General features: G+C 68.9%; 84 protein-coding genes. 41 read left to right on the top strand and 43 right to left on the bottom strand.

Translation table 11 applies throughout. The features are described from left to right. Positions 1 to 279: 279 nt before the first annotated feature. Positions 280 to 1,146, bottom strand: coding sequence for an RDD family protein (locus E3O22_RS05660; RefSeq protein WP_134396015.1), 867 nt, complete (start codon positions 1,144 to 1,146; stop codon positions 280 to 282). Between the two features lie 17 nt (positions 1,147 to 1,163). On the opposite strand from E3O22_RS05660, the gene E3O22_RS05655 reads away from it, so the two are divergent. Then, the gene (locus E3O22_RS05655) at positions 1,164 to 2,159 is read left to right on the top strand and encodes a stage II sporulation protein M (protein WP_134396014.1); all 996 of its coding nucleotides are present in this window, start codon (positions 1,164 to 1,166) and stop codon (positions 2,157 to 2,159) included. A gap of 3 nt (positions 2,160 to 2,162) precedes the next feature. Here E3O22_RS05655 and E3O22_RS05650 read toward each other — a convergent pair whose 3' ends face one another. The 5 genes from E3O22_RS05650 to E3O22_RS05630 are packed head-to-tail and all read right to left on the bottom strand — an operon-like array spanning position 2,163 to position 7,538. Next, a complete protein-coding gene (locus tag E3O22_RS05650; protein ID WP_134396013.1) occupies positions 2,163 to 3,470 on the bottom strand; it encodes a DUF58 domain-containing protein in 1,308 nt (435 codons plus the stop codon). After that, positions 3,471 to 4,439: a MoxR family ATPase gene (locus E3O22_RS05645; RefSeq protein ID WP_134396012.1), complete on the bottom strand. Its 969-nt coding sequence runs from the start codon at positions 4,437 to 4,439 to the stop codon at positions 3,471 to 3,473. After that, complete coding sequence (locus tag E3O22_RS05640; protein ID WP_134396011.1) at positions 4,436 to 5,671, bottom strand: DUF4350 domain-containing protein; 1,236 nt, start codon at positions 5,669 to 5,671, stop codon at positions 4,436 to 4,438. The genes E3O22_RS05645 and E3O22_RS05640 overlap by 4 nt, the downstream gene beginning before the upstream one ends. Then, the gene (locus E3O22_RS05635; RefSeq protein WP_134396010.1) at positions 5,668 to 6,348 is read right to left on the bottom strand and encodes a DUF4129 domain-containing protein; all 681 of its coding nucleotides are present in this window, start codon (positions 6,346 to 6,348) and stop codon (positions 5,668 to 5,670) included. Before E3O22_RS05635 ends, E3O22_RS05640 begins: the two co-directional genes overlap by 4 nt. After that, entirely contained in the window at positions 6,345 to 7,538 is a 1,194-nt protein-coding gene (locus E3O22_RS05630) for a hypothetical protein (RefSeq protein ID WP_134396009.1), read from the bottom strand. Before E3O22_RS05630 ends, E3O22_RS05635 begins: the two co-directional genes overlap by 4 nt. Positions 7,539 to 7,669: 131 nt before the next feature. On the opposite strand from E3O22_RS05630, the gene mtrA reads away from it, so the two are divergent. From mtrA to secA, 6 genes are all read left to right on the top strand, one after another. Next, on the top strand, positions 7,670 to 8,350 hold the full coding sequence (gene mtrA, locus E3O22_RS05625) for an MtrAB system response regulator MtrA (protein WP_134396008.1): 681 nt from the start codon (positions 7,670 to 7,672) through the stop codon (positions 8,348 to 8,350). A 7-nt stretch (positions 8,351 to 8,357) separates the two neighbouring features. After that, positions 8,358 to 9,998, top strand: coding sequence for an MtrAB system histidine kinase MtrB (gene mtrB, locus E3O22_RS05620; RefSeq protein WP_241976532.1), 1,641 nt, complete (start codon positions 8,358 to 8,360; stop codon positions 9,996 to 9,998). Then, complete coding sequence (locus E3O22_RS05615) at positions 9,991 to 11,673, top strand: LpqB family beta-propeller domain-containing protein (protein WP_166784572.1); 1,683 nt, start codon at positions 9,991 to 9,993, stop codon at positions 11,671 to 11,673. Before mtrB ends, E3O22_RS05615 begins: the two co-directional genes overlap by 8 nt. Positions 11,674 to 11,759: 86 nt before the next feature. After that, positions 11,760 to 12,440 (top strand): ComF family protein, encoded by a 681-nt coding sequence (locus E3O22_RS05610; protein ID WP_134396006.1) that lies wholly within the window; start codon positions 11,760 to 11,762, stop codon positions 12,438 to 12,440. Between the two features lie 99 nt (positions 12,441 to 12,539). Continuing rightward, positions 12,540 to 13,244 (top strand): ribosome hibernation-promoting factor, HPF/YfiA family, encoded by a 705-nt coding sequence (hpf, locus tag E3O22_RS05605; RefSeq protein WP_134396005.1) that lies wholly within the window; start codon positions 12,540 to 12,542, stop codon positions 13,242 to 13,244. Positions 13,245 to 13,344: 100 nt separating this feature from the next. After that, a complete protein-coding gene (gene secA / locus E3O22_RS05600) occupies positions 13,345 to 16,155 on the top strand; it encodes a preprotein translocase subunit SecA (protein ID WP_134396004.1) in 2,811 nt (936 codons plus the stop codon). Between the two features lie 460 nt (positions 16,156 to 16,615). On the opposite strand, the gene E3O22_RS05595 is transcribed toward secA, so the two are convergent. Further along, the gene (locus E3O22_RS05595; protein ID WP_241976531.1) at positions 16,616 to 17,056 is read right to left on the bottom strand and encodes an Rv3235 family protein; all 441 of its coding nucleotides are present in this window, start codon (positions 17,054 to 17,056) and stop codon (positions 16,616 to 16,618) included. Between the two features lie 259 nt (positions 17,057 to 17,315). Between E3O22_RS05595 and E3O22_RS05590 the strand changes: the two genes are divergently transcribed. Next, positions 17,316 to 17,960, top strand: a complete 645-nt coding sequence (locus E3O22_RS05590) for a hypothetical protein (protein WP_134396003.1) — start codon at positions 17,316 to 17,318, stop codon at positions 17,958 to 17,960. A 272-nt stretch (positions 17,961 to 18,232) separates the two neighbouring features. Here the strand turns inward: E3O22_RS05590 and E3O22_RS05585 are convergent, their stop codons facing one another. Next, entirely contained in the window at positions 18,233 to 18,565 is a 333-nt protein-coding gene (locus tag E3O22_RS05585; RefSeq protein ID WP_134396002.1) for a helix-turn-helix domain-containing protein, read from the bottom strand. Between the two features lie 211 nt (positions 18,566 to 18,776). Here E3O22_RS05585 and E3O22_RS05580 point away from each other — a divergent pair, with 211 nt between their 5' ends. After that, entirely contained in the window at positions 18,777 to 19,409 is a 633-nt protein-coding gene (locus E3O22_RS05580) for a hypothetical protein (protein WP_134396001.1), read from the top strand. Between the two features lie 2 nt (positions 19,410 to 19,411). After that, positions 19,412 to 20,668, top strand: coding sequence for a regulator (locus E3O22_RS05575; protein ID WP_174722043.1), 1,257 nt, complete (start codon positions 19,412 to 19,414; stop codon positions 20,666 to 20,668). A gap of 81 nt (positions 20,669 to 20,749) precedes the next feature. On the opposite strand, the gene E3O22_RS05570 is transcribed toward E3O22_RS05575, so the two are convergent. Together E3O22_RS05570 and E3O22_RS05565 are read right to left on the bottom strand one after the other, a co-directional pair. Next, on the bottom strand, positions 20,750 to 22,456 hold the full coding sequence (locus E3O22_RS05570; RefSeq protein WP_241976530.1) for a DUF5671 domain-containing protein: 1,707 nt from the start codon (positions 22,454 to 22,456) through the stop codon (positions 20,750 to 20,752). Next, positions 22,456 to 22,920, bottom strand: a complete 465-nt coding sequence (locus tag E3O22_RS05565) for a hypothetical protein (protein WP_134396000.1) — start codon at positions 22,918 to 22,920, stop codon at positions 22,456 to 22,458. The genes E3O22_RS05570 and E3O22_RS05565 overlap by 1 nt, the downstream gene beginning before the upstream one ends. 76 nt (positions 22,921 to 22,996) lie before the next feature. Between E3O22_RS05565 and E3O22_RS05560 the strand changes: the two genes are divergently transcribed. Beyond that, on the top strand, positions 22,997 to 24,490 hold the full coding sequence (locus tag E3O22_RS05560) for a sensor histidine kinase (RefSeq protein WP_134395999.1): 1,494 nt from the start codon (positions 22,997 to 22,999) through the stop codon (positions 24,488 to 24,490). Positions 24,491 to 24,643: 153 nt separating this feature from the next. Here E3O22_RS05560 and E3O22_RS05555 read toward each other — a convergent pair whose 3' ends face one another. Beyond that, on the bottom strand, positions 24,644 to 24,892 hold the full coding sequence (locus E3O22_RS05555) for a WhiB family transcriptional regulator (RefSeq protein ID WP_035837005.1): 249 nt from the start codon (positions 24,890 to 24,892) through the stop codon (positions 24,644 to 24,646). A 183-nt stretch (positions 24,893 to 25,075) separates the two neighbouring features. Between E3O22_RS05555 and E3O22_RS05550 the strand changes: the two genes are divergently transcribed. Then, entirely contained in the window at positions 25,076 to 25,531 is a 456-nt protein-coding gene (locus E3O22_RS05550) for a hypothetical protein (protein WP_241976529.1), read from the top strand. Positions 25,532 to 25,697: 166 nt separating this feature from the next. Here the strand turns inward: E3O22_RS05550 and bcp are convergent, their stop codons facing one another. From bcp to aroA, 3 genes are all read right to left on the bottom strand, one after another. Further along, the gene (gene bcp, locus E3O22_RS05545; protein WP_174722042.1) at positions 25,698 to 26,177 is read right to left on the bottom strand and encodes a thioredoxin-dependent thiol peroxidase; all 480 of its coding nucleotides are present in this window, start codon (positions 26,175 to 26,177) and stop codon (positions 25,698 to 25,700) included. Positions 26,178 to 26,351: 174 nt separating this feature from the next. Then, on the bottom strand, positions 26,352 to 27,401 hold the full coding sequence (gene rsgA, locus E3O22_RS05540; RefSeq protein ID WP_134395998.1) for a ribosome small subunit-dependent GTPase A: 1,050 nt from the start codon (positions 27,399 to 27,401) through the stop codon (positions 26,352 to 26,354). Beyond that, positions 27,398 to 28,756: a 3-phosphoshikimate 1-carboxyvinyltransferase gene (gene aroA, locus E3O22_RS05535; protein ID WP_134395997.1), complete on the bottom strand. Its 1,359-nt coding sequence runs from the start codon at positions 28,754 to 28,756 to the stop codon at positions 27,398 to 27,400. The genes rsgA and aroA overlap by 4 nt, the downstream gene beginning before the upstream one ends. Positions 28,757 to 28,866: 110 nt before the next feature. On the opposite strand from aroA, the gene E3O22_RS05530 reads away from it, so the two are divergent. Both E3O22_RS05530 and E3O22_RS05525 read left to right on the top strand, forming a co-directional pair. After that, positions 28,867 to 29,472 carry a sigma-70 family RNA polymerase sigma factor gene (locus tag E3O22_RS05530; protein ID WP_241973274.1) on the top strand — a complete coding sequence of 202 codons (606 nt, stop codon included), beginning with the start codon at positions 28,867 to 28,869 and terminating at the stop codon, positions 29,470 to 29,472. Beyond that, positions 29,469 to 29,711 (top strand): zf-HC2 domain-containing protein, encoded by a 243-nt coding sequence (locus E3O22_RS05525; protein ID WP_134395996.1) that lies wholly within the window; start codon positions 29,469 to 29,471, stop codon positions 29,709 to 29,711. The genes E3O22_RS05530 and E3O22_RS05525 overlap by 4 nt, the downstream gene beginning before the upstream one ends. Here the strand turns inward: E3O22_RS05525 and E3O22_RS05520 are convergent. Together E3O22_RS05520 and E3O22_RS05515 are read right to left on the bottom strand one after the other, a co-directional pair. Then, positions 29,708 to 30,544, bottom strand: a complete 837-nt coding sequence (locus E3O22_RS05520) for a VOC family protein (protein WP_134395995.1) — start codon at positions 30,542 to 30,544, stop codon at positions 29,708 to 29,710. The two genes, E3O22_RS05525 and E3O22_RS05520, sit on opposite strands and share 4 nt — an antisense overlap. 243 nt (positions 30,545 to 30,787) lie before the next feature. After that, positions 30,788 to 34,615, bottom strand: a complete 3,828-nt coding sequence (locus E3O22_RS05515; RefSeq protein WP_134395994.1) for a multifunctional oxoglutarate decarboxylase/oxoglutarate dehydrogenase thiamine pyrophosphate-binding subunit/dihydrolipoyllysine-residue succinyltransferase subunit — start codon at positions 34,613 to 34,615, stop codon at positions 30,788 to 30,790. 132 nt (positions 34,616 to 34,747) lie between these two features. Between E3O22_RS05515 and E3O22_RS05510 the strand changes: the two genes are divergently transcribed. From E3O22_RS05510 to E3O22_RS05500, 3 genes are all read left to right on the top strand, one after another. Further along, on the top strand, positions 34,748 to 36,187 hold the full coding sequence (locus E3O22_RS05510) for a GuaB1 family IMP dehydrogenase-related protein (RefSeq protein ID WP_134395993.1): 1,440 nt from the start codon (positions 34,748 to 34,750) through the stop codon (positions 36,185 to 36,187). Positions 36,188 to 36,367: 180 nt separating this feature from the next. Continuing rightward, positions 36,368 to 37,828, top strand: coding sequence for a hemolysin family protein (locus tag E3O22_RS05505; RefSeq protein ID WP_134395992.1), 1,461 nt, complete (start codon positions 36,368 to 36,370; stop codon positions 37,826 to 37,828). After that, a complete protein-coding gene (locus tag E3O22_RS05500) occupies positions 37,821 to 38,882 on the top strand; it encodes a hemolysin family protein (protein WP_134395991.1) in 1,062 nt (353 codons plus the stop codon). Before E3O22_RS05505 ends, E3O22_RS05500 begins: the two co-directional genes overlap by 8 nt. Before the next feature lie 22 nt (positions 38,883 to 38,904). Here the strand turns inward: E3O22_RS05500 and E3O22_RS05495 are convergent, their stop codons facing one another. Beyond that, complete coding sequence (locus E3O22_RS05495) at positions 38,905 to 39,996, bottom strand: NADH:flavin oxidoreductase/NADH oxidase (protein WP_134395990.1); 1,092 nt, start codon at positions 39,994 to 39,996, stop codon at positions 38,905 to 38,907. 74 nt (positions 39,997 to 40,070) lie between these two features. Here E3O22_RS05495 and E3O22_RS05490 point away from each other — a divergent pair, with 74 nt between their 5' ends. The 3 genes from E3O22_RS05490 to E3O22_RS05480 are packed head-to-tail and all read left to right on the top strand — an operon-like array spanning position 40,071 to position 42,567. Next, positions 40,071 to 40,931, top strand: a complete 861-nt coding sequence (locus tag E3O22_RS05490; RefSeq protein ID WP_134395989.1) for an ADP/ATP-dependent (S)-NAD(P)H-hydrate dehydratase — start codon at positions 40,071 to 40,073, stop codon at positions 40,929 to 40,931. 57 nt (positions 40,932 to 40,988) lie between these two features. Continuing rightward, positions 40,989 to 42,227 carry a glycosyltransferase 87 family protein gene (locus E3O22_RS05485; protein ID WP_166784571.1) on the top strand — a complete coding sequence of 413 codons (1,239 nt, stop codon included), beginning with the start codon at positions 40,989 to 40,991 and terminating at the stop codon, positions 42,225 to 42,227. A 4-nt stretch (positions 42,228 to 42,231) separates the two neighbouring features. Continuing rightward, complete coding sequence (locus E3O22_RS05480; protein WP_134395987.1) at positions 42,232 to 42,567, top strand: thiamine-binding protein; 336 nt, start codon at positions 42,232 to 42,234, stop codon at positions 42,565 to 42,567. 359 nt (positions 42,568 to 42,926) lie between these two features. Here E3O22_RS05480 and E3O22_RS05475 read toward each other — a convergent pair whose 3' ends face one another. From E3O22_RS05475 to E3O22_RS05445, 7 genes are all read right to left on the bottom strand, one after another. Further along, entirely contained in the window at positions 42,927 to 43,604 is a 678-nt protein-coding gene (locus E3O22_RS05475) for a response regulator transcription factor (RefSeq protein WP_255570043.1), read from the bottom strand. Positions 43,605 to 43,673: 69 nt separating this feature from the next. Further along, a complete protein-coding gene (locus E3O22_RS05470) occupies positions 43,674 to 44,969 on the bottom strand; it encodes a hypothetical protein (RefSeq protein WP_134395986.1) in 1,296 nt (431 codons plus the stop codon). Continuing rightward, positions 44,966 to 46,135 carry a sensor histidine kinase gene (locus tag E3O22_RS05465; RefSeq protein ID WP_134395985.1) on the bottom strand — a complete coding sequence of 390 codons (1,170 nt, stop codon included), beginning with the start codon at positions 46,133 to 46,135 and terminating at the stop codon, positions 44,966 to 44,968. Before E3O22_RS05465 ends, E3O22_RS05470 begins: the two co-directional genes overlap by 4 nt. A gap of 151 nt (positions 46,136 to 46,286) precedes the next feature. Further along, positions 46,287 to 47,774, bottom strand: a complete 1,488-nt coding sequence (locus E3O22_RS05460) for a DUF4389 domain-containing protein (RefSeq protein ID WP_134395984.1) — start codon at positions 47,772 to 47,774, stop codon at positions 46,287 to 46,289. Between the two features lie 126 nt (positions 47,775 to 47,900). Further along, complete coding sequence (locus E3O22_RS05455; protein ID WP_134395983.1) at positions 47,901 to 49,127, bottom strand: homoserine O-acetyltransferase; 1,227 nt, start codon at positions 49,125 to 49,127, stop codon at positions 47,901 to 47,903. Positions 49,128 to 49,401: 274 nt separating this feature from the next. After that, positions 49,402 to 50,733: a bifunctional o-acetylhomoserine/o-acetylserine sulfhydrylase gene (locus E3O22_RS05450; protein ID WP_134395982.1), complete on the bottom strand. Its 1,332-nt coding sequence runs from the start codon at positions 50,731 to 50,733 to the stop codon at positions 49,402 to 49,404. Between the two features lie 117 nt (positions 50,734 to 50,850). Continuing rightward, on the bottom strand, positions 50,851 to 52,047 hold the full coding sequence (locus E3O22_RS05445) for an acyltransferase family protein (RefSeq protein WP_134395981.1): 1,197 nt from the start codon (positions 52,045 to 52,047) through the stop codon (positions 50,851 to 50,853). Between the two features lie 26 nt (positions 52,048 to 52,073). On the opposite strand from E3O22_RS05445, the gene E3O22_RS05440 reads away from it, so the two are divergent. Continuing rightward, positions 52,074 to 52,853, top strand: coding sequence for an SDR family oxidoreductase (locus tag E3O22_RS05440; protein WP_134395980.1), 780 nt, complete (start codon positions 52,074 to 52,076; stop codon positions 52,851 to 52,853). A gap of 18 nt (positions 52,854 to 52,871) precedes the next feature. On the opposite strand, the gene E3O22_RS05435 is transcribed toward E3O22_RS05440, so the two are convergent. The 4 genes from E3O22_RS05435 to E3O22_RS05420 all read right to left on the bottom strand — a co-directional run bounded on the left by E3O22_RS05435 (position 52,872) and on the right by E3O22_RS05420 (position 58,077). Continuing rightward, positions 52,872 to 53,927, bottom strand: a complete 1,056-nt coding sequence (locus tag E3O22_RS05435) for a 2,3-butanediol dehydrogenase (protein ID WP_134395979.1) — start codon at positions 53,925 to 53,927, stop codon at positions 52,872 to 52,874. Positions 53,928 to 54,064: 137 nt separating this feature from the next. Continuing rightward, the gene (locus tag E3O22_RS05430) at positions 54,065 to 55,708 is read right to left on the bottom strand and encodes a cation acetate symporter (protein ID WP_134395978.1); all 1,644 of its coding nucleotides are present in this window, start codon (positions 55,706 to 55,708) and stop codon (positions 54,065 to 54,067) included. Beyond that, positions 55,705 to 56,064, bottom strand: a complete 360-nt coding sequence (locus tag E3O22_RS05425; protein ID WP_104099874.1) for a DUF485 domain-containing protein — start codon at positions 56,062 to 56,064, stop codon at positions 55,705 to 55,707. The genes E3O22_RS05430 and E3O22_RS05425 overlap by 4 nt, the downstream gene beginning before the upstream one ends. Before the next feature lie 78 nt (positions 56,065 to 56,142). Then, complete coding sequence (locus tag E3O22_RS05420; protein ID WP_134395977.1) at positions 56,143 to 58,077, bottom strand: AMP-binding protein; 1,935 nt, start codon at positions 58,075 to 58,077, stop codon at positions 56,143 to 56,145. An 87-nt stretch (positions 58,078 to 58,164) separates the two neighbouring features. Here E3O22_RS05420 and E3O22_RS05415 point away from each other — a divergent pair, with 87 nt between their 5' ends. Genes E3O22_RS05415 through E3O22_RS05370 form a run of 10 tightly spaced genes read left to right on the top strand, consistent with a single transcriptional unit; the run spans position 58,165 to position 67,125 of the window. Continuing rightward, positions 58,165 to 58,881, top strand: a complete 717-nt coding sequence (locus E3O22_RS05415; protein WP_134395976.1) for a GntR family transcriptional regulator — start codon at positions 58,165 to 58,167, stop codon at positions 58,879 to 58,881. A gap of 42 nt (positions 58,882 to 58,923) precedes the next feature. Next, positions 58,924 to 60,459 (top strand): MmgE/PrpD family protein, encoded by a 1,536-nt coding sequence (locus E3O22_RS05410; RefSeq protein ID WP_134395975.1) that lies wholly within the window; start codon positions 58,924 to 58,926, stop codon positions 60,457 to 60,459. Beyond that, positions 60,459 to 61,370 carry a methylisocitrate lyase gene (gene prpB, locus E3O22_RS05405; RefSeq protein ID WP_134395974.1) on the top strand — a complete coding sequence of 304 codons (912 nt, stop codon included), beginning with the start codon at positions 60,459 to 60,461 and terminating at the stop codon, positions 61,368 to 61,370. Before E3O22_RS05410 ends, prpB begins: the two co-directional genes overlap by 1 nt. Positions 61,371 to 61,416: 46 nt before the next feature. Then, positions 61,417 to 62,547, top strand: coding sequence for a bifunctional 2-methylcitrate synthase/citrate synthase (locus E3O22_RS05400; RefSeq protein WP_134395973.1), 1,131 nt, complete (start codon positions 61,417 to 61,419; stop codon positions 62,545 to 62,547). A gap of 36 nt (positions 62,548 to 62,583) precedes the next feature. Continuing rightward, positions 62,584 to 63,201 (top strand): phosphoribosyltransferase, encoded by a 618-nt coding sequence (locus tag E3O22_RS05395; protein WP_104170202.1) that lies wholly within the window; start codon positions 62,584 to 62,586, stop codon positions 63,199 to 63,201. Then, entirely contained in the window at positions 63,198 to 63,917 is a 720-nt protein-coding gene (locus E3O22_RS05390) for a Type 1 glutamine amidotransferase-like domain-containing protein (protein WP_134395972.1), read from the top strand. The genes E3O22_RS05395 and E3O22_RS05390 overlap by 4 nt, the downstream gene beginning before the upstream one ends. Before the next feature lie 10 nt (positions 63,918 to 63,927). Beyond that, on the top strand, positions 63,928 to 64,614 hold the full coding sequence (locus E3O22_RS05385; RefSeq protein WP_134395971.1) for a uracil-DNA glycosylase: 687 nt from the start codon (positions 63,928 to 63,930) through the stop codon (positions 64,612 to 64,614). A 26-nt stretch (positions 64,615 to 64,640) separates the two neighbouring features. Then, complete coding sequence (locus E3O22_RS05380) at positions 64,641 to 65,219, top strand: GNAT family N-acetyltransferase (RefSeq protein WP_174720098.1); 579 nt, start codon at positions 64,641 to 64,643, stop codon at positions 65,217 to 65,219. Positions 65,220 to 65,263: 44 nt separating this feature from the next. Then, positions 65,264 to 65,626, top strand: coding sequence for a hypothetical protein (locus E3O22_RS05375; RefSeq protein WP_134395970.1), 363 nt, complete (start codon positions 65,264 to 65,266; stop codon positions 65,624 to 65,626). A gap of 44 nt (positions 65,627 to 65,670) precedes the next feature. Next, positions 65,671 to 67,125, top strand: a complete 1,455-nt coding sequence (locus tag E3O22_RS05370; protein WP_134395969.1) for an amidase — start codon at positions 65,671 to 65,673, stop codon at positions 67,123 to 67,125. Between the two features lie 64 nt (positions 67,126 to 67,189). Here E3O22_RS05370 and E3O22_RS05365 read toward each other — a convergent pair whose 3' ends face one another. Further along, complete coding sequence (locus E3O22_RS05365; RefSeq protein ID WP_134395968.1) at positions 67,190 to 69,256, bottom strand: MMPL family transporter; 2,067 nt, start codon at positions 69,254 to 69,256, stop codon at positions 67,190 to 67,192. 61 nt (positions 69,257 to 69,317) lie between these two features. Here E3O22_RS05365 and E3O22_RS05360 point away from each other — a divergent pair, with 61 nt between their 5' ends. The 3 genes from E3O22_RS05360 (at position 69,318) to E3O22_RS05350 (ending at position 71,928) form a co-directional block, all read left to right on the top strand. Next, the gene (locus tag E3O22_RS05360) at positions 69,318 to 69,842 is read left to right on the top strand and encodes a MarR family winged helix-turn-helix transcriptional regulator (RefSeq protein ID WP_241976528.1); all 525 of its coding nucleotides are present in this window, start codon (positions 69,318 to 69,320) and stop codon (positions 69,840 to 69,842) included. A 92-nt stretch (positions 69,843 to 69,934) separates the two neighbouring features. Then, positions 69,935 to 70,435, top strand: coding sequence for a Fur family transcriptional regulator (locus tag E3O22_RS05355; RefSeq protein ID WP_241973268.1), 501 nt, complete (start codon positions 69,935 to 69,937; stop codon positions 70,433 to 70,435). After that, positions 70,432 to 71,928, top strand: coding sequence for a catalase (locus tag E3O22_RS05350; protein ID WP_134395967.1), 1,497 nt, complete (start codon positions 70,432 to 70,434; stop codon positions 71,926 to 71,928). Before E3O22_RS05355 ends, E3O22_RS05350 begins: the two co-directional genes overlap by 4 nt. A 102-nt stretch (positions 71,929 to 72,030) precedes the next feature. On the opposite strand, the gene E3O22_RS05345 is transcribed toward E3O22_RS05350, so the two are convergent. The 10 genes from E3O22_RS05345 to E3O22_RS05300 all read right to left on the bottom strand — a co-directional run bounded on the left by E3O22_RS05345 (position 72,031) and on the right by E3O22_RS05300 (position 82,112). Beyond that, positions 72,031 to 72,612, bottom strand: coding sequence for a hypothetical protein (locus E3O22_RS05345; protein WP_134395966.1), 582 nt, complete (start codon positions 72,610 to 72,612; stop codon positions 72,031 to 72,033). 116 nt (positions 72,613 to 72,728) lie between these two features. Further along, positions 72,729 to 73,148: a DUF302 domain-containing protein gene (locus tag E3O22_RS05340; RefSeq protein ID WP_134395965.1), complete on the bottom strand. Its 420-nt coding sequence runs from the start codon at positions 73,146 to 73,148 to the stop codon at positions 72,729 to 72,731. 619 nt (positions 73,149 to 73,767) lie between these two features. Then, entirely contained in the window at positions 73,768 to 74,610 is an 843-nt protein-coding gene (locus E3O22_RS05335) for an SDR family NAD(P)-dependent oxidoreductase (protein ID WP_134395964.1), read from the bottom strand. A gap of 16 nt (positions 74,611 to 74,626) precedes the next feature. Then, entirely contained in the window at positions 74,627 to 74,986 is a 360-nt protein-coding gene (locus tag E3O22_RS05330) for a Fe-S oxidoreductase (RefSeq protein ID WP_370448447.1), read from the bottom strand. Positions 74,987 to 75,135: 149 nt separating this feature from the next. After that, a complete protein-coding gene (locus E3O22_RS05325) occupies positions 75,136 to 76,608 on the bottom strand; it encodes an NAD(P)/FAD-dependent oxidoreductase (RefSeq protein ID WP_134395962.1) in 1,473 nt (490 codons plus the stop codon). Between the two features lie 67 nt (positions 76,609 to 76,675). Next, a complete protein-coding gene (locus E3O22_RS05320; protein ID WP_241973267.1) occupies positions 76,676 to 77,482 on the bottom strand; it encodes a crotonase/enoyl-CoA hydratase family protein in 807 nt (268 codons plus the stop codon). 44 nt (positions 77,483 to 77,526) lie between these two features. Next, positions 77,527 to 78,372, bottom strand: coding sequence for an arginase family protein (locus tag E3O22_RS05315; RefSeq protein ID WP_134395961.1), 846 nt, complete (start codon positions 78,370 to 78,372; stop codon positions 77,527 to 77,529). 73 nt (positions 78,373 to 78,445) lie between these two features. Further along, positions 78,446 to 79,093 carry an NADPH-dependent F420 reductase gene (locus tag E3O22_RS05310; protein WP_134395960.1) on the bottom strand — a complete coding sequence of 216 codons (648 nt, stop codon included), beginning with the start codon at positions 79,091 to 79,093 and terminating at the stop codon, positions 78,446 to 78,448. 60 nt (positions 79,094 to 79,153) lie between these two features. Continuing rightward, positions 79,154 to 79,885: a PspA/IM30 family protein gene (locus E3O22_RS05305; protein WP_134395959.1), complete on the bottom strand. Its 732-nt coding sequence runs from the start codon at positions 79,883 to 79,885 to the stop codon at positions 79,154 to 79,156. Between the two features lie 151 nt (positions 79,886 to 80,036). After that, complete coding sequence (locus tag E3O22_RS05300; RefSeq protein ID WP_134395958.1) at positions 80,037 to 82,112, bottom strand: TPM domain-containing protein; 2,076 nt, start codon at positions 82,110 to 82,112, stop codon at positions 80,037 to 80,039. Positions 82,113 to 82,437: 325 nt separating this feature from the next. Here E3O22_RS05300 and E3O22_RS05295 point away from each other — a divergent pair, with 325 nt between their 5' ends. The 6 genes from E3O22_RS05295 to E3O22_RS05270 all read left to right on the top strand — a co-directional run bounded on the left by E3O22_RS05295 (position 82,438) and on the right by E3O22_RS05270 (position 87,466). After that, complete coding sequence (locus E3O22_RS05295) at positions 82,438 to 83,286, top strand: aldo/keto reductase (RefSeq protein WP_134395957.1); 849 nt, start codon at positions 82,438 to 82,440, stop codon at positions 83,284 to 83,286. Positions 83,287 to 83,321: 35 nt separating this feature from the next. Further along, positions 83,322 to 83,894, top strand: a complete 573-nt coding sequence (locus E3O22_RS05290; protein ID WP_134395956.1) for a GNAT family N-acetyltransferase — start codon at positions 83,322 to 83,324, stop codon at positions 83,892 to 83,894. A gap of 76 nt (positions 83,895 to 83,970) precedes the next feature. After that, on the top strand, positions 83,971 to 85,302 hold the full coding sequence (locus E3O22_RS05285) for a M20/M25/M40 family metallo-hydrolase (protein WP_134395955.1): 1,332 nt from the start codon (positions 83,971 to 83,973) through the stop codon (positions 85,300 to 85,302). A 23-nt stretch (positions 85,303 to 85,325) separates the two neighbouring features. Continuing rightward, positions 85,326 to 85,772: a DUF1294 domain-containing protein gene (locus E3O22_RS05280; protein WP_134395954.1), complete on the top strand. Its 447-nt coding sequence runs from the start codon at positions 85,326 to 85,328 to the stop codon at positions 85,770 to 85,772. 393 nt (positions 85,773 to 86,165) lie between these two features. After that, on the top strand, positions 86,166 to 87,113 hold the full coding sequence (locus E3O22_RS05275; protein WP_134395953.1) for a hypothetical protein: 948 nt from the start codon (positions 86,166 to 86,168) through the stop codon (positions 87,111 to 87,113). Next, on the top strand, positions 87,110 to 87,466 hold the full coding sequence (locus E3O22_RS05270; RefSeq protein WP_347232367.1) for a GntR family transcriptional regulator: 357 nt from the start codon (positions 87,110 to 87,112) through the stop codon (positions 87,464 to 87,466). Before E3O22_RS05275 ends, E3O22_RS05270 begins: the two co-directional genes overlap by 4 nt. A 60-nt stretch (positions 87,467 to 87,526) precedes the next feature. Here E3O22_RS05270 and E3O22_RS05265 read toward each other — a convergent pair whose 3' ends face one another. The 4 genes from E3O22_RS05265 to E3O22_RS16185 form a co-directional block, all read right to left on the bottom strand. Then, the gene (locus E3O22_RS05265; protein ID WP_241976527.1) at positions 87,527 to 88,156 is read right to left on the bottom strand and encodes an AAA family ATPase; all 630 of its coding nucleotides are present in this window, start codon (positions 88,154 to 88,156) and stop codon (positions 87,527 to 87,529) included. A gap of 619 nt (positions 88,157 to 88,775) precedes the next feature. After that, the gene (locus E3O22_RS15860) at positions 88,776 to 89,684 is read right to left on the bottom strand and encodes a hypothetical protein (protein WP_166784570.1); all 909 of its coding nucleotides are present in this window, start codon (positions 89,682 to 89,684) and stop codon (positions 88,776 to 88,778) included. A gap of 474 nt (positions 89,685 to 90,158) precedes the next feature. Beyond that, complete coding sequence (locus tag E3O22_RS16275; protein WP_241976526.1) at positions 90,159 to 90,422, bottom strand: hypothetical protein; 264 nt, start codon at positions 90,420 to 90,422, stop codon at positions 90,159 to 90,161. Positions 90,423 to 90,650: 228 nt separating this feature from the next. Then, positions 90,651 to 90,812 carry a hypothetical protein gene (locus tag E3O22_RS16185; protein WP_166785241.1) on the bottom strand — a complete coding sequence of 54 codons (162 nt, stop codon included), beginning with the start codon at positions 90,810 to 90,812 and terminating at the stop codon, positions 90,651 to 90,653. 11 nt (positions 90,813 to 90,823) lie between these two features. Between E3O22_RS16185 and E3O22_RS05245 the strand changes: the two genes are divergently transcribed. Continuing rightward, the coding region (locus tag E3O22_RS05245) for a DUF222 domain-containing protein (RefSeq protein WP_134397079.1) at positions 90,824 to 91,623 on the top strand (800 nt) is incomplete at its 3' end.

The following is a 91,623-nucleotide window of genomic DNA, read 5'->3' as shown; positions in this document are numbered from 1 at the left end:
ACCCTCACGGGTGGCCATTGTGCGTTAACCACCACCCCGCCCCACCCACCCGGCGGGGCACACCATCCGGTAGCGGTCGTGGCCAACTCAGGAAATCCAACCAGGCCGCACCGGGCATCCGCACCCGTGCCGCACCGATCCGCGGCAGCCGGTCACGGCGGGCAACGGATATCCTGAGTTAGCCACACACACACGGCCCGGCCAAGCCGCCCCGCCGGCGGCTGCGCCACATTCTTCGTCGGATACGTCGCGGGAACGGCAGGGGAGAGGTCCGGCGCCCTACCGCTGGGGGAAACCGTGCGGGAGGCTATGCAGAATGGGCTGCAGACGGTCGAGACGCTCCCGCTCAAGCTTCAGCGCCGTGGACTCCCGGCTGCGGCGCACCGCGGCGACCCCGGCCAGGAAGACCTCCGCCGAGACCTCCGCCGAGACCTCCGGCTTCGGCGACACGAACGGGGCGGCCTCGGTGGCCAGGCTGTCTGCGAGGCGCAGCCGCGTCGCCGGAGTCAGCTTGTCGGCCTGGCGGAGAAACTGCGCGATGCGGCGGGACAGGCGATCGGGGAGCCGCACAATGTCGACCGTTTGGGCCCAGGTCTCGAGCACGGGCGGCAGCGGAACGGTTCGATCAGTGAGGCGGGGAACCCGCTCGTGCTGGCTGTACGTGCCGGCCAGCAGGTCGCCCAGGCGTTTGGACTTGCTGTTCAGAAGCGCAGTGGTGGCGGCGATGCCACCGAACGTCAGGTAGATCTCGATGATGCCCAGCAGGGCGCGGATGAACGCGTGGCGCAGCTGGATCGCGCCGCCGTCGTCGCGAACGATGCGGGAGCCGATGGCGAGCTTGCCCAGGGACCGTCCGCCGCTGGCCGTTTCGACAGCCATCGGCACGATGAGCAGGCAGACCACCAGGCCTGCGATCCCGAGCGCCCGTCCGAGTGCGTCGTCGACTGCCACGCCCGTGAGACCGGCCACAAGAAAGGCGACCCCCAGGAAGAGGAGGATGTAGGCAACATAGTCGATGATCGTTCCGGCGGCGCGCAGGATAATGCTGGCGGCCCTTACATCGAGGGCAACGGCCTCGCCGGTGACCAATTCCTGCTCGCTCCACGAATACTGGCCGTGATCGGCCACCTTGCCGGGCTGCTCCATGTCTACTATTAGAGCAGATGGACCTTGACGCGTATTCAGCGGCGCACCGCGCCGAGTGGGACCGCCTGGCTGAGCTCGGTGCGCAGCGGCGGCTCTCTGGCGCGCAGGCAGACGAACTGATCGAGCGGTACCAGTCCGGTGCGACCCAGCTGTCGGCGATCAAATCGACCGCCGGTTCGACGCTGGAGGGTGACCGGCTCTCAGTGGCGCTGTCCCGGGCGAGGCTTCGGTTCACGGGGGCGAGCGCGAACGTTATTTCCCAGATCCCGAGCTTCTTCGTGCTGCAATTGCCGGCCGCGCTCTACCGCCTACGGTGGTTGACCCTTGCCGTGGCGGTGGTGACGATTGTGGTCGCGGGCCTTTACGGTTTCTGGATCTCCGGCAACCCTGAGGCCCTGGCGGCCGTCGGCTCCGACGCCGAGCTGCAGAAACTGGTCAACGAGGACTTCGTCAACTACTATTCGGAGAATCCCGCAGCATCCTTCACCGGCTTGGTCTGGACCAACAACGCGTGGATCGCCGCGCAGGCCATCGCCTTCGGGATCCTCGGCGTCTACGTTCCCTACATCGTGCTGCAGAACGCGCAGAATGTCGGCATCACGGCCGCAGTCATGTTCGCCTACGGCAAGGGCGACGTGTTCTTCCTGTACATTGCGCCGCACGGCATGCTCGAACTGACCGCTATTTTCGTGGCCGCGGCAGGTGGACTGCGCATCTTCTGGGCCTGGATCGCCCCGGGGGCGCGCACGCGCGCGCAGGCCTTGGCCGAGGATGCCCGCGCCCTCTCGACGGTGGCCATCGGTCTGGTCTTCGTGCTTTTCGTCTCCGGGGTGATCGAGGGTTTCGTCACCCCGGCTCCGTGGCCGTGGCCGGTGAAGATCGGGATCGGCGCGGCCGCCCTGCTCGCCTTCCTCGCCTACATGCTCGTGCTCGGCCGGCGTGCCGTGCGGGCGGGTGAGACCGGCGACCTGGCCGAATTCGAGGCCGGCAGCACCCGGATCTACGCGGCCTAGCGACTAGAGCCGGCCGGCGGCCTTGAGCGCGATATAGCGGTCGGCCAGTGCGGGTGGCAGGTCGGCGGGGGAGCCGGTGACGACTTCGGCGCCCTGGCGTCGGATGGCGGCCGAGACCCGGGCCACGTCGAGCAGTGCCCGTTCGGCGGCCGCCGCCCGGTAGATCTCCTCCCGGTTGCCGCGCGGGCGCGTGGCCTCCAGGGTGGTTGGGTCGGTGACGGATGCGACGATCACGGTGTTTCTGCGGGTCAACTGGGGGAGCACCGACAGCAGGGCGCTCGAGGCTCCAGCCGCGTCGATCGATGTGATCAATACGACCAGGGCCCGGCGGCTCGTCACCGCGCGCACCTCCCCGGGAACGGCCGACCAGTCGGTCTCGATCAACTCCGGTTCGATCAGGGCCATGGTGTCGACCATGCGCGAAAGGAGCTCCGCTCCCTGCGCACCCTGCACGCGGCCGCGCACCCGACGGTCGTAGGCGATGAAGTCCACATGGTCGCCGGCCCCGGCCGCCAGCGCGGCGAGCAGCAGCGACGCCTCGAAAGCCGTGTCGAGGCGCGGCTCGTCGTCGATGCGGGCGGCCGAGGTGCGGCCGCTGTCGATCAGGATGACCACCCGGCGGTCTCGTTCCGGGCGCCAGGTGCGCACCATGACGTCGTTGTGCCGGGCCGTGGCTCGCCAGTCGATCGAGCGTACGTCGTCGCCGCGCACGTATTCGCGAATGGAGTCGAACTCGGTGCCCTGGCCGCGCACGAGCAGGCTGGTGCGCCCGTCGAGCTCCTTGAGTCGGGTCATGCGCGACGGCAGGTGCTTGCGCGCGTTGAAGGGCGGGAGCACCCGAATCTGGCCCGGTGCCCGGAGGGTGGCCTGACGGGCCCACAGCCCGAGCGGCCCGAACGAGCGCACCGTGACCTGGTCCACCCGGCGTTCGCCGCGCCGGGTGGGCGTCATTCGCAGCGACACCAGGCGTCGTTCGCCAGGAGGGAGTACCAGCGGCGTGCGGTTGTTGCCCGTCCCGGCCGACGGCTGCCAGGCATCCCGCACCACCATGGTCAGTCGCCGCCCCCCGGTGTTGGTCAGGTACAGGTCGCTCGTCACGCTTTCGCCCAGGCGCACTCGGGAGGGCAGGCTGCGGGTGAGCACAATCTTCCGCGGCGATCCGGCCTGGGCCAGGTCCAGGATGCCGAGACCCACGAGGGCGAGCACCCACAGTCCCAGCACGGCCGTCGCCATCCCCGGGGTGCTCCCGAGTAGCACGATCGGCACGACGCCGAGCGCGAGGAGGGCAACGAACCGACCGGTGAGCGTCACTTAGATCGGCACCTGCACCTGGGCGAGCACGGCACGCAGGATCGCGTCCACGGACACGCCCTCGAGTTCCGCCTCCGGCCGCAGCTGCACGCGGTGCCGCCAGACCGGCAGCACCATCGCCTGCACATGGTCGGGGGTGATCGAGTCATAGCCGCTCAACCAGGCCCACGCCTTGGCCGCGGCGAGCAGCGCGGTCGTGCCGCGCGGGCTGACGCCGAGCTTGACCGACGGGCTGCTCCTCGTTGCGCGGGCCAGGTCGACGATGTAGGCGAGGACGTCCGGACTGGCGCCCACGGCTGCCACGGCGGCCTGGGCCGTCTCCAGCTCCTTCGCGCCGAGAACCGCGGTGACGCCCGCACCGGCCAGATCGCGGGGGTTGAAGCCCTCGGCGTGGCGCCGCAGCACCTCGAATTCCGCGTCGCGCTCCGGCACGTCAAGCACGAGCTTGAGCAGGAACCGGTCGAGCTGGGCCTCGGGCAGCGTGTAGGTGCCCTCATATTCGATCGGGTTCATTGTCGCCGCGACGATGAACGGGTCCGGCAGGGGGAGGGACAGCCCGTCGACGCTGACCTGGCGTTCCTCCATCGCCTCAAGGAGAGCCGACTGGGTCTTCGGCGGGGTGCGGTTGATCTCGTCGGCCAGCAGGATGTTGGTGAAGACAGGGCCCTTGCGGAACTCGAAGTCGCCCACCCGAGCGTCGTAGACGAGTGAGCCGGTCACGTCGCCCGGCATCAGGTCCGGCGTGAACTGCACCCGTTTCGTCTCCAGGCTGAGCGAGTGGCTCAGGGACCGCACCAGGAGAGTCTTGGCGACGCCCGGCACGCCCTCGAGCAGCACATGGCCGCGGGCGAGCAGCGCGATGATCAGCCCGGTTACCGCGCCGTCCTGTCCGACGACGGCCTTGCCGACCTCGGTGCGGACCTGGGCGAGGGAGCCTCGCAGGGTATCGACAGGGGTGTGAGTGCTCATGAGTCCATTCTTCCGGGTGGCAGGGGCGTGGTCGCGCGGGCCGTCGCCCGCTCAATTTCCTGGATGCGGTCGGAGAGGGCGACGAGATCGGAGTCGGATGCCGGGACGGCGTCCACCAGCACGGTCCGAACGTCGGCCGGCGGCCGGTCGACCACGGTGGCGACCATGGCGATCACATCGTCGAGGCTCGCCAGCCGGGACAACCCGACCTGGACGGCAAGGCGCTGCACGGCGCCGACCCGCAGCGCGTCGAGGGCGCGCAGGCGGGCGTTGCTGCGTGCGTAGAGCCGGGCCCGGCCTTCCATCGTCTCGCTGGCCCGCACGGTGACCGGCAGGTTATCGGCGACGAGAGGCCCGAAGCGCCGCCCACGCCAGACGGCCGCGGCCACGGTGACCAGCACCAGCAGGATCAGGGTCGGGGTGACCCAACCGGGCGTCAGTTCGCCGAGCGACAGCGTTCCGGTTCCCGGCACATCGGCGATCGTCGGCAGGTACCAGACGAGCGCGTCGCCCGCGCCCAGCAGGTTGAGTGCGAGAGCGGCATTGCCGGCCTGGCCGATCTGCTCGTTGCTGAACAGGGTGCCGTCGGCGAGCAGGGTGAGTGTCCGGTCGGCGGTGGCCTGTTCGACCAGGGCGAAGGCGTTCTCTCCCGAGGTGAAACATCCGCTCAGCTCGGTGGCGTCGGCCGGGATCGTGAGTGTGGAACCGCCGGGGGAGAGCTTGTCGGCCTTGACGGCGGCCGCGACCGTGCAGGCGGCACGGGACACCGTGGTCTGGGACACGCCGCCGAAGCCCACCGAGGGGGTCAGCGTCTGCAGCGCCAGGAAATCGGGGGAGGCCACCACCGTGCGCGGAGCCAGGGCGGACATCTCGCTCAGCTGGTCGTCGGTGAGGTAGCCGCTCTCGTCGAAGAAGAACACGGTGGGGTCGGCGGCGGCGCCGGCCAGGCTCCGCGCCTCCGCGAGGGTGTCGGCCGCGGTGACGTCGACACCCTGCCGGCGGAGTACCTCGACGAGCGCCCGCGCGCCGGCTGGGGCCGCGCTGTCGGCCTCGAGGGGCTTACCGCCCACGCCGCCGCCCGCCGCGAGGACAGTGCTGACGACGGCGACGATCAGTGCGCCGACGCCGGCGAGCAGCCAGTACCGCGCCCGGCGCCCGGCTTCGCGCAGGGTCGGTGTGGAGGAGACGGCGTTCTCGGCCGACGGTGAGGCCGTTTGTATGAGAAGACTCATGGCTGCTTCGTCGGGGCTGGGTCCTCGAGCTGTGGCGGCCGGGCGGTCCGCAGGTCGCTCTCGAGCGCCGCCAGGGCCAGGAAGCGCTGCTCGGTGCCGTCGATCCCTAGGTAGCGCACCCCGTCGAAGAGCTCGGCCGCCTCGCTCAGTCGCACCCGTTCGCCGGGGAGGGCCTCGGCGGCCCGCGCCGCGAAGGAGTGCGCGGTGGTGCCCGGCGTCACGATCAGGATGGTGCGCTCGGACAGTCCGCGCGCCAGCGCCCGGAACATCTCCGCACTCGCCAGGTTCCAGTCCCGGTGGGAGGCAGCGGCCAGCGCGGCACGACGCAGGTCGGCGGCGCCGCGACGGTCGTCGACGCCGAAGAGGACGGACGCGAGCCGACTGCGCCGGTTGAGCCGGGGCAGGCCGAAAATGAGGAGGGCGGCGACGACCAGGACCACCACGGCCACGGTCAGGAGCAGGGGCACCCACGCGGCGAAACCGTCGGCCGACGGCGCGGTGAGGGAGGCGAACCAGTCCAGAATCGATGTCGACAACCGGTCGAACCAGGTGGGCTTGGCGGCCTCGTACGGAGCCTTGGCCAGCTCTTCCCGCAGCCACTTCCGCGCTTCGGGCGCGCCGGGATCGACCGGTATCGCCGCCCGGATCACCGTGTGGATGTGCGACCCTGCGATCATGCCCAGGCAGCCTCCGAGGCGTGTGCCGGCTTCGAGCGGTAGGGGTCTACACCGGCGCCGGCGGCCGATTCGACGAATCGGGCCAGCTCGAGGTCGAGGCCTTCCTTGCGCATCCGCAGATCGATGTAGATCAGGGCGGTCGCGGCCGACTGCACCACGGCTGCTACGGCGCCGAGCACCAGGCCGATGAGGATGGTCAGAACGTACAGGATGACCGACGGGAGGTACGCATCGAAGGCGGCGTTCGGGTCGACCACGGAGATGGCGGCACCGAACAGGAGCGACAGCGGTGTCGTCACAATCTGGGAGACGACGTTCACGACCGTCGCGACCAGGAACTGCACGCCGAACGTGCGCCAGAAGTATCCGCGGGTCAGCGACCAGGACCGCCCCACCGCCGCCCGGATGCCGAGCCTTTCCAACACGATAACGCTCGGCACGAGCGAGGTCTTCGTGAACAGCCAGATGCCGAGGGCGAGCAGGGCGACCGTGCCGAGGATGCCGGTGACCACCGCCAGACCCACGCCCGCTCCGCCGAGGGAGACGAAGAACACCACCAGTCCGGCCACGAGGGCGATGGCCGCGATCAGGGCCGAACTCAGCATCAGGGTCCAGAGCACCAGCGGCCAGAGGCGCGGCAGCACGGCGCGCCACAGGGCGCCCAACCGCAGCTTCTCGCCGAGCGTGGCGCGGGCCACCTCGATCACGATGACGCCCTGCAACAGAGCGGATGCGACCACCGCCAGAGCCAGCGGCACGATGGCCGAGAGCACAATGCTGAGGGTCGCGCCGGCCTCGAGCGCGTCGCGGTCCTCCAGCGGAGAGTTCTCTACCCGTGCGAGCGCGAAGTAGGAGACCAGACCCACGATGACGACGGCGATCAGGGCGACGCCCGCCTGAACGAGCAGGGCGCTGCCGAAGGTCGCCTTCGGGTTGCGGCGCAGAACCTGGAACGGCGCCCACAGCAGGGTTCCGAAACTCAGCGGGCGCAGGGGGATCAGCCCCGGTCTGGGCGGGGGCGTCCAGGTCGGTGGGGGACCCCAGACCGGCGGCGTTTCCGCACCGGGAGCACCGGTCGGTTTTGCCGGGGGCACAAAACCGGAGGGCGCGAGGGACGGTTTTTGCTCGTCGCCGACCGGGATGCTGCGCCCGTCATCGGTCGGGGAGTGCCAGTTCTGCGGGTCGGTCACGAAACCTATGCTGGCATACCTCGGTGTGGAATGAGCGCGTTGAGCTTTCCTGCGGCGCCGTCGACTACTCTTAAGCCAGTGATTGCATGACTCACCGGGGTATTTTGGGTGACTGAGCGGAAAACGGTTTGATGAACTCACGCATTCTTGTCGTAGACGACGACACCGCGCTGGCCGAGATGATCGGCATAGTGCTGCACGCCGAGGGCTTCGAGCCGGTCTTCTGCGCCGACGGCTCCCTGGCCCTGGAAGTCTTTCGCGCCGTCAAGCCCGATCTGGTTCTGCTGGACCTGATGTTGCCCGGTCTCGACGGCATCGAGGTCTGCAGCCAGATCCGCGCCGAATCCGGCACGCCCATCATCATGCTCACCGCGCGAACCGACACGACGGATGTCGTGAAGGGCCTCGAGTCCGGCGCTGATGATTACATGGTCAAGCCGTTCAACCCGAAGGAACTGGTCGCCCGGATCCGCACGCGCCTGCGCCCGATTTCATCGGAGATCCCCGCCAACCTGCAGATCGGGGACCTGGTCGTCGATGCTGCCGGGCACGAGGTGCGGCGCGGTTCGCGGCAGATCAACCTCACCCCGCTCGAATTCGACCTGCTGCTGGCACTTGCGTCCAAGCCCCAGCAGGTCTTTACCCGGGAAATGCTCCTGGAGCAGGTCTGGGGCTACCACTACAAGGCGGACACCCGCCTCGTCAACGTGCACGTGCAGCGTTTGCGCGCCAAGGTCGAAGACGACCCGGACAACCCTCGCATCGTCATGACGGTACGCGGGGTCGGCTATCGGGCCGGCGCGGCCGGCTAGGTTCCTCGTGTTCGGTGGCACCGGGTACGACCGCAGCGTTTGGCGGGACTGGCGGGACTGGCCGGCCAGGATCGGCGCACTGTGGCGTTCCTCGCTGCAGTTCCGCACGGTGACCATCACGGTGGCGCTGTCCGGCATGGCCATCATGGTGGTCGGGGTCTACATCTCCGCGAGTGTGGGCAACGACCTGTTTCAATCAAGACTGAACCAGGTGCTCGTCGACTCGAACCGGGCCACGACCGCCGCGCAGGGCATCTTCGACGCCTCCGACGCCGCGGATCGGGTGGAGGTGCAGACCCTGGTGGGCTCCGGCCGCACCCTGATTACCGCGGCATCCTCATCCCAGATGATCGCCATCTTCCGATCTCCCGGGCAGGACGCCTCCACCGTGGCGCCGCAGGACTCCTCGTCATTCGGTGATTCGACCGGCGTGATCACGCCCGCTCTCCGCCTCCAGGTGCAGGAGAAAGCCGAGGAGCAGTTTTGGCAGTCGGTGACGCTTGCGACGGATGACGGCGCGCAGGTTCCCGGCATCGTCGTCGGTTCCCAGCTCACCGTGCCGGTCGCCGGCCGGTACGAGCTGTACATCGGGTATAGCCTGGCCGACGCCGAGGCAACCCTGGCTTTCGTGCAGCGAACCCTCGGCATCGCCGGCCTGGTGCTGATCCTGCTGATCGGCGGGGTGACCTGGATCGTAGTGCGCTTCGTGGTCACCCCGATCCGCGTGGCCGCGGCCACCAGCGCGCGGCTGGCCTCCGGTGACCTCGGCGTGCGCATCCCGGAAAAAGGTGAAGACGTCATCGCGACGCTGGCCCGCTCCTTCAACGGCATGGCGGACAGCCTGCAGAGCCAGATCAAGGAACTCGCCGACCTGTCCGAGGTGCAGCAGCGCTTCGTGTCGGACGTCTCGCACGAGCTGCGCACCCCGCTGACGACGATCCGGCTGGCCGGCGACGTTCTCTATGACCACCGTGCCACGTTCCCGCCGGCGGTCGAACGCACGGCCGAGCTCCTGCACACGCAGGTCGAGCGATTCGAGCTGCTGCTGAGCGACCTGCTCGAGATCAGCAGATACGACGCCGGGTCGGTGCAGCTGGAGACCGAGCCCACGAACCTGGTGCACCTGGCCGAGGACGCCATCGAAGGGCTGCGCTCGCTCGGCGACTCCAAGGGCACGGTGCTGACCCTGGTGGCACCGGGCGGGCACCTCGACGCGGACGTCGACCCCCGCCGCATCCGCCGCATCATGCACAACCTGATCGGCAACGCCATCGAGCACGGAGAGGGCAAGCCGATCATCGTGTCTGTCGACAGCAACGAGAGCGCGGTGGCCCTGTCGGTGCGCGACTACGGCATGGGTATGAGCCAGGCCGAGATGGCCCACGTTTTCGACCGGTTCTGGCGGGCCGACCCGTCGCGCAAGCGAACCATCGGCGGCACCGGCCTCGGCCTGTCGATCTCCCTCGAAGACGCCGTCGTGCACGGCGGCTGGCTGCAGGTCTGGTCGCACCCGGGGGAGGGGTCGTGCTTCCGGCTGACCCTGCCGCGCAGCGCGAACGGAACGCTGTCGAGCTCGCCGAGCCCGCTGCCCCCGGCCGATGCGGGCGGTGGCACGGCCGCCGGAGAAAAGGGAGGGCACTATGCGTAGTCGAACCCGGATGTTCGCCGGCCTGATCGCGCTCGCGGTGGCCCTGACCGGATGCGCGGGAATCCCGCGAGACGGAGGCGTGCGCGCGGGGCAGACCGTGCAGCCCGGCGCCACCCCGGCACCCGTGTTCCTGCCCTCGCGACCGCAGAAGGACGCCACCCCCGAGGCTATCCTGCGCGGCTTCATCGACGCGGCGACGAGCCCCGACAATGACTACGCGATAGCGCGGGAGTTCCTGGCTCCGAACTACAGCAGCTCCTGGGAGCCCGACTCCGGGGTGACCATCGACGACGCCACCGGGCGCAGCATCGTCTCCGTCGGCGAGGGTCAGATGCAGTTCTCGGTGAATCCGGTCGCCGAGGTGGATGAGCGCGGCGAGTACCGCGAGGTCGAGTCGCCCACCGCGGTGGCGTTGCGCTACCAGTTCGTGCAGGTCGGCGGCCAGTGGCGCATCGGCGCGGCCCCGAACGGCACGGTCGTCGATCGGAACATCTTTCAAGATGTCTTCACCGCCCAGGCGCTCTACTTCTTCGACCCGGGCTTCAGCTACCTGGTGCCTGATCTGCGCTGGTACCCGCGCAGTGGGGCCACCCTGACGAAGATCGTCAACGGACTGCTCGACGGCCCGAGCCCCTGGTTCGCCGGAGCCGTCGTGACGGCGTTCCCCGACGGCACCAAGCTCACCGCCGATGCCGTGCAGGTCATCGCCAGGGACGCCAAGGTCGACCTCAACAGCGAAGCGCTGAACGCCGACCGGGTCACTCTGCAGCGAATGAAGGCCCAGCTGTCCAACAGCCTCCCGCCCGGGCTGTCCGCCACCATCACCGTCAACCGCAACCTGCAGGACATCGCCGAGTTGAGCGCGAACGCCCCGACCGTGAATTCCCGCGTCGACGCCCGGGCGCTGATCCTGCGCGAGGGCGAATTTGGATTCCTGGCGGCAAGCGGTTCCTCGATCAGCCCGATCGCCGGATTGTCCGACTCGATCGTCGCCCTGGACCCGACCTCCGTCACCCTCTCGCCCGGTCAGACCGCGGCCGCCGTGCTGACGGGAACGGGAGTGTACGGCGTCAGGGTCGGTGACGACCCGGTGCAGCTCGATCCCCGCCAGGGGCTGATCGCGCCGGCCATCGACAATTACGGCTTCGTCTGGTCGGTGCCCGCCGCGCGCCCCGGTGAACTGTTCGTGTACGGCCCGAACGGCGACGCGACCGCTGTCCCTACACCGTGGCCGGAAGCCTCGGCGATCCAGTCGTTGCGCGTGTCGCGGGACGGCACTCGGCTGATCGCCCTGCTCCAGTCGGGCAAGGACAGCCGATTCGTCGTCAGCGCCATCACCCGGGACAAGCGCACCCCGGTCGTGCTGGGCGACGCGGTGCTTCTGGCCGCGCCGGGAGGAACGGCCGTGGACGCGGCCTGGATCGACGAACTCACCGTGGCCTGCCTGACCCGCCTGCCCAGCGGTGAGGAACGGATCGTGGCCCTGCAGTTGGGTGGACTCACCACGCGCCTCGAGTCCGCGCCGGACAGCGTCACCATGGTCGGCAGCAACAACCTGCGCGACCTGCGTGCGCTCTCGTCCACGGGCGGACTCCTGGTGCAGCGCGGTGCCGGCTGGCAGGAACGACTCGGCGGTGTCGCCCTCTTGGCCACCCAGCAGGGCATCGGCGGGTAGCCCCTCCACCGCTCGTGCGGAAGCCGGTTCTGCACCGGTTCGGGCCCCGCGCCCGAGCCGGCCGGGCCTGGCCCCACGATGGCGGGATGCGCCCTCCAGCCGGCCTCTCCCGGGCTGCCCTCGACGCGTGGGCAGTTCTGATGCCCACCGAGTGCAGCGGCTGCGGCATGCCCGACCGGGCCCTGTGCGGGGTCTGCCGGGCAGCCCTGGCACCGCGGGCGCACAGCTCCGAACGATCGGGTGTCCTGGTGTGGTCCGCGTTGGACTACTCCGGCGTGGCCAGGCGGGTCCTGGGAGCGTTCAAGGACGGTGGCCGAACGGATGCCGCCGGCGCGCTGGCCGGTCCGCTCCGGGCCGCCGTGGCTGCGGCGCTGGCCCCCGTACCGGAGGGTGCCGGGGTGCACCTCGTGACCGTTCCCTCGTCACAGCAGGCGTGGCGCATCCGTGGCTATCACCCGGTGGAGCTGCTGCTCGGTCACTCGGGGCTCCGGCCGACTCGGTTGCTCCGAACCGTGGGCGAGACGCAGGACCAGGTCGGACTGGGCAGCGCAGAGCGAGGGCGGAATCGCACGGGTTCGCTGGTCGCGAACCGGTCGTTGTCCGGCCTCCGTGTCCTGGTCGTCGACGACATCCTGACCACTGGGGCAACCGTGCTCGAGGTGCGACGTGCCCTGCTCGCTGCGGGCGGCGAGGTCGTCGGCGTGGCCACTCTGGCGGAAACACGCCGTCGTTTCCCCGTTGCCGAAAGTTCATCGGAAACAGATTGACAAAAGGCTGTGACTTATCCCGCGCGCACGGCTACGGTGGTCGTGAAGGCGCGTAATAATCGCCCAGATATGGGCGGTTCGCCAGATCTGGAGGTCGTCATGGAAACTAACATCGTTGGACGAAACCTAGGGATCACTGATCGTTTCCGGGAGTATGCCACCGAGAAGGCCGAGAAGGTCGCCGGTCTTGCCGAGAAAGCGCTGGCTCTCGAGATCAAGCTGAGTCGCCACCGGGAGAAGAACGGTGCCACGGGCAACGACCGGGTCGAACTGACCCTGATCGGCAAGGGGCCGATCGTGCGAGCCGAAGCCGACGGCTCCGACAAGTATGCGGCGTTCGACGTCGCCCTGGGGCGGTTGCTCGAACGGGTGCGCCGCGCCAAGGACCGCCAGAAGCTGCACCGTGGCGGGGCCCACCGTCCCATCTCGTTGCACGACGCGGCATCCGTCGATTTCAGCGTGGTCGACATCAAGCCGGCCGACGCCGAGGTGCTCGAGCGGGTGCGCACCGGAGCAATCCCCGTCGTGAACGCGGAGACTCCGGCGGCCGAAGAACCGGACGACGTCTACAACCCCGTCGTCATCCGCCGCAAGGTTTTCGCGGCCGCACCGATGACCGTCGACGACGCCCTCTACTTCATGGAACTCGTCGGCCACGACTTCTACCTGTTCCAGGATGCCGTGACCAAGCGTCCGAGCGTCGTCTACCGTCGCAAGGGCTGGGACTACGGCGTGATCGAACTGGACGAGAACGCCGATGAGGCCGGGGAGGTCGTGCCGCCCGCCCGGGAGCGCAGCAACTGACCGTCTAGCCTTGTTATAGTTGCCGCATGCCGGACGCTGTGAGCGTGCGGCAACGACGACAGGCGTGTGCACACGCCGTGACGACTAGTGGAGTGCATTCGTGGCCTCAATTCTGGAAAAAGTACTTCGTGTTGGTGAAGGGCGTCTGCTGCGCCGTCTCGAGCAGTATGCGAAGGCCACCAACGCGTTGGAAGATGACTTCAGCCACCTCACCGATGAGGAGTTGAAGAACGAGACCGTGGTGCTGCGTGAGCGCTATTCGGGTGGTGAGTCGCTGGACGACTTGCTGCCCGAGGCGTTCGCCGCCGTGCGTGAAGCCTCGACCCGCACCCTGGGACTGCGCCACTTCGATGTGCAGCTGATGGGCGGGGCGGCCCTGCACCTCGGCAACATTTCCGAGATGAAGACCGGTGAGGGCAAGACCCTCGTGGCCACGACGGCGGCCTACCTGAACGCCATCACCAGCCGCGGCGTGCATATCATCACGGTCAACGACTATCTCGCCAGCTACCAGAGCGAGCTGATGGGTCGCGTGTTCCGTGCCCTCGGCATGACCACCGGCTGCATCCTGTCCGGCCAGACGCCGGCCCAGCGCCACGAGCAGTACCTGGCCGACATCACCTACGGCACGAACAACGAGTTCGGGTTCGACTACCTGCGCGACAACATGGCCTGGCAGGCCGCCGACATGGTGCAGCGCGGGCACTACTTCGCCATCGTCGATGAGGTCGACTCGATCCTGATCGACGAGGCGCGCACGCCGCTGATCATCTCCGGTCCTGCCTCTGGCGAGGCCAACCGCTGGTTCACCGAGTTCGCGAGCCTGTCGACCAGGCTCATCCCCGACGTCGACTTCGAGGTCGACGAGAAGAAGCGCACCGTGGGCGTGCTGGAACCCGGCATCGAAAAGGTCGAGGATTACCTCGGCATCGACAACCTCTACGAGTCTGCGAACACCCCGCTGATCTCATTCCTGAACAATGCGATCAAGGCCAACGCCCTGTTCAAGAAAGACAAGGACTACGTCGTGATGAACGGCGAGGTGCTGATCGTCGATGAGCACACCGGGCGCATCCTGATGGGCCGTCGCTACAACGAGGGTATCCACCAGGCGATCGAGGCCAAGGAGGGCGTCGCGGTCAAGGCGGAGAACCAGACCCTGGCGACGGTCACCCTGCAGAACTACTTCCGGCTCTACTCGAAGCTGTCCGGCATGACCGGTACCGCGGAGACCGAGGCGGCCGAGTTCATGAGCACGTACAAGCTCGGCGTGGTGTCCATCCCCACGAACAAGCCGATGAAGCGCATCGACCAGTCCGACCTGATCTACAAGAACGAAGAGGCTAAGTTCGGCCAGGTCGTCGAGGACATCGTCGCCCGGCACGAGAAGGGGCAGCCGGTCCTGGTCGGCACGACGAGCGTCGAGAAGAGCGAATACCTGTCGCGCCTGCTCGCCAAGAAGGGCGTGCGGCACGAGGTGCTCAACGCCAAGAACCACGCCCGGGAGGCCGCGATCGTCGCGCAGGCCGGACGTCTGGGCTCGGTGACCGTCGCCACCAACATGGCCGGTCGAGGCACAGACGTCATGCTCGGCGGCAACGCCGAGTTCCTCGCCGTCGCCCAGATGAACGCGAAAGGCCTGAGCCCGGTCGAAACCCCCGAAGACTACGAGACCGCCTGGGACGACGTGTTCGACGCCGTCAAGGCCGAGGTCGCCGTGGAAGCCGCGAAGGTCGTCGACGCAGGCGGCCTCTACGTGCTGGGCACCGAACGGCACGAGTCGCGCCGCATCGACAACCAGCTGCGCGGTCGCAGCGGACGCCAGGGTGACCCGGGCGAGAGTCGCTTCTACCTGTCGCTGACCGACGACCTGATGCGCCTCTTCAACGCCGGCGCCGCCGAGAGCCTGATGGGCCGCCAGGGGATTCCCGACGACATGGCGATCGAATCCAAGGTCGTCAGCCGAGCCATCCGGAGCGCGCAGGCGCAGGTCGAGGGCCGCAACGCCGAGATCCGCAAGAACGTGCTCAAGTATGACGACGTTCTGAACCGTCAGCGCGAGGCGATCTACGGCGACCGTCGGCACATCCTGGAGGGCGACGACCTCCACGAGCGCACGCAGCGCTTCCTGGAAGACGTCGTCGACGAGGTGCTCGAGGTGCACACAGGCGAAGGCAACGGCGACGACTGGGACTTCGATGCCCTGTGGACCGAGCTCAAGACGTTGTACCCGGTGGGGCTGACCATTGACGAGGTCGTCGCCGAGGCCGGCAACCGCGGCAAGATCAACCGAGACTTCATGCGCCGTGAGATTCTCTCGGATGCCAAGGTCGCTTACCTGCACCGAGAAGAGTCGTTGGGTTCACCGGCGATGCGTGAACTCGAGCGCCGCGTCGTCTTGTCGGTCATCGACCGCCGCTGGCGCGAGCACCTGTACGAGATGGACTATCTGAAGGACGGCATCGGCCTGCGCGCCATGGCCCAGCGCGACCCCCTGGTGGAGTACCAGCGCGAGGGCTTCGTCATGTTCCAGCAGATGATGGGCCAGATCCGCGAGGAGACCGTCGGTTTCCTGTTCAACCTCGAGGTCGAGGTCAGCCAGGCCCCCGGCGCCGTCGCCGGTCCCGTCGTCGCCGCCAAGGGGCTCGCCCCTGCCGCGTCCGCGGAGGAGAAGCTCAGCTACACCGCCCCGAGCGATTCGGGCGGAGTCGAGGTACGCAACCAGCGTGGACAGATCCAGCAGGCCGCTACCGACCGTGCCCGCCGGGCGAGCGCCGCTGCTCCCGACGATGAGGCGGAGACGGACATGGCGGCCGGACCGCCCCAGCGCGGCACGTTCGGCCAGCGCGGCGACGACTCGAAGCCCGCTCCGGTCAATCGCTCCGAACGGCGCGCTCAGGGCAAGAAGTAGCCCGGTCAGGTCCGTAAGCCCTCATCGAACGGTGGAGGGCCCCCCGGAGGCCAGAGCCGCCCGCACCGCGTGGACGCCGTTCATCACGGCGGGGCTCCGCGTGCGAGAAACGAATTCGTCGGAGATTCTCCGATAAGACTGCCTTTTCGGGGTTTCTCGGGTCGATTCCGGCAAAATCTCGGCTCCCCTGCTCTATCCGTCGAATTCGTTCGGGCTGCGCGGCGAAGAGCGACGGGGGTCCGAACTGCTGGAGCGCTGCGGCGCATCCGGCGGGCCTTGTGGCAAGCGTGGGAGAATCGACTCGCCGGGCCGGACCTCCGCGCTGGTCCCGCGCTGGTCCGCAGCGGTCACACACGTTCGAGTCGCGTCGCGGTTCACTGCGCGCCTACCTCGGCAGCGGGAGCACTCCCTCGGAGCGCGCCCCCGGGGCGAGGGCTCATTTCTCCCGCAGAGCCGGCTGTCACAACACGTTGATGGCGCTGGCCCGCCAGCGTTGGTCCATTCCTTCCAGGCGCAGGGCCACGGCGCGAACGCGAACCTTACTGTGCACCATCACGACGGCCTCGATCACGCCGTCTCGCGGCTCGGAAATCGTGACCCGCCCGATCGTGAACGCGGGCCGCTGGGCCCTCTGCCCCTTGACGGCGCGCGCCCGTGCCGAAAGCACCACCCGTTTCAGCAGGTGCCGGTAAACGTCGTCGCTGACCCACCGGGCGAGCTGGTCAAGCTCTCGGGCGCCGGCAAGCACCTCGATCACGCAGCGGGTGAGGTTGACCAGCAGTGGCTCCGGGTCTGGCAGCTGGTCCCTGCTGCTCGGTTGGTGGCCGAAGAAGTCGTCCTGGACGAACTTGTTGTCCCTTGACCGGGGATGGCGTGCCGGGGTGTTGGCTGGATCGCTCATGACTCCTCCGAGGTGCGTGAGTCCGCTGCCGGCGGCACACCTGCCGTGGCAATCGGGTGGTTCAAGGGGTTCGGGTGGATCCGGCGTGCGATGGAGCAGACAATCGGTGGAGCAGGTGTTGGCGAGGGTCAGGCACCCCCACGCGGGGGGTACGGGCCGTGCTCGACACTCAATCAGCCGGGAACGGTGGTGTCGAGTGCTTTTAAGTCCTGTGGATAACCCGGGCAGGATGTCGGTCGCGCGGGCTAACTTCGGGACTGTGCGCTGGGACAACCTGTTCGACGACCTCGAGGGGCAGCTCGAACACGAGTTGCACGCCGAGGAGATCGACCTGCGCGCCGAAGAAGAACGGCTGCGCCTGGGTCGGCTGTCCCTGCGTAACCGATTGACCAGCCTCGCGCGCACTCCCGAAGTCGCCGCAGATCCCCGGAGAGGATCAGAGCCCTGGACCGGGTCGGTCCCCGGTGCAGGTGTGCTGCGGATCGTGCTCGCGACGGGGGAGACGATCGCCGTGCGGCCGACCACATTCGGGCGGGACTGGCTGGCGGGTGACCTGCTGGACTCCGTCTCCGCCGGTTCCCAGTGCGTGCTCCCGCTGGCCGCCGTGGCCGGGGTCGTCCTGCGCCGGGGGGAGATCGCCGGATCGCTCGGCACCGAGCCCGAATCCGCAGCCCGGATCGTGGACCGCATCGGCCTGGCGTTCGTGTTGCGAGACCTCTGCCGACGGCGCTCCAACGTGGAGGTGCACACCCGTGCCGGTGTGCTCCCCGGCACTATCGACCGGGTGGGCCGGGACCACATCGACCTGGCCCTGCACGCGCCGGGCACCCTGCGCCGCGAAGCGGAGGTGCACCAGTACCGCATCGTGCCGGTGGCCGAGATCCAGCTCGTTCGGCTGCCCTAACCCTCTGCCCTGAACCTCTGCGCCAACCGTCCGCGCTGAGCCGCCGAGTCTTTCGCGTTCGCGGCCCGCAGCAACTCGTCCGAACGAATTCGACGGAGATTTGAGTCTAAACACTCCGTTTGGGCTCGAGGACGGTTGTTTGACCAAGAATCTCCGTGGAATCGGATCAACGCCGGGGACAGCGGTCCGCCTGGATGAACAGTCCCGGACGGTCAGCCCTGACCCTCCGGGAGCGACACAACCACACGACGATATTTATCAATCTCGCCGGGTCAGTCGTCGGGACGGATGATCGTGCCGCCGGACAGCTCGGGGATGTTCCCGAAGTCGGACTGCTGCCACAGCGACATGCGCCGCGCCTCCTCGTACTTGGCCTCGATGAAAGACTCGAGCACGACCCGTTCGACCCGCCACACGCCCGCGCTGCCGAACCCGATCGTGCCCGCGCCGCCCGCCGGGGTGCTCTGGGTGCCGAGCCGGATGGCCGGCAGCTCACCGGTGCGCACCAGCTCCAGTACCTCGGCCACCGTCAGCAAAAGGATCTCAGCGGTGTCGGCCAGGGTGAGGAACCGACCCACACTGGGGGCAGCCTCGGAATCGTTCATGGATCGATTATCCGTCGGCGGGCGGGCCCTAATCGGGGCGGAGTGAGGCTGTGGATAACTTTCCCGCGTGGGGGCGAAGACGACCACGATGGAGGTCGAGGCGGATTCCCGGGTCAAACGGAGTTTCGAGTCGAAACTATTGAGTCGGCTCCATCGATCCAGCTCCATCGAGTCAGCACCAATTGAGTCAGTATTGGGGAGGCAGGCGCCCGTGAACACGACCGCCAGGAACGCACGACCGAGATTCTGGTTCGACCCGCGATTCGCGATCGGGCTGGTGCTCGTGGTCGCCGCCGTCGGAGGCGTCTATCTGATCGTCTCCGCCGCCGACCGGACCACGGCGGTGTTCACCGCGCGCTCGGCGCTCGCCGTGGGGGACCGAGTGGAGGCATCCGACCTCGTGGCCACGCAGGTGCGGCTTGGTGTAACGGGAGACCTGTACGTGACCCCCGACGGGCTGCCGGATGACGGGCTGGTCGTCACCCGCACGATCGCCGCCGGGGAACTCGTGCCGGCGTCCGCGGTCGGGAGCACCGCCGGCACCGAGGTCACGAGCGTGGTCGTTGAGCTGACCAGCGCCCTGGCCTCGAACATCGGTCCCGGCTCCGTGGTCGACGTCTGGTCCGCCCGCAAAACGGACCCGAACACGTTCGGGCCGCCGACGGTGCTCGTCGACCAGGCCGCGGTCGTGCGTCTGGTCGAGCCCACGGGGCTCGTGGCGGGCGGCGGCATCCGAACACTTGAGATCCTGGTGCCGAAGGGAGCCGTCGCGGCGGTGCTGGAGTCCATCGCGAACCGTGATGCCATCGCGGTCGTGCCCGTCAACGCACCGCTGGAGAAGTAAACGTGGCCACCATCGCACTGGCACTCGACCGGAACACCGAAGACCGTCTGCTGATCGACATCATCGAGCAGGGCCATGTGATTGTGGCTCGTTCGACGACTGCTGGCGAAGTGATCCTCGCCCTGCGGCAGCGCGCGCCCGAGGTGGTGATCGTCGGAGCCGGCCGCAGCACGCTCACGGCCGAGCTGATCACCGCCTGCGACGCCCATGGCGCCCGGGTGATCGCGCTCGCCGCCAACGACCAGGACCGACGCAATGCGGCCGTGCTCGGCCTCTTCGACGTGGTCGACGCCGCCGCCGACTGGGCCGAGACTGAGGCGCTGATCGGCGCCGGGGTCGCCATTCCGCTGCGTGTCGGTGATCCGGCGGGCTTGCCCGGCACAAAACGGCAGGGCACGGTCATCGCCGTCTGGGGGCCGGCCGGCGCCCCGGGGCGCACCACCCTGGCGATCAACATCGCGGCGGAAATCGCCGCTGCCGGGCATACCGTCGCCCTGGCGGACATCGACACCTACAGCGGTTCGGTGGCGCCGTGCCTGGGGATGCTCGACGAGGCGCCGGGCTTCGCCGCCGCGTGCCGCCTGGCCGGCTCGGACAGCTTCACCCGGTCCGAGTTCGAGCGCATCGCGCAGCGCTACAACTCACCGCAGGGAGCCTTCTGGGTGCTCACCGGCATCGGGCGGCCATCCCGCTGGCCCGAGCTCTCCACCGAGCGGGTGACGCGCACCATCAACGCGCTCCGCATCTGGGTCGACTACGTCGTGCTCGACACCGGTTTCAGTCTTGAGAGCGACGAGGAGATCTCCAGTGACCTGTTCGCCCCGCGCCGCAACGCGGCCACCCTGACGGGCCTCGGACTGGCTGACCACGTCGTCGCCTGCGGCCTCGCCGACCCGGTCGGGATGGCCCGGTTCCTGCGCGCCTGGGTGGACCTGGCCGAGGTGGTCACGACCGAACAGGTCAGCGTGGTCATGAACCGGGTGCGCCGGGGTGCGGTCGGGCTGGATGCGAACGGGCAGGTCGTGTCGGCGCTCCGCCGGTTCGGCGGTATCGAGTCGCCGATCCTGGTGCCGCAGGACCAGGTGTCCACGGATGCGGCCATCGTCGCCGGGCGCACGCTGCGGGATGCCGCGCCGAAGTCCCCGGCGCGCACCAGCATCCGTCGCTTCGTGCGCACTGAGCTGCTGCCGGTGCCCGCGCCCGCCACGGGGCGACGGCGCCGGGAATCGAGATGGCGCCGGCCGGCGGTGGCCACCTGAGCCCACCGTCGGCGTCGAACCCCGCGTCGAACCCCGCGTCGACTTGTGCGCCGACCCCGGTGCGGGAGGCCGCACCGCCGCTCATTCCTGAAGCGGGATCACCTCAACCCGGTCGCCGGGGCCGGTGACGACCAACACCCGCTTTCCGGTTACGCCGGTAAGGGCCTGGGCGAGATGCTCCGCCGTTGCCGAGCTACCGGCGCCGTCGGCGCGCTTCAGCACCGAGACGGCCGCGCCTCCGGTCGCCGCGCCGATTGCGAGGCTGAGGGGTTCCGGGTCGACGTCCGTGACCAGGAGCACGCGGCCGATGGTGCGCGCCGGCTGCGGGGCCTCTGCACTCACCGCGCGGTCGCGTCGCCAGACAGAGAAGTGGTACCCGGCCGCGAGGCCGGTGGCTACCAGCAGCCCCAGCGGGGCTCGCACCCGGTCGATCAGGCTGTCTCCGGTGAAATCACCGAGGGCGAACTCGAAGAGCCGGTAGCCGATCACCAGAAGCGTCACGATGGCGACGACCGCGCTCACGCCGAACACCAGGATCAGGTACACCCGTCGTACCGCGGAGCGGACCTCCGCGGGGGAGAGCGGCGTCGTCGGCTGCCAGGCCAGCCACCATACCGGGCCGCCGACGATGAGGGCGCTGATGCCGCCCAGCAGGAGGGTTCGGGTTCCTGAACCGGCGAGCGGGGTGGTCGTGGCGGCGAGGATCGCGTTCACGACCACGCCCAGCCCGGAGGCCGCGGCAACGAGACCCACGCCGGAGGTCATAAGCTTCGTCGCAACCCTCGTTGTGTCCGACCGGGCCAGGGTCAGGCCCCGGTGGTAGCTCCAGACGAGCGCGCCGATGAAGGCGACCGAGATGCCGAAACCCAGTAGGTCGAGGATGTCGGTGACCGGTTCGGTGCGGTCGAAGGCCAGTCTGAGCAGCAGGAACAGTACGGTTCCGGCCCCGCTCAGCGTCAGGATGGCCGCCCCGGCCACGCCGACGGCCACGACCGCCAGATCGGCGAGGCCGCCGCGCAGGTCGCGGGCCTGGCTGCGGATCCAGTGCCACCACCAGATGACCAGCCCGCCGGCGAACCAGATGAGCGCCTGGAGGGTCAACTCCCACCAGGGTTCGCCCGGGGTAAGGCTCGGTGCGGCGTTGACGACGGCGTCGACGGCGGCGTCGAGCAGAGGGCGGAGGGCCGTGACGGCGCCGCCCACCGAGATCACGAGACCGAAGACGGAACCGAGGATCGGGGCCACGGTGACCAGCTGGGTGGGGCTCTTCTCCTGGTGCCGGGACATCCACAGGTGCCAGACCCACACGCCGGCCCAGACCACTCCGGTGGCGAAGAGACGCGGTTGCCAATCCCCGCGTACGAGCACGGCCGCCGTGGTCAGCAGGGCGGTGCTGAACGTGACAAGGGAGACCGTATACAGGCCGGCCAGGTAGAGCCCCCAGGCGAAGGATGATCGTTCCGCGCCGTCCATTCGGCGCCACAGCACCCACCAGAGTACGGCCGCGAACGGGCCGGCGATGAGGGTGAACGCGAGTGAGCGGGCGAGCCCGGTGACGTCGCTGGAGGCAAGTGCGTTGCCGGCGTCGAGGAGGCGCCCGAGCAGCCCGCTCACTCCGATAGCGGCAATCACGACCAGGGCGAAGAGCAGAATGTATACGATCACCCGGCGTACCGTTGGCTGGGCCGCACTCTCCCCGGACGGCGTCGATTTGCGCACCGCGATGACGATGCCGGCGATACCGCCGCCGATCACGAGGACGGCAACCAGCAGCACCACGCTGACCATCAGGAACCGGCCTTCGGGTTCGGGCAGATGCTGAGTTCGTAGGGGGCGTCATCGATCAACCACGTGCCGTCGACGGCCACCAGGTCGAAGACGCCCTGGGTCTCGTACTCGTCCGCTCCGAAGGGGCCGCTGCCGTAGGAGGTGACGATGGACACCTTCACGTCAGCGGACTCGGCCCGCTCGGTGGTCGACACGAGGGTGACCCGCATGTTGTCGGTGGGGCCCCGGTCGAAGTCCTCGCAGCCATCGAACGCGTCCTCGGTGAGGTACGCGCCTGCGGCCTGCTCGTCGCCGTCGATGACGGCCGCGGAATAGTCCTGGACGAGGCCTTCCGGGGTGTCGGCGTCAAGCTGTTCGGGTTCGCCGCCGGAGAAGACGATGATGAGGGCGATGACCACCAGCGCTCCGATCACGGACAGTAGGACAACCAGGGTCCGATCGGGCTTTCCACTTGCTGTGCTCATCTGTTCAGCATGGCCCAAACTAAGCGACGGCACCACGACGACGGTGGCACGTGTCCGGGGGACCTAGGCTATTGCTGTGTCGACGCTCAGTAATCTTGTACTTGCCCAGGGCCGCAGCAGTGCGGAGGATGTGGACTGGCTCCATATGCTCGTCGCGGATGGCCAGCTCCTGGCCGACCTCGCCTTCGCGGACATCGTCGTGTGGGTGCCCAGCAGTACCGGGAGCTTCGTGGCCGTGGCCCACGCCAGGCCGTCGAGCGCCGCCACCCTCTTCTATCGTGACTTCGTCGGGCAGAGCATCAAGGTCGAGTGGCGCCAGCAGGTCACCGAGGCTTTCGAAACGGCGAAGATCGTCGACACCACGGCTCCCGACTGGTACGAGGAGACCCCTACCCGGGTGCGCGCGATCCCGGTGCGGCGGCGGCTCAGTTCCACGGGTTCCCAGATCTCGGACAAGCCGGTGGCGGTGCTCACCCGGCACACCAACCTGAGTGAGGCGCGCACGCCGAGCCGACAGGAGCTGACCTTCAACGACTGTGCCAATGACCTCTTCGCCATGATCGCGTCCGGCGATTTTCCCGATCTGGGCGCCCCCACCGGCCCGAGGCGCGGCGCCCCGCGCGCCTCGGACGGACTCATCCGTCTCGACGTCGACGGCGTGACCACGTTCGCGAGCCCGAATGCCCTCTCCGCCTTCAACCGGATGGGGTTCGCCGACGAGCTGGAAGGCGAGTCCCTCGCCGAGGTGACCACGAGCCTGCTCACTGGAACGGCGGTTGTCGACGAGACCCTGCCGCTCGTGGTCACCGGCCGGGCGCCATGGCGCACCGACGTGGAGGCCCGCGGCGTGACGGTCTCGCTGCGCGCCATCCCGATCCGCAACCGGGGCGAACGGATCGGAGCCATCGTCCTCTGCCGGGACGTCACCGAGCTGCGGCACCAGGAGCGTGAGCTGATCACGAAGGATGCCACCATCCGGGAGATTCACCATCGGGTCAAGAACAACCTGCAGACGGTGGCCTCGCTCCTGCGGATCCAGGCGCGCCGCACGCATTCCGACACGGCCAGGGAAGCGCTCAACCAGGCGATGCGCCGCGTGGCCGCCATCGCCGTCGTGCACGACACACTGTCCGAGGGCCTCAGCCAGAAGGTCGACTTCGACGTGGTGTTCGACCGGGTGTTGCTGCTGATCATGGAGGTGGCGTCCGCGCACAACACGACGGCGCATCCGAAGTCGTCCGGCAGTTTCGGCATCCTGCCCAGCGCCTACGCGACACCGCTCGCCCTCGCGCTGACAGAGCTCGTGACGAACGCCGTCGAACACGGGCTGGCCGGACGCGAGGGGGAGGTGTCGATCGAGGCCGAGCGTAACGAGGAGACCCTTACCGTGCGGGTGCGGGACAACGGCACGGGCCTGCCGGAGGGCAAGGTAGGGTCGGGACTCGGAACCCAGATCGTGCGCACCCTGATCCAGGGAGAGCTCAGCGGCAGTATTGACTGGCACACCATGATGGGCAGCGGCACCGAAGTGACCATCGAGATCCCGCTGCGGTACATGCGCGAAGCGTAGCGCCGGGGGCGGGGTGGCGCCTCGGAATGTCGCCTCAGCGTGGCGCTCGGGTGCCGAGCACGTCGCGCGCAACAAAGAAAGGCCCGGCTGTTCAGCCGGGCCTTTCTCAGTGATCTTGTGGAGCGGGGGAGCAGTGGTGCGGGGGGCGCCGTGTTAGGACGCGCGCCGGGCCCGGGCCGCGCGTCGCTTGAGCGCGCGACGCTCGTCTTCGCTCAGTCCACCCCAGACGCCGGAGTCTTGACCGGTTTCGAGGGCGTACTGCAGGCACACCTCGGTGACGTTGCAGCGGGCGCAGACCGACTTGGCCTTCTCGATCTGGTCCACAGCGGGGCCAGTGTTCCCGACCGGAAAGAAAAGTTCCGGGTCGGCGGTGAGGCAGGCAGCTTTGTCGCGCCAGTCCATAGGGGTGCTCCTTTATTGCGGGGATGCCTGGCCGATTGGCCGAAGATGAGAGGCTGCCGATTGCAGGGAGGGTACTGGATCTAATCGTTCAGATCGACTCACGTCCCTGTGAGCGTCAACCGGGCCTCAAAAATGATCGCATAATGGTGGAGTCAAATCAATAGTTTTGAATGGGATATCTCTGTGAATGCACGGTCAGACCACAGCGGCGACGACGAGAACCAGGCCGGCCGGGTGCGTCGGCCGCGGGCCCTGCTTCTCCTCGCCGCGATCCTCTGCGCGGAGGCCGCCCTCCTCTGGGTCGCGGTCGCGTGGCTCATTCTCGAGTTGCTGATCGCGGCGCCGACCTCCCTGGCCACGGCCCTCGCCATGCTGGTGCTGGTGCTGATCGCCGCGTTCTGGGTGACCGCCATCGCGGTCAACTCCCTGCGGCGCCGGTCCTGGATCCGGGGCGCGGCCGTCACCTGGCAGCTGGTGCAGATCGCCGTCGCCATCGGCTCCTTTCAAGGGCTCTATGCCCGGCCCGACCTCGGCTGGGCGCTTCTTCTGCCGTCGGTCGTGGTCCTCGTGCTGCTGTTCCAGCGGCGCGTAATCGCAGAAACGACGTCGGCGCGCTCCGAGGACGGCTTGCCGCAGTAGCGGCGCAGCAGGGCCGCTCCGGCGGCGGCAGCGGCGGGGTAATCCTCGACGCGCGGTCGAGTGCTCCAGGGGCCGGTATGGGCCACCTGCGGCCGGTGAGGGCAGCGCCGGGACTGTGCCGGGACTGTGCCGGGACTGTGCCGGCCGCGTGGCGGCATCCGTGTGGTCAGGCCGGCAAGCCGAGCCTCTTGCGTAGGCTCGCGACATGGCCGGTGGCCTTCACGTTGTAGAGGGCCAGCTCGACCATGCCGGTCTCGTCGATCACGACGGTGGAACGCAGCACGCCCGTGACGGTCTTGCCGTAGAGGTTCTTCTCGCCCCAGGCGCCGTAGCCCGTGTGCACCGCGAGGTCGGTGTCGCTGAGGAGCGCGAACGTGAGCTGCTCGGTCTCCTGGAACTCCTTTAGCTTGACCGGGGCATCCTTTGACACGCCGAGCACTTGGTAGCCGGCCGACGCCAGTGAGCTGAGGTTGTCGCGGAAGTCGCAGGCCTGCTTCGTGCAGCCGGGCGTCATCGCCGCCGGGTAGAAGTACACGACGACCTTCGAGCCGGCGAAATCGGCCAGCGAGACGGCGTTCCCGTCCTGGTCGGACAGGGTGAACGGAGGGGCTTGGTCGCCGGCCGCGAGCCGCGTGGAATCGATCATCCCCCCACGCTACTGGTCCCGCCTGTACCCATTTTCCGCCCATCCCTGACGAATTCGACGGAGATTGGGGGTCAAACACCCGTTTTTTGGCCCTGAGCGCTTTCTAGAGCAAAATCTCCGTCGAATTCGTTCAGTGCAGGGGCTGCCGGCTCGGGGGTGGCGGGTGACAGGGGGCTAGTGGGTGGGGGCGGAGGCGAAGGTGGCGAGCAGGCGCTGCAGCGAGTCCAGGCGCACCTTGCCGGTCTCGCCGAGCTTGCCGGCGCTAACGGCCTCATTGATCGCGCAGTCGGGCGAGTTCGGCAGGTGGGTGCATCCGCGCGGGCACTTTTGGGAGATCAGGGCCAGGTCGGTGAAGGCCTTGAGGATGTTGTCGGTGTTGATGTGGCCGAGACCGAAGGAGCGCACGCCGGGGGTGTCGATGACCCAGCCCCGGCCGGCATCCGTTTGCAGTCGCAGCGAGATGGTCGACGAAGACGTGTGCCGGCCGCGGCCGGTCACCGTGTTGACGACTCCGACGGCACGGTGGGCGCTCGGCACGAGGGCGTTGACGAGGGTGGACTTGCCGACGCCGGAGTGACCGACGAAGACCGTGTCGTGGCCAACCAGGGCGGCGGAGATCTCCGCCAGCGGCATGGCGTCGTCGCGGCTCTCGAAGACGGGCAGGTCGAGGCCGGCGAAGTTGCGGAGGAAGGCGGTGGGGTCGGCCAGGTCGGTCTTGGTGATGCAGAGAATGGGATTCACGCCCGCGTCGTAGGCGGCGACGAGGTAGCGATCGACGAGACGGATGCGCGGCTCCGGGTTGGCGGCGGCCACCACGATCAGCATCTGGTCGGCGTTGGCGACGATCACTCGCTCCACGGCGTCGGTGTCGTCTGCGCTGCGCCGCAGCAGCGTCGTGCGCGGCACGATCCGCACGATCCGGGACAGGCTGCCCGGTGCTCCGGTCGTGTCGCCGACGATGTCGACGCGGTCGCCGGTGACGACGGCCTGCTTGCGCAGTTCACTCGCCCGGGCGGCGGTCACCCGGCGCTCGGCAGGCAGGTTCTCGTCGAGCATGACGGTGTACCGGCCTCGGTCGACCGAGAGGATGCGTCCGGTCAGCGCGTTCTCGTGGTCGGGGCGGGTCTTGGTGCGCGGTTTGCTGCCCTTTCGGTTGGGGCGCACACGCACGCTCGACTCGTCGAACTCGGGCTCATCGTCGTCGGCACTCGCCCACCACGTCACGACGGGGCTCCGGAAACGAGCGTCGACCAAAGGTCGGTGAACTGGGGGAGGGTTTTCGCGGTCGTGCCGATGTTCTCGATCAGCAGGCCGGGAACGCGAAGCCCGATCAGCGCGCCCGCGGTTGCCATGCGGTGGTCGTCGTAGGTGTTCCACGGCCCGCCGTGCAGCGGGCGCGGGTCGATCCGCAACCCGTCGGGCAGCTCGGTGACGGCGCCGCCAAGCCCGTTGATCTCCGCGGCGAGGGCCGCCAGCCGGTCGGTCTCGTGGTGGCGGATGTGCCCGATCCCGGTGATCGTGCTTGGGGACTCGGCCAGGGCAGCCAGGGCCACGAGCGTGGGCGCGAGCTCTCCGCCGGTCGACAGGTCGAGCTCCACGCCCCGGATGCAGCCGGTCCCGGAGACCGTGAGCCGGTCGCCCTCCCGGGTGACCGCGGCGCCGAAGCGCGGTAGCAGTTCGGCCAGGTCGGCGCCGACCTGGGTGGTGGTCTCGGGCCAGCCGATGATGGTCACGCTGCCGCCGGCGACGAGGGCCGCGGCGAGGAACGGCGCCGCGTTGGAGAGATCGGGTTCGATGTCGACCTCGACACCCTGGATCGGGCAGGGCGCGACGATCCACTCGCCGACGGCGGGACTCTGAACGGTGACGCCGCGCCGGGCCAGCGTGGCGATGGTCATCTCGATGTGCGGCATGCTCGGCAGGCGCTCGCCGGAATGACGAAGGTGCAGGCCTAGCTCGAAGCGGGGCGCGGCGAGCAACAGGCCGGAGACGAACTGGCTTGATGTGGACGCGTCGATGGTGATCTCTCCGCCGGCCAGCGTGCCGGTGCCGTGCACGGTGAAGGGCAGGGCGCCGCGACCGTCGTCGTTGATGTCGGCGCCGAGGGCCCGCAGGGACGAGATGGTGGTGCCCATCGGGCGACGGCGTGCACCGGCGTCCCCGTCGAAGGTGGTCGGCCCGAGTCCGAGCGTCGCGACCGGCGGCAGGAAACGCATCACGGTGCCGGCAAGACCGCAGTCGACGGTCGTCGACCCGAGTAGCTCCCCGGGGGTGATCCTCAGGTCGGCGCCGAACTCCCCGGCTCCGGGGACCTCCTCGATGACGGTGCCCAGTTGACGCAGCGCCGCGACCATCAAGTCGCTGTCCCGCGAGTGCAGCGGGGCACGCAACAGCGACGGATGCGCGGCGAGGGCGCTGAGCACCAGCTCCCGGTTGGTCAGCGACTTCGACCCCGGCAGGGACACGGACGCGCAGAGCGGGCCGGCGGCCGTCGGAGCGGGCCAGCGGGCATCCGTCACCTCGGGCGACGTGTCGCCGTAGGGATCGAACTCAGGCTTGGAATATCTCGAGATCAACATCGGTTATCAGAATAGTCGGTGATGAAAGAGAGAGGGAGGCCCGGGTGACGCTGTCCATGGTGCTGGAGCGACCTGCGGTCGTTTCACGCGACGGCTTAGGATTGTCCGTGATGACAACCGACGCGATCGAAATGCGAGACCTGTTCGAAGAGCAGGCACTGCCCTTTATCGACCAGCTGTACGCCGCGGCCATGCGCATGACGCGCAACCCCTCCGACGCCCAGGATCTGGTTCAGGAAACGTTCGTGAAAGCGTTCGCTGCGTTCAAACAGTTCGAGCAGGGCACCAATCTCAAGGCCTGGCTGTACCGCATCCTGACCAACACCTTCATCAACACGTACCGCAAGAAGCAGCGTGAGCCGTTCCAGGGTACCATCGACGATCTCGAGGACTGGCAGCTCGGCGGCGCGGAGTCCCGCACGGCGACGACGAATCGTTCGGCGGAGGCCGAGGCCATCGACCACCTGCCGGACAGCGCCGTCAAGGACGCGTTGCAGTCCATCCCGGAGGACTTCCGGCTGGCTGTCTACTTCGCCGACGTGGAGGGGTTCTCTTACCAGGAGATCGCCGAAATCATGAAAACACCCATTGGCACCGTGATGAGTCGCCTGCATCGTGGCCGGCGCCTCCTGCGCGACCTGTTGGCCGGTTACGCCATTGAGCGCGGCCTGGGAACAGCGGCGGGCCAGACTCGAACCGGGAGCACACCAGCATGACCGATTGTGGCTGCGAGAAGGCCAAGGCCGAACTCGAGGAATACCTGCACAACGAACTGTGCGGCGAAGACGCGTCTGACATTCAGGAGCACCTCGCCCACTGCATCGACTGCAGCGACGAGCACCTGGTCGGGCGCACCCTGACCGAGGCCGTGCAGCGCGCATGCCGTGAAATGGCCCCCGAAGACCTGCGCGACCAGGTGTTGCTGAAGCTGCGCACCATCCAGTCCGCCCACTAGCCGATCGGTAGGTCGGCGTCCTCCTCACCGGCGTCGTCGATGTTCTTCTCCTCGGCGAGCGGCTCGTCGACCGAGCCGAGCACGAACAGGGCCCCGGTCGGGTCGGTGACCAGCGCGAAGGTGCCGAACTCCGCCGTCCACGGCTCACGGACGACCGTGCCGCCGAGCTCTGTCACGGTCGCCGCGGCCGCGTGCACGTCAGGCACCCCGAGATAGAGCTGCCAGTGCGAGGGAACGCTGTCGGGCAGGTGGTCCGCGGCGTCGAAGACGCCCGTCACCATCTCGCCCTCCGCCCCGATCGTGCTGTAGCGGAAGTCCTCCGTGTCGCTCAGGACGACCGGTTTCCAGCCGAACACCTTGGTGTAGAAATCGAGGGCGGCGGAATAGGAGCGGGTGTTCAGCTCGTGCCAGACCGGTGAGCCCGCCTCGCCGAAGACGTCGAAGCCGGTGAACTCGTCGGCCTGCCACACCCCGAAGGGCGCACCCGTCGGGTCCATCAGGATGGCCATGCGGCCCATGGTTCCCACCGTGATCGGCTCGGCCAGCACGTCTGCGCCGGCCGCGCGGGCGGCGGCGACGGCGGCGTCGGCATCCGTCACCGACAGGTAGGTGGTCCACGTGTCGGGCAGTTGGGAACCCGGCTCCTGTGAGCCCATGCCGGCGACGTCCGCGTCGCCCTTACGGAAGGTGACGTAGTTGCCGTCCTCCGAACCGGAATCGCTGGCCGTCCAGCCGAACAGCCGGGTGTAGAACTCCCGGGCGCGCGGCAGGTCGGAGGTCATCAGGTCGGCCCAGCAGGGCTGGCCGGTTCGGTTCGCGTGCGGTGCGGGCATGGCGGATCTCCTTGTCGGTGGCCGATGCGTCGGCGGGCGGTGCGGCCAGCCTAGATGAGTGAGTCCTGATAGCCGAGGGGTGATAGTGGTTCGCGGTTCCGAGACGGTTGTGCCCGATGCCCACGCCGGGCGATCAGGGGACCGTGACGCTGGATGAAGTGTGGACCGCCGTGTCTCTCGAGTCCGAAGCCGTGCAGTAGCGCTGTCTCGAACTCATTCGACGGTTCTGCTGGTCGGCGCAGGTTACAGGGTGAGCGCCTGGCGGAGCAGTTCGGCCTGCTCGACCGCGTGACGCTTCGCCGAGCCCGCCGCCGGCGACGCCGACGCCGCCCGGGAGAACAGGGTCACCGCGCGCGGGCCCAGCTTGTTCGTCTCGAGGTAGAAGAACGGCCACGCACCCTGGTTCTCCGGCTCATCCTGCACCCAGGCGAGTTCGGCGTCGGGGTACTGGTCGGCGACCTGCTTGAGTTCGACGGCGGGCAGCGGGTAGAACTGCTCCATGCGAACCAGCGCGATCTCCGGGTTCGGGTTCTTGTCGAGTTCGGCGAGCAGGTCGTAATAGAGCTTGCCGGCCAGGAACAGCACCCGCTTGACCCGCGACTTGTCGGTGATCCGGGCGTCGTCGATGACCGGTTCGAACCGGCCGGTGGTGAAGTCGGCCACCTCGCTGGTCGCGCCGCGCAGGCGCAGCATCGACTTCGGAGTGAAGACGATCAGCGGGCGCCGCGGGCGCATGTAGGCCTGACGGCGCAGCAGGTGGAAGTACGACGCGGGCGTCGACGGGCGAGCGACGGTCATGTTGTCTTCCGCGCACAGCTGCAGGTAGCGCTCGATCCGGGCGGACGAGTGGTCCGGCCCCTGGCCCTCGTAGCCGTGCGGTAGCAGCAGCACAACGGATGACCGCTGGCCCCACTTCTGCTCGGCGGAGGAGACGAACTCGTCGATGACCGTCTGGGCGCCGTTCGCGAAGTCGCCGAACTGCGCCTCCCAGAGCACCAGGGCGTCGGCGCGTTCCACCGAGTAGCCGTACTCGAAGCCCATGGCCGCGTATTCGCTGAGCAGCGAGTCATAGATCCAGAACCGGGCCTGGTCTTCGCTGAGGTTCGCCAAGGGCAGCCATTCCTGGCCGTTGATGCGGTCGTGCAGAACCGCGTGACGTTGCACGAACGTGCCGCGGCGGGCATCCTGGCCGGCGAAGCGCACCGGGGTGCGCTCGAGCAGTAGGGAGCCGAGGGCGAGGAGTTCGCCGAAGCTCCAGTCGATTTTGCCGTTGCGACTCATGTCGTTGCGCTTCTGCATCAGCTGCTGCAGCTTATTGTGCACGGTGAAGCCGGTGGGCTTGTTCAGGAAGGCGTCACCGATCAGGTGCACGACCGCCTCGGGCACCCCGGTGGTGGCCGGTTCCCCGATCCCGTCGTCGTGCTTGTCGGTACCGTGCTTCTCGGCACCGATGCCCTGCGGCGCGGCACCGGCCGCGCTGACGACCGGGATCGACGAGGACTGCGCCGCGTGCGTCTCCATGAACGCGCGCTCAAGGCGGTCCTGGAAGTCGGCGTGGGAGGCCTCGTATTCCTCCTGCGTGATGTCCCCGCGACCAACGAGAGCCTCGGTGTAAAGCTTCCGAACGGAGCGCTTGGCCTCGATCAGGTTGTACATCAGCGGCTGGGTCATCGAGGGGTCGTCGCCCTCGTTATGGCCGCGGCGGCGGTAGCAGACGAGGTCGATGACGACGTCCCGCTTGAATTCCTGGCGGTAGGCGAAGGCGAGCTCCGCGACCCGCACCACGGCCTCGGGGTCGTCCCCGTTGACGTGGAAGATGGGCGCCTGGATGGTCTTGGCGACATCCGTCGAGTACACCGACGTGCGCCCGTCGCCAGGCAGCGTGGTGAAGCCGACCTGGTTGTTGACGACCAGATGGATGGTTCCCCCGGTGCGGAAGCCGCGTAGTTGGGACATCTGGAGCGTCTCCAGGACGATGCCCTGGCCGGCCATGGCGGCGTCGCCGTGCACGAGGACCGGCAGGGTGGAAAAGGTGCCGATCGGCTTACGGTCCTGTTTGGCGCGCACGATGCCCTCGAGGACGCCGTCGACGGCCTCGAGGTGGGACGGGTTCGCGGCTAGGTAGACCGGCATCTCCGTGCCGTTGGTGGCGCGGAAGGTGCCCTCGGTGCCCAGGTGGTACTTGACGTCGCCGGAACCCTGCACGGTGCGGGGATCCTGCGTGCCCTCGAACTCGCGGAAGATCTGGCCGTAGGTCTTGCCCGCAATGTTGGTCAGCACGTTCAGGCGTCCGCGGTGGGCCATCCCGATGCAGACCTCGTCGAGGCCGGCATCCGCGGCACCCTGCAGGATCGAATCGAGCAGGGCGATGGTGGATTCGCCGCCCTCGAGGCTGAACCGCTTCTGGCCGACGTACTTGGTCTGCAGGAAGGTCTCGAAGGCCTCGGCCTCGTTGAGCTTGCCGAGGATGCGCATCTGCTCGTCATGCGTGGGCTTGACGTAGCTCTTCTCCATCTTTTCCTGCATCCACTTGCGCTGGGCAGGGTCCTGGATGTGCATGTACTCGATGCCGGTCGTGCGGCAGTAGGAGTCGCGGAGTACGCCGAGGATGTCGCGCAGAAGCATCAGGCGTTTGCTGCCGAAGCCGCCGGTGACGAACTCACGGTCCAGATCCCAGAAGGTCAGCCCGTGGTTCGAGATGTCCAGGTCGGGATGCGAGCGCTGCGTGTACTCGAGCGGGTCGATGTCGGCCATCAGGTGGCCGCGAACGCGGAACGCGTTGATGAGCTCCTGCACGCGGGCGGTCTTGTCGACGGCGCTGGCCAGGTCGACGCTGATGTCGGGGGCCCAGTGGATCGGGTCGTACGGGATGCGCAGGGCCGAGAAGATGTCCTCGTAGAAGTTGTGCTGCCCGATCAGGAGCTCGTGCACGATCTTGAGGAACTCGCCCGAGCCGGCACCCTGGATGACCCGGTGGTCGTAGGTGCTGGTCAGCGTGATGGTCTTGGAGATGGCGAGGCCGGTCAGGGTCTTGACGCTGGAACCCTGGAACTCGGCCGGGTAGTCGAGTGCGCCGGCGCCGATGATGCAACCCTGGCCCTTCATCAGGCGCGGTACGGAGTGCACAGTGCCGATGCCGCCGGGGTTGGTGAGGGAGACCGTGGCGCCGGAGAAGTCATCCGCCGTCAGTTTGCCCTTGCGGGCCCGGGTGACGAGGTCTTCGTACGAGGAGAGGTACTCGCCGAAGGTCATGGTGTCCGCGCGCTTGATGGCCGGGACCATCAGGGAGCGGGTGCCGTCGGGCTTGGGCAGGTCGATCGCGATGCCGAGGCCGACGTGCGCGGGGGCGATGACCGAGGGCTTGCCGTCGATCTCGTTGTAGTAGACGTTCTGGCTGGGGAACATCTTCAGCGCCTGGATCAGCGCCCAACCGATCAGGTGCGTGAACGACACCTTGCCACCGCGCGAGCGCTTCATGTGGTTGTTCATCACGATGCGGTTGTCGATGAGAAGCTTCGCCGGGATGGTGCGCACGCTGGTGGCCGTGGGCACGGTCAGGCTGGCCGCCATGTTCGCCGCGAGGCTCTTGGACATGCCGCGGAGCGGGGTGACGACGTCGACCTCGGTGGCCTCGGTGGCGGTCGGCTGCGAGTTCGTGATCGGGATGTCGGCCGGAACGGGAACCCGCTTGGGCGCGCTGGACGTCGTGCGCGCGGTGCGCTGCCCGCCGGCGACGGGGATGGGCGCCGTGATCGGGGCCGGCTCCGCCGCTGAGGCGGCCGGGGTTGCGGGAGCGCTTGCCGCGGGTGTGGTCACGTCGGGAGCGATCACGGCGGGCGCGTCGCCTGCGGGCGCGTCGCCTGCGGGTGCGTTGCTCGCGGGAGCCTCTGAACCGTCGCTGCGGCCGTTCGCGGTCTGGTGGTAGCTCTCCAGGACGGGCCACCAGGACTCGTCCACCAGCTTCTTGTCGACGAGGTACCGTTCGTATAGTTCGTCGACGAGCCACTCGTTCGCTCCGAATTCACCCGACGTCGTCTCGTCGGATCCACTACCGGTCAACTGGCTTGACACAGCCGGTTCCCACTCTCTACGTTGATTTTGAATGTCCCGAGCGGTCGTGCACGCCCGGCGCGGTCTGCCCGTCCAGCCTAATCCCCTCGGGCCTGGCTGCGGGCATCCGCGCGGAGCGCTAGCGTTATTTCCATGCAGTTCTATGGAGCGGTACCCAGCCACGACCTCACGTATTCCGACGTCTTCCTTGTGCCGAGCCAATCGGATGTGAGCAGCCGCCTCGATGTCTCCCTCGCCCCGGGCGACGGCAGCGGCGCCACCATCCCCATCGTCTCGGCGAACATGAACTCGGTCACCGGGCCGCGCCTGGCGGCCGCGCTCGCTCGCCGCGGCGCGCTCGGCGTGCTGCCGCAGGACATGCACCTGCAGGATCTCGACGCCGCGATCCGCTGGGTCAAGGCCCAATCCACCCGCTTCGACACCCCCTTCAACTTCGCCCCGGCGGACACCGTGGCGCTCGCCCTGCGGCAGGTGCCGGCTGTGGCCGGCCAGGGATTGGTCATCAACGACCACAACGGCGAGTACCTGGGTGCCATCGACGCGTCCCGGCTGGCGACGGCGCTGCCTGACGCGCTCCTCGGAGATCTCCTGCACGGCACGATGACCTCCCTCGACGCCGACGATATCGAAGGCCCGCGCCGCGCGTTCGACGTGATGACCGCGGCCGAGCTCGACTTCGCCACCGTGCAGCACCACGGTCGGGTGATCGGCACCCTCAGCCGCAAGAGCGCGCTTCGCTCCACCCTGTATCAGCCCGCGCTGGACGCGCAGGGCCGACTGCGCGTGGCCGCGGCGGTCGGCATCAACGGCGACATCGCGGCCAAGGCCCGGGCGCTCGTCGCCGCGGGGGTGGACGTCCTCGTGATCGACACCGCGCACGGGCACCAGGGCGGCATGACGCGGGCGATCAGGATCGTCGCCGACCTGGGCCTCGGCATCCCCATCGTGGCCGGCAACGTCGTGACCGCGGATGCCGTGGGTGACCTCGTCGGCGCCGGCGCCACCATCGTGAAGGTCGGCGTCGGCCCCGGCGCCATGTGCACCACGCGCATGATGACGGCGGTCGGCCGCCCCCAGTTCTCGGCCGTGCTCGAGACCGCGGCCGCCGCCCGGGAACTCGGAGCGCACGTCTGGGCCGACGGCGGGGTGCGCTACCCGCGCGACGTGGCGCTCGCGCTCGCCGCCGGCGCGGCATCCATCATGATCGGATCCTGGTTCGCCGGCACGATCGAGGCACCCGGCCTGCTCGACCGGGACGCCGCCGGCGGTATTTACAAGGAGAGCTGGGGGATGGCCTCCACCAGGGCTGTGCGCCAGCGGTTCGACCGCCTCGACGCCTACGAGCTGGCCCGCAAGACTCTTTTTGCCGAGGGGATCTCCAGCTCGAAGATCTACCTGGACCCGCTGCGACCGTCCGTCGAGGACCTGCTGGACATGATCACCTCCGGCGTGCGTAGCTCGTTCACCTATGCGGGCGCGACCTCGGTCGCGGAGTTCCACACCCGTTCGCTGGTCGGGATCCAGTCGGCGGCCGGCTACGAGGAGGGCAAGGCCCTGCCCGTCTCCTGGTAGAGGTGGGGGGGCCCGACACCCGGGACCGACTCGTGGCCTCGGTGCCGGGCGGTAGACTGGGCGGAATAATGGACGACCCCCCTCCTGCGCATGCGCCCGGTTTCTCGCCCGGAAATTCTTCCCGTCACCCGAACGGCGTCTCGGTCATGATCTTCGGTGCCGCCGTTGTCGAGGTCCGCCATGTATGAGTGGATCATGCTCGCCGCGGGCCTTTTCCTCACCGTCGGAACCGGCCTGTTCGTCGCCAGCGAGTTCGCCCTGGTCAATCTGGACCGGTCGGAGCTCGAGGCCCGCCGCGATCGAGGAGAGACCCGACTCGGCCTGACCATCGCCGCACTCAGGATCACCTCGACGCACCTCTCCAGCGCCCAACTGGGCATCACCCTCACCACCCTGCTCACCGGTTACACCATGGAGCCGGCTCTGACCATGCTGCTGTCGCCGTCGCTGATCGGCCTGGGGCTGTCCCCGGCGGTGGTGCCGGTCGTCGCGGTCACGACCGCGGTCATCGTCGCCACACTCGCCTCGATGATCATCGGCGAGCTGGTGCCGAAGAATTTCGCCCTCGCCCTGCCCGTGCAGACCGCGAAGCTGGTCATCCCGTTCCAGACACTGTTCACGACGGTGTTCAAACCAGCCGTCGTCGTGCTCAACGGCAGCGCCAACGGTGTGCTGCGGTCGATCGGGATCGAGCCGAAGGAAGAGCTGTCCGGGGCGCGCACCGCGGAGGAGCTGTCCTCCCTCGTGCGGCGCTCGGCCAGTGCCGGGCTGCTGGAGAAAGACACCGCCACGCTCCTGCACCGTACGCTGCTCTTCTCCGGGCATACTGCCTCGGACGTGATGACGCCCCGCCCGCGGGTGGCCAGCATCGAGCGCACCGCCTCCGCCCAGGCCGTCATCGACCTCACCCGCCAAACCGGGTATTCCCGCTTTCCCGTCGTCGACGAGGGCGTCGACGACATCGTCGGGATCGTGCACGTGAAGCAGGCCGTGGCCGTTCCCCGACGCCGCCGGGCGGATGTCCCGGTGTCGGCCCTGCAGTCCGAGGCCATCCGGGTGCCCGAGACCATGAAACTCGACGGACTGCTGGTCGAGCTGCGCGGCCGCGGTTACCAGATGGCCATCGTCGTCGACGAATACGGCGGCACGGCCGGAGTGGCCACGCTCGAGGACCTGGTCGAGGAACTCGTCGGAGAGGTTGCCGACGAGCACGACCGCACCCGCGCCGGCGTGGTGTTGTCTACCGACTCTCTGACATTCCCCGGCATGCTCCGTCCGGACGAGCTGCTCGACCGAACCGGCATCGTGATCTCGGAGGACGGCCCCTACGAAACCGTGGGCGGGTTCGTGATGAGCGAATTGGGTCGCCTGCCCGTCGTCGGCGACGTCGTGCAGCTGGCCGGCGGCGTGCTGTCGGTGGAACGCCTCGACGGTCGCCGGATCGACCGGCTGCGCTTCACACCCTTCGTCGAACCCGTCGAGCCCGAGGAGGGCGGCGAGCCCGTCGAGCCCGAGGAGGGCGGCAAGCCTGCCCGGGGCGACCGCGGTACCAGGACCGACACGAAATCCGAAAAAAAATCGGACAAAAAGGGTGACCGTAAGAAGAACGGCACGGAGCGCAGGGTGAGTGACCATGAGTGACTGGGCAGGGCTGGTCTGGCTGGTCGTGCTGCTCGCGGCCAACGCCTTCTTCGTTGCCGCGGAATTCGCGGTTATCTCCGCGCGCCGGTCCCAGATCGAACCTCTCGCCGAGGCAGGCAAGAAGCGCGCAATCACAGCGCTGTGGGCGATGGAACACGCCACCCTCATGTTGGCGACCACCCAGCTGGGCATCACGGTCTGCTCGCTGCTCATCCTGAACGTCTCGGAGCCGGCGATCCACCACCTGCTCGAGATCCCGCTGGGCCTGACCCCGCTACCGGTGGAGGCCATCGGAGTGATCGCCTTCGTGATCACGCTGCTGCTGGTCTCCTACCTGCACGTCGTGTTCGGTGAGATGGTGCCGAAGAACCTGTCGTTCTCCATCCCCGACCGGGCCGTGCTCGTGCTCGCCCCGCCGCTCGTCTTCTTCGGCCGCCTGGTCAAGCCCGTGATCGTGACGCTCAACGCCACCGCCAACCTGGTGGTGCGGATGTTCGGGGTCCAGCCCAAGGAGGAGGCCACCAGCACTTACACGTTGGACGAGGTGGCGACCATCGTCTCCCAGTCGACCCGGGAGGGCGTGCTGCGGGACGGCACCGGGGCACTCAGCGCCACGTTCGAGTTCACCACCCGCAAGGTGCGGGACGTCGCGGTGAACCTCGACGGCCTGATCAGCCTGCCCGAGGCGGCCACCCCCGCAGACGTGGAGAAGGCCGTCACCAGACACGGTTTCTCCCGCTATGTGCTGGTGAACGAGTCCGGTGAACCGACCGGGTACGTTCACCTGAAGGACGTCATCGACCTCGACGGCGACACGGCCACCTCGGTCGGGCAGGGCAGCTACGCGGAGCCGATCCCGGGCAAGCGCATCCGTTTGCTGGCGTCGATCTTCGAGGACACCGACCTCGAAGATGCCCTGGCCACCATGCGGCGTTCCGGCGCGCACCTGGCGCGCTCGTTCACCGCGACCGGTGAGACCGTGGGGGTGCTGTTCCTGGAGGACATCATCGAAGAGCTGGTCGGCGAAGTGCAGGACGCGACCCGCCGCCTGTAGCCGCTCTCAGGTGTAGCCGTTCTCAGGAGGCCGGCCACCGGGCGCGCAGGTACTGCGGCGGCCAGTAGTCCACGTCGGCGCCGAGCTCGTGGGCGGCCCGCAGCGGGAAGTGCGGGTCGCGCAGGAGTTCGCGGCCCAGCAGGACCGCGTCGGCCCGGCCGGATGCCACGATCTGCTCGGCCTGGTGCGCGGTGGTGATCAGCCCGACGGCACTGACCCGCACATCCGCCGCCGTTTTCACGTGCTCGGCGAGCGGCACCTGGTAACCGGGACCCAGCGGGATGCGCACCCCGGTCACGTTGCCGCCGGAGGAGATGTCGAAGAAGTCGGCGCCGGCGGCCGCGGCCCAGCCGGCGACCTCGGCCGTCTCGTCTTCGGTCCAGCCGCCCGGGGTGTAATCGGTGGCGGAGAACCGCACGAACAGGGCGCGCTCCTCGCCGATGACCGCGCGCACGGCGGCCACGACCTGAAGCAGCAGGCGGGCCCGGTTCGGCAGCCCGCCGCCGAAACCGTCGGAGCGCCGGTTGCTCAGCGGGGACAGGAACTGGTGCAGCAGGTAGCCGTGCGCCGCGTGCAGCTCCACGACGTCGAACCCGGCCTCCACCGCGCGGAGCGCGGCGGACGCGAACCCGTCAACGATTCCCTGGATGCCCGCGGCATCCAGGGCCACGGGCGGTGCGTAGCCGGGGAACGGCACGGCCGAGGCCGACACGGTCGGCCAGCCGCCGTCATCCGTCGCCATGGTGCCGTGCCGGTCTTCGCCCCAGGCCGGCCAGACGGAAGCCTTACGCCCCGCGTGGGAAAGCTGGATGCCGGCCTTCGCGCCCTGCGCATGAAGGAAGGCCACGATCGGTGCCCAGGCGGCGGTCTGTTGCGCGTTCCAGAGGCCGGTGTCGGCGTCGGAGATGCGGCCCTCCGGGCTGATCGCGGTTGCCTCGGCCAGGACCAGCCCGGCGCCGCCCGCGGCCAGCGCGCCCAGGTGAACGAGGTGCCAGTCCCGAGGGACGCCGTCTTTCTCCCGCACCGCGTACTGGCACATCGGCGCCGCCCAGAGGCGGTTGCGCAGGGTGACGCCGCGTACGGTGAACGGTTCGAACAGGGCGGCAACAGCCACGGATTTCCCCCAAGGGTCGAGTGGGCGGGCGGAGCGGCCGGCCCGACGCTCTCAAAACAACCTATCGTGAGTGCATGAGCGAACCACGGGGATGGCTGGAATGGGACGGCGCACGGGCGCGCGAGCGGATCGCGGTTCCCCGGGCGGACGACGACAAGTACCGCCGCGGCGTGCTGGGCGTGCGCACGGGCTCCGACGAGTACCCCGGGGCCGCGGTGCTCGGAGTCGAGGCGGCCCTCCGCACCGGGGTCGGGATGGTGCGCTACCTCGGCCCGAGACGGGCGTCCGACCTGGTGCTGCAGCGCCGCCCCGAGGCCGTCACCGCCCCCGGGCAGGTGCAGGCCTGGCTGCTCGGCTCGGGTCAGGACGCCGCCGCGCGCGACCGGGTCACCGAGGCCGCGCTGCTCGGCGCCCTGGCCGAGGGGCTGCCCGCGGTGTGCGACGCCGGGGCCCTCGACCTGGTCGGCCGGGCGACCGGGCCCGTCGTGATCACCCCGCACTACCGCGAACTCGCCCGGCTGCTGACCCGACTGCTCTCCCCTCAGGGCGAGTCGGTGGCCGGTTCCGAGGTGGCGGCTGCGCCGGGGGAGTGGGCCGCGCGCGCCGCGTCCGGCCTCGGCGTCACGGTGCTGCTCAAGGGGAGCGTCACCTGGATCGCGGCGCCCGACGGCACCCGGCTGACGGTGTCGAAGGCGCCCTCCTGGCTGGCGACGGCCGGATCCGGGGACGTGCTCGGCGGCATCCTTGGCGCCCTCTTGGCCACGCATTCACGGGCGATCCAGACGGATGTCGCCGCGCCGGCCCATCTCGCGGCGACGGCCGCCCTGGTGCACGCCCGGGCAGCGGCCCGGGCGTCCAACGGAGGGCCGATCACCGCGCTCGACATCGCCGGCGCGGTGCCGGCCACGATCGCGGATCTGCTCGGCTCGCGCTGACCCTCGCGCTGACTGTCCCGGTGCGGCGGCGGAGCCGTGGGCGTGCGAAGGTGGAGCGTGCCCCAATCCGTCGCAGAACACCGGGCCGCCGGAGCCGGCGTGCCGACATCGCGAACGCTGCTCTGGGCCGGCTTCGCACTGGTGCACGGCGTGCTCTGGTGGCTCTGTTTCGCGTCCCCGGGCTGGCCACTGGGCGATGTGGAGGTCGTCTACCTCGGCTGGGCGACCGACGCGGCATCCGGTGCCGACATCGTGGGCATCACCACCGGCTTCGTCTACCCGCTGCTGGCCCTCCTGCCCATCCTGGCGCCGCTCGCGTTCGGACCCGACCTCTACGCCACCGGCTGGCTCGGGCTGGTGACCCTGCTGAACGCGGGGGCCTTCGCGCTGCTGCTCGGGCGGGGCCGCAACCGGCGTGCCCTGGCGGCGGCGGCCTGGTGGCTGGGTTTCCTGCTGCTGCTCGGGCCCGTCGCCCTCGCCCGGATCGATGCGGTCACCGTGCCGCTGGCGATCGCCGCACTGCTGTTCGTCGGCACCCGGCCGGTCTGGGGCACAGTGCTGCTGACTCTGGTCACCTGGGTGAAGATCTGGCCGGTGGCCCTGGTGATCGCGCTATTCGTCGTCTCGAAGGACCGCTGGCGGGTGCTCGTCGCCGCGGCCGGGACGAGCCTGGGCATCGTGCTGGTGGCGCTCGGGCTCGGCAGCGGGGCGAACGTGCTCAGCTTCGTCGGCGAGCAGACGAACCGCGGCATCCAGATCGAGTCCCCGATCGCCGGCCTCTGGATGTGGCCGGCCGCGCTGGGCCTGCCGGGCAGTTACCTCTACTACGACCGGCAGATCCTCACCTTCCAGATCATCGGCACCGGCACGAACGTCGCCATCGTGGCGATTACCCCCCTGCTCGCCCTCTGCGGGCTGGCCGTGGTGCTCCTGGCCTGCCAGCGGATGCGTGCAGGCGCCGAACCGGCCGGCCTGTTCCCGCCGCTGGTGCTGGCCCTGGTGCTGACCCTGATCGTCGTCAACAAGGTCGGCTCGCCGCAGTTCACGACCTGGCTGGCCGCGCCCATCATCCTCGGGCTGCTGGTGCGGGGGCGTGCCTGGTGGCTCCCGGCCGTGCTCGGGCTTGTCATCGCGGCCCTGACCCAACTCGTCTACCCACACTTCTACGACCTCTTGCTCGTGGCAGACTCGACCCTGGTGCTGGTGCTGACCGTGCGCAACGCGCTGGAGGTTGTGCTGCTCGGCTGGGCCGTGTGGCAGATCCTGTTCCCACCCACCCCCGATCAGAAGGAGTAACCCCATGCTGGTTGCATTCTCCGTCGCCCCGTCCGGCTCCCACGATGACGAAGGGTCGGTGCACGACGCGGTCGCCGCGGCCGTGCGCATCGTGCGCGCGTCGGGGCTGCCCAACCACACCGATTCGATGTTCACCACCATTGAGGGCGACTGGGACGAGGTCTTCGCGGTGGTCAAGGCCGCCACTGAAGCCGTCGGCGCCTGGGGGCCGCGGGTGTCCCTGGTGCTCAAGGCCGACATCCGGGGCCGCCGCACCGGGGAGCTGACCGGGAAGGTCGAGCGCCTCGAGGTGGCGCTAGCCGAGACCGCAGCAGCGGCGGCCTCCACACCGGCCGCGTAGCCAGGTGAATCCCCTCTGGATGCAGCGCGCTCCGGGAGTCAGAGCCGACCATACCGCGGGGCGCCGTTCGACCCCGGCGGAACGCCGTGCCGGGCGTCTAACCAATGCGACGGAGATTCTGGGTCAAACCCGTGTTTTTTCGCTTGAACGCGCTGTTGAGAGCGATATCTTCGTCGACTTTGTTCGGGCCGCCGGCCTCGGCGCGGTGTTGCCGGTAGGGCCTCGCCATCGCGGGTGACCTCGGCTACGTCGCCCCGGTCTGGATCGGCGTGGTGCTCGCGGAGGCACCTAGGCGATCCGCGTGGTCGGCGCGAGGCAGCCGGGCCCTTCGGCAGCCGGGCCCTTCGGCAGCGCCGAAGTCAGTCGCCCTGGAGCAGGATGCCGTCGTGGATGGCGCGCTTGCGCAGGGCGACCTTGGTTCCCACGTCGAAGCCCGCGAGGCGGTACTTCTCCCGGATGCGCTTGAGGTAGCTCTTGGCGGTCTCCTCGGAGATGCCGAGCTGGTGCGCGACGGCCTTGACCGGCTCGCCCGCGCCGTAGAGTGCCATCACCCGGCGCTCCTGCGCGCTGAGGCGGGGAGAACCGCCGTTCGCGCCGTTGTTGAGGGCCTCGTCCAGTTCGGCCGAGATGAAGGAGTCGCCGTCATAGGCTGAGCGGATCGCCTCGACGATCATCGTCGCCTCTTCGCTCTTCACCAGGTAGCCGAGCGCACCGGCAGCCAGCGCCTCGCGCACGAGCCCGGCCTCGGAGTAGGTGCTCATCAACACCGTCTTCACGCCGGCCGTCTTGAGCGTCGAGATCTTCAGTGAAACCGGGATGTTGTCCTTGAGGTCGAGGTCGAGGAGCACGACGTCGACGGGAAATTCGGGGTGGGTGAGCAGCTCGGGCCAGGTGGTGACGGCGGCGACCATGTTGATGTCGTCTGCGGCCCCCCGGATCCACTCGGTGAGGGCTCCCAACAGCATGCGGTGGTCGTCGACGAGGGCCAACCGGATGGGGTTGTCCTTGTTCGGCGCCTCAGTGCTCAACGTGGTTATGTTCGTCACTTCTGTCTCCTTGTGCTTCTGGCCCCGAATGAGAAGCTCAACAGCGTAGTTCCACGGACCCTAAGCATCCGCGGGATTGTCGATACTGCATTCGATTTCCAGATGCAGACTTCCGTCCCGGCTGGAATCGACGTGAGGGCCGACTATTCGGATAGCTTGCCACGTCTCGGGGTCCACTCGACGCCGTGGCACACCCGTCGTGGTCAATTCGATCGGAAATCGTAACTTCTGACGAGCGGAGACGCCGTGCGTGGGTCGGATCGGGCCGAGAGAGAGCGAAACGGATGCCTCGTCGCGGGTTGTGTCGCTGATCAGCAGCCAGATCGTGCGCAGAAGGGCATCGCGCTGGTCTGGGTCGAGCAGGCCGGCCAACCCCGCCGGGTCGTGCAGGCCGACGGAAGGTCCCAGGAGCTCGGACTCGGTGATCGCGTGGTGCAGCCAGGTCTCCCGGCGGCCCCGGATCAGGTGCAGCCGCAGTTGCGTGGCGAGGTCTGCCGCCGTCGTCGACTTCTCGGAACTCAGCGGCAGCGCCGTGCGACCCTTCGCGACGTCGTCGAGCAGAGTCTCCGCGTCGAGGTCGATGCGGGCGAGTTCCTCGGAGGCGAACATCCCCACCGCGAACCGCGGCTGGGAGATGGTGCTCTGCACCAGCACCAGGTCGAGTTCGCGCTGGGCCATCCGGCGGAAACCCCGAACCGTGGCGACGCCGAGCAGCGGAGGCAGGATGGCGAGGCTGATCGCAAGGAGGTCGGAGGCGAAGGTGAGCGGGTCGGCGCGCTCCTCGGTGAGCGCCCCGAGGAAGAGCAGCAGGCCGAGCGCCGTCGCGGCCGAGACGAGGTCGCGCCCGCGGCGCACGGTGGCCAGGGAGATGAGCAGGGTGCCGACGGCGGCGGCGGCGGTCGGGTAGACGCCGGAGTCGGTTTCGCCCCACGACCCGATTAGGTCGAGCACCACCACGGCGGCGCCGGCGGCGATGGCCGTGGCGAACAACCAGTCCGGCATCCGAGCCGAAAGGCGCTGCACCGTGATCAGTGCCAGGACCGTGGTCGCCATCAGGAGACCCCACGCGATGAGGCTGGGCGTCGGGTCGGGATATTCGGACCACTGAACGACGAACTGCCCGAACAGGAACAGGGTGATGAAGCCGCCACTGAACGTCAGGCCGATGCCAAGGTGACGGCCACCCAGGCCGCTCTGGTTGGCGCGCGTGGTCTGCTCGGTGCGTTCGGGGCGCCGGAAACTGCGCCGGTGTGCCCGGCGTTCCTGGCGGTCCTGGGTGCTCGGCTGGGCGGACCCGCCCGCCGCAGCGCGGCGCGCGTCACGGCGGCGGGCGCCGACGATGCCGGGCACGGTCACTTGGGCACCTCGAGCACGACCGTGGTGCCGGAGCCGGGGGAGGAGAAGAGGCGGGCGTTGCCGCCCACGTCGCGCAGGCGTGCCACGACCGATTCGGCGAAACCGAGGCGTTCGGCGCTGACGCCGCTGAGGTCGAAGCCGACCCCTGCGTCGGTGACCATGGCGCGCACGGTTGTGTCGTCATCAGTGATCGTCACGTCGGCGCGGGCGACGCCGGCGTGACGTCGCACGTTCTCGAGGCACTCGCCGAGGGCGAGGAGGAAGGAGTCGAGCACGTCGCTGGGCAGAAGAACCTGTCCGCTGCCGTGCCAGTCCACATCGAGGCCCATCCGCCCGAACCGCTGCTTGACCGATTCGAGGGTGCTTCCGAGCATTGACTCGGTGGCCGGCTCGAGCGTGTACACCCCGGAGCGGCGCGGGGTGGGGAGGCCGCCGAGCCGCAGCTGCCGCAGCAGCCGGGCGTCGTCGCCGGCCTGCTGACGCAGTGCGGCCGGGCTGACGCCGACGCCGGAGTGCGCGAGGAGGGTGAGGGTGGCCAGCACGGTGTCGTGCAACAGCCGGGCATCCTGCCGGCGCTGGGCTTCGAGCTCGCTGGCATGGCGCTCGGCGAGGTGGGCCCGGCCGATGAAGGCGATGCGCGCCATGACGCGCGGCACGCTCTGGGCCAGCCACCAGGCCACCAGGGCGATGGCAAGCCAGGCGCTGAGGGTGAGCAGGAGGGGCAAGGTGGCGTCGGACGAGGCGCGGGTGGCGGCGAGCACGCTGGCTACGGTCGCACCGAATGCCAGGAACAGCACCAGTAGGCGGGCGGCGCTGACCACGAGCACGAGGGCGACGCAGCTCAGGGCTCCGGCGGCGATGCCGCCGATGATGGCCTGCTCGACGAGGTTCAGGCCGGTGGCACGCTGGCCCGACCAGCCCACGAGCAGGATCACGGCGATGCCGGAGACCAGGATCAAGGCGACCCAGCGCATCCGGCCGGACCGGCCGAGCAGATACTGGCCGGCCACCAGCAGCAGCAGCAGTGGCAGGCTCCGGGCCAGGGTGCTCACGGTCAAGCCGCCCGGGACGAGCATCGCGAGAAGCGCGGCGGCCGAGCCGGCCAATCCGCACAGGCGAGCCGCTCTGCGGAGCAGACGGTCACGTTCCTTGTAGATTCGTCGCATAGCGGCGCTCTCACCCCATTTGCCCTCTATAAAGAACCCTACCGGCCCGGTGTCCGTTCCCTCGCGCGCTCCGTGGCATCCCTCGCGCGCTCCGTGGCATCCGTCGCCGTCCGCGCGGCCGAAGGCATTCCCGACGGGAGTGACCGGCGACTCAGGGCGTGCTCGACGCCGCTCCGCCGGCAGGGGCGGCGGGTGCGATCGGTGCTGGTGCGACCGCGGTCTCCGGGGTGTCGGCGCCGCCCTGGTCGAGGCGGAACGGTGGGTACTCGTCGCGGAACAGGGCGGTGTAGACGGCCACCCGGAAGATCCAGCGGTCGATGCCGAGGATCAGATCGAACAGGCTGCGCCGGTACCGACCGGTGAAGAGGAGAATGACCGCGGCGATCAGCACCAGCACCCCGATCAGGGACGGGACCGCGTTCGAGACCGAGTCGCCCTCGTCGTTCCGCCAGATCGTCGCACTTCCGGTGAGGGCCGCCACGACCAGCAGGTGCGGAATCGCCAAGAGCCACCATTTGACCAGGACGAGCCCGTGCGAGAGACGCGTAGGATAATCGACCTGCAGATCGGCGGGATAGTCGGCCGACGACGCCAGGCTGAACGGGGGGTACCGGTCAGTGCCGAGCGCCGAGTAGGCGTAGAAGGACACCCGCCAGCTCCAGCGCAGCACCCCGACGTTGAACTGGAAGAGGGCCGTCGGGTATCGACCGGTGAAGAGGATGGCGAACCCGGAGACGATGGTGGTGACGACGAACCCGAACCAGAGGAATAGCAGCACCACCACGTGCGGGAAGATCAGGATCCACTTCACCAACCACAACCAGCGGGACAGCCCCTCGTCGAGGGTTCCGGTCAACCGGGCGGGGAACGCCCGCTCACCGGTATGGGCAGCGGCAGCGGTGGCCCCGGGTGGGCCTGCTCCGACGAAAGTTGCTGCTCCGGGCGGTGTGTCGGGTGTGGCGCCGGGCACGGTTGAGGGCGGTGTGCCACGGCCCAGACCGATTGCTCCGAACACGGTCAGCACCAGGCCGATGAGAAGGATGAACAGGCCGACCAGAAGCAGCCCCACCGCCAGCGGGGCGAGGAACCCGAGGCGAATGCCGGCTTGCAGGGCGACCGAGACGCCGGGACTGGCATCCTCGTTCATTACGACGACCGCCCAGCTGCCGCTTGTCAGGTCCCAGTCGATCTCCTGAGTGCCGGGACCCTCGGCGGAGGACACCCAGAAGTCCTGGGCGCCGGGGGCCTCGGGAGCGCGGCTGCCCGGAGTGTCGTGGTACACCGCCTGGAAGGGATTGATGTTCAGGTCGCGCAGCTCTGTGGCATTCACCCCGGCCAGGTAGCGGTCGACGTCGGCCTGAGGCGCGACGCCGATGAAGACGTCCGCTGTGGAGGTGGAGACCGCGCGGAGCCGGAGACTGCCGATGTTCGCCGGGACGTCCTGGAGCTCGATCGAGCCGATCCGGGGGGAGGTGAGCGCGAACGACTGTACCGAGAACGAGCGGGCGGGGCTGGTGAGGTAGCCGTCCTCGCCCTGCGCGCTGACCACGGCGGTCGTCGCCCCGGCCAGGGCCAGCGAGAAGCCGAGCAGGGAGAGGACCGCGCCAAAGATCAACATGATAACGGAACCGGGTTTCATGGCGCGTGTCCTCTCATCGGGTACGTCTCGATTCAGGGTACGTCGCATTCACGGGCACGACTCGGTTCACGAGGGGTGTCGCGTTCCGTGGCCTTCCGGTCGACGTCGTCTTGATCCGGGACCGTGTCACGCACGATGCGAGGAAGCGGGACGGGTCAGAACGCGCAGAAGTTGCGCGCCGATCGCCTCGTTCTCGATCAAAAAACCGTCGTGGCCGAAGCCGGAGTGGAGCGTGACGGCATCCGTGTCGTCGATGTTGCCCTGCAGGTGGGCGGCGATGACCTGTTGGCCCTCGAGAGGGAAGAGGCGGTCACTGTCGATGCCGACGACGACGCTGAGCGCATCGATGCGGGAGAGGGCGGATGCGACACCGCCGCGGCCGCGGCCGATGTCGTGCGAGTTCATGGCCTCGACCAGCACGATGTAGCTGTTCGCGTCGAACCGCCGGGTGAACTTGTTGCCGTGGAAATCGAGGTAGGACTCGACGGCGAACCGGCCGCCCGCGCCGAGCGGACTGATCTCGCTTTGCCAGCCGCGCTCGAAGCGCAGGTTGAGCTCCTCGGAGCTGCGGTAGTTCAGCAGCGCCATCCGCCGGGCCAGGGCGAGGCCGCGGGTCGGGCCGTCGCCATCCGCGGCGTCGTAGTAGTCGCCGGAGCGGAAGAGCGGGTCGCTGCGGATGGCTTCGATCTGCACCGAATTCAACGCGATCTGGTCGGCGGTCGTCACCGGCGGTGCCGCGAGGATTGCCAGGCGGGCGACCCGGGACGGATGCTCGATGGCCCACTCGAGCGCGTGCATCCCGCCCATCGAGCCGCCGACGACGGCGGCCCAACGGTCGATGCCGAGACGGTCGGAGAAGGCGACCTGCGCGGCTACCTGATCGCGAATCGTGAGGTAGGGAAAGCGGGTGCCCCATTCGGAGCCGTCCGGGGCGAGGGAGGCCGGACCGGTGCTGCCCTGGCAGCCACCGATCATGTTCGGGGCAACCACGAACCAGCGGTCGGTGTCGATGGCCAGGCCGGGGCCGACGACCTTGCTCCACCAGCCCGCGGTCGGGTGGCCGTGGCCGGCCGGGCCGATCAGGTGGCTGTCGCCGGTGAGGGCGTGCAGCACGAGCACGGCGTTGTCGCCGCTCGGGGACAGTTCGCCCCACGTCTCGTAGGCGATCCGCACGGCGCCGAGGCTGCTGCCCGCCTCAAAGTGCAGCGCACCGACGTCGAGGAAACGACGGTTCCCCACGGGGTCGCCGTCGCGCCACGCACCCGTCGCCGGGGGTTTGCCGAGCAGGGACCGCGCCTGGGCTTCGGTCACAAAGCTCGACGGGACGGTGTCTGCCGAATATTGCCAGTCCATAGGCTCCCTATTCTGCCGGGTGAACAGCCTTTCCGGCTCATTGTCACCGCACCGCCTGGTCAGCGCACCGCACGCCCGGCCGTCGCCGCGGAGTCCACTCTGTTCGCACTCGGCGGAACCGAATCAGCCCGCCACCCGAACGCATTCGACGGAGATTTGGCCGATTCTGCCCTGAAACGGGCCGAAACCGGGTGTGGAAGGCAAAATCTCCGTCGAATTGGTTACCCACCCGCTCGGGGTGGTCACCCATCCGCACTGGCAGCGGCTGGACGTGTCAGGCGTTGGCGCGGGATGCCTGCACAACCGCGCGGGCGGCCGCCAGGCCGGTCTCGAGGTCGGCCTTCAGATCGGCGATGTTCTCGATGCCGACGGAGAGGCGCACCAGGCCCGGCGTCACACCGGCCGTGAGCTGCTGCTCCGGGGTGAGCTGCGCGTGCGTGGTCGAGGCCGGGTGGATGACGAGTGACCGCACGTCGCCGATGTTGGCCAGGTGGCTGAACAGGGAAAGGTTGTCGACGAGAGCGCGGCCGGCATCCACTCCGCCCTTCAACTCGAAGGACAGCACGGCGCCGACACCGCGGGGCGCGTAGGTATTCGCGGCGGCGTACCAGGGGCTCGACGGCAGACCGGCGTAGTTGACCGAGGCGATGTCGGGGTGGTTCTCGAGCCACTCCGCGATGTCCTGGGCGTTCTGCACGTGGCGTTCGATGCGCAGGCTGAGAGTCTCGATGCCCTGGATGAGCTGCCAGGCGCTCGCCGGGGCGATCGCGGATCCGAGGTCGCGCAGCAGCTGCACGCGCGCCTTGATGATGTAGGCGATGCCGTCGCCGACCGCGCCCGTGTAACTGACCCCGTGGTAGGACGGGTCCGGCTCGGTGAGGCCGGGAAACTTCTCCACGTTCTTGGACCATGCGAACGTTCCGCCGTCGACGATGACGCCGCCGATGACGGCACCGTGGCCGCCGAGGAACTTGGTCGCCGAGTGGACGACGATGTCCGCGCCGTGCTCGAACGGGCGGATCAGGTAGGGGGTGGCGATGGTGCTGTCGACGATGAGCGGCACCCCGCCGGCGTGCGCCACATCGGCCACGAGACGGATGTCGAGCACATTGATCTTGGGGTTGCCGATGGTCTCGGCGAAGAAGAGCTTGGTGTTGGGGCGCAGCGCCCGGCGCCACTCTTCGGGGTCGTCCTGGTTCTCGACGAAGGTCGTCTCGATGCCCAGCTTGGCCAGCGTGTACTTGAACAGGTTGTAAGTTCCGCCGTAGATCGAACTCGACGAGACGATGTGGTCGCCGGCCTGGGCGATGTTCAGCACCGCGAACGTGGAGGCGGCCTGGCCCGAGGCCAGGAGCAGGGCTGCGGTGCCCCCTTCGAGGGCGGCGACGCGCTCTTCGACGACGGCCTGGGTCGGGTTCATGATCCGGGTGTAGATGTTGCCGAATTCGGCCAATGCGAACAGGTTCTGCGCGTGCTGGGCGTTGTCGAACACGTAGGACGTGGTCTGGTAGATCGGGGTGGCCCTGGCATTGGTGGTCGGGTCGGGCTGGGCACCGGAGTGCACCTGCTTGGTTTCGAACTTCCAGTCTGCAGCGTTGTCGCTCATGAAGTGATCTCCCGGGTGATCCTCGACGAGCGTGGACCTTCCAGCGCTCTGCCAGCGATTCTAGGCAGGGGGTTGTCGAGCTGGCAACGGACACCGCAACACAGCGTCACGAAGCGGTCAGCGCGGCGTTCCGGCGGCAGGGTCTGCGGGCGGCGCGTCTGCGGGAGGCTCGGCGGGCGGCTCCACGGGAGGCTCGGCGGCGAGCGTCCCGGCAGGCGCGTCGAGGTGCGGAAGCACGATCGTGCCGGTGTCGGTGCGCGCCTTCTTGCGGAACAGCCAGCGGGCGCGCGGCTCGATCAGCGGGCGGAACACCCGACGCACGATCCGCTGCGAGAGGGCGATGGAGATCAGCACGCTGAACCCGATCATCGCGGGCAGCACCCAGCCCGGCTGTGGTCCGCCGAGCACCCCGCGCTCGCGCAGGGGGAACAGCACGAAACTGTGCAGCAGGTAGATGTACATCGTGGCCGCGCCGTAGGGTGTGAACCAGAGCCGTCGCCGGGGCACGAGCACCAGGAATGCCACGATAAGGGCGAACGCGAGCAGCAGCAGACCCAGACGGATGCCGCCGGCCCAGAGCTGGTCGTAGCCGAACGCCGGGTAGGACTCGTCGTAGAGCAGGAACTGGCGCACCTGCGCCTCACGAAGGGCGTCGATGTTCGCCACGATCACGCCCAGCAGTGCCGTGAACAGGGTGACCGCGCCGATCCGCCAGCGCCACACCGCGGCGGCGTGCAGCCCCAGCCAGCGGTCGGTGACCTTCCACTGGCGTAACTGCCAGCCGAAGACGAAGAACGGCAGCAACCCGAGCGTGCGCGACAGCGCGAAGGTGCTGTCGATCGACGCGAAGTACCCGGCGCCGACGGAGATGATCACACTGATCAGCAGCGGATGGCGCAGCAGCACGAGGAAGGGCAGGGCGAGGCGCCAGGCCAGGAGGGCGATCAGGAACCACAGGGTCCAGGAGGGGGACGAGTAGTCCAGGCGGAATTCGCCGCCGAGTAGCCAGTGCACGACTGTCCAGATCGTCTCGAAGATCACGTAGGGGAGCACGATGTCGGTGACCAGGCGATGCAGCTGGCGGGTGCCGAGCGGGCCCGACCGGGCGAAGTACCCGCTGACGGCGACGAACAGCGGAACGTGGAAGGCGTAGACGAACAGATAGAACTCGTAGGCGACATCCGACTCGGCGATGAGTTTCAGGATGGCGTGCCCGAGCACAACCAGGGCGATCGCGATCCAGCGCGCATTGTCCCAGAGCGGCACGCGTCGTTTCTGCACGTGCAGTATTCCGGTGGCGCGTGGGCTCATCATGCTGCTTCTCCGACCAGAATGGAGCCATGGGTACAAAAAGAGTCGTTGTGACCGGTGCGAGTTCGGGGATCGGTGCCGCCACCGTGCGCCTGTTCCGCCAGCGGGGCTGGGATGTGGTGGGGGTGGCTCGTCGCGCCGACCGCCTCGCGACGCTGCAGGCGGAGACCGGGGCGCAGGTCTTCACGGCCGACCTCACCCGGCAGGCCGACGTGGACGCGCTGCGCGACTATCTTGCGGCGTCCGGGCCGGTGCACGCACTGGTCAACAACGCGGGCGGCGCGGTGGGGCTGGACACCGTCGAGGACTCGAAGGTCGAGGACTGGGCCTGGATGTTCGAGATCAACGTGCTCGCGGTCAAGCGGGTCACGAGCGCCGTGCTGCCCTTGCTGCGGGCCGGGATCCGGGCGGAGGGCGGCGGCGCCGACATCGTCACGGTCACGTCCATTGCGGGTCATGTCGCCTACCTCGGAGGTGGAGGGTATAACGCGGCGAAGTTCGCTGCGCACGCCCTGATGGAAGTCTTGCGCCTGGAATTGAATGGCGAGCCGATCCGGGTGATCGAGGTTGCCCCCGGGATGGTGCAGACCGAGGAATTCGGGCTGGTGCGCTTCAACGGTGATGCGGAGAAGGCCGCCGCGGCCTACGCCGGGGTGCCGAATCCGCTCACCGCCGAAGATATTGCCGAGACGATCGTGTCGAGCGTCGAACGCCCGGCCCACGTCAACCTGGACCTGATCGTGATCAAGCCGGTCGCGCAGGCGGCCCCCACACGAGTCGCGCGGGGGCCGCTGGCACCCAAAGACTGACGCAGTCAAGCGTTCTGCCTAGGGGTGGACCAGGATCTTCACAGCGGTGTCGTTGTGGTTGATCAGGGTGTCGAAGCCCTCGCTGATGAGGTCGTCGAGCGCGATCCGGCCGGTGATGAACGGCTTGAGGTCGATCTTGCCGCTCGTCACCAGTGAGATGGTCTCCTCGTGGTCGCGCGCGTAGGCGATGGTGCCGCGCAGGTCGATCTCCTTGAGCACGATCTTCTGCATGTCCACCGTGGCCGGGTGTCCCCAGATGGAGACGTTGACCAGCACGCCGGCGGGGCGCAGCGCGTCGAGCAGCGTGTCGAGCACGATGTTGACGCCGGCGCACTCGAACGCGACATCCGCGCCGACGCCGCCGGTGAGCTCGAGCACGCGGGCCTTGACGTTCTCGGTGGTCGGGTCGACGACGTAGTCGGCGGCGCCGCTCGAGAGGGACTTCTCCTTGCGGGCAGTGCTGAGCTCGCTCATGATCGTGGTCACGCCGATCCCCTTGAGGATGGCCGCCGTCAGCAGGCCGATGGGCCCGGCGCCGCCGATGAGGGCGACGTCGCCGGCCTTCGCGCCGCTGCGGACCACGGCGTGGTGCGCGACCGACAGTGGCTCGATCAGCGCGGCCTCGTCGAGGGGGAGGTCTCCGATCGGGTGCACCCAGCGCTGGTCGACGACGACCTTCTCGCTCAGGCCGCCGCCGCCGCCGGCGAGTCCGATGAAGCCCATCTTCTCGCAGAGGTGGTAGTTGCCGGCCTTGCAGGGCGGGCACTCGTTGCAGACGAAGTACGGTTCCACGACGACGTTGTCGCCGACCGTGAGGCCCTCCACGCCGTCGCCGACCTCCTCGATGGTGCCGGAGAACTCGTGCCCCATCGTGACCGGGAGGGATTCATGCGAAAGCGGATGCGGGTGGCCGGGCGCCGAGATGAAGATCGGGCCGTCGAGATACTCGTGCAGGTCGGTGCCGCAGATGCCGCACCAGGCGACTGCGATCTTCACTGTGCCGCTGCGGGTCTCCGGCTCTTTGATGTTTTCAATGCGGACATCTTTCTGGCCGTGGAAACGTGCAGCTTTCATTGAGAATCTTCTCCAGTCGTGCGTCAAAGGCTCGGCACAGGCGGATGGTCTGGCCCTCTAGCCCGCGGACGACACTACTCCCCCCGGCTGGGGTGCAGCCGGGGGGAGTGGTGGTCATGCGGGTCGTACGGTTTCGATCAGTGCTCGGAGGCCTTCTCGGCGCCGAAGCCGGTCATGGACCGCACGGACATTTCCGCGGCCAGCAGCGGGTCTTCCTTGCGGGTGCTGGTGACCGAGCCGAGCCAGCCCAGGAAGAACCCGATCGGGATGGAGATGATGCCGGGGTTGCTCAGAGGGAACCAGGCGAAGTCGACGTTTGCACCGAACATCGACGTCTCCGTGCCGGAGAAGACCGGCGAGAAGATGATCAGACCGACGGTGACCGCAAGGCCGCCGTACATGCTCCACACGGCGCCGCGGGTGGTGAAGCCGCGCCAGAAGAGCGAGTACAGGATGGTCGGCAGGTTGGCGCTCGCCGCGACGGCGAAGGCCAGGGCCACCAGGAAGGCGATGTTCTGCCCCTGCACGCCGATGCCGCCGGCGATCGAGAGGATGCCGATGATGACGACGGTACGACGTGCGACCTTGACCTCGGCGTCGGGGTCACCCTTGCCCTTCTTGATCACGCTCATGTAGATGTCGTGAGCGAAGGAGGTCGCGGCGGTGATCGTGATCCCGGCCACCACGGCCAGGATCGTGGCAAACGCAATGGCCGAGATGAAGCCGAGCAGCAGCGGTCCGCCGAGCGCGAGGGACAGCAGCGGCGCGGCCGAGTTCACTCCGCCGGGAGCGGCGAGGATGACATCTGCTCCGACGAGCGCGGCGGCACCGAAGCCGAGCACCAGCGTGAACAGATAGAACGCACCGATCAGCCAGATCGCCCAGACGACCGAGCGACGGGCTTCCTTGGCGCTGGGCACCGTGTAGAAGCGCATCAACACGTGCGGCAGGCCCGCGGTGCCGAGCACCAGAGCGATGGCGAGCGAGACGAAGTCGAGCGGGTTCTCGCCGTATTTCAGGCCGGGCACCAGGATGGCGTCGGCCGGCACACTCGTCGAGGCGGCGATGGCCGAGTCGAGAAGCGCCGAGAAGTTGAAGCCGTTGATGGCCAGCACCCAGACGGTCATCGCGAAGGCGCCGATGATGAGCAGGAACGCCTTGATGATCTGCACCCAGGTGGTGCCCTTCATGCCACCGATGAGCACGTACATGATCATCAGGCCGCCGACCACGGTGACCACGACGGACTGCCCGACCTTGTCGTCGATGCCCAGGAGCAGCGACACGAGGCCGCCGGCTCCGGCCATCTGGGCGAGGAGGTAGAAGAAGCAGACGGCAAGGGTGGTCGTCGCCGCGGCCACGCGCACGGGACCCTGACGCAGGCGGAAGGAGAGCACATCCGCCATGGTGTACTTGCCGGTGTTGCGCATGAGCTCGGCCACCAGCAGCAGGGCGACGAGCCAGGCCACGAGGAAGCCGATCGAGTACAGGAAGCCGTCGTAACCGCTGACCGCGATCGCCCCGACGATGCCGAGGAACGACGCCGCGGAGAGGTAGTCGCCGGCGATGGCGAATCCGTTCTGCGGGCCGGTGAAGGACCGGCCGCCGGTGTAGTAGTCGGCCGCGGTCTTGTTGTTGCGCCCGGCGCGAATGACGACGATCAGGGTGACCGCCACGAAGGCGAGGAAGATCGAGATGTTCAGCACGGGGTTGTTTTCCGCGGGTTCGACGGCTTGGGCCAGGCGGCCCGGCAGGGACTGCAGAATGCTGGTTGCGATCATTTCTTGTCCATCTCCTCAAGCTCGGCACGCAGCTCGGCCCCGAGGGGGTCGAGACGGCGGTTCGAGTACGACACGTACCACATGGTGATGGCGAAGGTGGTGACGAACTGGCCGAGGCCGAGCACCAGTCCGAGGTTGAACTTGCCGAAGACCGGGATTGCCATCACGTCGGGCAGGTAGGCCGCGACGAGCACGAAGGCGAAGTACCAGATGAAGAAGAAGGCGGCCAGCGGCAGCACGAACCCGCGGCGCTGCTTCTTCAGCTGGATGAACTTCGGCGTCTTCTCATACGCGATGTAGTCGATGGTGGACGGTTTTACTCCGTCCGGGAGTTTGTCTTTCAGTGATTCCGCCATGCGGGCTCCTTTGCTCCGGTGAAGGGATGTGACTGTGTGGGATGGTGCTGGGGTGATCTGTGGGGGTCGACTGGTGCTTCAGGCGTTCGGGCCGACTCCATGCACGGCCTGCTTGAGGGCGTCGAGAACCGTGGGATCCTCGATCGTCGGCGGCACGGTGTAGGGTTCGCCATCGACGATCTGCCGGATGGTCTTGCGCAGGATCTTCCCCGACCGGGTCTTCGGCAGCCTGTCCAGGATGGTCACGTCTCGGAACGCGGCCACCGGCCCGACGTGCTCCCGCACCAGCGCGATGAGCTCTGCGCCGAGAGTGTCGTGGTCGATCGTGGCCCCGGCCTTGAGCGTGACGAAGCCGGCCGCGCGCTGCCCCTTGAGCGCGTCGCGCACGCCGAGCACCGCGCACTCGGCGACCGCGGGGTGCAGGGTGAGCACCTCCTCGAGCGAGCCGGTGGACAGTCGGTGCCCGGCGACGTTGATCACGTCGTCGGTGCGGCCCATCACATAGAGGTAGCCGTCCTCGTCGAAGTGGCCTGAATCTCCGGTGGCGTAGAAGCCGGGGAAAGCCGACAGGTAGGAGCGTTCGAAGCGGTCTTCGCTGCCCCAGATCCCGAGCAGGGTGCCGGGCGGCAGCGGGAGGCGGATGGCGATGTTGCCGTCCTTGCCGGCCTTCGCGACCGGCTTGCCCTGGGAGTCGAGGATGGCGATGTCGTAGCCGGGCACCGGGAACGTGGCCGAGCCCGGTCTCGTCGGGATGTCGGCGATGCCCCGCGGGTTCGCGCAGATCGCCCAGCCGGTCTCGGTCTGCCACCAGTGATCGACCACCGGGCAGTGCAGCCCGTCATTGGCCCAGTGGTATGTCTCCGGGTCGAGGCGTTCGCCGGCCAGGAACAGCCCGTGCAGGCTGCGGATGTCGTGCCCCGCCAGTTCGACCAGGTCAGGGTCGACGCGGCGGATGGCACGGATGGCCGTGGGCGCCGTGAACAGGACTGACACCTGGTAGTCCTCCACCACGCGCCAGAACGCCCCGGCATCCGGGGTGCCGACCGGTTTGCCCTCATAGATGACCGTGGTGGCGCCGACCAGCAGCGGGGCATAGACGATGTAGGAGTGGCCGACCACCCAGCCGACGTCAGAGGCCGCCCAGAAGACGTCGCCGGGCTTGACGTTGTAGATATTGGCCATCGACCAGGCCAGCGCCACGGCGTGGCCGCCGTTGTCGCGGACGATCCCCTTCGGATTGCCGGTCGTCCCTGAGGTGTACAGGATGTAGAGCGGGTCGTCGGAGCGAAGGCTGATCGGCGCGGCCGGGGAGGCCTCGTTCTCCTCGTGGGCCCAGTCCAGCCAGGCCACGTCGCTGGTGCCGGCGTAGTCGGCGGCGCAGCCGGGGACCATCTCCCGGTCGCGCACGATGACGGTGTGCACCGAGCCCTTGCTGCGAGCGAGGGCGCGTTCGACCAGAGGCAGGTATTCGACTGCCCGGCCCGGTTCGAGGCCGCCGGAGGCGGTCACGATCACGGACGGTCGCGCATCGTCGATCCGCACGGCGAGCTCGCTGGCGGCGAAGCCGCCGAAGACGACGGAGTGGATGGCGCCGATGCGGGCACACGCCAGCATGGCGACGATGGCTTCCGGGATCATCGGCAGGTAGACGATCACCCGGTCGCCCCGGCCGACGCCGCTGGCGCGGAGCACGCCGGCGAAGCGCTCGACGCGTCCCAGAAGTTCGCGATAGCTCAGGCGCACCCGGGTTCCGGACATCGCCGAGTCGTAGATGACGGCCGTCTGTTCGCCGCGTCCGGCAAGCACGTGGCGGTCGAGCGCGTTGTAGCTGGTGTTGAGTTCGCCGTCCGGGAACCAGCGCCAGGCACCGGGGAAGCGTTCCTCCAGCGCTACCGTCGGCGGCACGGTCCAGTCGATTGCCCGGGCTGCCTGCAGCCAGAACGCCGAACGCGTGTCGTCATCGATGCTTCTCTGCCACAGGTCGTGATACCCCGCCGATGCTTCCCCTGACATTCGAACCTCTCCGTTGAAGTTCCTATGTATACATTGAATTCGTGAAGTCTGGCACAAATCCCGCAATAAGGGAATAACATGTGATTTGTGTATACAGAAACCCCAACGACGGGGACCACGGCTCCGGTTCGCGCAAGTGAACGCGCCTACCGGCAGCTGCGCGGCGAGATTCTCGACGGCATCCTGGCGCCCGGCACGGGGCTGCTCGAGGTGGAGCAGGCCGCCCGGATCGGGGTGTCGCGCACCCCTCTGCGCGCGGCGATCGCCCGGCTGATCGCCGACGGTCTGGTGGCCGGCCGCACCGGCCGTGGGTTCATGGTCACCGAGATGAGCGTGGACAGAATCGGGGAACTCTACGAGGTGCGACGGGCGTTGGAGGAACACGCCGCCCGGATCGCCGCCGAGCGCCGCGACCCGGCGGTCTTCGAGGCTCTCCGCACGCAGTTCCTTGCGGCCCCGGAGCTGCTCCGGCACGGCAAGGCGGGACTACGCCGCTACTACGAGCTGATCGACGAGTTCGACCTGGCCCTTGACGTGGCCGTGGCGAACCCCTTCCTCGTGGGTGCGCTCGCCGGGGTGCGCACGCACCTCGCCCGCATCCGTCGCCTGGCCCGGGACAACCCGGACCGGCTCCGAAGCGCCGCCGCCGAGCACCTGCTCATCGTGGACGCCGTTCTGGCGGGTGACTCGTCGCTGGCCGCCCACGCCACGCACGTGCACCTCCACCAGAGCCTCACCAGCGTTCTCGCGACCCTCCGGGGATCGTCGGCCGTTCCGGCCGACCCATCACCTCCACCGCGCTGACCGCACTATTCGAACCGATCGAACCAATCGAAGGGATCCACCGTGCAGCTCCACCACGTTCGTGTTCACCGCAGCGACGAGAACCTTGCCCGCACCGACCAGCTGGCCTGGAAGATCGCCCTGTGCGCCGCCGACCCGGTCGCGGTGAGCGACGAGGTGACCGAGATGATCGTCAACCGGGTGATCGACAACGCCGCCGTCGCCGCGGCGTCGCTGACCCGGCGCCCGGTGGTGGCGGCCCGCTCGCAGGCGCTCGCGCATCCGCGTTCGTTCAACGGCGTCGGGGCGACCGTGTTCGGTGAGCAGCGCTCCCGCCGGGTGTCACCGGAGTGGGCGGCCTGGGCCAACGGGGTCGCCGTGCGTGAGCTCGACTACCACGACACGTTCCTCGCGGCCGAGTACTCACACCCCGGCGACAACATCCCGCCGGTCGTCGCGGTCGCCCAGCACCTCGCCACCGCCCGCGGATTGACCGGTCGCGACCTCGTGCGCGGCATCGCCACGGGCTACGAGATCCAGATCGACCTGGTCAAGGGCATCAGCCTGCACGCGCACAAGATCGACCACGTGGCCCACCTCGGCCCGTCGGCGGCCGCCGGCATCGGCACCCTGCTCGGGCTCGACCCCGAGACCATCTTCCAGGCGGTGGGGCAGGCGCTGCACACCACGACGGCCACCCGGCAGTCCAGGAAGGGCGAGATCTCCAGCTGGAAGGCACACGCCCCGGCCTTCGCCGGCAAGATGGCGGTGGAGGCGGTCGACCGCGCGATGCGCGGCGAAACCAGCCCCACCCCGATCTACGAGGGGGAAGACGGCGTGATCGCCTGGCTGCTCGACGGCCCGGATGCCGCCTATGAGGTGTCGCTGCCGTCGAATGGTGAAGCCAAGCGCGCCATCCTGGACAGCTACACGAAGGAGCACTCGGCGGAGTACCAGGCGCAGGCGTGGATCGACCTGGCCCGGAAGCTGCACCGGGAGCACCCGACCCTGTCCGATCCGGCCAACGTCGTATCCGTCGTCATCCACACCAGCCACCACACCCACTACGTGATCGGCTCGGGCGCGAACGACCCGCAGAAGTACGACCCCACGGCCAGCCGGGAGACCCTCGACCACTCCATCCCGTACATCTTCACGGTCGCCCTGCAGGACGGCAGCTGGCACCACGTCGACTCCTACCGGCCCGAACGCGCCGGCCGGGCCGACACGATCGCCCTCTGGAACAAGGTGACCACGACGGAGGACAGCGAGTGGACCCGCCGGTACCACTCGCTCGACCCGGCCGAGAAGGCCTTCGGCGGTCGAGTCGAGATCGAGCTCACCGACGGCAGCCGGGTCGTCGACGAGATCGCCGTCGCCGACGCCCATCCGCTCGGCGCGAAGCCGTTCGGGCGGGACGAATACGTGCACAAGTTCCGCACCCTCGCGGCGGACGTGGTCGAGGAGGGCGAGATCGTGCGCTTCCTCGCCGCGGCCGAACGCCTGCCGCGGCTTGGCGCCGGGGAGCTCGGCCAGCTCACCATCGTGGCCCGTAACGGGTTGCTCGCCTCACTTCCCACCCCGAACGGAATCTTCTGATGTTGTACTCGACCGTCACCCCTGCCGCCAAGCGGGCCGCGTTCCGCGAGGACCTGGCGAGCGGCCGGCTGTTGCGCTTCCCCGGTGCGTTCAACCCGCTCTCGGCCCGACTGATCGCGGCAAAGGGCTTCGAAGGGGTGTACATCTCCGGCGCGGTGCTCTCGGCCGACCTGGGTCTGCCCGACATCGGCCTGACCACTCTCACCGAGGTGGCCGGCCGGAGCCAGCAGATCGCCCGGATGAGCGACCTGCCCACGATCGTGGACGCCGACACCGGCTTCGGCGAGCCGATGAACGTGGGACGCACGATCCAGACGCTCGAGGATGCCGGCCTGGCCGGCATGCACATCGAGGACCAGGTCAATCCGAAACGCTGCGGTCACCTCGACGGAAAGCAGGTCGTCGACGACGACACGGCGGCCAAGCGCATCCGGGCGGCCGTCGACGCCCGGCGCGACCCGAACTTCCTGATCATGGCGCGCACGGACATCCGTGCCGTCGACGGCCTGGCTGCCGCGGTCGACCGGGCGAAAAAGCTCGTCGACGCCGGGGCCGACGCGATCTTTCCGGAGGCGATGGCATCGCTGGCCGAGTTCGCGGCCATCCGCGCCGCCGTGGACGTGCCGGTGCTGGCGAACATGACCGAGTTCGGCAAGGGCGAGCTCTACACGGTCAAGCAGCTGGCGGATGTCGGCATGAACATCGTCATCTTCCCGGTGTCCCTGCTGCGCCTCGCGATGGGGGCGGCCGAACGCGGCCTCGACACCATCGAGGCGCAGGGCTCCCTGACCGGCCTGCTGCCGGAGATGCAGCACCGGGCGAGGCTCTACGAGCTGCTCGACTACGAGTCGTACAGTCACTTCGATTCCGGCGTCTTCAACTTCACCCTCAACCCGGATGTTGCCTCGTAGCAGCCCGGCCCCGCACGCAGATCCAGTCTCAACGCAAGGGAGCGACATGAGTCAGAACGAACCGATCATTTACAAGGGCCTCGCCGGCGTCGTGGTCGACCATACGCAGGTGTCCAAGGTCAACCCCGAATCGAACTCGCTGCTGTACCGGGGCTACCCGGTGCAGGAACTCGCGGCACAGAGGAGCTTCGAGGAGGTGGCCTACCTGCTCTGGCACGGCGAGTTGCCGACCGACGTCGAGCTGGGCGAATTCGAGGAGCAGGAACGCTCCCTCCGGCACCTGACTCCTGCGGTGAAGCGCGTCATCGACGAGCTGCCGACGACGGCGCACCCGATGGACGTCGTGCGCACGGCGGTCAGCCTGATCGGCGCGAACGACCCCGATGCGGCCGACGCGTCGCCGGCGGCCAACCGTGCCAAGGGCCTGCGGCTTTGGGCCCAGATGCCGGCGATCGTGGCCTACGACCAGCGCCGCCGCCACGGCCTCGAGCTGATCGAACCGCGCGGCGATCTCGGCTACTCGGCCAACTTCCTGTTCATGACGTTCGGCGAGGTGCCCGAACTCGTGGTCGTGAACGCGTTCGATGTGTCCATGATCATGTATGCGGAGCACTCCTTCAACGCGTCGACGTTCACCGCCCGCGTGATCACCTCGACCCTGTCCGACCTGCACTCCGCGGTCACCGGAGCGATCGGCGCTCTCAAGGGCGCGCTGCACGGCGGGGCGAACGAGGCCGTGATGCACATTTTCGACGAAATCGGGCTCGGTTTGGGCGCCGGGGAGCGCGCCGAGACGTGGCTGAACGAGACCCTCGCCGCAAAGCGGAAGGTGATGGGCTTCGGCCACCGGGTGTACAAGCACGGGGACTCGCGGGTGCCGACCATGCGCACCGCGCTGGTCACCCTGGTCGAGCATTATGACCGGCCGGACCTGCTGGAGCTCTACGAATCCCTCGAGGCGGGGATGACGACGCGCACCGGCATCCTGCCCAACCTGGACTACCCGTCGGGACCGGCGTACAACCTGATGGGATTCGACACCCTCACTTTCACGCCGATCTTCGTCGCGGCGCGACTGACCGGTTGGACCGCGCACATCATCGAGCAGACCGCATCGAATGCCCTGATCCGTCCGCTCTCGCTGTATAACGGCCACGAGGAGCGACACCTGGCCTGAGCTCACCGTCACCGCGCCGTGACCTACCATTGGGAAATGGGATTCGACGCGGACGACGCTGCACGTGATGTGACCGGAATTGAGCGGGAAGTGCTGGGCTGGGACGTGTTCGCGGATGCGTCCCGCCAGCTGTCGAAGGCGGTGCTGTCGAGTGGTTTCCAGCCGGATGTCGTGATCGCCATCGCCCGCGGCGGGCTGCTGCTCGCCGGCGCGATGTCGTATGCGCTGGGCACCAAGAACTGCGGCAGCATCAACGTGCAGTTCTACACCGGCGTCGACGAGCGCCTGCCCGTGCCGGTCCTGTCGGGACCGATGCTCGACGCGCCTTCGCTGACCGGCCTGCGGGTGCTGCTCGTCGACGACGTCTCCGACTCCGGGCACACCCTCGCGATGGTCGTCGCGCTGCTGCGGGAAACCGCCTGCGAGGTGCGCACCGCCACCCTGTACACGAAGCCTCGCACCGTGCTGGTGCCCGATTTCACCTGGTGTGAAACGGACCGCTGGATCGTGTTCCCCTGGTCCTCCCTGCCGCCCGTGGCGGAGAGCCTCACCGGTGCGAGCCTGCCGGGCGGCGCACAGCTCGATGACGCTCTGCCTGTCGCGAGCCTGCTCGCCGCCAGCCTGCCCCTCGTGGCCCGGGGCGCCCTGCTGTGAGCGTGCACCTGGTCGGCGGCGGTTGGAACCCCCGAACAGACGCGGCCGTCTTCGGACCCTTCCTGGCCGAGGCCACGGCGCGCGGAGTCGCTGCAGGCCGCGCGGAGCCAGGCATCGCGATCCTCGTCGTGCGTGCCGAAGACGCCGCCGACCACGCCGCGAACCTGGTCGCCGCCGTCTCTGCGGCCGGCGAGTTCGAGCCGAAGGTCACCGTCGTCGCCCCGGGCGACGTCTTCGCCCTGACCGCGGTGTCCGAGGCCGACGGAATCCTGGTCGGCGGCGGAGTCACCCCCGCCTACCTGGCCGCCGTGGCCCCGATATTCGGTGAGATCCGCCGTCAGGTGGCCGCCGGCATCCCCTATCTCGGATTCTCTGCCGGCGCGATGATCGCGGCCGAGCGTGCCCTGATCGGCGGCTGGCGCATGGGCGGCGTCGAGGTCAGCGGCGAACACGCCGCCGAGGGGCTCGACGAGATCACCGTCGAACCAGGCATCGGGCTGCTCGACGTCACCGTGGAGGTGCACGCCGCCCAGTGGGGCACGCTGTCCCGGCTGGTCGCGGCTACCGAGGCCGGCCTGATCGACGGCGGCCTGGCCGTCGACGAGAACACCGCGCTGGTCGTCGGCGAGGGCGCGCTCAGCGTCGTCGGAGCCGGCAGTGTCTGGCGGGTCAGCGAGGCCGACGGCGGGGTGCTCGTGAGCACCTTCGGGGCCTGAGCCGAGCATCATGCCCGTCACCCTCGCCGCGCTGACCGAGAGCCGGGCCATCGATCTTGGCTGGGCCCAGGCGCTGGCGCCGGTGGCGTCGGAGATCGACCGGATGGGCGAGCACCTGCGCGCCGAGACTCTGGCCGGCCGTATCTGGCTACCGGCCCCGGAGAACGTCTTCCGCGCCTTCGCCGAGCCGTTCGACGCCGTGCGGGTGCTCATCGTCGGGCAGGACCCATACCCGACCCGGGGACATCCGATCGGGCTCGCCTTCGCGACCGAGGCACACGTGCGGCCGCTGCCGCGCAGCCTGGCGAACATCTGCCGGGAGCTACACGACGACGTGGGCGTCACCGCCGCCACCGGAGACCTCTCGCCGTGGTCGCGGCGGGGGGTGCTGCTGCTCAACCGCGTACTCACCGTGCAGGCCGGCCTGGCCGGGTCGCACCGGCGCCGCGGCTGGGAAAGCGTGACCGAGCAGGCCATCCGTGCCCTCGTCGCCCGGGACCGGCCGCTCGTGGCGATCCTGTGGGGGAAGGATGCCGGCACGCTGCGGCCGCTCCTCGGGGACACGCCGGTGATCGAGTCTGCTCATCCGAGCCCGCTGTCGGCCAGGCGCGGATTTTTCGGGTCGAAGCCGTTCAGCCGGGCCAACGAGTACCTCGGCCGCGCCGGGGCGGCCCCGGTTGACTGGTCCCTCGGGTAATCTGGAGCTCTCTGGAGGAGTTAGCTGTGCTTGAAGAGGAATACCAGCCGCGTCGGCAATTGCCCCGGCACCTTCGACCGACGCCCGCGGAAGAGGCGCCGTTCGGATTCACCATGCGTGAGGCCCAAATCACCGATCTGCCGTATATCCGGGAGGTCTACAACTACTACGTCGCCAACAGCACGGTCACCTTCGACGTTGACCCGATGACCCTGGCCGAGTGGCGCAGCAAGTTCTACTATCTGGGCAAGCTCGGGATGCCGTTCATCGTGGCTGTCTCCCCGGCCGGCCAGCTGCTCGGTTACGCCCTGGTCGGCCCGTGGAAGCAGAAACGCGCCTACCGGTTCACGGTCGAGAACTCGATCTACCTCGGAGCGGCCTCCACCGGCAAGGGACTGGGCCGGATGCTGCTCGGCGAACTCATCGAGCGCTCCCAGGCCGCCGGGCTCAAGGAAATCATCGCGGTCGTCGCCGACCAGGGCGCCGACGCATCGATCAAGCTGCACCGCGACTTCGGATTCGCGGAGATCGGCCGGATGGGCAAGGTCGGCTTCAAGTTCGACCGTTGGCTCGGCACCGTGCTCCTGCAGAAGAGCCTCAAATAGGCGAAGCGGCGAGACTGCGGCCGGCGGACGCCTAAAATCGAGGGATGACCGATGCCCTGCCCACCCTGCCCGAGCGCCACACCGTGTTGCGCTCGTTCGCAGGACACCTCGAGGCCGGCCCCGACGCCGTGTTCAACCGGCTCGTGACGGCGATGGCCTCGGGGGCGGCCGGCGGGGGCAACGTGCACACCGACCGGGACCGACGTCGACTCGTGCTGCGGCGCGGCTGGTGGTACCGCGGCGAGTACCAGGTGCTGCCCGAGGAGCAGGCCGGGTCGCTCGTGCAGTACGAGATCATCAACGTCGCGCAGCTGCTGCCATGGGCCGGGTCGTGGGCGGCGGCATCCGTTCTCCGCGCCGCGCCGCGGGCGTTCCAGGCGTTGCTGACCGGGCTGTCCCACTCCTGAGCGTCTCGCCGCTGCCCGGCATCCCGGCTGGCTAGGCTCGGGGGATGGCCGCTCCGCATGAACTGACCGCTCTCGAACAATGGCAGGCGCTGCAGCGCGGTGAGATCAGCCCCACGGAGCTGACCGAGCACTACCTGGGCCGGATCGAGGCGCAGGACTCCGGCCTCGGCGCGTTCGTGAGCGTGACAACGGATGCCGCGCGGGAGCGGGCCCGCTTCGTCGAGCAGCTGATGCCGCGCAGCATGCCGCTCTGGGGTCTGCCCTTCGCCGACAAGGACCTGCAGAGCCGCGCCGGCGTGCCAACCCGGTTCGGATCGCGGCTGATGCAGGATTACGTGCCCGCCGAGTCCGACGATCTCGTGCTCGCCCTGGACGCGGCCGGCGGCGTGAGCCTCGGCAAGACCAGCACGCCCGAGTTCGGGCTGCCGTCGTACACCGAGACACTGGCCGGGCCGCCCGCGCGCAACCCGTGGGACCGCTCCCGGGGCGCGGGCGGCTCCAGCGGCGGGGCGGCGGTGGCCGTCGCCGCCCGGCTGCTTCCCTTCGCTCCGGGCTCCGACGGCGGCGGCTCGGTGCGGATTCCCGCGGCAGCCTGCGGTCTCGTCGGCGTGAAACCGTCGCGCGGCCGGGTGCCCTCGTCGTCCGGGATCAACGCGCTCGGCGGTCTCAGCGTGGCCGGACCGCTGGCACGGACGGTGGCGGATGCCGCCCTGCTGCTGGACGCCATGATCGCGCCGCGAGGCGGGCATCCGCAGCACCTGTACTCGCTCCGGCCCCCCGGCGACGATGCACCTCTGCTGGCCGCCGCCGTGCGCGCCGAGGGTCGGTTCCAGCTCGGAGTGATGACAACCTCCGCCTGGGATGACGCCTACCCGATCGAGATCGCTCCCGAGGCGTTGGCGGCCCTGATGGTGGCCGTCGACGGGTTCGCGAATATGGGCCATGGCCTGGAGGAGACGGCGCTCGAACCCGACGACAGCTATGTGCCGGCGTTCCGCACGATCTGGCAGGCCGGCGCTGCGGGCATCCCCGCCGACACCCCGGAGCAGGAGCAGCTGCTCGAGCCGCTCACCCGCTGGCTGATGCACCGCGGCCGGGAGCTGTCAGCCCGGGATCTGGCTCAGGCGCTCGCGGCCCTGTCGGCTTACGAGCGGTCGTTCATCCGCCAGTTGTCCCGATTCGACGCGGTGCTGACCCCGGCGCTCGCGCTCACGCCGCGCCCGCTGGGCTGGTACGACGCGGTCGACGGGGAGCGCAACTTCGCCCAGCAGGTGCAGTACACCCCGTTCACGTCCATGGTCAACGTGAGCGGACTGCCCGCGATCGTGCTGCCCGTTGCCGAAACCGAGGCTGGACTGCCGATGGGAGTGCAGCTGATCGGCCGGCCGGGTGGGGAGGCCACGCTGCTGGCGCTCGGTGCCCAGCTCGAACGGAGGCTGCGGTGGCAGCACCGCACGCCGCCCGAGGCCGGCGGCCTCGGACTCCCGTGCGCCCGCTGAGTGATTCCGAGCGCGCGGCGTCGAATTCGTTCGGGGTTCGACACGGATTCTCGCCCGCGGTGCGCTAGACCAGCGGGGCCTTCGCGGCCGGACGGGACGGCCACCAGAACCTGTCGCCGGTGAGGAACACCAGCGCCGGCACCACGAGGGTGCGCACCACGAGCGTGTCGAGCAGCACGCCGATGCAGACGATGACGCCGATCTGGGTCAGAGCCACGACCGGCAGCACGCCCAGCACGGCGAAGACCGCCGCGATCAGGATGCCGGCGCTCGTGATGACTGCGCCCGTCGACGACAGGGCGCGCACCATGCCCTCCTTCGTGCCGAACCGGATGCTCTCTTCCCGGGCTCGGGTGGTGAGGAAGATGTTGTAGTCCACCCCGAGGGCCACCAGGAAGAGGAACGCGAAGAGCACCACGTTGGTGTTGAAGGCGGGGAAGCCCATCAGGTTCTGGAAGATCCAGTTGGAGGCACCGAGGCTGGCGAAGTACGTCGCCAGCACGCTGAGGATCAGCAGAACGGGTGCCACCAGGGAGCGCAGGAGCAGGGCGAGGATGGCGAACACGATCGCCAGGATCATCGGGATGATCAGGGCCTGGTCGGCCTGCGCACTCGTCCTGTTGTCGAACGCCGTGGCGTCGCTGCCGCCGACCAGTGCCTCGGACACGTCGCCCGAGGACTCGGCATAGGTGCCGCGCAGTGTGTCGATGACGGAGAAGGTTTCGTCGCTGCCCGGCTCGCTGGACAGGGAGAGGTTCAGCCGGGTCAGGCCGTTCGCGCTCTCGCCGGCCAGCACGGACTCGACGCCGGGCGTGTCGGTGGCACGCGTCGTGGCCTCGGCTGCCGCGGCATCCGGTACCAGCACGATGGTCTGGCTGGTCAAGCCGGCCGAGAAGGATTCCTTCACGATGGCCTGCGCCTGCACCGACTCGGGCTTGCCGAGGAGCTGGTCGGCCTGCGACAGACCCACGGAGGCGCCGATCAGGCCCAGGCTGAGGGCACCGATCGCGGCGACGGATGCCGCGGTGACCACGATCGGATGGCGCTCTACGCCCCGGCCGAGGCGGGTCCAGAAGCCGGGACGCAGCTCGGCGCCGGCGCCCGGCACGAAGCGGGGGATGAACGGCCAGAACAGCCCGCGGCCGCAGACCACAAGGGCAGCCGGCAGCACGACCAGCGCGAAGGTGATGGCGATGACGACACCGATGGCGCAGGCGAAACCGAGCGCGCGGTTGCCGGACAGCTCGGCGAACAGCAGGGTGAGCAGGCTGAGCGCGACCGTGCCGCCACTGGCGGCGATGGCCGGGCCGGCACCGCGCACCGCGGCCAGCATGGCGTCGTTGCGGTTATCGGTGCGGAGTAACTCCTCGCGATAGCGGGCCACGAGCAGCAGGGCGTAATTGGTGCCCGCGCCGAAGACCAGCACGGACTGGATGCCGGCGACGGAGGGATCGAGGGTGATGTCGAACGGCTCGGCCAGGGCGCCGACGACGACCCCGGACAGGCCATCCGCGATGCCGACGACGACGAGCGGAACGATCCAGAGCACGGGACTGCGGTAGGTGACGATCAGAAGCACGGCGACGACGATCACGGTGACGAGCAGCAGCCGGAAGTCGGCACCGGCGAAGGCGTTGGTGATGTCGGACTGAAAGCCGACGGCGCCGGTGACATAGGCGTTCAGGCCGCTCGGCAGTGCGTCGGACGCGGCGTCACGGATGCCGGCGGCCGCCCCGCCGATGTCGGCGTTGGCCTCGTCCGCGTCCAGCGGAACGATGCTGATCGCGGCCTGCCCGTCATCGCTGAACCGCGGCATGGTGGCCTGCGGCACGATCGACTGCTCGGCGAGGGCGGTGCCGCGTTCGGCGATGGCCGCGATGTCGGCCCGGGTCAGGTCGGCACCCTCCCGGGTCCAGACCACGATCGCTGAGGTCTGCTCGGCGGAGGGGAACTCGGCGAGGAGCGCATCGACCTGTGCGGCCTGGCTGGACGTGGGCAGCCCGGAGGTGGGGAACTCCTCGGAATCGTCCGAGGGGAGGAGGGAGAAGAGCAGACCGACGGCGACGATCGTCGCGATCAGGACGATCCAGGCCGTGCGTCGACCGGTGATGAACCGCTGAATCGCGAGCAAAATTCCTCCAAGAAACCTGATTGCTAGGCGTCCTAGCAATATTGGTAATAGTATGGCTCCTATGGAAGAGCGTCGCAAGTTCGCTCCCGGCTCCGAGGTCGGGGTCGTCGGCGCGCCAGGGGGCGGCGAAAGTCGGGGGTCCGGTCTGCCGGTTTCGGACCGGATCGGCTTCCAGCTGCACGACATCGTGCACTTGTCCCGCGCCTTCGAGCGCCAGGTCGGGCAGGCGCTCGAGGTGAACGCCACCGACCTGTCCGCGATGGAGCACCTGATCCAGGAGGGGTCGCTGACCCCGGGCGAGCTCTCCCGCCGCCTGGACATCTCCACGGCGGCAACCACTCTCGTGGTCGACCGGCTCGTGGCCCTGGGGCACGCCCAGCGTCATCCGCACTCGTCGGATCGGCGAAAGGTGGTCGTGGTGCCGGCTCAGGAGTCGGTTTCGCGGGCGTTCCAGCAACTGCTTCCGGTGATCGGGGGAGTGGCGGCGCTCACCCAGGATCTCTCTGATGAGGAACGAGAGGTCATCGAGGCCTTCCTGGCCCGGGTCGTCGACGTTTACCAATCGGCACTCGGCTCGCCGTCCTGAGCCGGTGATCCGCGCAGAGCAACCCGCGTGCGCCACGCCCGGTGGTCGCCAATTGTTTTGAGTAATTCAAAACAACTGTTAGCGTGGGGTGCATGACGGAAACAGGGCGGATGCGGGCGGTTGAGGCGTCCGGCCCGCTCGCCGACAGCATCCGGGCGTCTGGGCTCAAGGTCACCGGGCCCCGCTTAGCGGTGCTGCGTGTTCTCGACCAGGCCCCGCACTCGACCGCGGAGCGGCTCTACGCCACGGTTCGAGCCGAGCTGCCGGGCACCTCACTGCAGGCGGTCTACGGTGTGCTCGCGGCCTTCACCGGCGCAGGGATCGCCCGCAAGATCGAGCCGGCCGGCTCCCCGGCTCTCTTCGAACGCCGGGTCGGCGACAACCACCACCACATTGTCTGCACCCGGTGCAGCGCCGTGCACGACGTCGACTGCGCCGTGGGTGCGTCCCCCTGCCTAACGCCCTCGAACACCTCCGGATTCACCGTGCACACCGCCGAGGTCACCTACTGGGGTCTCTGCCCCGCCTGTCAGACCGCCACACTTACCGCGCTTTCCACACCTGCACCGCTGTCCAACGAAGGAGCACGATGACAATCAAGCCCACCACCACGCAGACGGGAACGCCCGTCGCCAGCGACGAGCACTCCCTGACCGTTGGAACCGAGGGAGTCACTGCCCTGCACGACGTCTACCTGGTCGAGAAGCTCGCCCAGTTCAACCGCGAGCGCATTCCGGAGCGCATCGTGCATGCCAAGGGCGGCGGAGCGCACGGCCTCTTCGAGGTGACCGGAGACGTCTCCGCGTATACCCGCGCCGCGCTCTTCCAACCGGGAGCGACCACCGAGACCCTGCAGCGCTTCTCCAGCGTCGCCGGCGAGCAGGGCAGCCCCGACACCTGGCGCGACGTGCGCGGCTTCTCGGTGAAGTTCTACACCTCCGAGGGCAACTACGACATCGTCGGCAACAACACACCGGTGTTTTTCATCCGCGACGGTATCAAGTTCCCCGATTTCATCCACTCGCAGAAGCGCCTGCCGGGATCCGGCCTGCGCGACGCGACCATGCAGTGGGACTTCTGGACCCTCTCCCCGGAGTCCGCGCACCAGGTTACCTACCTGATGGGCGACCGCGGCCTGCCGCGCTCCTGGCGCGAGATGCCCGGCTTCGGCTCGCACACCTACCAGTGGATCAACGCAGGCGGTGAGCGCTTCTGGGTCAAGTACCACTTCACCTCCAACCAGGGCAACATCGAGATGGAGGGCTCGGAGGCTGAGCTCATCGCCGGGGCCGACGCCGACTACTACCGGCGCGACCTCTTCGACGCCATCGATGCCGGAAACTTCCCGTCCTGGGACGTCTCGGTGCAGATCATGCCGTACGACGACGCCAAGGCCTACCGGTTCAACCCGTTCGACATCACCAAGGTGTGGCCGCACGCAGACTACCCGCTGGTCAAAATCGGCACGCACACCCTGAACCGCAACCCGGAGAACTTCTTTGCTGAGATCGAGCAGGCCGCGTTCTCCCCGGCGAACTTCGTGCCCGGCATCGCGGCGAGCCCCGACAAGATGCTGATGGCGCGCATCTTCTCCTACCCGGACGCGCAGCGCTACCGTGTTGGCACGAACTTCAGCCAGCTGCCGGTCAACGCAGCGAAGTCCCCCGTGAACAACTACTCGCAGGATGGCGCCGCCCGCTATCACTTCAATGCGACGGATGCCCCGAACTACGCTCCGAACTCGCTGGGCGGCCCGGTGGCCGACCCGCAGGCGGCAACCGACGGAAGCTGGGAGAACGACGGTGAGCTCATGCGCGCCGCCGCGCAGCTGCGCAGCGAAGACAGCGACTTCGGCCAGGCCGGGACGCTGTACCGCGAGGTCTACGACGACGCCGCAAAGGCGCGCTTCCTCGACACCATCACCGGCGCGATCAGCGGGGTGGAGCGCCCCGAGGTGACCGAGCGGGCCATCGCGTACTGGACCAGCGTCGACGCCGACCTCGGCGTGAAGCTGCGCGCGAACCTCGCGACCTGGGCCGAAGCCGACCTGCTGGCCGAGGCCGCAGCCGGGTACGCCGCCCCGTAGCAGCATCCGCTTGACCGAGAAAGCCCGACCTCGTCGAGGTGGGGCTTTCTCGTGTGCCGCTCCCGTGTCCCGCTTCCTATCCGGTGCGCCGGTGGCCCGGCGTCAGCAGTAGAAGGCGCGCGTCGTGTCCGGCGCGACGATCGCCTTCACGACACCGCCCGGCTGGAGCAGGGCCACTCCGCCGAAGGCGGAGCCGTCCTCACCCCAGGGGGCACCGTCAGCCACCTTGTCGTAGACGAAGGGTCCTGAACCGTCGTTGTATTCATCGTGCGCCTGATCCTCCGGGAGCGCATCGAAGAAGGCCTGGGCATTGTCGCCGACCGCGAATCCACCGCTGCTCCGAAGGGCTATCCCCGCTACGGAGGGGCCGCTGAACCTGACCGTGAACCCGATGGACGACACGGAGAGCATTGCGTCGTCCCAGACATAGTGGGTCGAAGGCGCATCACAGGCTTCGTCCCGAGTCATCTCGGTTTGGATCGGCGACGTTCCGAAGGCGTTCGTGAGCAAGGCGATGGCCGTGTCGGGGCCGTCGTCCAAGACCGCGGTCTGCACGGTCTGCCCGTCGGGGGTCTGGCTGACCAGTCGGGAGCCGCTCATCACGATCGTCGACACGGTGGGCGTGGGGGTGGACCCCGGTGCGGGGGTCGAGGAGCAGGCACTCAGCAGCAGTCCCGCCAGCACTGTCAGGGCGACGCCGCCCCGGATCCTGGACCGGGTCCGATCACCTGTTCGGTGCGTTCGTTCATTGATTCCCCCGCTGGTCAACGTTTTCCCGCCTGATCAAGCCTGGCCCAAGGTTACTGCGCGGCGCCGGCGAGCACGGCGGCGAGGGCCGCGCGCAGCCGGGCATCCGCTTCGATGGAGACCTGCTTGATCTCCGGTTTCGTGCTGAGCTGCGCCATGATGGCCGGGTCGAGGGCTTCCACGGTGGTTTCACCGGCCCCCGCGTGGCGGCGCACGACCACGTTGCAGGGGAGCAGAGCGCCGATGCCCGGGTCGGCGGTCACGGCCCGCTGGGCCAGGGCGGGATTGCAGGCGCCGAGAATCAGGTAGTCGCCGACGGCGTCGGCGGCCTCCTGGCCCAGCTTGGCGGCGAAGGTGGACTGCATGTTGATTTCGGTCAGTATGCCGAATCCTTGGTCGGCCAGTGCTTCCCGGGCCATCCTGACCGCTTCGTCGAACGAGACATTGACCGTGACGGTGTGTGCGTAGCTCATGCTGTTCCTCCACTGGGGTGACATTCATTGGGGACCGCGACGCCCCCAGACCATCATGCGCGCCACCGGCCCGATCTGCCACCGTGAACCGGTGGATTCTCGTAAGGTCAGGCATTTCATACCTGGGACTTGCTTACCTCAACGGATGCGCCCGGCGCCACCCGCCCCCGCGCGAGCTGCCGACCATTCTGCGCCACTCGGCCGCGCACGTGCTCCGGCTGTCGTCCCCATTCATCCGGGCCACGTTTACCGGCCCCGAGCTGCACCGGTTCGGCCACGAGGGAGCTCAGGGTGGGCGCCCGAACCATACGGGTGCCGCGGCACGTCCGGCTCGTCGTGTGGCCAACTCAGGAGATCCGTCCGGGCCTCCCGGACATCCGTGCGGATCCTGCACTGCTCCGCACCGGCGGGTAACTGCAGGTGACGGATGTCCTGAGTTGGCCACACGCGCACGCGGGCCGCCCTGACCCGGGGAGGCAGGACGCAGGGTGGCAGGGCCCATCGTCCGGAGCAGTGGCGAGCCCGGTGCGCAGCCGAAGTCTCTCCCGTTTGGAGTTCCGCACCGCGACCCGAACCCCGCACGAATCCGACACCGGAAGCCTCGTGCCGGAGGCTCCGGCTAGGAGGCCAGAGGCGCCGAGTGCGCGGCGACCAGCGCGGAACTCTGCTCCCAGAGGGCGGCGGCCAGCTGGGAGTCGTAGGCCTGCTTATTCGCTTTCTGGATGCGGCGTTTCTCGTAGTACTCGCCCGATGCCCAGTCGGTGCCCGGCGTCGCGGTGGCCAGCCAGACCAGGGTGTCGGCTCCCTGTTCAGCGCCGAGCAGCAGGCGTTTGAGCGGAGTCTGGTAAATGAGGCGCATGAGGGTCGTCGACCCGGTGGAGAAGCTCGTTGCCACCACACCGGGGTGGAAGGCTGCAGTGGTGAGTCCCTCGTCGCTGTAGCGGCGGTGGAGTTCCCTGGTGAAGAGGATGTTCGCGAGCTTGGCGTCGCCGTACGCCTTGTTCGCGGAATACTTCGTCTCGCCCTGCAGAACGTCGAGGTCGATCTTGCCGAAGAGCTGGTTGGCGGCGCTGGACGTGTTGATCACCCGGGCCCGACTGGCGACGAGCCGGTCCATCAACAGCGTGGTGAGCAGAAAGGGAGCCAGGTGGTTGACCTGGAAGGTCTTCTCATAGCCGTCAACGGTGGTTACGCGGTCGCCCATGATGCCGCCGGCGTTGTTGGCGAGCATGTCGATGCGCGGATAGTGCTCCTGCAGCTCGGCGGCAAGGGTGCGCACCTCGTCGAGGCAGGCGAAGTCGGCCACGAGGAAGTCGGCACCCAGTGCCTCGGCGACCGCGGCGGTCTTGGCTGGCGAGCGGCCCACGATCACGACTCGGTCCCCGGACTGGCTGAGGGCGCGGGCGGCGGCGGCGCCGATCCCGTCGCTGGCGCCGGTGATCACGATGGTGCGTGCGGTCATTCTGGGTCCCTCCGGGTTATTTGACATAGCCGCCCTTTTTGAGGCCGGCCTCGATTTCGAAGCGGTTCTGCAGCGGATTGAGGCCGGCCGCCAGGTAGAGCAGCGGAAAAACCATCCCGAAGCGTTGCCACTGGCGTTTGTGCACGGCCTCGTGTTCGAGGATGGCCATCGACACGTTCTGGTTGGTCAGGTAGCAGCCGCCGACACAGGCTCCGCCGCGTCCGAATGCCCAGGCGGGCATCCCGCGAAAAACGATGAGGCCGCCTCGGCGCTCGACCGTACCCGTGCTCCAGATGCAACCCCAGATCACGCCGACCGTGGTGGCGTAGAGGTAGCCGGCCCGGCTGATGGGGGAGTCGAAGAGGATGCGGCGCACTCCTCTAGCGTAGGTGGCCCCCACGATAGAAGCCTGGGTTTCCCATGATCGATTCACGGCGAAGGTGGCGCGGGGCAGGTGGTGGAAGGTGGCGCGGGTTGGAAAGTGCGCCAGCCTCCACCGAGTGCGCCGCGAGGGCGAAAGTGCGGCTACGGACGACCGTACTCCTCGAGCAGCCGCAGCCAGACCTCGCTCAGCGTGGGGTAGCTCGGCACGGCGTGCCACAGCCTGCGGATGGGCACCTCGCCGACCACGGCGATGGTGGCCGCGTGCAGCAGCTCCGCGACATCCGGCCCCACGAAGGTGACCCCGATCAGAACCTCACGGTCGAGGTCCACGATCGCGCGCGCCGACCCGGTGTAGCCGTCGGCGTGCACGGATGCCCCGGCCACCTGGCCCAGGTTGTAGTCCAGCACCCGGGTGCGGAACCCGGCCTTCTCGGCAGCAGCCTGGGTCAGTCCCACAGATGCCACTTCGGGGTCGGTGAAGGTGACCTGCGGCACGGCGGCATGGTCGGCTGTGGCGACGTGCGATCCCCACGGGGCGTCGTCGACGGGCCTGCCGGCGGCCCGGGCCGCGATCACGTCACCGGCCGCGCGGGCCTGGTACTTGCCCTGGTGGGTGAGGAGGGCCCGGTGGTTGATGTCGCCGACGGCATACAGCCAGTCCCGGGTCAGGTCCGGCGCGGTGCCCCGCACCAGCAGGGTGTCGTCGACCTCGAGCCAGTCGCCCGGTGTGAGGCCCACGGTCTCAAGCCCGACATCCGCGCTCCGGGGAACCCGGCCGATGGCCACGAGTACCTCGGTCGCGGTGACCCCGCTGCCGTTGGAGAGGGTGAGGGTCACGTCGCCGCCGGCGGTGCGGGCCGCCCCGGTGGTCGACACCCCGGTCAGCACGGTGACGCCCGCCCCCCGGAGGGCCGCGAGCACGAGTTCACCGGCGAAGGGCTCCTGACCGCCGAGCAAACCGCTCCGAACGATCATCGTGACCTCGGCGCCGAGCCCGGCGTAGGCGGTGGCCATCTCGGCGGCGACCACGCCGCCGCCGATGATCGCCAGACTGTCCGGGATTCCGGGGGCGCTGGTGGCCTCGCGGCTGGTCCACGGCGACACGGCTGCCAAACCGGGAATATCGGGCAGCAGCGCCGCCGACCCGGTGCTGACGACCACGGCGTGCGCCGCGACCAGCACGGTCGTGGTGCCGTCGTCAGCGGTCACGGTCACCTCCCGCACGCCGGTGAGGCGGGCGTGGCCGCGCATCAGGGTAATGCCGGTCTTCTCCAGCCAGCGCACCTGGCCCTCGTCGGACCAATTGCTCGTGAAGGAGTCGCGGCGGCGCAGAACGGCCGCGATGTCCAGGTCGCCGGTCACGGCCTCGGCCGCACCGGCGACGCGCCGGGCTGCGGCGAGGGCCGCTCCGCTGCGCAGGAGCGCCTTCGACGGCATGCAGGCCCAGTAGGAGCACTCGCCGCCGACCAGCTCGGCCTCGATGATCACGGTGCGTAGGCCTGCCTGCGTCGTGCGGTCGGCGACGTTCTCACCCGCCGCGCCGGCGCCGATCACGATGACGTCGTAACTCTTGGCGGCAGGGTCAGATGGGGTGGTGCTGGCGGCGGCAGACATCCGTCTCTCCTTTGGTCAGTGGTGCAGCTGAGTGGTGCTGTAGTTCCGATGAGGTGGTGCTGCCAGCCTAACGACCCACGAAAGTAGCCGGCCGGCGGCTGACGAATGCCTCCATGCCGATGCGGGAATCTTCGGTTGCGGCCAGGCGGGCCAGGGCCGGCTGTAGCCCCGCCTCGGCGGCCGCGGCACCCTCCCGCGCGGCCGTGCGGGCGTTGGCCAGCGTGGCTTGCACGGCCAGCGGGGCCTGGGCGGCGATCCGCTCGGCCAATTCCAGCGCGCGCTCGAACTGGGTGCCGTCCGGCACGACCTCCTGCACGAGCCCGATGCGGTGGGCCTCGCGGGCGTCGAACATGTCGCCGGTGAGCATCCAGCGCATGGCGTTGCCCCAGCCGGCCGCGCGCGGGAAGCGGATGGTCGCGCCGCCGAACGGCAGGATGCCGCGCGCCACCTCGATCTGGCCGAAGCGGGTGGACTCTGACGCCACGGAGATGTCGCTCGCGAGCATCAGCTCGATGCCGAGGGTGAGGCAGGTGCCCTGCACGGCCATCACCACGGGCTTGGACACGCTTGGCCCGTCGACCTGCCACGGATGGATGCCGCCGGGCGGCACCATGTCGAGGCCGTCGGGGCCAAGCCGGGGGCCGATGTCGGCCAGGTCAAGACCGGCGGTGAAGTGGTCGCCGACCGCGTAGACGAGGCCGACCCGCAGCTCAGGGTCGCGGTCGAGTTCACCGTAGGCGAGGGCCAACTGCATCAGCAGCGCCAGATCGGCGGCGTTGCGCTTCTCCGGGCGGTTGAACCCGATCAGCAGCACGTGCCCGCGCCTCTCGGTGATGATCCTCGACGGATCGGAAACGGAGTGCTGCTCGTTCACGGATGCCTCCCTTGGCCTCGTGACGCTGGCGCGTCGCTCCCATGCTATGGCTGAGCAGGTCGGGTCAGCGCGCCGATGATGCGCAGGATGCTCGGCAGGTCGTCGGTGGCGGCCTCCGGCGAGGCCGGGGCGAAGCCGGCGATGGTGGCGCCGGCCAGTTCGAATTCGGCGCGCAGGGCGGTGATCAGCCGGTTCAGGGTGTCGACGCTCAGCCCGAACGGGTAGAGGTCGGCCAGGCCAGCCAGCGCCGACGGGTCGAGCACGTCCAGGTCGAGGTGTAGGTAGAAGGTGCCCACGCCCGTGGCGCGCAGGGCCGCGACGAGCGCGTCGGGAGGGTCGAGGTCCTCGACCGGGAGGCTCACTATTCCGAGGTCCCGGATCAGGGCGTCCTCGGCCGGGTCGATGGCGCGCGCGCCGCCGATCACGACGCGTTCCAGAGGAACGCGCTCACCCGGGTCGAGGGTCAGGCCGGCGGCACCCTCGCCGGTGATGGCGCGCAGCACCATCCCCGTGAAACCTCCGGACGGTGAGGTGTCGGGGGTGTGCAGGTCGGGGTGGGCGTCGAGCCAGACCACGGCCAGGTCATCAGGATGCTGCCGCGACGCATGCTCGACGGCCGCCAGGGACACCCCGTTGTCGCCGCCGATCGTGACCACCGGGCCAGCGCCGCCGTGCAGTGCAGCCGTGAGGCGTTCGCGCACCATCATCAGGGTGGAGAAGCGGTCGATGCCGGTGTCGAGAGAATCGCCGGCCTCGACCGGCACCGGCACTTCACGGGTGACGGAGTAGGGAAGATCACCTCGGATCGCCTCCGCCCCGTCACTCAGGCGCATCGCGCGCGGAGAAACCGAACCCTGCCACTGTGGCACGACAACGAAGGAGGGAGCCATACTTCAGTATGCTCCCAGAGCTTCCCCGCGCGCGGGATTTTCGTGCTGGATCGGGCCGATCTCCGCGCAGCGCCTATTGGTCGCGGTAGCGCGCAGCGGCGTCCGTCGCGTCCCGCAACTCGGCCGCGTTCAAGCGCGGGCCGTAGCCGGGGGTGTCCCGCTGGATGCGCCAGCCCTCGCTGAGCGCGCCGACGTTGACGGTGTCGTAGCCGAAGCGGTCCAGCAGTGCGGTCACGGTAGCGGCGGCGGAGGCGTCGTCGCTGGCGATGACCAGGGCGCGCCGGTTGACGGACCCGGCCGGCTGACCGTGCTCGGTGAGATCGGCAGCATAGATGTGGTTGAACGCCTTCACGATCGTGGACTCCGGCAGGCGATCGCGGAGCAGCTCGGCCGTGGTGGTGCTCTCGTCGTCGAGTGCGGCGATGTCGCCGTCGCGCTGCGGGTAGTAGTTGTTCGTATCGATCACGAGCTTGCCGGCCAGCTCCGTCGTGGGCAGGGTGTGGATCTGGTGCAGCGGGATGGTCACGACCACGAGGTCGCCGGCCGTGGCGGCCTCGGCGGGGGTCGCGGCGCGGGAGTGCGGGCCGAGCTCGCCGATCAGGTCAGTGAGGGTTTCGGGGCCGCGCGAATTGCTCACGACCACGTCGTATCCGTTGGCCACGCCGAGTCGTGCGAGCTGACTGCCGATGTTGCCGGCGCCGATGATTCCAAGAGTTGTCATGCTAGGAACAACGCAGGGCGCCGACGGGATGTTCCCGTCGGCGCCCGGTTGCGCTGGAGGCTACTGCGTGATGGAGCCGGCGCCGCCGGATTTGAGCGCGGCGAGGCGGGCGTCGACCTCGGTGAGCTCGCCGAGGTCCTCGAGGCTCTCGAACTGGGCGTCCAGGCTCGACGCGGCCAGCTCGCTGGCGCCCCGCACGCGGGCCTCCTCGCGGCGGATCTTGTCCTCGAAGCGGCTGACCTCGCTGGTGGGGTCCATCAGGTCGATGCTCTTGACGGCATCCATCACCTTGGTCTGCGCCTCGGCGGTCTTCGACCGGGCGATCAGTTCGCTGCGCTTGGCGGAGAGCTGGTTCAGCTTCTCCTTCATCTTGTTGAGGCCGTCCTTGAGCTGGGCCACGACGGCCGTCTGCGAGGCAATCTGAGGCTCGGCCAGCTTCGCCTCTTTCTCCGACTGCAGCTGACGGCCGAGGGCGACCTTGGCGAGGTTGTCGAAACGGTCGGCGTCGGCCGCGTTTCCGGCGGTGCGCAGCTGGTCGGCCTTGCGGCTCGCGGCCAGGGCTTTGCCGCCCCACTCGGTCGCTGCCTCGACGTCTTCCCGGTAGTCGTCCTCGAGCAGGCGCAGGTTGCCGATCGTCTCGGCGATCGCGCTCTCCGCGTCGGCGATGCTGTTGGTGTAGTCGCGAACCATCTGGTCGAGCATCTTCTGCGGGTCTTCTGCGGAGTCCAGAAGCGCGTTGATGTTCGCTTTCGCCAACTGGGAGATACGGCCAAAGATGGACTGTTTCGTCATTGTGCGGTGTCCTTTCGAGTTCCGGAGCATCGGCTGACCTCCAGTGTGTCGGTTTGTGCTGGTCAAGACGTGTGGGCCGCCGTGCGGGCTGACACGGCGGCAACGGCTGCGACGGCTGCGACGGCCGAAACGGCTGCGACGTCGCCGGTTTCTAAAACCGCCCGCCCCCGCCCCGGCGTGAGTGGGAACCGGCACCGCCGAAGCCGCCGGGCATGCCGAAGCCGCCGCCGCCGCCGCGCCGGCCGCCGCCACCGAACATGCCACCCCCGCCGCCCCCGCCGCCGGAGAGGAGTGTGTTGATCAGGATTCCTCCGAGCACGGCCCCCATGACCCCGTTCCCGCCGCTGCCGCCTGCTCGGTAGCCGGGACCGTAGCCGCCCGGAACCTGACCGGCGAACCCGTCGACGTCGTTCCGGGCGCCCGCGATGGCGGCCGCGGCCAGGGAGTTGGCCCGTTGCGAGGCGGCGAGAGCGGCACCCGGGTCGGTGGCGGCCAGCGATTCGGCCTCCACGAGAACCCTGCCGGCCTCGGCGACCCGGGTGCGCGCCTCCGCGCCCACCGCCCCGCGCCGAGCGCCGATGAAGTCTTCCGCGGCCGACACCTGAGCGCGCGCGGCGAGCAGGTTCTGGTTGAGGGCGGCCCGGGCGCGCTGGGCCTGCGCCTCGGCGTCCCGCACGCCCTGCAGTGCGGCATCCATCGCGGTGTTGGCGGCGTCGAGCATCGCCATCACCTCGAGTGGGTTGATCCGGCCGGCCGCGGAGCGAGCGCGCACCTCGGCGAGAATGTGTTCGGTCTGGCTGATCACTCCCGGCAACGCGGCGGCGGCCTCGGTCGATGTAGGCAGGCTGCCCGCGGTCACCAGATCGGTCTGCAGCTCGGCGACCGTGGCCGCCAGCTGCCGGGTCGCGCCGGCGAGGTCGGTGCCCAGACGGTCCACGGCGTCCAGGAGCAACCGCGCCTGGTCGACCGATTCCTCGGCCGCACGGATGTCCACGGCCGCGGCCGCCGTATCGCCGGCACCCAGCCGGGTGGTGGCCCGGGCCAGAGCGGTCTCCGTGAAGGCGAGACGCTCGCGGGCCTCGGCCGGGTTGTCGGCAACCGTGCCGAGCGCCACGTCGGTGTACCGGGCGGCCAGGGTCGCCAGGCTCTCCTCGCTGCCGGCGAGCCGGGCCCGCACGGCCTCGGCACCCTGGGACACGGCAGCGGCGACCTCCGGCGCGTTCTTCTCCAGCTGGCGCAGTTCGTCGAAGTCGTCGGCCTGCGCATCGAGGGTGAGGTTGGCCTGGCTGCAGAGGTCGATGATCGCGGCGTACCAGGCGCGCGCCTGCTCTTCGGAGTCGGGCTCGGCGTCGTCGAGCTTCTGCTGCAGGGTGAACGCCTGGCTGAGCTGCTTCTGCGCCGTTTCGAGCGCGGCCCGGAAGGCGGCGGTGACCTCCGTGCCGTACTGGGCGACCGCGAAGCCGAGCTCCTGCTCACTGGAACGGATCGCGTCGTCGGTCTGTACGAGGGTGCTCGAGGCGCGCCGCTTGAGCTCGGGCGTCGGCAGGGCCTGCAGCCCGGTCGGCGCCCCGGCGCCGGCTGGCACGGCACGTCCCCGTCCGCGTCGGGCGAGCAGAATGACCGCTCCGACGACCAGAAGAACCAGCACGGCGATGACCACGAACACGACGATGAGGAACCCGCCCGCACCGCCGCCGGGGCTTTCGTCCCCGGGGGTGATCTCGCCGATCGAGACCGGCTCGCCCCGCAGAGCCGCGGAGAAACCCTCGGCTGCGGCGATCGCGGCGCCAGCCCAGTCGTTCTGGCGCAGAGCCGGCTCGATGGCGACGGTCTCGATCTCCTGGAGCTGGGCATCCGTCAGGGCGGAGTCGGGGGCCACGGAAAGTTGGTACTGGCGGTCATCCGTCGCCACGGCCAGCAGCACGTCGTTGGTGCCGAAGCCGTTGTTGTCAGCCGTCTGGTCGGCCCACTGCTCGCGGTCCTCGACCCCGGTGAAACTGTCGACGTAGGCCACGAAGAGGTCGGCCCCGGTCTCGGAATAGAGCTCGTCGAACGCGGCCGTGACCTCGTCGGCGCGGGCGGTGACGGCGTCGACCGTGTCGACGATGTGGCTGGCGCCGAAGTCGACCGGGTTTTGCGCCCAAGCCGCCGTGGGCGCCGACGCGCTGGACATCGCAAAGCTCAGAACCGCCGCAACCGCGACCGGAATCAACCACCGTGACCGCATGGACCCCATCCTCACACCACCATCGACACTCCGGCGTTCCCAGATCGAGCATAGGACGGCGACGCAGGCCCGTCCACCGCCCAGGCAGGAGTATCACGGTTGCCCACTGTCACGGCCGGCCGGCTGGGCATCTGCCGCGGGCTGCAGATCATCGACGTTGCCCCGACGGTCAGGTCGAGGTCGTCGAGCACCTCGCCGGCGCCCGCCGGGTCTCGAGCCTGTCGATCGGCCTTGAAGGGGAATTCGCGTCACCGTGCGCCGTTGAGGTCAAGGTGGGGCGCGCAGTCTTCTCCGTGCGCCTCGTCGACAAAAGGAGCTCTACGACATGACCGCAGCACCGACGACATCCGTTCCCCGCATCACCCTCAACAACGGAGAGACGATCCCGCAGCTCGGGTTCGGCGTGTACCAAATTGAGCCGGCCGACACCAGGCGGTCGACGCTCGCCGCCCTCGAGGTGGGCTACCGCCACATCGACACCGCCGAGATGTACGGCAACGAGCAGGGCGTCGGCGAGGCCGTGCGCGAATCCGGCCTGGATCGGGCCGACGTGTTCGTCACGAGCAAGCTCAACAACGGCTTCCACTCCCGATCTGATGCCCTCGCCGCCTTCGAGCAGACGCTCGAGACCCTCGGCTTCGACTACCTCGACCTCTTCCTGATCCACTGGCCGCTGCCGGCCGTCGGCGACTTCGTCGAGACCTGGAAGGCGTTGGAGGAGATGCACGCCTCCGGGCGGGTGAAGACCATCGGCGTCTCCAACTTCCAGCCGCAGCACCTGCGGCGCCTCCTCGACGAGACCGGCACAGTGCCGGCCGTCAACCAGATCGAGGTGCACCCGTACCTGACCCAGGACAACGTGCGTGCGTTCAACACACAGCACGGCATCGTGACCGAGGCGTGGTCGCCCATCGCGCAGGGCAGGGTGCTCGGTGACCCGGTGATCACGGCCATTGCCGGCCGCCTGGGCCGCTCTGCCGCTCAGGTCACCCTGCGCTGGCACCTGCAGCGTGGCGACATCGTGTTCCCGAAGTCCGTCACCCGCAGTCGGGTCGAGGAGAACTTCGCGCTCTTCGACTTCGAATTGACTGCCGACGACCTGGCTGCGATCACGGCGTTGAACCGCAACGAGCGCACCGGCCCCGACCCGGACGAGTTCAACTGGATTCCCTGACCACCCGCGGGGGTCCGGGTCACTAGTCTGGACGGATGCCGCTCGAGACCCGCACCGCCCGCCTCCTGCTGCGCCGCTGGCGGGAGTCAGACCTGGCGCCGTTCGCCGCGATGGGGGAGGACCCGGAGGTGATGCGGTACTTCCCGTCTCGGCTGACCCGGGCCCAGAGCGACGCGCTCGCCGGCCGGGCCGACCGGCTCTTCGAGACGCACGGCTACGGGCTCTGGGCGCTCGAGAAACGGTCGACGGGTGACTTCATCGGCTTCACCGGGCTCGCTCCCGTGCCCGCGTTCATCCCCGGACCCGGCGGGCTCGAGGTCGGCTGGCGGCTGGCCCGCTCCTTCTGGGGCCAGGGCTACGCCACCGAAGCCGCCCGGGCGGCCCTCGATTTCGCTTTTGGGCGGCTCGAGCTCGAACAGGTGCAGGCGATCACGGCGGTCATCAACGAACCGTCGCGGGCCGTGATGGAACGACTCGGGATGACCGCGACCGCCGAGTTCCAGCATCCGAAGATTCCCGTCGGTTCACCGCTCCGGGTGCACATCCGCTACGCGGTTTCCCGGGCGGCCGCCGCCCAGGCGTGCGCCGCGGCCGATCTCACCCGGTAGAGTTCAGGCACTTTACAAAAGGACTGGCCGCCACCATGGAATCGACTGTCGCGCACCATCTCCGTCCAGCGTGCGCATGAGCGACCATGAAGCCCTGACCCGCCAGACGGTAGACCTGCTGCGCGACCTCATCCGCAACGCCTGCGTCAACGACGGCACTCCCGATTCGGGCGGCGAGATTCGCAGCGTGCGTACGCTCGAGGGGTTCTTCGCCGGGTCGGGACTCGACCTCGAGGTGGTCGAACCGCATCCGGGCCGCGCCTCACTGATCGCTCGCATCCGGGGCACCGATCCCACGGCGCCCACGCTCGCCCTGGTCGGCCACCTCGACGTGGTGCCGGTCGACGACGGCGGCTGGAGCCGCGACCCCTTCGGCGCCGAGATCATCGACGGCGAGATCTGGGGACGCGGCGCCCTCGACATGCTCTACCTGACCGCCAGTTACGCGGTCGTCACCCGGGCCATTGCGACCGGACCGTTCCGGCCGCGCGGCGACCTCATCTTCGCCGCGGTTGCCGACGAGGAAGACGGCAGCCACTTCGGCGTGGAATGGCTCACCGAGCACCGGCTCGATCTGATCGACGCGGACGCCGTGCTCACCGAATCCGGCGGGGCCATGGTCGGGCCGCGGCCGCTGATCTCGACGGCCGTCGGCGAAAAAGGTATCGCCGGTCGGCGGCTTTTCGTGCGCGGCACCCCCGGCCATGGGTCGGCCCCGTGGGGCGCGCGCAACGCCGCGGTGATCGCGGCGGATGCCGTGGGGCGCCTGGCCCGCTACCGCGCCCCGGTGCAGATCACCGCCGACTGGCGCCGATATGTGCAGGCCCTCGAACTGGAACCCGACCTTGCCGCGCGCCTGCTCGACCCGCACCGGATCGATGGCGCCCTGAACGAGCTCGGCAGCCTGGCCGGGTTCGCGCACGCATCCACCCACACCACCATCTCGCCCAACATCGTGACGGCAGGGGTGAAGGACAACGTCATCCCCGCGCTCGCCACGATCACCCTCGATATCCGGGTGCTGCCCGACCTGTCAGCCGCCGACGTCGACGCCTACCTGCGGGAGGCGCTCGGCGACCTGGCCGACGACGTCACGATCGAGGGCGACGAATTCGCCGCGGCGACCCGGTCCGCGGTCGACACGCCGCTGTTCCACTCGCTCGGCCGGGCCGTGCGCCGGGCCTACCCCGATGCCGACCTGCTCCCGGTGCTCAGCGTCGGCGGCTCCGATGCGCGGTTCTACCGCCGCCGCGGCGTCCCTGCCTACGGTTTCGCCCTGCTCAGCCGGCACTGGGACTACGGCACCTTCCGGCAGCTGTTCCACGGCAACGACGAGCGCATCGACATCGGCTCGATCGCGTTGACGGTCGCGGCCCTCGACACCGTCGTTCGCGACTTCCTCGACTGAGCCGCTGCCGCGAGGAGACACAGATGAGGCAGACCAGGCCCAGGCGGCAGAGCTCACGAACGAGGCAGACCGGCACGCGGCGACGGATGCCCGCCCGCACCGGTTCGGGAGCCGGCGCCTACCTCGCCATCGTCGCCTTCACGTCGATCTATCTCGTCGTCGACGCCTACCGACCGGTCTCGATCTGGGTGGCTGCGTTCTATTTGGCCGTCAGCCTCGTCTGCTTCGTCGCCTACGCCATGGACAAGTCCGCCGCGGTCGCCGCGCGCTGGCGGGTGCCGGAGAACACCCTGCTGCTGCTCGGATTCGCCGGCGGCTGGCCGGGCGCGATCGTGGCGCAGCAGGTGCTGCGGCACAAAACCAAGAAGGCCGGTTTTCGGCAGGCGTTCTGGGGCACGGTGGCCCTGAATGTGCTGGCTTTCGTCATGATCTTCTCGCCGCTGCTGCTGCCGGGCATGCTGGCCCGCTGAACCGAGCCGAGCCGGGCGGTGCGTGCCCGGCCGCGGGTTGCTCGTTCGATGTCAAGGACGGCGACGGATCACGCGCACGATTCCGTCGTGGGCGAACTCTGTACCGTCTCCTGCCCTGACATTCTGCCGACCGGACCGCCCGACCTGAAGGCGGGCAAGGGAATGCCGACCCGGACTCCCCGGTGACGCCGGCGTACACGAGACCGTTCTGGTTCACCGGCACGATCCGCGAGGTGACCGTGGACGTCAACGGCGAATCACACCAGCTCCGGAGGTCGAGCTCCGAGCTCATATGGCGCGGCGATAGAACAGCAGCACGCCGGGATCCCTGTTGTGTATTCATACTTGTATTGATAAGATAATACAAAACTTAGAACACAAAGGGGGGATCTGATGCTCGGTGACGTCTGGTCCAACATGATCTTCCACGTCGCCGTGTCCACGTGGACGGCAGCCGGTCTGCTCGTGGGATCGTGCGTGCTGCTGTGGGTCTTGACCCACGTTCCCGCCGTGCAGCGTCGGCTCGTCGCCCACGCGTCAACGGTCGCCGGGCTCGGCCTTCCGCACGCCTCGCATCCGATGGTCTTGGCGGCCCAGGTGCGGAGAGTACGGGGCTTCTCCGGCGGCGGCTTCCTCGGCGTGATCGTCTCGATTTTCCTCGTGTACTTCATCGGGGCGGACCGCAGTGGTCCGGCCACCGTGTTCCTGCTTGGCGGTTTCGTGATCGTCGGGGTGCTGGGTGGCGCGATCGCAGCCGTGGCCGGCGAGGTGGCGAGGACCGGTGAGGGTGAGCGGGTTGCCCATGGGCGGCGCACCCGCTTGGCCGATTACGTTCCGCGGTGGGAACGCGTCGGCGTTCGTGGCACCGTATTCCTCAACCTGGCGGTCGTCGGTGTGCTGGTAGTGCTGCCTGTTTTTTGGACGCTGCAGCTCTCCGTCTTCCCGCAGTCCTTCAGCGTGGCGGTCGTCGTGGCCGGGCTGGCCGTTGCGGCGCTCGCGGCCTTCGAAATCGGCGGTCGCATCGTCGTCGCGCGTCCCCAGACCATGGCGTCGGAGCAGGAGCTGGCCTGGGACGATGCGATGCGCTCGGCCGCGATCCGGGATCTGGTCGCCGCCGCGTTCTTCCTCGGTGCTTTTGGTGTCTTCTTCGGCGTTCAGGAGATCGCGATGGCGGTGCGACCGGGAATCGGTGGCGGCGTAGCCTCCGTGGAGGCGTTCAACCTGTTCGGGCTGGCCGTGCTGGGCGCGGGTGCCGCCGCATCCGTTCTCACCTCGTCACGGCGTCACTTTCGGCGAACCCTCCACACGGATGCCGGTTCGCGCCCGGTCGGCCCGCAGTGATCCTCCGCATCGACCCGCGCTCGGCGACACCGCCGTTCGACCAGCTGCGCGTGCAGGTCATTGCGCACATCCGGAGCGGGGCCATGGTCGCGGGAACACGCCTGCCCACGGTGCGCAGGCTCGCCGCTGACCTGGTGCTCGCGCCGAACACCGTGGCGCGCGCCTACAAGGAACTCGAGGCTGGGGGGTTCATCGAGACCCGCGGCAGGGCCGGTTCCTTCGTCAAGGCCGCACCGGACTCGGTCGAACAGCAGGCGCTCGGCGCGGCAAAGACCTATGTCGAACGGCTGCGGGAGCTGGGGGTCAGCCCGGCCGACACGGTGGCGTACGTCACCACGTTCCTGCAGAACTGAGGCCCGGCCGATGGTGAGAGCGGGTGCCGGTCGCGGCCGGTGGCCGTCGGTTGCCCCGGGTCAGATCAGGTGCCGCAGGTAGCGCTCCGGGGCCGCCAGGAAGGAGCGCCAGTCGCGCACCAGGTCAAGATCTTCCCAGGCGCACGGGCGGTAACCCCAGGGCCCGACCTCGTAAATGGCGGCGCCCGGGAGCGACGCCAGGATCGGGGAGTGCGTCGAGAGGATGACCCGGGCTCCGCCCGCGTTCAGGATGTCCTGCAGGCCGCGGATCAGGGCGAGAGAACCGGTGAAGGAGAGGGCAGACGCCGGCTCGTCGCGGATCCACAAGCCCGGGTAGCGGGACCGTGCCGTGACGAGGTGGAGGAAGGATTCGCCGTGCGAGCGCTCGTGGAACACCGGCTCGCTGCCGCCGCGGCCGGCGCCGAGGCCCCGGGTCAGCCGCAGGTGGTCGGTGAGGGTGGATTCGCTCCGACGGGTGGTGTGCCGGGACCCGGTCGATCCGCCTTCCGGGCCCATCCCGTAGGCGCCCGCGATGGCCTCGACGAGGGTCGACTTGCCGACGCCGTTCTCGCCGACGAAGACGGTCACCGGGCCCAGCTCGAGGCCGCTGTCCAGGAGCTGCGCGATCGGGGCGAGGGTGCCGGGCCAGGCGCCGCGCGGCAGCGCAGGTGCGTCCGGGTCCTGGCTCACAGAGCGCAGCGGTCACTCGTTGTTCGGCATGCGATCATTCTGCCTGACTCGGAGGGCCGCCGAAGTGCGGCCGGGGAATGCCGGTAGCGCCACGGTCGAGGGTCGGGATCGTCTTCGTCGGGGCCGTCGTGACGGTCGTCGGTCTCGTCGTGAACGCATCTGTGGCCTGCCCGGCCGGTGATGTCGGCGGCGGTGCGCGCTACGCCGTGCTGGCCGTTATCTCGGAGATTTTTCGGGAAACACTGGGTCACCCCAGCCAGTCTGTGCGGAGTGGCGCGAAAATCTCCGAGGTTGGTGCCGCGGGCACACCGGATGTCCCGCGGCAGCCCATGCCTCCGCACCGCTCCTGCGAGATCCCGTTCGCGCTGCTCACCGAGTGGATCGCCGCCGGGTATCCGTTAGTGGCGGAGCTGGCCCGCCTGCACGACGTCGAGTACGTGGACCTGCCCGCCGGGCACTGGCTCCAGTTCACCAGGCCGGCCGAGGTCGGCGCCGCGATTCTGGCGGGCGTGGGCGCACCGCCTGATCTGCGGCGCGGGCGCCCACGACGGAAAGTCCAGGGCATCAAACCGCAGGTCCATGCATCCGAGAAAGCGCGCTCCCGACCGGGCCGGTACCGTCAGCCGCCAATCCAGGCGTCCACGCTGATGTCGAACCCGGCAGCGCTGCAGGCCGCGCTGACACGGGCGAGAGCCTGCCCCCACTCTGTCGACAGCGGATCGATTTGCTCGCTGGCCGACGACGGCAGCAGGCCCTTCAGGGCCTCTACCTGGTCCGCCACCGCGGAGCCGGGCACGGTGTCCACGCGGGCGCTCAGCCGCGCAACGAGCCGTGCGGCTCCCTCGAACTCCTGCTGGGTTGAGGGCTCTGCGAGCAGCGAACCGTACGCATTGTGCATCAGTGTCACAACGTCACTCACCTGGCCGCAGGTGTCCTCCGCGTTCACGGGATCCGCGGAAGGCGACGCGGTGACGAGTGAGGCATTCGTTTGAGTGCCGACGACGAAACCGACACCCAGTGCGACAAGGATGCCGAGAATCAGGAGGGCGTTGCGGTCGCGTCCCCCGGCGGGCAGCGCAGTCTCGTCGAGTACCTCCTCGAAAAACGGTTGGAGCGAACCCTCGTTCGTCCCCTCGTGCATCGTTCGGGGACCCGTCTCCCTCGGTGCCGTCGACTCACCGGGGGAGCGGGGCGGCTGGGTGTCGACCTCGAATTCGGCCGCACGGATCGCGGCGGCGATCGCGGCACGGTCGGCGGCCACCGTGGCCTGCAGCTCCCGCAGTGCGGCGGTGGCCCTCGGATCGCCGACGGAGTCGCCGTTCGCCGCGAAGACGCGCTTCTGGAGGTCGCGCAGCTGGTTTGCCGGGGACGGTGAGCCATCCGGTGCCGCCTCGGAGGGGTGAGTCGCCCACCACAGGGCGTTGAGCACGTTCTTCTCTCCCGAGTAAGCGACCCGAACCGCCGCGAGGTAGGCCGGATCGCGCTGGGCCAGCGAGTACGCGTCCTCGGAGCCGTGGTCACGCACCACTGAGAGCCCCCGATCGTCGATTCGGCCAGCATGGCACAGTGCCCGTTCGTTCCCCTTTCCGCTTCGCGTGCCGATTCCTGTCCGCGTCGCCGCCAGTCGGCGTCGCGCCGGAACTGCGCCGGAGCTGCGCCGCTGCGCGCCTTGCGTGCCACGCGCGCAACGGCGCACGATGCGCGCGAGACGGTTGCCGCGGCACCGGCCCGCACGGACGCCGCAGACTGGGGTTATGGAAGAGTTCGCTTTCGACGGTGACGGCCCGGTGTGTCCGGCGTGCGGGGCCGAAATGACCCCCGACGGTGTGGACACCGCTCAGGGGCTCGAGTCCTGTCACCGATGTCCACGCTGCAAACTGGTCGTCGTCGTTTCGGGCAACTGGGCGGAGTAGGTGTCAGCCGGTAGCCATCCGGCTCGGGGCGTCACCGCATCCGCGTGCCCAGGGATGCGCCGCGAGAACGGGAGAACGCCGCTGCAGACCTAGTGGCCGGGAGCCCGATACGCCGGCGTCTTCTTGGCGGCGTCGTCGAGATCCGTCACTGTCAGGAGCGGCTTCGAACGCACGGTCACGGAACCCGTCGAATTGATCATGAGTGACAGGGCGGCGCCGAAGCGGGGCTGCGACGGATGGTAGGCCCGACTGATCCCGGGAGCAATGGTGCGGCCGCCCAGCCTCAGAGGGCTCCCGACCCGGTGGTCGCGCTGGGCGAGACCCGGTGAGGCACTCCCTGAATTTGTGAACAAACCTTCTAAACTTACAGTGCATTGAGTCGTGAAATACTGCCAAACTCTCAACTCTGTGTTCGCAATGAGGTATCCCCGTAACATGATCAATCTCGCGGAAGACCTCAGGCAGGCGGCCGATGCCGTGGCCCGGCTGGGTTCCTCGAGTGCCGACCTTTCGGCCCTGCCCGATGCCGAGGTGTTGGCCGGCCAGAAGCGAATCGCTGCGATCCGTCGTCTCGTCGAGACCTATGCCGCCTGGATGGCGGCGACCATCGCCGAGCGTTCCCGGCCGGAGCTCGGGCACTCGGGTTTGGCGGCGCGGCAGGGGTATCTCTCCCCGGAGGCCCTGATCCAGAACTCGACCGGCTCGTCGAAGGGCGACGCGTACAAGCTGGTCGCGGTCGGCACGATGATGGCCGATGCCGAGGCANGCCGAGGCAGCCGACAGGCTGGTCGAGGCGGCGCTCTCGACGCCCGACGCGGATGCCGCCGAGGTCGCCGAGGTCGAGGCGAAGGTGCCCTGGCAGGCACCGATCGCCCGGGCCGTCACCGCCGGCACCCTCTCCGTCGACGCGGCCGAGTCGATTCGCGCGGGGCTCGGCCAAATAGATACCTCGGTCACCGCCGAGAAGCTCGCGGTGGCGCTGGAAGCGCTCCTGGCGGAGGTGTCAGCGTTGAATGCCGACGAGGTCTTCAAACGGGCCCGCCGGATGCGCGACTGGCTCGACGAGGCGGGCATCGCCGCCCGCGAGAAGCAGGCCCACGACGACCGCTACCTGAAGGTCTACCGGCTCGCCAATGGCAACGTGCGCCTGAACGGGCTCTTCGCCCCCGAAGACGGCGAGTTCGTGCTCTCCACCTTCGACTCCATCACCAGCCCCCGCCGCGGTGGAGTGCGCTTCGTCGACGCGGACCGCACCGCCTGGGCGAAGAAGACACAGGAGGACCCCCGCAGCACCGAACAGATCGCCGCGGACGCCCTCGTGCAGCTGCTGAAGATCGCCGGCGAGACCGACCCGGGCCGGGTCTTCGGCGGCCGCCGGCCGGCGGTGCGGGTCATCGTGACCGAGAAGGCCCTCACGTCGGTCCCGGGCGAAGAGACGGGAACGACCGAACCCGCCGCGCACGGGCAGATCGAGGGCAACCCGGTCCCCATCTCGCAGGAGACCATCGACCGGTTGCTCTGCGACACCGGCACCCGCGGCATCACATTCGACGA

Origin of the sequence: Cryobacterium sp. TMT2-18-2 (assembly GCF_004402245.1) — a bacterium.
Lineage (GTDB): Bacteria > Actinomycetota > Actinomycetes > Actinomycetales > Microbacteriaceae > Cryobacterium > Cryobacterium sandaracinum.
Note: the sequence above shows the minus strand (reverse complement) of the source record. Positions and strands in the feature narration are given on the sequence as shown.

Bases quoted from the DNA above. Each gene is read 5' to 3' on its own strand.
- E3O22_RS05660 (WP_134396015.1), bottom strand. From the start codon at position 1,146: ATGGAGCAGCCCGGCAAGGTGGCCGATCACGGCCAGTATTCGTGGAGC.
- E3O22_RS05655 (WP_134396014.1), top strand. From the start codon at position 1,164: ATGGACCTTGACGCGTATTCAGCGGCGCACCGCGCCGAGTGGGACCGC.
- E3O22_RS05645 (WP_134396012.1), bottom strand. From the start codon at position 4,439: ATGAGCACTCACACCCCTGTCGATACCCTGCGAGGCTCCCTCGCCCAG.
- E3O22_RS05640 (WP_134396011.1), bottom strand. From the start codon at position 5,671: ATGAGTCTTCTCATACAAACGGCCTCACCGTCGGCCGAGAACGCCGTC.
- E3O22_RS05635 (WP_134396010.1), bottom strand. From the start codon at position 6,348: ATGATCGCAGGGTCGCACATCCACACGGTGATCCGGGCGGCGATACCG.
- mtrA (WP_134396008.1), top strand. From the start codon at position 7,670: ATGAACTCACGCATTCTTGTCGTAGACGACGACACCGCGCTGGCCGAG.
- E3O22_RS05615 (WP_166784572.1), top strand. From the start codon at position 9,991: ATGCGTAGTCGAACCCGGATGTTCGCCGGCCTGATCGCGCTCGCGGTG.
- E3O22_RS05610 (WP_134396006.1), top strand. From the start codon at position 11,760: ATGCGCCCTCCAGCCGGCCTCTCCCGGGCTGCCCTCGACGCGTGGGCA.
- hpf (WP_134396005.1), top strand. From the start codon at position 12,540: ATGGAAACTAACATCGTTGGACGAAACCTAGGGATCACTGATCGTTTC.
- E3O22_RS05595 (WP_241976531.1), bottom strand. From the start codon at position 17,056: ATGAGCGATCCAGCCAACACCCCGGCACGCCATCCCCGGTCAAGGGAC.
- E3O22_RS05585 (WP_134396002.1), bottom strand. From the start codon at position 18,565: ATGAACGATTCCGAGGCTGCCCCCAGTGTGGGTCGGTTCCTCACCCTG.
- E3O22_RS05570 (WP_241976530.1), bottom strand. From the start codon at position 22,456: ATGGTCAGCGTGGTGCTGCTGGTTGCCGTCCTCGTGATCGGCGGCGGT.
- E3O22_RS05565 (WP_134396000.1), bottom strand. From the start codon at position 22,920: ATGAGCACAGCAAGTGGAAAGCCCGATCGGACCCTGGTTGTCCTACTG.
- E3O22_RS05555 (WP_035837005.1), bottom strand. From the start codon at position 24,892: ATGGACTGGCGCGACAAAGCTGCCTGCCTCACCGCCGACCCGGAACTT.
- bcp (WP_174722042.1), bottom strand. From the start codon at position 26,177: ATGATCGATTCCACGCGGCTCGCGGCCGGCGACCAAGCCCCTCCGTTC.
- aroA (WP_134395997.1), bottom strand. From the start codon at position 28,756: ATGTTGATCTCGAGATATTCCAAGCCTGAGTTCGATCCCTACGGCGAC.
- E3O22_RS05530 (WP_241973274.1), top strand. From the start codon at position 28,867: ATGACAACCGACGCGATCGAAATGCGAGACCTGTTCGAAGAGCAGGCA.
- E3O22_RS05525 (WP_134395996.1), top strand. From the start codon at position 29,469: ATGACCGATTGTGGCTGCGAGAAGGCCAAGGCCGAACTCGAGGAATAC.
- E3O22_RS05520 (WP_134395995.1), bottom strand. From the start codon at position 30,544: ATGCCCGCACCGCACGCGAACCGAACCGGCCAGCCCTGCTGGGCCGAC.
- E3O22_RS05510 (WP_134395993.1), top strand. From the start codon at position 34,748: ATGCAGTTCTATGGAGCGGTACCCAGCCACGACCTCACGTATTCCGAC.
- E3O22_RS05505 (WP_134395992.1), top strand. From the start codon at position 36,368: ATGTATGAGTGGATCATGCTCGCCGCGGGCCTTTTCCTCACCGTCGGA.
- E3O22_RS05500 (WP_134395991.1), top strand. From the start codon at position 37,821: ATGAGTGACTGGGCAGGGCTGGTCTGGCTGGTCGTGCTGCTCGCGGCC.
- E3O22_RS05490 (WP_134395989.1), top strand. From the start codon at position 40,071: ATGAGCGAACCACGGGGATGGCTGGAATGGGACGGCGCACGGGCGCGC.
- E3O22_RS05480 (WP_134395987.1), top strand. From the start codon at position 42,232: ATGCTGGTTGCATTCTCCGTCGCCCCGTCCGGCTCCCACGATGACGAA.
- E3O22_RS05465 (WP_134395985.1), bottom strand. From the start codon at position 46,135: ATGCGACGAATCTACAAGGAACGTGACCGTCTGCTCCGCAGAGCGGCT.
- E3O22_RS05460 (WP_134395984.1), bottom strand. From the start codon at position 47,774: ATGAAACCCGGTTCCGTTATCATGTTGATCTTTGGCGCGGTCCTCTCC.
- E3O22_RS05455 (WP_134395983.1), bottom strand. From the start codon at position 49,127: ATGGACTGGCAATATTCGGCAGACACCGTCCCGTCGAGCTTTGTGACC.
- E3O22_RS05450 (WP_134395982.1), bottom strand. From the start codon at position 50,733: ATGAGCGACAACGCTGCAGACTGGAAGTTCGAAACCAAGCAGGTGCAC.
- E3O22_RS05445 (WP_134395981.1), bottom strand. From the start codon at position 52,047: ATGATGAGCCCACGCGCCACCGGAATACTGCACGTGCAGAAACGACGC.
- E3O22_RS05440 (WP_134395980.1), top strand. From the start codon at position 52,074: ATGGGTACAAAAAGAGTCGTTGTGACCGGTGCGAGTTCGGGGATCGGT.
- E3O22_RS05435 (WP_134395979.1), bottom strand. From the start codon at position 53,927: ATGAAAGCTGCACGTTTCCACGGCCAGAAAGATGTCCGCATTGAAAAC.
- E3O22_RS05430 (WP_134395978.1), bottom strand. From the start codon at position 55,708: ATGATCGCAACCAGCATTCTGCAGTCCCTGCCGGGCCGCCTGGCCCAA.
- E3O22_RS05425 (WP_104099874.1), bottom strand. From the start codon at position 56,064: ATGGCGGAATCACTGAAAGACAAACTCCCGGACGGAGTAAAACCGTCC.
- E3O22_RS05420 (WP_134395977.1), bottom strand. From the start codon at position 58,077: ATGTCAGGGGAAGCATCGGCGGGGTATCACGACCTGTGGCAGAGAAGC.
- prpB (WP_134395974.1), top strand. From the start codon at position 60,459: ATGTTGTACTCGACCGTCACCCCTGCCGCCAAGCGGGCCGCGTTCCGC.
- E3O22_RS05400 (WP_134395973.1), top strand. From the start codon at position 61,417: ATGAGTCAGAACGAACCGATCATTTACAAGGGCCTCGCCGGCGTCGTG.
- E3O22_RS05395 (WP_104170202.1), top strand. From the start codon at position 62,584: ATGGGATTCGACGCGGACGACGCTGCACGTGATGTGACCGGAATTGAG.
- E3O22_RS05385 (WP_134395971.1), top strand. From the start codon at position 63,928: ATGCCCGTCACCCTCGCCGCGCTGACCGAGAGCCGGGCCATCGATCTT.
- E3O22_RS05375 (WP_134395970.1), top strand. From the start codon at position 65,264: ATGACCGATGCCCTGCCCACCCTGCCCGAGCGCCACACCGTGTTGCGC.
- E3O22_RS05370 (WP_134395969.1), top strand. From the start codon at position 65,671: ATGGCCGCTCCGCATGAACTGACCGCTCTCGAACAATGGCAGGCGCTG.
- E3O22_RS05360 (WP_241976528.1), top strand. From the start codon at position 69,318: ATGGAAGAGCGTCGCAAGTTCGCTCCCGGCTCCGAGGTCGGGGTCGTC.
- E3O22_RS05355 (WP_241973268.1), top strand. From the start codon at position 69,935: ATGACGGAAACAGGGCGGATGCGGGCGGTTGAGGCGTCCGGCCCGCTC.
- E3O22_RS05350 (WP_134395967.1), top strand. From the start codon at position 70,432: ATGACAATCAAGCCCACCACCACGCAGACGGGAACGCCCGTCGCCAGC.
- E3O22_RS05340 (WP_134395965.1), bottom strand. From the start codon at position 73,148: ATGAGCTACGCACACACCGTCACGGTCAATGTCTCGTTCGACGAAGCG.
- E3O22_RS05335 (WP_134395964.1), bottom strand. From the start codon at position 74,610: ATGACCGCACGCACCATCGTGATCACCGGCGCCAGCGACGGGATCGGC.
- E3O22_RS05325 (WP_134395962.1), bottom strand. From the start codon at position 76,608: ATGTCTGCCGCCGCCAGCACCACCCCATCTGACCCTGCCGCCAAGAGT.
- E3O22_RS05315 (WP_134395961.1), bottom strand. From the start codon at position 78,372: ATGGCTCCCTCCTTCGTTGTCGTGCCACAGTGGCAGGGTTCGGTTTCT.
- E3O22_RS05310 (WP_134395960.1), bottom strand. From the start codon at position 79,093: ATGACAACTCTTGGAATCATCGGCGCCGGCAACATCGGCAGTCAGCTC.
- E3O22_RS05305 (WP_134395959.1), bottom strand. From the start codon at position 79,885: ATGACGAAACAGTCCATCTTTGGCCGTATCTCCCAGTTGGCGAAAGCG.
- E3O22_RS05300 (WP_134395958.1), bottom strand. From the start codon at position 82,112: ATGCGGTCACGGTGGTTGATTCCGGTCGCGGTTGCGGCGGTTCTGAGC.
- E3O22_RS05295 (WP_134395957.1), top strand. From the start codon at position 82,438: ATGACCGCAGCACCGACGACATCCGTTCCCCGCATCACCCTCAACAAC.
- E3O22_RS05290 (WP_134395956.1), top strand. From the start codon at position 83,322: ATGCCGCTCGAGACCCGCACCGCCCGCCTCCTGCTGCGCCGCTGGCGG.
- E3O22_RS05285 (WP_134395955.1), top strand. From the start codon at position 83,971: ATGAGCGACCATGAAGCCCTGACCCGCCAGACGGTAGACCTGCTGCGC.
- E3O22_RS05280 (WP_134395954.1), top strand. From the start codon at position 85,326: ATGAGGCAGACCAGGCCCAGGCGGCAGAGCTCACGAACGAGGCAGACC.
- E3O22_RS05275 (WP_134395953.1), top strand. From the start codon at position 86,166: ATGCTCGGTGACGTCTGGTCCAACATGATCTTCCACGTCGCCGTGTCC.